80 protein-coding genes and 1 pseudogene (1 of these 81 only partly in view) are annotated in these 94914 nt (G+C 39.6%); 43 read left to right on the forward strand and 38 right to left on the reverse strand.

The genetic code is table 11. From position 1 onward, the window contains the following. Both H5117_RS05680 and H5117_RS05685 read left to right on the forward strand, forming a co-directional pair. Nucleotides 1-15 carry the 3' portion of a 5-oxoprolinase subunit PxpA gene (locus tag H5117_RS05680; RefSeq protein WP_182694840.1) on the forward strand. 720 nt of this gene lie to the left of the window's left edge, so the window shows 15 of its 735 coding nt (coding positions 721-735); the start codon falls outside the window, past its left edge; it ends in the stop codon at nt 13-15. Between the two features lie 154 nt (nt 16-169). Beyond that, nucleotides 170-2188, forward strand: a complete 2019-nt coding sequence (locus H5117_RS05685) for a S9 family peptidase (RefSeq protein ID WP_182736561.1) — start codon at nt 170-172, stop codon at nt 2186-2188. Nucleotides 2189-3005: 817 nt separating this feature from the next. Here H5117_RS05685 and H5117_RS05690 read toward each other — a convergent pair. Further along, entirely contained in the window at nt 3006-4607 is a 1602-nt protein-coding gene (locus H5117_RS05690; protein WP_182736563.1) for an isocitrate lyase, read from the reverse strand. A 239-nt stretch (nt 4608-4846) separates the two neighbouring features. On the opposite strand from H5117_RS05690, the gene H5117_RS05695 reads away from it, so the two are divergent. Next, nucleotides 4847-7036, forward strand: a complete 2190-nt coding sequence (locus H5117_RS05695; protein WP_182736565.1) for a malate synthase G — start codon at nt 4847-4849, stop codon at nt 7034-7036. Nucleotides 7037-7246: 210 nt separating this feature from the next. On the opposite strand, the gene H5117_RS05700 is transcribed toward H5117_RS05695, so the two are convergent. The 4 genes from H5117_RS05700 to H5117_RS05715 form a co-directional block, all read right to left on the reverse strand. Continuing rightward, nucleotides 7247-7972: a YebC/PmpR family DNA-binding transcriptional regulator gene (locus H5117_RS05700; RefSeq protein WP_165723787.1), complete on the reverse strand. Its 726-nt coding sequence runs from the start codon at nt 7970-7972 to the stop codon at nt 7247-7249. A 145-nt stretch (nt 7973-8117) separates the two neighbouring features. Next, nucleotides 8118-8735 (reverse strand): HAD family hydrolase, encoded by a 618-nt coding sequence (locus tag H5117_RS05705; protein WP_182694230.1) that lies wholly within the window; start codon nt 8733-8735, stop codon nt 8118-8120. Nucleotides 8736-9056: 321 nt separating this feature from the next. Further along, complete coding sequence (locus H5117_RS05710; protein ID WP_165723789.1) at nt 9057-9551, reverse strand: DUF6702 family protein; 495 nt, start codon at nt 9549-9551, stop codon at nt 9057-9059. Beyond that, entirely contained in the window at nt 9551-11998 is a 2448-nt protein-coding gene (locus tag H5117_RS05715; protein ID WP_182736567.1) for a M1 family metallopeptidase, read from the reverse strand. Before H5117_RS05715 ends, H5117_RS05710 begins: the two co-directional genes overlap by 1 nt. Before the next feature lie 579 nt (nt 11999-12577). Here H5117_RS05715 and H5117_RS05720 point away from each other — a divergent pair. The 5 genes from H5117_RS05720 (at nt 12578) to H5117_RS05740 (ending at nt 19107) form a co-directional block, all read left to right on the forward strand. Continuing rightward, a complete protein-coding gene (locus H5117_RS05720; RefSeq protein WP_002959190.1) occupies nt 12578-12814 on the forward strand; it encodes a hypothetical protein in 237 nt (78 codons plus the stop codon). Nucleotides 12815-12892: 78 nt separating this feature from the next. Further along, entirely contained in the window at nt 12893-14140 is a 1248-nt protein-coding gene (locus tag H5117_RS05725; protein WP_182195704.1) for an exonuclease SbcCD subunit D C-terminal domain-containing protein, read from the forward strand. Next, on the forward strand, nt 14137-17787 hold the full coding sequence (locus tag H5117_RS05730; protein WP_182736569.1) for an AAA family ATPase: 3651 nt from the start codon (nt 14137-14139) through the stop codon (nt 17785-17787). Before H5117_RS05725 ends, H5117_RS05730 begins: the two co-directional genes overlap by 4 nt. Nucleotides 17788-17815: 28 nt before the next feature. Next, on the forward strand, nt 17816-18475 hold the full coding sequence (locus H5117_RS05735) for a class I SAM-dependent methyltransferase (protein WP_033028640.1): 660 nt from the start codon (nt 17816-17818) through the stop codon (nt 18473-18475). Between the two features lie 167 nt (nt 18476-18642). Next, a complete protein-coding gene (locus tag H5117_RS05740; protein WP_182692390.1) occupies nt 18643-19107 on the forward strand; it encodes a hypothetical protein in 465 nt (154 codons plus the stop codon). A 96-nt stretch (nt 19108-19203) separates the two neighbouring features. On the opposite strand, the gene H5117_RS05745 is transcribed toward H5117_RS05740, so the two are convergent. From H5117_RS05745 to H5117_RS05755, 3 genes are read right to left on the reverse strand one after another with little or no spacing between them, the layout of a single operon-like run. Beyond that, nucleotides 19204-19596 (reverse strand): ACT domain-containing protein, encoded by a 393-nt coding sequence (locus H5117_RS05745; RefSeq protein WP_182733077.1) that lies wholly within the window; start codon nt 19594-19596, stop codon nt 19204-19206. A gap of 19 nt (nt 19597-19615) precedes the next feature. Further along, nucleotides 19616-20179: a DUF6942 family protein gene (locus H5117_RS05750; protein ID WP_182715944.1), complete on the reverse strand. Its 564-nt coding sequence runs from the start codon at nt 20177-20179 to the stop codon at nt 19616-19618. A gap of 1 nt (nt 20180) precedes the next feature. Further along, nucleotides 20181-20636 (reverse strand): YaiI/YqxD family protein, encoded by a 456-nt coding sequence (locus H5117_RS05755; protein WP_002959175.1) that lies wholly within the window; start codon nt 20634-20636, stop codon nt 20181-20183. 130 nt (nt 20637-20766) lie between these two features. Here H5117_RS05755 and H5117_RS05760 point away from each other — a divergent pair, with 130 nt between their 5' ends. Next, the gene (locus tag H5117_RS05760) at nt 20767-21297 is read left to right on the forward strand and encodes a lipocalin family protein (RefSeq protein WP_182696560.1); all 531 of its coding nucleotides are present in this window, start codon (nt 20767-20769) and stop codon (nt 21295-21297) included. 222 nt (nt 21298-21519) lie between these two features. On the opposite strand, the gene H5117_RS05765 is transcribed toward H5117_RS05760, so the two are convergent. The 3 genes from H5117_RS05765 to H5117_RS05775 are packed head-to-tail and all read right to left on the reverse strand — an operon-like array spanning nt 21520 to nt 23791. Next, nucleotides 21520-21855, reverse strand: coding sequence for a DUF3325 domain-containing protein (locus tag H5117_RS05765; protein ID WP_182733080.1), 336 nt, complete (start codon nt 21853-21855; stop codon nt 21520-21522). Beyond that, nucleotides 21852-23453, reverse strand: a complete 1602-nt coding sequence (locus H5117_RS05770; protein WP_182733081.1) for a PepSY domain-containing protein — start codon at nt 23451-23453, stop codon at nt 21852-21854. The genes H5117_RS05765 and H5117_RS05770 overlap by 4 nt, the downstream gene beginning before the upstream one ends. Next, a complete protein-coding gene (locus tag H5117_RS05775) occupies nt 23450-23791 on the reverse strand; it encodes a hypothetical protein (protein ID WP_002959167.1) in 342 nt (113 codons plus the stop codon). Before H5117_RS05775 ends, H5117_RS05770 begins: the two co-directional genes overlap by 4 nt. A gap of 227 nt (nt 23792-24018) precedes the next feature. Between H5117_RS05775 and H5117_RS05780 the strand changes: the two genes are divergently transcribed. The 3 genes from H5117_RS05780 (at nt 24019) to H5117_RS05790 (ending at nt 26048) form a co-directional block, all read left to right on the forward strand. Continuing rightward, nucleotides 24019-24375 carry a VOC family protein gene (locus H5117_RS05780; protein ID WP_039488837.1) on the forward strand — a complete coding sequence of 119 codons (357 nt, stop codon included), beginning with the start codon at nt 24019-24021 and terminating at the stop codon, nt 24373-24375. A 150-nt stretch (nt 24376-24525) separates the two neighbouring features. Continuing rightward, the gene (locus H5117_RS05785; protein WP_182711958.1) at nt 24526-25107 is read left to right on the forward strand and encodes a uracil-DNA glycosylase family protein; all 582 of its coding nucleotides are present in this window, start codon (nt 24526-24528) and stop codon (nt 25105-25107) included. A gap of 86 nt (nt 25108-25193) precedes the next feature. Beyond that, nucleotides 25194-26048, forward strand: a complete 855-nt coding sequence (locus H5117_RS05790) for a bile acid:sodium symporter family protein (protein WP_182736571.1) — start codon at nt 25194-25196, stop codon at nt 26046-26048. Nucleotides 26049-26363: 315 nt separating this feature from the next. Here H5117_RS05790 and H5117_RS05795 read toward each other — a convergent pair whose 3' ends face one another. Together H5117_RS05795 and dgt are read right to left on the reverse strand one after the other, a co-directional pair. After that, on the reverse strand, nt 26364-28007 hold the full coding sequence (locus H5117_RS05795) for a cell surface protein (protein WP_182736573.1): 1644 nt from the start codon (nt 28005-28007) through the stop codon (nt 26364-26366). Nucleotides 28008-28079: 72 nt separating this feature from the next. Further along, nucleotides 28080-29546, reverse strand: a complete 1467-nt coding sequence (gene dgt, locus H5117_RS05800; protein WP_182736575.1) for a dGTPase — start codon at nt 29544-29546, stop codon at nt 28080-28082. Between the two features lie 162 nt (nt 29547-29708). Between dgt and H5117_RS05805 the strand changes: the two genes are divergently transcribed. Next, nucleotides 29709-30929, forward strand: coding sequence for an alkaline phosphatase family protein (locus H5117_RS05805; RefSeq protein ID WP_039488828.1), 1221 nt, complete (start codon nt 29709-29711; stop codon nt 30927-30929). 90 nt (nt 30930-31019) lie between these two features. Here the strand turns inward: H5117_RS05805 and H5117_RS05810 are convergent, their stop codons facing one another. Both H5117_RS05810 and H5117_RS05815 read right to left on the reverse strand, forming a co-directional pair. Continuing rightward, on the reverse strand, nt 31020-31763 hold the full coding sequence (locus H5117_RS05810) for a zinc-dependent metalloprotease family protein (RefSeq protein WP_002959157.1): 744 nt from the start codon (nt 31761-31763) through the stop codon (nt 31020-31022). A 120-nt stretch (nt 31764-31883) separates the two neighbouring features. Next, on the reverse strand, nt 31884-32588 hold the full coding sequence (locus H5117_RS05815; RefSeq protein ID WP_182695288.1) for a hypothetical protein: 705 nt from the start codon (nt 32586-32588) through the stop codon (nt 31884-31886). 378 nt (nt 32589-32966) lie between these two features. Here H5117_RS05815 and H5117_RS05820 point away from each other — a divergent pair, with 378 nt between their 5' ends. Beyond that, complete coding sequence (locus H5117_RS05820) at nt 32967-34124, forward strand: benzoate/H(+) symporter BenE family transporter (RefSeq protein ID WP_024605207.1); 1158 nt, start codon at nt 32967-32969, stop codon at nt 34122-34124. A gap of 113 nt (nt 34125-34237) precedes the next feature. On the opposite strand, the gene H5117_RS05825 is transcribed toward H5117_RS05820, so the two are convergent. The 5 genes from H5117_RS05825 to H5117_RS05845 all read right to left on the reverse strand — a co-directional run bounded on the left by H5117_RS05825 (nt 34238) and on the right by H5117_RS05845 (nt 38472). Further along, complete coding sequence (locus H5117_RS05825) at nt 34238-35287, reverse strand: DUF2955 domain-containing protein (RefSeq protein ID WP_024595851.1); 1050 nt, start codon at nt 35285-35287, stop codon at nt 34238-34240. A gap of 10 nt (nt 35288-35297) precedes the next feature. Beyond that, nucleotides 35298-36362, reverse strand: coding sequence for an HlyD family secretion protein (locus H5117_RS05830; protein ID WP_165723799.1), 1065 nt, complete (start codon nt 36360-36362; stop codon nt 35298-35300). 8 nt (nt 36363-36370) lie between these two features. Beyond that, nucleotides 36371-36838 (reverse strand): MarR family transcriptional regulator, encoded by a 468-nt coding sequence (locus H5117_RS05835; RefSeq protein WP_024595849.1) that lies wholly within the window; start codon nt 36836-36838, stop codon nt 36371-36373. A 133-nt stretch (nt 36839-36971) separates the two neighbouring features. Next, nucleotides 36972-37856, reverse strand: coding sequence for a spermidine synthase (locus H5117_RS05840; protein WP_182195732.1), 885 nt, complete (start codon nt 37854-37856; stop codon nt 36972-36974). Beyond that, nucleotides 37849-38472: a fused MFS/spermidine synthase gene (locus H5117_RS05845; protein WP_182736577.1), complete on the reverse strand. Its 624-nt coding sequence runs from the start codon at nt 38470-38472 to the stop codon at nt 37849-37851. The genes H5117_RS05840 and H5117_RS05845 overlap by 8 nt, the downstream gene beginning before the upstream one ends. 168 nt (nt 38473-38640) lie before the next feature. On the opposite strand from H5117_RS05845, the gene H5117_RS05850 reads away from it, so the two are divergent. From H5117_RS05850 to H5117_RS05910, 13 genes are all read left to right on the forward strand, one after another. Continuing rightward, the gene (locus tag H5117_RS05850; RefSeq protein WP_182736579.1) at nt 38641-40722 is read left to right on the forward strand and encodes a TonB-dependent siderophore receptor; all 2082 of its coding nucleotides are present in this window, start codon (nt 38641-38643) and stop codon (nt 40720-40722) included. A gap of 152 nt (nt 40723-40874) precedes the next feature. Next, nucleotides 40875-41528, forward strand: a complete 654-nt coding sequence (locus H5117_RS05855) for a thermostable hemolysin (protein WP_002959142.1) — start codon at nt 40875-40877, stop codon at nt 41526-41528. Continuing rightward, entirely contained in the window at nt 41525-42994 is a 1470-nt protein-coding gene (locus H5117_RS05860; protein ID WP_182736582.1) for an AMP-binding protein, read from the forward strand. Before H5117_RS05855 ends, H5117_RS05860 begins: the two co-directional genes overlap by 4 nt. Next, entirely contained in the window at nt 42987-43676 is a 690-nt protein-coding gene (locus tag H5117_RS05865) for a TenA family transcriptional regulator (RefSeq protein WP_182736585.1), read from the forward strand. Before H5117_RS05860 ends, H5117_RS05865 begins: the two co-directional genes overlap by 8 nt. Beyond that, nucleotides 43673-44443 (forward strand): SDR family oxidoreductase, encoded by a 771-nt coding sequence (locus H5117_RS05870; RefSeq protein ID WP_182736588.1) that lies wholly within the window; start codon nt 43673-43675, stop codon nt 44441-44443. Before H5117_RS05865 ends, H5117_RS05870 begins: the two co-directional genes overlap by 4 nt. A gap of 21 nt (nt 44444-44464) precedes the next feature. After that, nucleotides 44465-45112: a hypothetical protein gene (locus H5117_RS05875; protein ID WP_002959134.1), complete on the forward strand. Its 648-nt coding sequence runs from the start codon at nt 44465-44467 to the stop codon at nt 45110-45112. A 7-nt stretch (nt 45113-45119) separates the two neighbouring features. Further along, nucleotides 45120-45779, forward strand: a complete 660-nt coding sequence (locus tag H5117_RS05880) for a response regulator transcription factor (protein ID WP_002959133.1) — start codon at nt 45120-45122, stop codon at nt 45777-45779. Between the two features lie 26 nt (nt 45780-45805). Further along, entirely contained in the window at nt 45806-47119 is a 1314-nt protein-coding gene (locus H5117_RS05885; protein WP_182736591.1) for an ATP-binding protein, read from the forward strand. After that, nucleotides 47112-47465 carry a cupredoxin domain-containing protein gene (locus H5117_RS05890; RefSeq protein ID WP_138490154.1) on the forward strand — a complete coding sequence of 118 codons (354 nt, stop codon included), beginning with the start codon at nt 47112-47114 and terminating at the stop codon, nt 47463-47465. The genes H5117_RS05885 and H5117_RS05890 overlap by 8 nt, the downstream gene beginning before the upstream one ends. Continuing rightward, a complete protein-coding gene (locus tag H5117_RS05895) occupies nt 47452-48192 on the forward strand; it encodes an iron transporter (RefSeq protein ID WP_182736593.1) in 741 nt (246 codons plus the stop codon). The genes H5117_RS05890 and H5117_RS05895 overlap by 14 nt, the downstream gene beginning before the upstream one ends. Next, on the forward strand, nt 48189-48905 hold the full coding sequence (locus tag H5117_RS05900) for a hypothetical protein (RefSeq protein WP_182692991.1): 717 nt from the start codon (nt 48189-48191) through the stop codon (nt 48903-48905). The genes H5117_RS05895 and H5117_RS05900 overlap by 4 nt, the downstream gene beginning before the upstream one ends. A 240-nt stretch (nt 48906-49145) precedes the next feature. Beyond that, a complete protein-coding gene (locus H5117_RS05905; protein WP_002959120.1) occupies nt 49146-49355 on the forward strand; it encodes a cold-shock protein in 210 nt (69 codons plus the stop codon). A 151-nt stretch (nt 49356-49506) separates the two neighbouring features. Beyond that, nucleotides 49507-50220: an ABC transporter substrate-binding protein gene (locus H5117_RS05910; protein WP_241764502.1), complete on the forward strand. Its 714-nt coding sequence runs from the start codon at nt 49507-49509 to the stop codon at nt 50218-50220. 2 nt (nt 50221-50222) lie between these two features. Here the strand turns inward: H5117_RS05910 and H5117_RS05915 are convergent, their stop codons facing one another. The 3 genes from H5117_RS05915 to udk form a co-directional block, all read right to left on the reverse strand. After that, nucleotides 50223-50933, reverse strand: coding sequence for an ABC transporter substrate-binding protein (locus tag H5117_RS05915; RefSeq protein ID WP_024605581.1), 711 nt, complete (start codon nt 50931-50933; stop codon nt 50223-50225). A 294-nt stretch (nt 50934-51227) separates the two neighbouring features. After that, nucleotides 51228-52454 carry a NupC/NupG family nucleoside CNT transporter gene (locus tag H5117_RS05920; RefSeq protein ID WP_039488805.1) on the reverse strand — a complete coding sequence of 409 codons (1227 nt, stop codon included), beginning with the start codon at nt 52452-52454 and terminating at the stop codon, nt 51228-51230. A gap of 17 nt (nt 52455-52471) precedes the next feature. After that, nucleotides 52472-53104 (reverse strand): uridine kinase, encoded by a 633-nt coding sequence (gene udk, locus H5117_RS05925; RefSeq protein ID WP_024596281.1) that lies wholly within the window; start codon nt 53102-53104, stop codon nt 52472-52474. A 192-nt stretch (nt 53105-53296) separates the two neighbouring features. On the opposite strand from udk, the gene H5117_RS05930 reads away from it, so the two are divergent. Together H5117_RS05930 and deoD are read left to right on the forward strand one after the other, a co-directional pair. Further along, entirely contained in the window at nt 53297-54529 is a 1233-nt protein-coding gene (locus H5117_RS05930; protein WP_182736595.1) for a phosphopentomutase, read from the forward strand. Further along, on the forward strand, nt 54529-55233 hold the full coding sequence (gene deoD / locus H5117_RS05935; protein ID WP_002959109.1) for a purine-nucleoside phosphorylase: 705 nt from the start codon (nt 54529-54531) through the stop codon (nt 55231-55233). Before H5117_RS05930 ends, deoD begins: the two co-directional genes overlap by 1 nt. 884 nt (nt 55234-56117) lie before the next feature. On the opposite strand, the gene H5117_RS05940 is transcribed toward deoD, so the two are convergent. Then, a complete protein-coding gene (locus H5117_RS05940; RefSeq protein ID WP_002959108.1) occupies nt 56118-57008 on the reverse strand; it encodes a TPR end-of-group domain-containing protein in 891 nt (296 codons plus the stop codon). A gap of 1169 nt (nt 57009-58177) precedes the next feature. On the opposite strand from H5117_RS05940, the gene katG reads away from it, so the two are divergent. Further along, nucleotides 58178-60358: a catalase/peroxidase HPI gene (gene katG, locus H5117_RS05945; protein WP_182736598.1), complete on the forward strand. Its 2181-nt coding sequence runs from the start codon at nt 58178-58180 to the stop codon at nt 60356-60358. Nucleotides 60359-60460: 102 nt separating this feature from the next. On the opposite strand, the gene H5117_RS05950 is transcribed toward katG, so the two are convergent. Continuing rightward, on the reverse strand, nt 60461-61033 hold the full coding sequence (locus tag H5117_RS05950) for a short-chain dehydrogenase (protein WP_182733095.1): 573 nt from the start codon (nt 61031-61033) through the stop codon (nt 60461-60463). 191 nt (nt 61034-61224) lie between these two features. Here H5117_RS05950 and arfB point away from each other — a divergent pair, with 191 nt between their 5' ends. Continuing rightward, entirely contained in the window at nt 61225-61638 is a 414-nt protein-coding gene (arfB, locus tag H5117_RS05955; protein ID WP_002959105.1) for an alternative ribosome rescue aminoacyl-tRNA hydrolase ArfB, read from the forward strand. A gap of 125 nt (nt 61639-61763) precedes the next feature. On the opposite strand, the gene eat is transcribed toward arfB, so the two are convergent. From eat to H5117_RS05970, 3 genes are read right to left on the reverse strand one after another with little or no spacing between them, the layout of a single operon-like run. After that, on the reverse strand, nt 61764-63167 hold the full coding sequence (gene eat, locus H5117_RS05960) for an ethanolamine permease (protein WP_182736600.1): 1404 nt from the start codon (nt 63165-63167) through the stop codon (nt 61764-61766). A gap of 59 nt (nt 63168-63226) precedes the next feature. Further along, the gene (gene eutC / locus H5117_RS05965; RefSeq protein WP_024594887.1) at nt 63227-64114 is read right to left on the reverse strand and encodes an ethanolamine ammonia-lyase subunit EutC; all 888 of its coding nucleotides are present in this window, start codon (nt 64112-64114) and stop codon (nt 63227-63229) included. Continuing rightward, on the reverse strand, nt 64111-65517 hold the full coding sequence (locus H5117_RS05970; protein WP_182695276.1) for an ethanolamine ammonia-lyase subunit EutB: 1407 nt from the start codon (nt 65515-65517) through the stop codon (nt 64111-64113). The genes eutC and H5117_RS05970 overlap by 4 nt, the downstream gene beginning before the upstream one ends. Before the next feature lie 220 nt (nt 65518-65737). Between H5117_RS05970 and H5117_RS05975 the strand changes: the two genes are divergently transcribed. Beyond that, complete coding sequence (locus tag H5117_RS05975) at nt 65738-66694, forward strand: helix-turn-helix domain-containing protein (protein ID WP_182693224.1); 957 nt, start codon at nt 65738-65740, stop codon at nt 66692-66694. Nucleotides 66695-67147: 453 nt separating this feature from the next. Here the strand turns inward: H5117_RS05975 and arfA are convergent, their stop codons facing one another. The 3 genes from arfA to H5117_RS05990 form a co-directional block, all read right to left on the reverse strand. Beyond that, entirely contained in the window at nt 67148-67348 is a 201-nt protein-coding gene (arfA, locus tag H5117_RS05980; RefSeq protein ID WP_182695274.1) for a ribosome alternative rescue factor ArfA, read from the reverse strand. 204 nt (nt 67349-67552) lie between these two features. Continuing rightward, complete coding sequence (locus H5117_RS05985; protein ID WP_024597458.1) at nt 67553-70093, reverse strand: TonB-dependent siderophore receptor; 2541 nt, start codon at nt 70091-70093, stop codon at nt 67553-67555. 254 nt (nt 70094-70347) lie between these two features. Continuing rightward, nucleotides 70348-71301 carry a sensor histidine kinase gene (locus tag H5117_RS05990; RefSeq protein ID WP_182693303.1) on the reverse strand — a complete coding sequence of 318 codons (954 nt, stop codon included), beginning with the start codon at nt 71299-71301 and terminating at the stop codon, nt 70348-70350. Between the two features lie 224 nt (nt 71302-71525). On the opposite strand from H5117_RS05990, the gene H5117_RS05995 reads away from it, so the two are divergent. Both H5117_RS05995 and hemH read left to right on the forward strand, forming a co-directional pair. Next, nucleotides 71526-72854: an HD domain-containing phosphohydrolase gene (locus H5117_RS05995; RefSeq protein ID WP_182695272.1), complete on the forward strand. Its 1329-nt coding sequence runs from the start codon at nt 71526-71528 to the stop codon at nt 72852-72854. A gap of 74 nt (nt 72855-72928) precedes the next feature. Then, nucleotides 72929-73948 carry a ferrochelatase gene (hemH, locus tag H5117_RS06000; protein ID WP_182736602.1) on the forward strand — a complete coding sequence of 340 codons (1020 nt, stop codon included), beginning with the start codon at nt 72929-72931 and terminating at the stop codon, nt 73946-73948. A gap of 1073 nt (nt 73949-75021) precedes the next feature. Here hemH and H5117_RS06005 read toward each other — a convergent pair. The 6 genes from H5117_RS06005 to H5117_RS06030 form a co-directional block, all read right to left on the reverse strand. After that, nucleotides 75022-75342, reverse strand: coding sequence for a hypothetical protein (locus H5117_RS06005; protein ID WP_154904180.1), 321 nt, complete (start codon nt 75340-75342; stop codon nt 75022-75024). 9 nt (nt 75343-75351) lie between these two features. Then, on the reverse strand, nt 75352-76095 hold the full coding sequence (locus H5117_RS06010; protein ID WP_002962106.1) for a nuclear transport factor 2 family protein: 744 nt from the start codon (nt 76093-76095) through the stop codon (nt 75352-75354). Between the two features lie 250 nt (nt 76096-76345). Further along, on the reverse strand, nt 76346-77089 hold the full coding sequence (locus H5117_RS06015) for a ferredoxin--NADP reductase (protein WP_039488796.1): 744 nt from the start codon (nt 77087-77089) through the stop codon (nt 76346-76348). Between the two features lie 637 nt (nt 77090-77726). Next, nucleotides 77727-79325 (reverse strand): ABC-F family ATPase, encoded by a 1599-nt coding sequence (locus H5117_RS06020; RefSeq protein WP_182736604.1) that lies wholly within the window; start codon nt 79323-79325, stop codon nt 77727-77729. Nucleotides 79326-79616: 291 nt separating this feature from the next. Continuing rightward, nucleotides 79617-80357 (reverse strand): ABC transporter substrate-binding protein, encoded by a 741-nt coding sequence (locus H5117_RS06025; protein ID WP_182736606.1) that lies wholly within the window; start codon nt 80355-80357, stop codon nt 79617-79619. Between the two features lie 7 nt (nt 80358-80364). Beyond that, nucleotides 80365-81105 carry an ABC transporter substrate-binding protein gene (locus H5117_RS06030; RefSeq protein WP_182736608.1) on the reverse strand — a complete coding sequence of 247 codons (741 nt, stop codon included), beginning with the start codon at nt 81103-81105 and terminating at the stop codon, nt 80365-80367. Nucleotides 81106-81300: 195 nt separating this feature from the next. Between H5117_RS06030 and H5117_RS06035 the strand changes: the two genes are divergently transcribed. The 5 genes and pseudogenes from H5117_RS06035 to H5117_RS06055 all read left to right on the forward strand — a co-directional run bounded on the left by H5117_RS06035 (nt 81301) and on the right by H5117_RS06055 (nt 87769). Continuing rightward, complete coding sequence (locus H5117_RS06035) at nt 81301-82545, forward strand: UPF0149 family protein (RefSeq protein ID WP_182736611.1); 1245 nt, start codon at nt 81301-81303, stop codon at nt 82543-82545. 196 nt (nt 82546-82741) lie between these two features. Continuing rightward, a complete protein-coding gene (locus tag H5117_RS06040) occupies nt 82742-83344 on the forward strand; it encodes a bifunctional 2-polyprenyl-6-hydroxyphenol methylase/3-demethylubiquinol 3-O-methyltransferase UbiG (RefSeq protein ID WP_182736613.1) in 603 nt (200 codons plus the stop codon). Beyond that, nucleotides 83345-86298, forward strand: a pseudogene (locus H5117_RS06045) (DEAD/DEAH box helicase family protein). Nucleotides 86299-86721: 423 nt separating this feature from the next. Beyond that, a complete protein-coding gene (locus tag H5117_RS06050; RefSeq protein ID WP_182736615.1) occupies nt 86722-87201 on the forward strand; it encodes a hypothetical protein in 480 nt (159 codons plus the stop codon). 265 nt (nt 87202-87466) lie between these two features. Then, complete coding sequence (locus tag H5117_RS06055) at nt 87467-87769, forward strand: hypothetical protein (protein WP_182736617.1); 303 nt, start codon at nt 87467-87469, stop codon at nt 87767-87769. A gap of 117 nt (nt 87770-87886) precedes the next feature. Here H5117_RS06055 and H5117_RS06060 read toward each other — a convergent pair whose 3' ends face one another. Then, a complete protein-coding gene (locus tag H5117_RS06060) occupies nt 87887-91039 on the reverse strand; it encodes a DUF3427 domain-containing protein (protein ID WP_182736619.1) in 3153 nt (1050 codons plus the stop codon). 505 nt (nt 91040-91544) lie between these two features. On the opposite strand from H5117_RS06060, the gene H5117_RS06065 reads away from it, so the two are divergent. The 4 genes from H5117_RS06065 (at nt 91545) to H5117_RS06080 (ending at nt 94641) form a co-directional block, all read left to right on the forward strand. Continuing rightward, nucleotides 91545-92420 (forward strand): nuclease-related domain-containing protein, encoded by an 876-nt coding sequence (locus H5117_RS06065; RefSeq protein ID WP_182736621.1) that lies wholly within the window; start codon nt 91545-91547, stop codon nt 92418-92420. 256 nt (nt 92421-92676) lie between these two features. Next, nucleotides 92677-93003, forward strand: coding sequence for a helix-turn-helix domain-containing protein (locus H5117_RS06070; RefSeq protein ID WP_010554999.1), 327 nt, complete (start codon nt 92677-92679; stop codon nt 93001-93003). Next, the gene (locus tag H5117_RS06075) at nt 92987-93370 is read left to right on the forward strand and encodes a HipA N-terminal domain-containing protein (protein WP_259396065.1); all 384 of its coding nucleotides are present in this window, start codon (nt 92987-92989) and stop codon (nt 93368-93370) included. Before H5117_RS06070 ends, H5117_RS06075 begins: the two co-directional genes overlap by 17 nt. 197 nt (nt 93371-93567) lie before the next feature. Then, nucleotides 93568-94641: a HipA domain-containing protein gene (locus tag H5117_RS06080; protein WP_259404260.1), complete on the forward strand. Its 1074-nt coding sequence runs from the start codon at nt 93568-93570 to the stop codon at nt 94639-94641. The last annotated feature ends 273 nt before the right edge of the window (nt 94642-94914 follow it).

Consider the following 94914-nt stretch of genomic DNA (forward strand, 5'->3'; position numbering starts at 1 on the left):
AACTCAGCCAATTAGGCTTTCCACACAACCTTAAATTATAAGCTGTAAAGCCCCTTTACAGCTTTAACTCATAGAGTTAAATAAGAGCTTCATCGCATCCTACTGTTAATTTAATAATCCCTAACATATAACTACTTAGAAAATTAAAAAAGTAACAACAGGGATAAAAATGAAAAAGTTTTTAACACTTAGCCTCGTTTTAGGCTGTAGCAATTTAGCCTACGCTGAAAAAAATACACTACAACTGCAAGATGTATTTAATTTAGAATATGCCAATCAAATAGATATAACCGAAGACGGTAAAACGGTTTATTTTGTGCGTAATCGCATGGATATAAAAACAGATCGTAAAGTGGGGAATATTTGGTCTGTTGATTACAAAACCAAACAAATGCAGCCATTAACCTCTTGCGTGCACATGGATTACTCGCCAGTACTCTCTCCTGATGGCCAACGCCTTGCGTTTATATCAACCCGCGATGGCAGCAGCCAAATATATATTAAATGGCTTAAAACAGGTGCTATGGCAAAAATAAGTAACTTAACAAGTAGTCCTCGTGCGATTACATGGAGCCCTGATTCCAACCAATTAATATTTAGCATGTTTGTTCCAAGCGCTAATTCAGCACCAGTGAGCTTACCAGGTAAACCAAAAGGTGCAACGTGGGCAGAGCCTGCTAAATTTATTGATGATGTTTACTACCGTTCAGATGGTGGCGGTTACACACAAAAGGGCTTTAGCCAATTATTTTCCATAGATGCTAACGGTGGTAATGCCAAACAACTCACTCATGATGAGTTTGATAACGCGGCCGATGTAAGTTTTAGCAACGATGGTAAGTCGCTTTATTTTTCTGCAAACAGGCACACAAACAACCAACTAAAACCCACAAACAGTGAAATTTATAAACTCGATTTAGCTTCGCAAAATATAACAGAAATTACCGATAGAAATGGTCCTGACGAGCAGCCTAAAATCTCTCCCGATGGTCGTTACTTAGCGTACACAGGTTACGATGATAAACGCACTAACTACGAAAACGCTCAGCTTTATATTCGTGATTTAAAATCTGGAGAGACAGTTAGCTTAACGCCGAATTTTGACCGCAGCGTAGGTCAAATAAAGTGGAGTGCAAACTCCAAAGGCATATACTTTAGCTATGCAGATAAAGGCCAAACTGCCCTTGCGTATCAACCACGCAGTGGCAAGCGTAAAATAATAACAACCCAAATTGGCAGCGTTGCATTTGGTCGCCCTTATTCTGGTGGCGACTTTGATGTAAGCGAAGATGGCGAAATAGCCTTTACCCTTGCAGATACTCAGCGCCCTGCTGATATAGCAACAATTAAACGCGGTAAAGCGCAGCGTTTAACTACCCTTAATGCAGATGCATTGGGCGACAAAGCTTTGGCTAAAGTGGAAGAAATTTGGGTTAAATCAAGCCACGATGAGCTTCCTATTCAGGGGTGGATTGCCTACCCGCCAGAATTTGATAGCAGCAAAAAATACCCGCTAATACTAGAAATTCACGGCGGCCCTGTCGCTAATTATGGCCCGCACTTTAGCGCTGAAATTCAACTTTTTGCAGCCAAAGGTAATGTCGTTTTATACATGAACCCACGTGGTAGTGATTCCTATGGTAAAGAGTTTGCACGAACTATTCATCATAATTACCCTAGTAACGATTTTGACGACTTAATGACGGGCGTTGATGCGCTAATAGCGAAAGGCTTTATTGACGAGTCTAAATTGTTTGTGACCGGTGGTTCTGGCGGCGGCGTGCTAACAGCTTGGATTGTGGGTCATACCGATCGTTTTGCTGCGGCTGTAGTTGCCAAACCGGTTATTAATTGGATCAGCTTTGTACTAACTGCCGATTTTTACCCGTTTTTTGCTGATTACTGGTTTCCAGGGAAACCATGGGATCACATTGAGCATTACATGAAACGCTCGCCTATTAGCTATGTTGGAAACGTTAAAACTCCTACTATGTTGCTCACTGGGGAATCTGACTACCGTACACCAATTTCAGAAACTGAACAGTTTTATCAGGCATTAAAGTTACAAGGTGTTGATACTGCAATGGTGCGAATTCCTGATGCATCGCATGGTATTACAGCTCGCCCATCAAACTTAATGACCAAAGTTGCTTATATTCAATGGTGGTTTGATAAACACACTAAATAAACTCTGGGTAATAAATTTATAGCTCAAATAAAAGCCACTTTAAATAAGTGGCTTTTGTATTTATCGCCGTAGTATTCAAACTGTAAACCCCCTTTACACTTCTGTGACAGTTAAATATCGGACTTAGCTAAAACTTCAGTTAGTAAAATTTCGGTTTATAGCATTTTTTGTAACTTGAGTTGGTAAAAAATCGGTTTGAGTCACTGTTTATAGCCTCTCAGTTAGTAAAATTTTGTTTTATCGCACGGAGAAGTTAGTAAAAAATCGGTTTATAAATTCGCTAAGTTTGTCTATTAAATCAAAAATCAGTCACTTACCAGCCTTTTAAAGTTGTTATAAACGCTTTTTACAGCAAAATCACCCCAAATATGCCGTTTTATGAAAGGTTAGTTAAACTCTGATCTGTAAATTCACTCAGGTAGTTAAATAGTGATCCAACATGATTTGGCAAGGGCGTGTTGAACTTTGGTGGGTTAATTTGCAGCAGTATGTTTGGTTTTTAGGCAAGGCGGAGCTTATGTAATGTGGTTATTCCCCATGAATAGGCGATAACGTAGCATAAATACCAAACATGCACTGCCCTTTGGGTTCTTTCTAGGGACGATAAACTCTTTGTTGCTCGGTTTTTTACTTAGCCCACTAGGTTACAAACCTCTCGCCGCGATTTAATCGCCCCTAGTTTGAACAAATTTCAATCCACAAAGATCAACACGCCCTAGTTAAAGTCTGATCTGTAATTGTGCTTAAATGTTCTAACTTTATTTAAAACAATAAAAAAGGGCCTATTGGCCCTTGAGTAACACTATCTAGTTAGGAATTAAAACTGGTTCATGGTGTTATCTTCACCACCGGCTTTTAGCGCGTTATCACCAGAGAAGTATTCTTTGTGTGTATCGCCCATGTTAGACCCTGCTAGGTCTTGGTGCTTAACAGAAGCTTGCTCGCGGCGAATTTCTTGGCGTTGTACATCACGCACGTAAGCCAGCATACCCATATCGCCAAAGTAACCTTCTGATAAAATATCAGTGCTTAGCGCAGCTGTATGGTACGTAGGCAGAGTAATTAAGTGATGGAAAATACCTGCTTCACGTGCGCCATCGCGCTGGAAGTTTTGCACTAGTAAATCGGCTGCTTGTGCAAGCTCTGTTGCATCCATTTCTGGTGCCATAAGGCCTTTATTATCGCCAAGGCTTGGGTAAGCACTAAGGTCACGGCCAGCTTCTTCCCACTCTTGATACACTTGCTCACGAAACTTAAGCGTCCAGTTAAACGAAGGCGAGTTGTTGTATACCAGTTTTGCATTTGGCACGTGTTCTTTTACACGATTCACCAGTTCTGCAATTTGTTTAACATGTGGTTTTTCTGTTTCAATCCACAGTAAATCAGCGCCCGACTGCAAGCTAGTAATACAATCTAATACTACGCGGTCTTTTTCAGTGCCTTCGCGGAACTGGTATAAACCGTTATCTAGGCGAGTTGGTTTACATAACTGGCCATTAATTTTCATTGCCGTATCGCCTTCATTTAAATCATCAACACCGTTAATTGGCGTAGTTTCTAAAAATGCATTGTATTGGCTTGCTAAGTCACCAGGTGCTTGCGACACAGGTACTTTTTGAGTAAGGCTGGCGCCTAATGAATCTGTACGTGCCACAATAATGCCGTTATCAATACCTAGCTCTAAAAAGGCGTAACGTACTGCGTTAATTTTTGCTAAAAAGTCTTCGTGTGGAACGGTCACTTTACCCGCTTGGTGACCACATTGTTTGGCGTCAGATACTTGGTTTTCTATTTGAATGGCACATGCACCGGCTTCAATCATTTTTTTAGCCAGTAAGTAAGTTGCTTCTTCGTTACCAAAACCGGCATCAATATCAGCAATAATTGGCACAACATGGGTTTCAAAGTTGTCTATTTTATCAATAACAGCTTGAACATCGCCGCCGTTCGCTTTTGCTTCATCTAGGTCGTTAAACAAGTGATCTAGTTCACGTGCATCAGCTTGCTTTAAAAACGTGTAAATTTCTTCAATTAGCGCAGGTACCGATGTTTTTTCATGCATGCTTTGATCTGGCAGCGGACCAAATGCAGAGCGAAGCGCTGCAACCATCCAGCCACTTAAGTATACATAGCTGCGTTTAGTTGTTTTTTGATGGCGCTTAATAGCCATCATCATTTGCTGGGCTGTAAAGCCATGCCAACAGCCTAAAGATTGGGTGTACTGGCTTGTGTCGGCGTCATATGCAGCCATATCTTCACGCATTACGTCTGCTGTGTATTGCGCAATTTCAATCCCTGTACGAAAACGGTTTTGTAAACGCATACGGCTTGCGTATTCAGGGTTAATAGCTTTCCATGCGCTGCCTTGTGTTTGGCAAAGAGTAGAGAGTGTGTCTGTTTCGCGTTGATATGTTGTCATAATAAAATCCTTCGAACGAGTGTGTAAATTATTTTAATGTTGTGAGAGTGGCTAGGAGTGTGTTCCGTAGCGCTTAATTCAACATTAGGCTCCTTTTCTAGATTTAGTAAATTTATAGTTGTTATTGTGGCTATACATTTTGTGAATAGCTAAAAAGCACTCAACATTGCCTTTTTGAGTTATTGTTGCCTTACGCACAAGCACACAACAACATCGCGACCGTTTAAAGGAAGGCAACTATGTCCCACACTCTCACACATTCAGGCCTCAGCGTAGATACACAACTCGCTGATTTCGTTAAAAATCAATTGCTACCAGGCACTCACTTAAGTGAGTCACAATTTTGGCAAAGTTTTGCACATATCGTTCAAACACTTACCCCTATTAATAAGGCACTGCTTGAAAAGCGAGAGCTGCTTCAACAGCAAATAGACGACTACCATCTTGCTAATAAAACCTGGGATAGCGCTAAATACCAAGCCTTTTTGCAAGAGATTGGTTACTTAGTAAAAGAGCCTGCCAACTTCGAAATTGAAACCCAAAATGTAGAGCCCGAAGTGGCCCTTACAGCAGGCCCTCAGTTAGTTGTGCCTGTAAGTAATGCACGCTTTGCACTTAATGCCGCTAACGCTCGCTGGGGCTCGTTATACGACGCTTTATATGGTACTGATGTGTTAAGCGAAGATGACGGGGCTGAAAAAGGCAATACCTACAACCCTGTTCGTGGTTTTAAGGTAATGGCCTACGCTCGCCAGTTTTTAGATAAAGCATTGCCGCTGACCAATGGCTCGCATATAGAAAGCACGAATTACTCAGTAGTAGATGGCGCACTTTTAATTACCTTGCGTGACAGCTCTCAAACCACATTAGCTAACCCATCTCAGCTTATTGGCTATCAAGGAGAAGCACAAAACCCAACTGTAGTGTTATTAAAAAACAATGACTTACATATAGAGCTACATATCGATCACCACCACATTATTGGCCAAGCAGATAAAGCAGGCTTAAAAGATGTAGTGTTAGAGGCCGCGCTTACCACCATTATGGATTGTGAAGATTCAGTAGCTGCGGTAGATGCAGAAGACAAAGTACAAGTTTATAAAAATTGGCTTGGGTTGATGCAAGGTAACTTAGTTGAATCGTTTAAAAAAGGCGATAAAACTGTTGAGCGTACCCTGCAAAGTGATAAAACATACACCGCACTTGACGGCGGCACCGTTACTTTAAAAGGCCGCAGCATGATGTTTGTAAGAAACGTTGGCCATTTAATGGCGAACCCTGCTATTACCGATGTGTTTAATCAACCGGTATTTGAAGGCATTATGGATGCGATGTTTACAGCCACTGCTGCCCTGCACGACCTAAATAAAAAAACAGGTATCAAAAACTCAAGCGCGCAAAGTATTAATATAGTAAAACCAAAAATGCATGGCCCTGAAGAGGTAGCGTTTACTAACACTTTATTTAGTTTAGTAGAAGAAGCGCTAAGCTTACCTAAAAACACGCTTAAAATGGGTATTATGGATGAAGAACGCCGCACTTCTGTAAACCTAAAAGCGTGTATTTATGCAGCTAAAGAGCGTGTTGTATTTATTAATACTGGATTTTTAGATAGAACAGGCGATGAAATTCATACCTCTATGCAAGCGGGCGTTGTACTTCCAAAAGCACAGATTAAGCAGCAACCATGGATACAAGCTTATGAGGATCGCAACGTCGATATTGGCCTTGCTTGTGGCTTAAGTCATAAAGCACAAATAGGTAAAGGCATGTGGCCAATGCCAGATAAAATGGCATTAATGATGGAGCAAAAACAAGCGCACCCTAAATCAGGCGCTAATACAGCATGGGTGCCCTCCCCTACAGCCGCTACCCTGCATGCAATGCATTATCACGATATAAACGTATTTACCGAGCAGCAAAGTATAGCTAAACGCACTATTGCGAGTCTTAATGACCTGCTTACACCGCCGCTAATGGCAGACCCTAAAACGCTTTCAAAAGAAGATATTCAAAGTGAGCTAGAAAATAACGCACAAGGTATTTTAGGTTACGTTGTACGTTGGATTGATCAAGGCGTAGGCTGCTCAAAAGTACCTGACATTAACCATATAGGTTTAATGGAAGACAGAGCCACACTGCGTATTTCAAGCCAGCATATGGCTAATTGGTTGCTAAATGGCGTGTGCTCACAAGCGCAAATAAAATCAACAATGGCTAAAATGGCCAAAGTGGTTGATGGACAAAACGAGCATGACACTGCGTATACACCTATGGCAACAAGCGAAGAAACCCTTAATAACAGCATTGCCTATCAAGCCGCTACGGCATTAGTTTTAGAGGGCGTAACGCAACCTAGTGGGTACACTGAACCACTACTACATAGCTACCGTATAAAATATAAAGCACAAAAATCGAATACGCTTTAACTGCTTAATCAAAGTTAAAATTAAGTACTAAACCAGCTTTAAAGCTGGTTTTTTATCGCCTAAAATTAGAATAACAGCACTTTTAAGGCATTTTAAAAATATATATTCAAATAAGCATAATACACATGAATATCTAACATTTATTTAAACGTAAAAAAGCGTGTTTTGCATACACAAAACACGCTTTTTAAAGCTTTTAACCGTTTGCGTTTAATTTTTTACAATGGCATTGTGATAAATATTTTGTACATCGTCACAATCTTCAAGCATATTTATAAACTTATCAAAGTTAGCAATAACTTCTTCGTCTTCAATTTCAATATTAACTTGAGGAATAAACGTAATTTCGTCTACTTCAAAGTTAATGCCTTCAAATGCGTCTTCAAGGGCAGTTTTAGCTTTAAAGTATTCTGTTGGCGGTGCAAATACTGATATTTTACCATCCTCGGCTTCAACATCGCTTACATCAACATCAGCCATCATTAATGCTTCTAATACGACTTCATCGTCATCGCCTGCAAAGCCAAGTACCGCATAATGATCAAACATATGCGCTACACAGCCAGGAGTACCAATTTTTGAGTCTGTTTTAGTAAATGGTAAACGTACATCTTTGATAGTACGGTTCGGATTGTCAGTTAAACAGTCAACAATAACCATGCAGTTACCAGGGCCATAGCCTTCATAACGGGCAACAGAGTAATCTTCTCCTGCGCCACCGGCTGCTTTTTCAATTGCTTTTTCGATAACGTGTGCGGGTACTTGGTCTTTTTTAGCTTTTTCGATTAGACGGCGAAGTGTTTGGTTTACTTCGGGATCGGGAACACCACTTTTTGCTGCAACGTAAATCTCTTTGCCGTACTTTGAGTTTACTTTTGTTTTTGCATTGGCTGTTTTGATCATAGAACTTTGACGAACTACAAATGCTCTGCCCATTTTGTGCCCCTAATGAATACGTTACGTTTTGCGGTATTTTACCAATTCAAAACGTATTGGGCTAGCTCCGCAATGGGCAAAACTTGATTAATAAAAACTTTTATAACTACATACTCATTTCAGAATAAATCAAATGGCATGCTATTTAACATAACTCTATTTTTTCAGAATAACTCTCAACTAATGTCACTAATTCAACAAAGTCATGTAAAACGTAATCTGCCTGATCGGCATAAGCAGGCGTTGACTCTGGAGCGTATAAACACGCGCGCATATTTGCATTGTGCGCAGCTTGAATGTCGTAAAGGTAATCGCCTACATAAAGTAAATTTCTGGCGTTAATGTTCCAAAGTGTAGCAATGGCATTTAAAGCGCTGGGATCTGGCTTTGCTGGGGCATCGCTTCGCGTTAAAACTGTGCTGATAGGGAGTGGATTATTTTGTAATTTCATTGCCGCTGCTTTATCAAAATTGCGAGTAACAATCGCCATCGGAATATTTTTAGACTTTAAAGCATGAATAGCTTCACTCACACCAGGTAATATACTGGCATGTTGTGCATCTATTAATTCGTGTTGGTGAACTATATTCATTGCCTCTTCACGCATATACGGTGAGGGCAACTGAGCAATGTAATCAAGTAAGTCTTGCTCGCAAGGGCAACCTATTTGGGCCTTTATTAATGCAAAATCTAATTCTGATGAAACCAATGTTCCATCTAAATCAAAAATCACTCCAAAAATAGCCTCAACCTGAGTAGTCATATCATTCCCTGAATTTAGTTATTACTAAATAAAATTTAAACATAAAATTCTCTACTGCTTATGCCCAAGCCAGTTATAGCTAAAGGGATAAATGAAACTAACTATATTTAAATTATTTATTTGCACTGCTATCAATCTATTGATAATACAGTAAATATAATTGGTAGTTGTAGCATGCGCAAAAAATGGTAAATATACAAATTGAACTACCAATTTTTACGTAAATTTACATATACCAGATCAAAAATGAACGCAGTTTAAACGTATGAAGAAAACGCGCACATTAACTGCAGTGCGCGTTGGTTGGGGAAGTTTTAACTGTTAATTTTGCTCAAAGCGGGCTTCGAGCCAAGTATCATCTTGTGCAAAGTTTAAAGTTTTAATCTTACCTTTGCCCTCAACGTTTACCATATTTACCTGAGATGGCCATAAATCACGAAGCGCGCCATTGCTCATTTTAATTCCTTCAATGTTTTCAGGAATTGGTGCTTCTTGGTAAACCCAAAAAAACTTACCATCAACTTGTGCTCCCACAAAGTTAAGTGGTAAAGGTTCACCACTTAATGTTTGTAGAGCAACATGCGATTCAACATATTTAGCAAAACGTTGCTGATCGGCTTTATTACTAATAATATCGATTTTGCCTTCAAATAATGTTCCTACGGCGTGTTCGGTATCATGTAAATAAAAGCGATGCATTAACTCAACATTATGCGTTCGTTTATTAAAAAGCACGGTTGTAACTGACGATTTTAGTTGATGCGCCATACTCGGCGCAGCAACTAAAAGGCAAACAATAATAAGCAAAAAGCGCATTATTGCGGCTCCTCACCGTTATCTTTTTCGTCTTTCTTCTCATCAGTTTTAAGCTCAGTTTTAATATCTTGCATGATATCGCGACTTACTTTAGCTTTACTCTTTTCCTTTTTAAACACTTCAATACGTGAAGGAATAATACGACGAGGGTAGTTATTATTTTCAATATCTACATCCGCAGTTTCCCAATTAGGATCTACAGTAACTGATACAAGCGGTTTGTTTTTATCGGTAACAATTAGCTTTTGAACATTTTTATAATTACGACGCCAAATTTCAGCAGGAATATAGCGCTCTTCGGTTGTGCCATCTTCATATGTTAGCTCAAGTAATATAGGCATTACCAAACCACCTAGGTTTGAAAATTCCATAACGTAGTAGTTTTTATCTTCTTCTAAAGCACGTTCAAGCGTTTTACGCTCCCACGGCTCTAAGCCTTTTAAAAACTTGTTGTACGAGTTACGTTCTTTATTGGTTACAGTAAAGCGGTCATTTTCGTCATAAAAATCGGTAACATCAGGGTTTTGCTCAACCCATGTTTTTTTACCTTGTGCGCGGTTACGCTCAACAAATAATGACGTAGGCTTGTCTGCTTCAATATCACGTAAACGGCTGTAATCAATATCAGGGTTTTTAGTGTCTAAACGTAGTTGATACACTTTATCTAAAGAGATATCAACATGGTCTGTGGTGTAAAACCAGCCACGCCAAAACCAATCTAAATCAACACCAGAGGCTTCTTCCATTGTGCGGAAAAAATCAGCTGGGGTAGGGCGCTTGTATTTCCAGCGCTGAGCATACTCTTTAAATGCAAAGTCGAATAAGTCACGGCCTAAAATTACTTCACGTAAAATATTAAGGGCTGCGGCAGGTTTAGTATAAGCATTAGGGCCTAAACGTAATACACTGTCTGACTGAGTCATAACAGGTACTTGGTTTTCAGACTTCATGTAGCTCACTATATCGCGAGGCTCAACACCCCAAGGAATAGTAGGATCCCATTCACGACCAGCAACACCATCTAAAAAGCTGTTTAAGCCTTCATCCATCCACGTCCATTGGCGCTCATCTGAGTTCACAATCATCGGAAAGTAAATATGTCCAACTTCATGAATAACTACGCCAAGTAAAAAGCGCTTTTCAGCTTGAGAATAAGTACGTGTACCATCATCTTGTAACTTAGTACGTGGGCCGTTAAAGGTGATCATTGGGTATTCCATACCACCAACGGGGCCATTAACCGACTGTGCAGTTGGGTACGGGTAATCAAAAGAATACTTAGAGTACACTTCCATTGTGTGCACTACCGCTTCAGTTGAGTACTTTTTCCATAAGTCACCACCTTCTTTAGGGAAGAACGACATTGCCATAACTAAAGGCTGAACGTCACCACCTTGTTGATAACCTTTTGCATCCCACATAAACTTACGAGACGACGCCCAAGCAAAGTCACGAACATTCTGCGCTTTAAAGTGCCACGTTTTAGTTTTGTCGGTGCCTTCTTTTTCGTTTTCTAGCGCTTCTTCTGCGTTAACAATAAACACAGGACGCTTAGATGTTTCAGCTTGCTTTAAACGTTTGCGCTGAGTACTTGTAAGTACTTTACTCGCGTTATCAAGCTTACCTGTTGCCGATACAATGTGATCCGCAGGAACAGTAATCTCAACATCGTAATCACCAAACTCAAGCGTAAACTCACCAGAGCCTAAAAATGGTTTGTTTGTCCATGCTTCGTAATCGGTATAAGCCGCTAAGCGAGGGAACCACTGAGCAATTAAGAATATGTCGTTGCCATCTTCTTCAAAGTGCTCGTAACCAGAACGTGCACCTACAGCATCTTCTTCAACAATGTTGAAGGCAAAGTTCATGCTAAATTCTACTTCTTTACCTGGTTTTAATGGCTCGTTTAAATCAATACGCATTAAAGTATCAACTACAGTTACGCGTAGCTCTTTACCATCGTCATCCTTTACGCCACTGATTGTATAACCCAGTTCGTTGTCGCTCATAAATTGCTGACGGCGTAAGTCACCTAAACTTAATTTAGCAGGCTTTTGAGCTGGTAGGCTTTCTAAAGTGCTTTTAAACGTTTTAGTTGTTTCGGCAATTGAATCGCTTTTAAAAATATTTTGATCTAACTGTAACCATAAATATTTAAGTGTATGCGGAGAGTTATTTTTATATTCAATGCTTTGGCTACCGGTAATACGGTGCTTTTTTTCATCTAGCTTTACATCAATATCGTAGTTTACACGTTGCTGCCAGTATTTTTCACCTGGTTCGCCAGCGGCACTACGATAAACGTTGGGTGTAGGAAGCGCTTCGTCTAATTGACGAAATTTATCAACAAAAGAACCTTTTGTTTGCTCAACCGAAGACGCCATAACCGCACTAGATATTGCCAAAGGCAATACAAAAGCACTTAGCGTAAGACCTATTTTTTTCATTGTTAGTCCTAATATAATTTTGTGAGCATACTTTGACAAATATACCAGTTAGCTTCAATAAATTAGCGACCAAGTACCGTATTTTTAGGGTGATGTTCACTTAGTTTATTAGATTGAAAAGTACAATTATTTTGTAACAAAATACGAATAAATAAAAACTGTAAAGGGGCTTTACAAAAGTGGGTTTTAATAATGGTTTTGAGCTGTTAAATACAAGTTTTAGAGCTTGAAAAAAGCACATTAATTTTACCTACTTTGCTAAAAAAGTATTGCTTTAACATTATCAGGTAAACCAATAATCCTATGTATAAGTGTCTCAAATTTCCAACAAGTAAAATGAGCTAAAAGCCCACTCTACTGAACAAAAATACAGTGAAAACAGCTGAATTATTGGCTCAAATATTGCCGAACTTCCTTAATGTTCGCTATTTTTACGATAAATGATAAATAGTGCAATTTTAGGTTGATCTTTAGTGCAGTTTATATTTAAAATCGCCAACCTTTTTATTTGAGGCAAATAAATTCGTCACATTTATCCTCAAATTAATATCGATTACTAGCAAGAAATGCGGTGGGCTTATGGATTTTTACATCCTAAAAAAACAACAAGAACTAATTGCGATTCCAGCAAGTGAGAATAACTGTAAGCAGTATCTCGATTCGGGTTATTTTTATATCGATAAAGTAGCAGCGTGCAACGAAACTAATGCATTAAAGGCGCTACACGCAAAACAAACTAAAACGTTAAAAATTCCATTATTAATGGCACTTTTAGCATTACCGGTTGTTTTTTCAGCTTGGTACAGTTTAACCTAAGGTAATACACGGCTTAGGCTTGCATCTTTAACTGCCTTGGGTATATTGGCGCTCTTACGGTTTAATTAAGAGCGCGACATGAAAGTCCTCCACACCTCAGATTGGCACCTTGGCCAACAATTCTACGAACACGACCGCCGTGTTGAGCATCAAGCCTTTTTTACATGGTTATTAGCCACTCTTGTTGAACAACAAATAGACTTACTTTTAGTTGCTGGCGATATTTATCATACCGCGACTCCAAGCGCTAGCGCCGAAAATCAGCTTTACCAATTTATTAAAGACGCCAAAAAGGCATCCCCACAATTACACGTAGTAATTATTGCGGGTAACCACGACTCTGCAAATCGTATTTTGGCAGCTCAGCCATTACTAGCGCAATTTGATACGCACGTAGTAGGGCGCTTTGATGTCGCAACACCCGATGAAACTGTTATTACCATAAATACCAATGGTAAACGCGCTGTAATCGTCGCTATGCCATTTTTACGTGCAAGCGATGTAAGTTTACTTAGCCAAACCGAAAGCGGCCCTAGTTATGCTCAAGGCGTTGCAAAAGCTTATGAACTTGCATTAGAGCAAGCTACTAATATAAACGAGCAAAACTCACCATTAATAGTTATGGGGCATTTACACGCAAAAGGCGGGGATATCTCAAGTGATTCTGAGCGTAACTTAGTAATAGGTGGTGAGGAGTCTATTTCAGCCAATGTATTTGGTAAACAAGCCAACTATGTTGCCCTTGGGCACTTACACAAAGCGCAACAAGTCGCTAAAAGCGATATTATTCGCTACAGCGGCACACCTATACCTATGTCGTTTTCAGAACGTAATTACACGCACCAAGTAAATGTTGTTGAGTTTATTATTGATGAAAAACAACATATTAGTACAACTGTAAACCCCCTTTACATTCCGCGCTCTGCCGATGTAATTGTTTTACCAAAAGGGGAGTGTGTGCCATTAAGCGAACTATGCGAGCAAATTAAAGCGCTCGACACTGCACAAAATACAATAGCGCCTTATTTACGTGTAAAGCTTAAATCAAGCGATACCGACACCACCTTCAGAGAACAAATAGAACAAGCACTTGAAGGCAAGCATATTAAATTTTGTGGTATTGAACGTGTACGTGAGCAATCAGCGCAAAATGACGACAACACCGTATTTGAAGATTTAAGCGAAGTTGAAATGCTCAACCCGCTTAACTTATTAGAACAAGCATTTGCAAACGATAAAGATATGGCAGGGCAAAGCGTACCCGATGAGCTAAAAGCACTTTTAAGTGATGTGATAAACGAGCTTACGGAGCAAGAACAACTATGAAAATAACCGCAGTTCGTATTCATAATTTAGCCTCAATAGTTGACGCTGAAATAGATTTTACTAAAGCCCCATTAAAAGACGCAGGTCTATTTGCCATCACAGGCGATACTGGCGCTGGTAAAAGTACCTTTTTAGATGCCATTTGTTTAGCCCTTTATACAAAAACAGCGAGGCTGCGCGGCGATAAAGGTAACTTAATTGAGTTTAACGGCGACAGCATTAAGCTTAATGATGCGCGAAACTTGCTACGCAGAGGTACATGGGAAGGCCACGCCGAGGTTGACTTTTTAGGGCAAGATAAACAGCTTTACCGTGCGCGTTATACAATTGCACGGACCCATAAAAAAGTAACTGGCAAACTTAAAGTAGCAGAGCACACATTAGTAACCCTGCCAGACGAAACCCTTATAGCTGACAAAAGCCACACAATAAAAGAAGTTGAGAGCAAAATAGGGCTTAACTTTGAGCAGTTCTCCCGTGCCGTACTTTTAGCGCAACATGAGTTTGCTGCATTTTTAAAAGCCACTGGCGATGAGCGAGCGCAACTTTTGGAGTGCTTAACAGGCACCGATAAATTTAGCCGTATTGGCGTGCGTATTTTTGAGTGCCATAAAGAGCAAGTGGCAAAGCTTGAAGCGCTTAAAGCAGGCCTTGAAAGCTATACCTTATTAACACCAGAAGAACTCGAGTTACAACAAACCAAGTTAACCGATTTAAAAGCGCAAACCGAACACACTAAAAAAGAGCTGACCAAAACCGAAAAAGCACTTAACTGGTATCAGCAAGCTACAGTGCTTGAGCAAAATTTACTGCAGGCACAGCAAACCCAGCAACAAGCAAGCTCAGCGCTTGAAAGTATCGTTGTTCAAAGCGAGCAAGCAAAACAAGCTAAACAAACGCTTGAAATAAAAGATAGCCGCAGCCGTTTTACTCAATTAACCGATCAAAATACGGCGTTAGATCAGCAAATAGCATCACTTAAAAGTGTTGATCACTTAGCGGTAATTAACGAGCGTAACACCGCGCTTGCTAAGTATTCCGAGCTACTTAATAACGCCAATGAGCAAAAACAAAATGCAGCGCCCGTTATAGCAAGAGCGAGAGAGCTCGACAGCAGCATTGCTTTGCAAACTCAAGCTGTAAAAGGCACAGAGTCGCAAATAACCAAAGAGCAAACTCAACTTGATGAGCTCAATCAGCAGCTTAGACAAAGCAATAACGAGCTAGAACTCGCTAATACCGACTCAACTAAAAGCCAGCAATGGCTTAATGAGCATGCACAGCTGAACGTTTTAGCAAAAGACTGGAGCTACTATCAGCAAAGCTTTAATACTTACTTAAATGCACAGCAGCAATTAACTGCAAACCTTGCACAAAGCCAAACTCTTAATACCGAGCTTGCAGGTCAGAGCGAGCGTTTAAATACACAAAATAACAAAGTGCAGCAGTGCGAGGCGTTACTTACGAGCGAGCAGTCTGCTTTGCAGGTTTTAAATACTCAGCTTAATGAATTTAATGCAGAGCACTGCGACGCGCAGCTAAAAAGTATTGATTACTTAAAAGAGCAGCGAGAGCGCTATAAGCAATTTAACGCAGAGCTAAAACAAAGCACTCAACGCCAGCAAGTGCTCAATCAGCAGCTAAATGAAAGCCAGCAAGCCCATGCTTTACTTAATCAGCATTTAATAACCAGCGAGCAAGCACTTAAAGGCAGCGAGTACGCACTTAACCAAGCGCGCTTAAGAGCCAGCGAAAACGTAGAGCATTTACGCACTGAGCTTCGCCCTAATGAGCCTTGTTTAGTGTGCGGCGCAACGGAGCATCCGTATGCGGTAAATCAAAATCAGCAATTAAATAACTTAATTACTGATTTTGAAAATGCTTTTAATACCGCTAAAAAGCAATTTGACCATGCACAAAGCGAGCTGCATAAACATCAAACTCAACATGCTGTATTAACTGCTGAACACGGACAACTTGAGCAAATAATACAAACAGCAAAAGCCAAACAGCTCGACATTAAAAATACCATGCAAGGTGCACGTAGTGAGCTTAACGACTTAACGCCTGATCAGCTTGAAGTAACTTATAAGCAATTAACGCAGCAAAAAGCGCAATACTTTGAGCAACAAAAACGTCAACGTACATTGCAAACCAAAGTAAACGAGCTACAAGCAGCACTTAAAGCAGAGCAGCAAGTACAGCAGCAACTGAGTAATGAACACCTTGAGCTTACACACCAGCAAAACCAGTTAACGAGTAAGCATAGCGAGCTAAGTACGCAAATTAACGAGCTCGGTACAACGCTCAATAGCCAATTTGAAAACAGTGATTTTTGGCTGCAACTACAAGCCAATACGCTTGAGCTTACCCAGTTTCACGAGCAAGTTACGCAGTATCAGCAAACTCAAATGCAACTTGAGCAAAGCCAAAAGCGCCAAGACACAGCTAGTGAGCAAATAAAGCAGCTTACCCCGCTTGTTAGTAAAAGCGAGCAATCGTTAAAAGCACTTAATGAAGAGTTTGTAAAAGCTAAAGAGCTATTAGACGCTGTACAAAGTGAGCGCTCAGCTTTATTTAATAATGAGCAAATAAGCGCAGACGACTACCAAGCAAAACTCACAAGTGAGCAAGAGCAAAAACAATCGCAGGTTCAAGCGAGCCAAAAAGCCTATGACGACGCTATAAAACAACGAGATGAGCACGCTATAACGCTTAAAAATGTGGAGCAACGCTTACTTGAAAACAGCCAAGAACTAGCAACACTTGAGGCACGTTATAACCAGTGGTTTACTGACTTTAAAGCGCAATACAGCGATGTAACGCACGAACAGGTCAAAATTTTACTAACGCTCAGTAGCGATACTATTAAAGCACATTTAAATCAACACGAGCAGTTAACTCAAGCGTTAACAGATGCAAATGCCGCATTAAAACAGCAGCAACTTACGCTTGGAAAACACAACAGTAGCGATAAGCCAACACAAAGTGCAGAGGCTTTAAGTACGCAATTAAGCAGCTTAAATGAGCAACAAACGCAGCTGCAAAATTCATTACTAGCAATTAATACCGCTATTGAGCAACACAACCAAAACGCAAAGGCGCTTGAAGGCAAACAAGCTGAGTTAACTACGCTTAAAACACAGGTAGAGCAGTGGCACTTGCTTAATAAAGTATTGGGCGATGCAACGGGTAAAACCATGCGTAACTTAGCACAAACACAAACGTTAAAAATATTACTGCACTATGCCAACAGCCATTTAAAAACACTCAACAAACGCTACGAATTAACCGCAATAGCGCAAACGCTCGACATTGCAATTATCGACCGCGACATGGCCGACGAGCAACGCTCTGTTAATACGCTCTCGGGCGGTGAGTCATTTTTAGTATCGCTAGCGCTTGCACTTGGTTTAGCATCGCTTTCGTCTAACAAAGTACAAATCAATTCTTTGTTTATTGACGAAGGGTTTGGTACGTTAGACAGCGAAACCCTAAGCATTGCAATGGACGCTTTGGATTCTTTGCAAGCACAAGGCAGAAAAGTAGGCGTTATATCGCACGTAACACAAATGAGCGAGCGTGTAGCCACTCAAGTGCATGTAGCCAAAAAGCCAGGTGGATATTCCACAGTTGAAGTTTTATAAGCAACATTACTGAAAACAAGGAGATACAATGCCAACGTTTACAGGCGAGCAAGCAACACAATACGATAGCCGCATAACCCGTTTAGTGCCTGGTTATGAATTATTACATCAGCTCACTAATGCGCAACTACAAGCAACGCTGGGCGACAATGCACATATTTTGGTAGTAGGGGCAGGCACAGGCAAAGAAGTACTTGCACTGGCTGGACTAAACCCTACGTGGCAATTTACTGCGCAAGATACATCAGCCGATATGCTTGCTATCGCACAGCAGCAATTTGATGAGCAAGGCATAACAAGCCGCGTAGATGTACATAATGGCCCCGTTGATAAGTTATCGGTTAAAGCCGATGCCGTTTTATGTTTACTAGTAATGCATTTTTTAGAAGATAACGGCGATAAAAAAGAGTTATTAAAAGCGATTAAAGGAAGCCTTAAAAAAGACGCCAACCTTTATATTGCAGATTTAATGCGCCCCGAAACTTCTTTTGAGCGCGAAGCCCAGCTTACAACTTGCGCGCAATTGGGTTTAACCGAAACAGGTAAAACACAAACAGGGCACGACTTAGAAAATGAGTTTTACCCGCTTGATAGAATGCGCTTTAGCGAACTACTAAACGAGTGCAAATTTGGCATTCCGAAGCTGTATTTTAAAGCACTAGGCTTTAGCGGATATGTAATAAAATAGTTTTAAATTTAAGTAATATAGCCACATAAACACCGAGTAAGCTTACTCGGTGTTTTATTTTATACATACATTTACAACTTCTCACAGCTGCATACAAAGCACATACATATTTTTTATGTTTTAAGATTTACTATTTCTATATCAACATAAGCAAATAGAGAATCAACATGAAAAAATCGTTAATTGCTGTTTTACTCCTCTCGGGTTGCGCATCACAAGGTGTTGACCGTAACGATCAAAATCAAATAATTAAACGCTATTACGCCTCGGTAGAATCTATGCAACGTGTCACACTCTCATCAGAAGTGGGTACAGGCATAGCCGCAGGAGCTGGTTTTGGGTTTGTAGATAGCTTAGATGGCAATACAGAAGAAATGATAGGTGGGGCAATAATCGGCGGGTTAGTTGGAGGGTTATTTACCGCATTGTTTGAAGGCGGCAACGATGCATATCAGTATAATCTATACGCTGCCAGCGAAGGTGAATTTACCGTAATTCAAAAACAAAAACTCGATCAAAACACTCAATGCGTAGTAGTAAATGCCGGTAAAAAAATTAAGCTTGAGCCAGTAGATAAACAATACTGCGAAAATAGTCCAAATGTGTACAAAAAAGCTGATGTTGCTCTATAGCAACATCAGCTTTTGTATTGTTGTAGGTCGGTTAAGCGAAGCGCCACCCGACGCTCTAATATCCACATCACTCAGATCATTACTGTGCCAGCAATCCTAACCAATCTCTCCAAGTGCTTTCATTGCAGCTTGTGCTTTGTCTGTTTGTACAAAAATATGGTCGTGATAAAACGCAGCTACCACATTAGCGCTAATGCCATGCTCAGTTAGCTTTGCAGATACCGCAGCTGTTAGCCCAACGGCCTCTAAGCTTGAATGTACATTAAGAGTAATTAAATTATATTTACCCTCGTAAGTAATACCTGCTTTATCGGCGATTTCAGCTTTTAAAATAAGGGTTAGGCCTTCCTCTTCAACGTAAGTGGCAAGTGGCTCTAAGTGAACATAATCAGCCAATTTCCCTGCCAAACAGCAAAATATGTATTCACCTTGTTTAAGCACAGGCTGCATTGATTTTAATAATTCGTTTAACTCTAAAATTCCGGCCATGGTCGTTCCTTACAATGTGTTATTTAGTGCCTTTTAGCTGCGCGACTAGCTCGCTTAATCTCGCAATTTTTATATTACTTAATTGCCTGTAATCAAAATACGGGCACACAATAATGTTGTTACTGGTGTCTATTGCAAACTCGTCGTCGAGCCAATCAAATTGTGCATGCAACTTACCTTGTTGTAATAAGTTTTTAGCGTGCGTACGCCCAGCAATTATGTGTAGCTGATTTTGATTGCTAGTAGCTTTATCTGCGCAAGTAATAGTAGTGTCAGGCGCGCTAAATAGCAGGGCGGTTTTACTATTTTTTTGCAGTAAATACTCATCGCGATATTGTTGCCAAGTAGGGGCTTGTTTAGCAAATGAATAATGCTCACTTGGCAGGGAAAATAGCACTTTGGCGTAAACGTTAAACACTTTGCGCCAACCATTACCACAGTACTGGTTTATGGTATTTATTTGCTCATTTATAACCGGTTCTAGGCATTCAAGTGTTTCAAAAAACGGCATTGGCGGCGCTTTTGCTACGTATACCGCCACGCTAAATTGCGTATCACCTAAGCCAACTAATTGGGTATTCAAGTTAGTTAGCCTTGTTTTGCGCTAAAATACGGTCGAGGTTATTTGCAAAGTTTTGGCGATCGGTTTGGCTAAGTGGCGGCGGCCCACCACTCATTTCTACGCCGCTTGAGCGCATGGTATCCATAAAGTCGCGCACGTTAAGTATTGAGCGGATATTCTCGGTGGTATAAAGCTCGCCACGTGGGTTGAGTGCTTGCCCGCCGTTATCAATTACTTCACTTGCTAGCGGAATATCGCCTGTAATAACTAAATCGCCTTTTTCAACACGTTTTACTATTTCGTCGTCGGCTACATCAAATCCCGACGATACTTGAACGCGGCTTATGTATTTTGACGGCGGAATACGCATTGCATGATTCGCTACTAAAATAGTCTCGATTTTCATACGCTCTGCAGCTCTAAAAAGTATTTCTTTTATAACAACAGGACACGCGTCTGCATCTACCCAAATTTTCATGCTATGGTCATTTTTATTGCTTTAGAATTAATACGATCCTATAGCAAATTTTTTTAATCGGCTAGCAAACTTTATATCCATCTATATTTAGATAATACGTACGATTTATGTAATTAAAAAAGGAGCTTACATGAAGGCTATTAAATACGGTTTACTTATTACAGGGTTATTTTTTCTTAGTGCCTGCACCAGCCCTCCTGAGGGAATAACACCCGTTAAAAACTTTGATATACAAAAATATAAAGGCAAATGGTTTGAAATAGCGCGTCTTAATCACTCATTCGAAGAAGGGATGGAGCAAGTTACCGCGACTTATTCAATTAACGACGACGGCACAGTAAAGGTCCTTAACAAAGGGTATTTAACGGATGATAAAAAATGGGATGACGCCGAAGGCTTAGCCAAGTTTGTTAAGGGCACCGACACAGGGCATTTTAAAGTCTCGTTTTTTGGTCCATTTTATGGCGCTTACGTGATTTTTGAACTTGACCAACCCGATTATCAATATGCATTTATAACCAGTTACAACAAAGATTACTTGTGGTTTTTGTCGCGTACACCAACGGTTAGCAAAGAGCTTAAAGAACACTTTTTAACTAAAGCTAAAGAGTTGGGCTTTGCTACCGATGAAATAATTTGGGTAAACCAAGAGACTATGTAAAGGGGGTTTACAGTTAGTTATATACGTTTTTAAAGTAGTAATAAAAGAGTAATTTAATTGTAAAGTAACTTAAATATATTATGGTTATATTGTGTGTACTTGCCGTGAGACAGCAAGTATTGGAAACACTGAATATCCCCTATTGTTGGCAAGCTATATAGCTTGCCATTTTTTTTGCCTAATCTATGGGAAAGTAACGGATCACGTTTTTACTAACTAAGGCTAGTTTAATGCTAAAAACAACCCACTTAGTACAACTAACACGCTATTTAAAACACTAAACCACTTCACGTAGCCTACTAAAAAATTATAAAAAACCATTATAATTAAGACACTTAGGCTCATAAATCCGCAAAATAGTAATGCACCATATCCATCTTGAGTAACTATACAAAGCACAAAGCTTAGTAAAATACTGATCCAAGCAACTAATAGCAGCTTTTTACGTTGGGATTCTGTAGGGCGTTTTTTAAATACATCTTTAAAATGATTATACTTAGCTAGCGCAAAACAGTTAAAACTGAGCAGGCATAGGCTAAACCCAAGTAAATCAATCATGGTTTTTGCCCTTTAAAGTTATTAGATTGACTAGGGCTGGTTATTTTTGAGTTGTTTTTAGCAGTACGTAATTTTTCGGTTTGTATAAAAAACAATATACTAAATAACAAAAACAGTGCATCAAAAGTAAATAAAGCCCACTGTTCGTGCATCAAATAGCTAACTAGATTACCGTTAGTTGTAAGTGCATTAATAACCGGTACGCTTAAACATGCAACAGCATTTATAGCTGCCATAACTCGCCATTGCAGTGTGTCGCGCTTTATAAGTGCTAAAAGAGCAACCGCTAGCCATGTTAAAAAGAACGCGAGTATTTCTTTATCGGCGCGCTCTGCGGTAGTTGGGCTAAGTAGTCTGTTAGCAATAAAAAATGCACACGTTGCCAGTGGAAGTCCCATAATAGTGGCTAGGTTTAACCCCTCAACTAGTTTTAAACCAAACGAAGGTTTAACGTTATTTTTAGTTCGCTCGCGAATTCGCTTAGCCCACATAATACAGCCAGAGCCAATCATTACACAGCCTGCAATACCGCCTAATACGTATAACCAACGCAGTAACCACGTAGCTAAACGCCCTGTATGCATTGAATTAAGTGATTCGTAAAGCGCTTTGCTGCTAGTTAGCTCGTCATCAGTTTTAGCGACCATTTGCCCTGTAGCACCACTAAATATTAAGCGTGGTGCTTGGTCACGTAGTGTTTTACCTGCGCTTACCAATACGGTAATTGTTGAAGCTGCCATATTTGGTTGGTTAACTTGTACGCGAGTAATATCTGCATGAGGCCACTTAGTATAAACCTGATCTAAAATGCGTTGTATTGGCACCATTGGCAATTCGCCTTGGGCTTTATCGGTCATGGTATTGCGAGGTGTTACATCGTTAAAAAAGCCACGCATGCCGTCATCATAAGACGTTTGCGCAGGGTAGGGAAACAACATAAATATAAGTGTAATTATACCCGTGTAAGTAATCATTAAATGAAAAGGAAGGGCAAGCACAGAGCTTAAGTTATGGGCATCTAACCATGTACGGCTACCTTTGTTACGCCTAAAGCTAAACATATCTTTAAAAATACGCTTATGAATAACCACCCCCGATATAATGGCAATCAGCATAAAAAAGCTAGCAAAGCACACAATCCAGCGTGCGGTTATTGCATCCATGTAATGTAAATCATAGTGCAGCCGATAAAAAAAGTTACCGCCTTTAGTATCTACAAAGGGCTCAAGCTCTTGCATGGTATTAGGGTTTAGCTGTGTGTTTTCAAACCGGCTGCGGCGCTGGCCTGGCTCTTTTGGTTTTGCATAACCATAAATTAAATAAGGAATACGCGGCTCGGGTAATGTAATACGCCAGCTTGATGAGTGAGCTCCATGGCTAGCTAAGTAATCAAATCCGGTAATTATTTGTTGTTTTTGCGCTTCTATACGCTGTGTTTGGGCTTGCACATTATGAATGGCTGGTTGATTCCACAACGTTATTTCGTCTCTAAAAAAGCTAAGAGTCCCTGCAAAAAATATTAAATATAATAACCAACAAACGAGTAACCCTACCCAAGTGTGCAACCAAGTCATCGATCTGAAAAAGCTGTCTTTCATACCCAACCCTTCAGTAATGCAAGCAATCCTATGAACGCTCCTGTACTTAGTAAAATACTGATCCATACTGTTTTTAATGATTTAACGCTAAAAGCATAAATAAATACAACGGCATAAATTAAAATGCTGATTGAAACACTAAACAGCACAGCGTCTTGTTTAGCTATTGGCAATACAAAACTTAATAACGCAGTGCTTGCAGAGGTAAAAGCATAGCCACCAATTATGGCAATAAAAAAACGTAAAAATACCAAAACTCGATAACTGCTTACGCTTTTTACTATAAGCGCAATCACGTTAACCTTATCGAATGGCGCACTGTGCAAAGGTGCCTGCATAGTTAATTAATCCCTTTATTTAAAGCTGAGGATAAAACAAAGGCGCTATTATATATGTTACAAATACAAAAGATAGTTATTCTCATTTGTGGTATTTAATTTTTAAGTAAGTTATGCTTACTTAATTACTTAGTAAAATACTGATCTGATATTGTTTAATGATATTGCACAGGCTCTATGTAAAGCTTAAGGTTAATAAACTGAGTAAAAATAAAGAGTGAATAACGATGAGCGATCACGAAAAACTAAATTACGTTGAGTTTCCTGCATGCGACTTACCCGCAACTAAGGCCTTTTTTAGTCGTGTATTTAATTGGCAGTTTACTGACTACGGCCCAGAATACACGGCGTTTAGTGGCCAAGGGCTTGATGGTGGCTTTTTTAATGCGCCGCTTAAATCGCTAACTCAAAATGGTGCTGCGTTATTGGTTTTTTATAGTAACGACATTCACGCTACGTATAAAAAAGTACAACTCCATGGTGGCACAATATTAAAACCTATTTTTGAATTTCCGGGTGGTTGCCGGTTTCATTTTGCAGAGCCGAGCGGCAATGAATTTGCTGTATGGGCAGAGCAACACTAGGTTTTACAAGGCTTGTAGCGCGAATGAGCTTAAAGATCACGATTTTACTAACTAACGCTCGTTTTAATTAAAATAAACCGATTTTTTACCAACTCATTTATCCTAAATGGCCATTTAGGATAAATATTAAGCATTTAAGGCCAAATAAGCATGAATAGTCACCAATTAATAGAGCAAGTTAGTAAATGCGTGATCTGTGAACCTCATTTACCTTTAGGGGCTCGCCCTGTTATACAATTTAACCAAAACGCACGTATTTTAATTGCAGGGCAAGCACCTGGAATCAAAGTTCACGAAACAGGTGTGCCGTTTAACGATGCAAGCGGAAACCGCCTGCGAGAATGGCTTGGGCTAACACGTGATGAATTTTACGATGCCAATAATATAGCAATTTTACCTATGGGCTTTTGCTACCCGGGTAGGGGTAAGTCGGGTGATTTACCACCGAGAAAAGAATGCGCGCCTGCATGGCGCGAGCAATTATTGGCTGCACTACCAAATATTGAGCTGACAATAGTGCTTGGTAAATACGCGCAGGCGTATCATTTACCAGAGACTAAAAAAATGCCACTTACGGAGTTAGTAAAATCGTGGCGTGAGTATTGGCCAAATTATTTAGTGCTTCCACATCCGAGTCCGCGTAATAATATATGGCTTAAAAAGAACCCATGGTTTGAACAAGATGTACTTCCAGAACTAGATAAGCACGTGGCTGCTATTTTAAATAAGTAATAGTTCTAGTTATTGTAAAGGGGCGTTACAGTTAACTTAAAAATTAACACTCTAATTAAAAACAATAACAAACGAGGCTGTCTAATTTGAATGCATCTATATTAACTGAAGTAATACTTCCACTCGCCCTTGCACTTATTATGTTTGGTATGGGTCTTGGGCTCACAACAACCGATTTTACTCGTTTATTTAAAAGCCCGCTTGGCATTGTCATGGGTTTAATAGGCCAACTTGTAGCAATGCCTTTATTAGCATTAGGGCTGTGTTATTTACTAAACCTACCAACGCCTATCGCTATTGGTTTAATGATATTAGCTGCTTGCCCCGGCGGTACTATGTCAAATGTAGTAAGCCAGCTTGCTAAAGCTAATTTAGCGCTTTCGGTAAGTTTAACAGCTGCCTCTACCGCAATTAGTATAATAACCACACCGTTTATTATTGGCTTTGCTATGAGTCAGTTTGCCCCAGCAGACGATGCTACTTTTTCTATTTTAACTACTTCATTAGGGCTATTTTTTATTACCTTAGTGCCAGTTGCTATAGGCATTTGGTTGCGTCACTTTAAAAGTGATTTTGCCATTAAATCAGAGCCGTTTTTTAGACGCTTCTCGTTGTTTTTTATGCTTATGATGATTGCCGCACTAGTAATAAAAGAGCGCGATTTATTAGTTAGCTCATTTAACAACGTATTTTGGGCGTGCATAGCGCTTAATATTGGTTCAATGGTTGTTGGTTGGTTAATTGCTAAGTGTTCAAAATTAAATTTAACTGATTCGCTGACGCTTTCAATTGAGGTTGGAATTCAAAATGCATCGTTAGCTATTTTAATCGCTATTAGCTTTTTAAATAAACCAGAATACGCAGTTACCGGTGGCGTGTATGGCCTTGCCATGTTTATAGGACCACTGCTATTAATTGGCGGGTTAAAGCTTAAAAAATAAACTTATCTAGGGCATGTTGACCAAGTTGCTTTAATTTATGGCTGCGGATAACGTAGCCGTAAACTCAAGTCTAAAAATACCACCAGTTAAATGTATGCTCTGCACTCATCGCGCCAACAAGTTGTAAGCTTATAAAACACTCTCAAGCTTGAATATTGCACCAGGCGCTGAACTTGCTCGCGCAAGGAGCGAAGCTCCTAATTACTAAAGCGCATTTTAGGATGGGATAAGAGTGTAAGTAATACGGTAAAAAAGCAGTTAATTATTTAGTTACTAAAATAGCGCCTCAAATATGAGGCGCTACTTTAAAACTTACTATTTGGTTTGCATGTTTCTAGCGCGTTCTTCTGCATCTATTAATGCTTGCGATTTAGGCGCGCGTTTTTTCTCTTCTATTTTGGGTTTTTCAGTTGAGTCAGGATCCCAGCTTGAGTCTAACGACAAGTTAGCAAATGGATTGTTATTGTCTGCTTTTTTAGGCTCACTTTGTGGCTCATCAACTGGCGGTGTTGTTTGTGCTTGCTCAGGTGTTGAGCTTTGTTTTTTAGGCATCGGCTTTTCACCAGGTAATGGTGCATCTGGGTTAAATGTACGTACCTCTGGTTCTTTAAAGTCTTGCTCTGTTGTATATGTAGTCGATTGAGCGTCAGCAATTTGCTCTGGTGCGTGTAAATCTACAACCGGCTCACTCGCTGTTACTGGCTCAGGAGTACTAATAACAGGCTCTACAGTGTTATGTTCGGCTTCTATTGGCGCAGGCTCCGTTATATGAGCAGTATGGTGCTTACGTTGTTTTTTTACAGGCTTTGCATCTGGATCAAAGTCGCGTACTTCTGGCTCATTAAAGCTGCTGGCATTTTTAATACGCTCTAAGGTTGTTTTGGCGGCGGCTTCAAACTCGGCTGTATTAGGCTCTGGTTTTTGTTTTACTTCGTTAAATGTAGCGGTACTTGTTTGCTCTAAAGTATCAATTGAGTTAAGCGGTGTAGGCTCAATTTCGCTTGTTTGCACTTGTGTAGCTACGTTGTTTTGCTCATCTGAAATTTGCGGTGGTGTATGTTCAATATCAGCATTTTGTGTAGTGTTCGTAGGCTCTAAAGGCTCTTCATTTGCCTCTACGCTGCTCTCAACTGGTTTATTATTTTGAGTTACTTCGTTGATGACGACAGGCTCAATCTCTGGCTCTTTTGTAGTTTCAGGTTTAGCTGGCGTAGCAATTTTTTCTGATTTAACTTCAGGTGGAGCCGCTATAGTCGGTTCTGCCATCACTTTACTTTGTTTTGCACGGCGCAGGCGCACGACTATCATAGCGCCAATAAGTACCACTATAACAAGTATTAAAGTGGGTAAAAGTAAAGAGCTTGGGCTTTGTGCTATAGGTTGCGGCGCAATAACTGGCGCTGGTTTAGTTAACACCGGTGCTGGTTTTACAAGTACAGGATTTTCAGGCGTAGGTTGAACGTTTTGCTCTGGCGTCGCAGGTTTTACTTGCTCTATTGCGGCTTCGTTTTTTTGCTCTGTAACTACTTGCTCGGGTACTGCTGTTGTTGGCTCTGCATCAATTACTATTTCGTTACTGTTGGTATTTAGCTGATCGTTTATTTGTTGTTTTTGATCATTAGTTAAATTAAGGGTTTGCTCGTTGATGCTTTCTTTAACAGCTTCTTCAGTAGGTTTAATTACAGGGGCAGGTTCAACAATTTTAGGTTGTGGCTGAGTAATAATAGTCGGCTCAGGCTCTATTATTTGGGGCTTAGGTTGTGCTTGAATTTCTTTTGGCTTATTACAGTTATTTTTGTAATCACGCGCAGCTTTACGGTATTTTTGACTCGCTTTATTATTACTATTTTGCTGCATTTCTTGTTTAATTAAAATGCACATAGCTTCGTTGTATGCAGCACTTTGCGCACTATAAAATAAGGCAAAGCAAAGGGTAAATCTAATTAGTTTTGATATCATGAAGTTATGCGCGCTTAAATATTAATAGTTTGATTTTAAGCGCAAAATTAAAAATTATCCAGAGTAATACGTCTAATCAATAACCATAAGGCTGCGATATTCATCGTAAGCAAATTGGTCGGTCATACCGCTTATATAATCTTGAATTAATCTACAGCGATAATAAAATTCATACGCCGCAAAGTGATCGGGCTCTTCTTGCATCGCATCTATTGCGTGTTGGTAACTGTTTAAGTGCTTTTTAGAGAGCTTTTTAACAAGTCGCGACTCTATTAATAAACGTGAATCGCCATTTAGTGCACGCTTAAAGTCATCCTTGTTTAGTAGCAGTAATGGTTTATAGCAATCGAGCAAACCATTAATTATGCGATACCCTTGTAGCTCTAATTTTTCGACTTCTTTGTTTGAAAATACATGCTCAAGTGCCACTTGCTTTAGCATTTTGGTTACAGCGTGTAGATGGCTCCTATCTTCTAAAAGTGCTTGGTTAAAATCGCCATGATAAATAGGTTCTATGTTCTCAATAAAGCGTTTTGCAGCATGTCCAACTAGCGGATGTAAAAGTGCTACGCGCAGGTATATAAAAAATTCGCTGTTAAAGTTATACGGTTGTGCTTTGGCGCGCTCATGTGCGTAGTCAACTGCTTTATCTACAAAAGTTTGGTGCTCTGTATCGTCTATTGTTAGGTTTATAAGTGCTTTTTTATAATGACTTTTAAGCTGTGTACATAAGAATTCGGTGCTTATGATCCCTTTTTCAACAGCATCCTCTATATCGGCTAGGCAATACGAAATGTCGTCGGCGGCTTCCATTATATAACTTGCTGGATGGCGGCAATATGGCTCAATAGTGAGCTCTTTTTGTAGTGCTTCAACAAAGTTTTTTTCGCTGTAGTAGTAACCTACTTTTTTCATTAAGTAGTTTTTATTTTGCGGTATATCTTTTGTATCAAGCCCTGCAGGGCGAGTGTATTTTAAAATACCAGCACTTTGGCTGTAAGTTAAATTAAGCGTTTGCAACGAATGAATTATACGTATGCCTTGAGCGTTGCCTTCAAAGTTACAAATATCAAGCGCAAGGTGTTTAAAAACAACACCTATACCGGTATTGGGCTCTTTGCAGCGCTCGGGTGTTACGCTTGCTAGGTTGTTATTAAACCAGTGGTTTATTGCAGCTTCGCCAAAATGTCCAAACGGTGGGTTGCCTATATCGTGCATTAGGCAGGCCATTTCTACTAAGCTTTCTAGGGGGCGTTCTAGGTCGGTTAAACCGTAATCTTTTTGTTGTTGGTAGCTTAAATTTGCAAAAATACGTTGCACTATAAAACGACCAACCTGTTGTACCTCAAGCGAGTGAGTTAAGCGCGAACGAACAGCTGCGTTACGTTCAAGGGGAAACACTTGGGTTTTTTGCTGAAGCCTGCGAATAGCGGCACTGTTAATAATCCGGCCACGGTCGCTTTCTAGCGCCATTTGTAAGTTAGAGGTTGTGCGATACATTCGTGCTGGCGTTATTTTTTTACTAAAATCTATGGTCATCTTTATACTTATCCTTTTTACAATTGATGACTGGCATAGTTTTTAGCACATAGTCATTTGTCTTTAATATACAGGGTTTAATCTATCAGTTTGTATCATAAAGTAACAACTTGCTTTAAAATAATTTTTTGAGTAATTGTTGTGCATTTATAGGTGTTTATAATGAAACAGTGGATTTTAAAGGCAGTATCAATTTGCCTAATGTTAGGAATGAACAGCGCATTTGCTGCAAAAGAGCAAACTGTGGTGCTTGTATCAATTGATGGCCTGCGTTGGGATTATATTGAAAAACACGGCGCACCAAATTTAAAAGCAATGGCCGAGCGCGGTGTTCGCGCACAAAAACTAATACCTGTTTATCCGACTAAAACGTTTCCTAACCATATTTCTATTATTACGGGCTTACTGCCAGTAAATCATGGCATTGTTGATAATAGCTTTTGTGATAAAGCGCGTAAAAACGACTGTTACAGCATGGGCAAAGCATTGGGCGATAGCACTTGGGTGAAGGGGATTCCGCTTTGGAATTTAGCAAAAATGCAGGGGCTTAAATCGGCTACTTATTTTTGGCCTGAGTCAGATGCATTATTTAACGGCATGACACCAGATTACTTTTATCACTATTCTAAATACAGCGATTACCAAAGCCGTGTTGATCAAATTATTCAATGGTTAAGTTTGCCAAAAGCACAGCGCCCACGTTTTATTGCGAGTTACTTTTCGCTAGTTGATAGCATGGGCCATGAGTTTGGACCAGACGCACCACAAACGCGAGATGCAGTTAAACAGCTTGATGAATTAATGGGGCAATTACAAACTCGCTTAAGTAAATTAGAGCAAGAGGTAAACTTAGTTATTGTCTCGGATCATGGTATGGCGAGTATAGATCCAGATAAAAGTATTGATGTAACCACACTGCCTCAAGATGAAAACTTTTTAGTTAAAAACACCGGTCCACGTTTACTCATATACACTCAACCCGATGCAATAAATGCGGATATAGCCGGCTATAAAGCTCGTTTACAAAAAGCAGCAAACGGTCGTTATACAGTATTAACTGACGAGCAGTTAGCAGCGTACCATTACAATAAAGGCACTCGCGTAGGCGATATTGTGGTGCAAACTACAGCGCCAGCGGTATTTACCAATGGTAAAAAACCAACCTATTTAGGGACTCACGGTTATGCATATACCGAGGATATGGCAGCATCATTTATTGCTGTAGGCCCTGCATTTAAACAAGGTATAAGCCTTAAAGAAGTGAGTAACCTTGATATCTACCCAGTACTTGCAAAAGTGATGGGGCTTAAATTGTTAAACAAAGTAGATGGCAATGGTAAAACATTAATGCCAGCAATTAAGCAAAAAGTGGTTGTGCATTAGCTTAATCTATAAGAGCGCGTAAGCGCTCTGCAGGGAAGAACATGTTAAAACTTTAAAGTGGGCTATTTAGCCCACTTTTTAATGCGCTACTTATTTAAAGTTAGCAATACTTGTTTTTGTAGCAGTAACCGTGCGAATTGCATACGCTTGGTTTGTAATACCAAAAGCAATACCATTTACGCTCCAGTTAGGGTTAGAGAAGTAATCGTACTGAGTTGCGCTACCGTAAACGTGCGGGTAAGCCATAATACTTGCAAACTCATTTTGTACGCCATGACCCATGCCATCTACATATACACCGCCAGATGTGTCACCTTGTTTGCGTGAATGCGCTAAACCTTGGTTATGACCAAGTTCGTGTACAAATGTAGTTGCACCACAATCAATTGCAGTGATTGAGTACATACGGCTGCTCATTGAGCTATATAGATTGCCATTAGTGCCTTGGCCAACCCACGCTAAACCACATGAAATAAGCCCATTGCCAGCACTTTGGCCAGTACCTAATACGGCAATCATGTCGGCTTTCCAATCGCTGCGTAAACCATCTACGTAGCTGCTATTTGTAACCGAATCTAACCAATCCTCAGACGGCGTTACTGCGTAGTCACCTAAGTTTTGTTTGCCAGCTAAGCGTAGTGTTATATCAACGCCATTTTGGCTATATACCTGATTACTAAAAGCAATTAGTTGATTTATTTTAGTGTCAATATTACTAGTTGCGGCAGCTGATTGGTCGGTATATAAAATACCGATATCGATTGTTTCTGCTTGTGCAACACTTGCTGCACATAATGCCGCAGCCAGTGCTGTTGTTGTGATTACTTTTTTCATTATTGTATTTCCTTACTCTTGTTGTGGTTGGAACTGTTTTTAACTTGGTTGAGATCATAAAAAGCAGACACACTAAAGCTGCCTTATAGTGCGGCTTTAATTGCTTTTTATATTTTTTGGTTAGCCATCAATTTTTGGTGCAAATATATCGATGCTTTTATCTGATTTGGGTTTTGGTGCGGTTACTTCATGCTCTATGTGGCTTTTATATAAATCGCGTTTTGCTGCAATCCATCCGTACTTACCTTTACTTTCGAATACATAGTTGCCAGAAGGTGCAGTAAATTGGCCATATACGGCATCTTTACCTACCGTTAAAACGGTATTATGCATGCGACCGTCAACACCCACTATTTTACCAAATATGCTCTTATCGCCATTTTCAGACTCAACCACATTAGTCACTTCTGCGGTGAATGTTTCGGCTGTTTGCGGAATAGCTAAATCAAAGTTTTCGCCAGTTTCTAACGCCTGTAAAGAATTTAAATCAAACTCAATATAGGCCTCGTTATGTAAGTCAGTCGGTAAAACTTTTGCATTTATAAGCACTTGCTTTGCTTTGTCTGATAGGCGATTTACGGCATCAAATTCTTCAAACGGTAAGTTGTTGTCAGGGGCAGCAATGGGTTTAACAGTAATTGGATCTTTACTCATATCAATAGGTGCAGGGGGATGCGTATTGCGCGTTTTTTGTAAATCAATAGGAACAAAATCAATAGCAACAGGCGCGATAGGTTCGCCCGTTTCATCTGCATTAAAAAATAGCCCATAAACTGCAAATGCCGATAATGGTATAGCAATTAGTAAGACGACAGATCTCTTCATTTGTTTCTCTTTTAGTGTTTTTGGTTAACTATTTGTTACGTTTTATATTATTAAATGGATTAGATCAAGATAATAAATGTAACCGAAAAGAATTATTTCTTAATTTTATAATTCCTTATAAAATATAAGGATATTTATTTTTGGTGTGTTTTTTGCTCTTTTTAGTATTGGTTTTTAGTAGTGTTTACGCGGGCTTTGGCGCAGTTGTAGGTACTTGTTTGTTTAGTTAAATACAATGGTTAAAAGTGACTTTTTGACGTTAATTACAATGAAAAATAAAAAGTGAATTTATTTCACCTTTTGTAAACCAATCGCTAATTGCAATGTAATTATTGGGCACGTATGTTGTGAGCTGCATAAATGCATTACGAGGAATTTATGAAGGTGTCTGATCAGTTGCTTAACCGAATTACAGCAGGACTTGTGGCTGTAATTATTGGTTTTTCGAGTTCTATTGCATTAATTTATCAGGTAGTGATAACCCTTGGTGGTACGCCCGATTTAGTAGCTAGTTGGATTTTAATGCTCGGTTTAGTGATGGGCACAACGTCAATTGGTTTATCGTACTATTACAAAGTACCTGTTTTAATTGCGTGGTCTACCACGGGAGCTGCATTACTTATTTCAAGTGCCCAAGGGTATAACTTAAATGAGGCTATTGGCGCGTTTATGCTCAGTGCATTGCTCGTGTTTTTGTCGGGGGTTACGGGCTGGTTTGAAAAAATAATGAACCGTATTCCAAGTGAGCTTGCATGCGCCATGTTGGCCGGCGTGCTTGTTACCTTTGGTATCGATGTGTTTAATTTTATGAACGACATGCCTTTAGTAATTGGTTTAATGGTCGTTATGTACTTTATTGGTAAACGCTTTTTTGCCCGCTTTGCTATGTTAAGCGTGCTTATTATAGGTGTATTACTCGCTTGGCAAATGGGCCATATTGATACCAGCGCGCTGCACTGGAAAATGAGCGAATTTGCTTATATTGAACCCGCTTTCCACTTGCAAGCATGTATTAGTATAGGTTTACCACTTTATATAGTTACCATGACTTCGCAAAATTTACCGGGTATTGCGGTTTTAAAAGCACATAAATATAAAGCGCCTATATCTGCATCTCTTAATGTTACTGGCTTTGTAAATATGCTTAGCGCTCCTTTTGGAGCCTACTCTATTAATTTAGCCGCGATTACCGCAGCTATATGTATGAGTGATGAGGCGGATAAAAATCATGATAAACGTTATTGGGCGAGTATAGCGGCTGGCGTATTTTATATTTTAATGGCGTTGTGCGCAGCTACATTAGTTGGCTTGGTAGCAAGTTTACCCCAGGCACTTATTTTAGCTTTGGCGGGCATTGCGCTATTTGGCACCATTGCTAATAGTTTGCAGCAAGCCCTTAGTCGTACTGAATATACTGAGGCCGCAATAGTCACTTTTTTAGTAACTGCATCTAACTTAACATTACTTTCAGTGGGGTCTGCTTTTTGGGGGATTATAGCGGGTGTGCTAACGCTTATTATCACCAGGAAAGACTAAAAACTGTGAATATGTAAAGCGAAAATACTGCTCATATAGATGATTAAAATAGTTTAACCAAGCTTATTAAAAAGGCTGCAATTGCAGCCTTTAGTTTTACAAACAGGGTTTACCTAATCATAAGTATGATGGCGAGTTACGCTAAACCGATTAAGTATATGGTGCATAACATACACAACACATAAGCTTAAGATTATAGCCACAGATACCGAACTAAACCGGTACATTGCACTATAAACAAGATCTTGGCCTGGCCCGAGTGAATTTCCAAACAAAATACCAAATGTAGTCAATACACCAAAACCAATGCCAGGTATGCCTCCGCCTAAAATATGAAAGCGCGCAAAAACAAACGAAAGTATCCATAAAATAGCCATCGGAAAAAGTAAAAAATCAGAGTGACTATACAAAAATAGTTGCGATAGTAACGCTGCATTACAGCCTATAAGCGTTCCAATTGCTCGCTGCCAACCGGCCATACCTGCGGCTTTCCAGCACAACGAAAATAAAATAAGCACAGAAGCTGCCTGCGCAGATATTGAGTCTTGTAAATCAAGAACCTGAAAAACAACAAAAGAGAGCGTAGCCACGGTTGAGCATAACAATACCTCATGGCGAATACTTTCTTTTGCTTTAGCTGGCATTACTCGCCCGGGCCTTGCGGTTACATCAGGAAATAGGCCATGCATTAATGCTCCAATAATAACGGTTAAAAATATAGCCAAACCATTAGTTAAAATTAATGGATAAATACTGCTTCCTTGATCAACATAGCTGGAAAAATGCAGCTGAATAGAAAGACTGATCACGCCTAAAGCGCCAAATAAAAAGGCACTACCGCTACTCATTTTATGAAATAAAAAGCAGAAAACACCAAACACTAACAATGTCATAACGACTGGTAAGTGAGAAAATAATCCCTGCATTATCAGCACTATAAGTGCGCTAAATGCAGCAGATGCTATAAATTGATTTATAAGCCCACGACTTAACGTAGGTACCATGCCCAATATCAACATAGGATAAACGGTAAAAAATATACCATTGGGCCAGTTCATTAATTCACTAATAGTAAAGCCAAGGGTACACCCACCTGCAATGCGCAGTGCTTGGCGAAGGCCATTGGAGTCTAATTGTGGGCCTTGGCTAACAATTTGAGTCATAAAGCCTCCATTAATAAATGTAGTGTAACCAGCTAATAAACCTGATTTGTGCAGAGCCAAACCATTGCCCAATTGTTGATTCTGGTAATAATTGTACTGTTGCACGTGAGCCACTAGGCATGTTTGCTATTAAGTCTTGATGATTAATGAGCTTTAAGTGAATGCGTTGACGCTGTGCATCACGCACCCAACGATTACTGGTTTCTGTTGTACTTAGTAAACCATTAGCACTAAGTTGACCACTGCTAACGCCTGCTTCAAATGTTTCAAGTATTGCGTCGTAAACTTCACCTGGACGGCTATCAAATACTACGCGCGCTTGGGTGCCTTGCTTCATATTTGTGAGTGACTTTTCTCTAAAGTCGGCAACTAAATCTGCCTTTTTAGCAACAATAGCTAATAACGGGCTGCCTGCAACTGCGTATGCGCCGTTTAATAATTGTAAGTTAGCAACTACGCCGTCACTTAATGCGCGCACTTTTGTGTAGGATAAATTTAGCTCAGCTTGCGCTAACTGGTTAGCAGCGTGGCGCATGGCTAAGTTTTTGTTCCCTGAGTCACCTCTAGCTAAAACCGCTTCAGCTAACTGCGCTTCAAGGGCTGCAACATTTGCTTTACTCGCTTCAAAATTAGCACGAATGCTTTCAAGTTCTTGCTCCGATATAGACTTTTGCTTATAGAGCTTTTCGCCTCTGCTTTTTAATAGTTTTTGCTCATGCTGTTTAGCGTTTGCAGCACTTATTTGTGCCTCAAGCGCTTTAACATTGGTATCAAGGCGTTTATTTTGTAATTTGGCATCATCAAGGGCGAGTTGAGCTTGTTCTTTAGCTAAATTATATGGGCCTTCATCGATACTAAATAATATATCGCCTGCTTTAACTGATTGGTTATTACTAACTTGCACACTAGTGACTCGGCCACTAATTTGCGGTGATATTTGCACAACAGGGTGATAAACACGTGCTTGTGGTGTCACAGGCAAAACCATATCGGCCACTAAATAGTAAATAAATACTAAGATAAACCCTATGAGAGAAAACCTTACATAGCGTGCAAACTTTTGATCCGGTGTCATTTTTAGCCTTACTTATTAACTTGAATACATTTAAGGGCGTTTTGCTCTATTTTGATCAAACCAAATGCAATCGCATCTAGTTGCTCAACAGATAAACCGCTGTATAACTGATTTTTTATATCGGAAATAGTCTCTTGCAATGAATGTAAAATGGCATCACTTTGCTCAGTAAAATAGAGTCTTTTACTGCGCTTATCATGTTTGTCTACACGGCGAACAATTAACGATTGCTCCTCTAATTGCTTAAGCGTACGAGTCAATGAAGGCATTTCTATCCCTAAGCTATTAGCAAGCTCAAGTTGTGTTAGTCCCTCACCACGCATACTAATATGCATTAGTGCAGTCCAGCGCGATTGAGTAAGCCCTAAAGGCTCAACTGCAATGGTTACCGCTTCGCGGCATAAGCGATGAACTCGGCCCATATTACCGATAACAGTTAAATCGAGTGTTTCGTGAAAAGGTTTGTGTGTAGGCATAGCCATCCCAACATAGTTAGCAAGCTAACTATTTTATCATTACTTAGCTTGCTAAGTAAATATATGAAAGAGTGGGAAATGGTAAAATATTTGCTAAACCTCACTTGTAGAAATGGTGAGGTTTAGCAGGAGTTTAAAAGTTAAGTAAATTAGCAGGGGAGTATTGATCGGTAAGTACTTTTGTATCTGCGGGCCAATCTTGGTCGTTTTTAGTAAATTGCATAAATTGGCTAATCGCTTTTATGTCTATACCGTATTTTACTAATTTAGGGGCGAGAGCATTTACACGCGTGTTAATTTGCGCTTCGCTCGGCATTGATTTAAGTCCCGCTAAAATAATACGATTACTACGATTTTCGCGACTTACATTTATAAAGTCGCCAAATACAGCGTGGTAAGTTGCCGACTCATGCTGATAAAGTTTACTACTTGAAAACGTATTTGCAGCTATAACACCGCCTTCGGCTAATACGCTTTGTACTTCTTCAAAAAACTCTTTAGTAAGCAAATGCTCCGGAATATAGTCGCCGTTAAATGCATCCAAAATAATCCAATCGTACTTTTGTTTTTTAATTGCGGCACGTTTTATAAAAATACGGCCATCTTGCACGCTTGATGTCACTAAATCGTTTTCTATAAAGTTAAAGTAATCGCGTGCAACTTTAGTTACTGCCGGATCTATTTCAACATTATGAATTTTTGCAGTGGGGTATAGCTCATGAATAACGTTAGAAAGCGTACCGCCTCCTAATCCTATAATAAGTACATTTTTAGGGTTATCGGCTACTAAAAGGCTCGCAAAAGTAAGTTTAGTGTAATTAAAAACAAGTTTGTCGGGATTGTTCTTATACATACAGCTTTGGCTTGTTTGGCTACTTTTAGTATTAAATTTAAGGCAACGTAAGTCGCTCGTTTCTTCAACAATAATATTGCGATAAAGCGAGCGCTCTTCGTGGATAACTTTACTGCACGCAAAACCCGAAAATGCAATTAACGGCAGTAGTAAATATTTAAGCATGAGCAAGCTCCTTATTATTAGCCAAGGTATTAATTACAATCGCGACTAAACCCAGTGACCCAAGCGTTAGAGCAAAGGCGCTAATAATAGTATTTACGTCAAACGCGAGTACAAAGTAAAACGAGGTAATTATAGTACCCAGTGCACTGCCAAGCGTACTTACAAAGTATAAACGCCCAGCCACTTGGCCGCTTTTATCGCTATCGGTTACCAGTAAGCGCACAGAGTAGGGCGAGATCATGCCTAAAATAACGGTAGGTATAAAAAATAGTGCGGATGACGCTAAGAGCGAGCCGTAGCGGCTATCTTCAATATGGGTAAATATAAATTCCATTATTGGCTGCGAAAATAATGTAATAGGCACCACCATAATGCTGGCTATTAAAAATATTAAACCATATTTGGTAAGTGATGCATTTTTAGTGCTGAGTTTACCGCCAAGTAAATACCCAAAAGATAAACTAAGCATAAATACTGTAATTATACTGCCCCAAATATGTACGCTACTACCAAAAAAAGGGGCGAGAATTCTCCCTCCTAAAAGTTCAATCCCCATAATGCAAAAACCGCTGCAAAAAGCTAAAAAGTAAATTAACGCGTTTGTTTTTATGCTCATGTAATTATCGTTATGTAACTTAAGTAGAACACTATACTAACGTGATGACACGGCAGTCGCTAGTGCATTAATTAATCGCTCAGTGATTTTTTAAAAAGAAGTTTTGTTATAAAGTAACACATGCTACAATTTTGTTATACTATAACACTTGCTTAGTTAATCAATCACATGAAGTACTCTTTAATTTATTTAGCCTGCCTAGGAATTAGTGCGCCCAGTATTGCGCAAGATCAAAAAGAAGAAATCGAAAAAATATCTGTCACTTATAAACAAGCTTATCGCGGTGATATTCCTCAAAAGCAAATGCCACAATCTATAGTTAGTATTAATAGTGCTGAGCTTAATAAAAAAGGAATTACTCAACTACAAGATGCGCTTGATTTTTCAGCTAGTATTTCACGTAAAAACAATAGCGGTGCATTGTGGGATAGCTTTTCTATTCGTGGCCTTTCGGGTAACGAAAATATGCCATCGGGCTATTTAGTTAATGGCTTTAGCGGTGGGCGTGGTTTTAGCGGCCCGCGTGATGTATCTAACATTGATTACATTGAAGTACTAAAGGGCCCAGGCTCAGCACTTTATGGGCGATCAGAGCCAGGCGGGACTGTAAATATTGTAACTAAAAAGCCACAGTTTGATTCACAGGGTGAGATAAAACTAAGTTTAGGCAGCGACAGTTTTAATCGCGTTGAAGGCGATTATACCAGCGGCATTAACGATACCACCGCGTTTAGAATAAATGGCGCATGGCAAGATAGTGACAGCTACCGCGATGAGGTATATACCAATAAAAAGGTGATTACGCCGTCTATTTATCATCAAATAAACGCATCGACCAGTGTAACTTATGAGTTTGAATACGTAGATTTAGCTCAGCTATTCGACCGTGGTGTTGTTGTACTCGATAACGATTTTGACACCCTACCAAGCTCGCGCTATTTAGGTAACCCAAACGATGGAGATACGCAGGTTTACTCTCGAGGCCACCAAATTACGTTAAATCACGATATTAACGAGGAATGGTCACTCGTTGTAGGTGCAAATTATCGAGACTCTAGCTTAACGGGTTTTTCGTCAGATGCAGAACTTGCACCGTCACGCCAATCGTTATTTGACGATGGCCGCACACTTACCCGCCAGCAGCGCTATCGCGACTACGAAGTAGAAGATTTAAGTGTAAAGTTTGAAGTTAGCGGACGTTTAGATACAGCCGGCATTTCGCATCATTTATTAATAGGTATTGATGCATATAAATACGATTTGCGCACGGCGCTTTCTCGTTATCGTGGCGGTAATGGCACTTATACTATTGATATTTTTGAGCCTGATTATTCTGGTGAACGTCCTGCTGTTTCGCTACTTTATGAAAATGATGAAGAGCAAAACGCTTACGGTATTTACATTCAAGATCAAATGGATATCACTGATAAGTTTAAACTTTTACTTGGCCTTAGATTTGATAGCGTAGACCAAGATATTTTAGAAACAAACAGCGGCGTGTTTTCGACCAGCTCTGAAAGCCAAATAAGCCCACGCGTTGGCGTAGTGTATGAACTAAATAATACTATAACCTTTTACAGCAGTTACTCTGAAGGCTTTTTACCACTGAGCGGTACTGATGCAAACGGCGACCCGTTTGGCTTTGAGTACAGCGACTCGTTTGAAGTTGGTGCTAAGTTTGAATACCTAGGTGTAAACGGTACTGTGGCACTTTTTGATGCTTCTAAAAGTAATATGTTAGTGGCAGATCCAGTAAACGTTGGTTTTTCGGCTCCCATTGGTAAAGCTGATAGCAAAGGGTTTGAGCTTGATTTAAATACCTATATTACCGATGCAACAGCATTTAACTTATCGTACGCCTATATAGATGCCACCACAGCAAACGACATTATTAATGCCGATTGGGGCGTGCCAATAGAAAAAGGCAGCCCACTGGTAAATGTACCAAAAAACAATCTAAACCTTACACTTAGCCATCAAACAGCATTAATGGGTAAAGAGCTTGAATTTGGTGCAAGTTACCAATATACCAGCAGCCGCCTAGGTGATGCCGCAGATTTGAGCTTTAGACTACCAAGTTACCAATTGGTCGGCCTGTTTGGTCAATTAAATTTAACAGATAAAACAGAGCTAAATGTGAGTATTAATAACATTTTTAATGAAGACTACGCTCAAAGTAGTTACAACGCTTTGTGGGTTTATCCGGGGGCGCCTACGCAATTTAAAATGTCGATAGCTTATAATTTTTAATAGCTTAGCTTATTAAGCTTTTAAACAGTTTTCATCCTGAAGCGTCTTAATTTAATAATTAAGGCGCTTTTTTATTTAAATTAAGGTTTCTTAAGTTTTCTTTAAGTTTCGCTCGCTAAGTTACAAACATACACTTTATATGAGCGATGTTTATGCAATTAGCACACCTACCTTCATCACCCGTTTATATTCAAAATAACTCACGCTTTGTTAGTGCTCGCGTTAATGATGAGCATAGAAGTGCGTTAGAAAACACAGTTAAAGAAGGGTTTTTAGTCGCTTACAACGCCACGCTTACCTCTTTTATGCCATTACTTTGCCAATACACGACAAACGAAGGGCAATGCACATTGGGTTTAAGGCAAGCAACAGCTCCTCTATTTATAGAGCAATACTTAGCACAGCCCATTGAGCATTTTTTACCTGAGAACACTCAGCGTAATAAAGTATTTGAGCTTGGCAATCTATGCTCTACACATCGCAAAGCAACGCTTGGGCATTTTATTGTTGTTAATGAAGCCCTGCAAAGTGTAGGTGCTAAACATTTAGTATTTTGCGCCACTAAAAAAGTGCGTGCACTGCTGCGCTTATTAGGCGTTAACTGCACTGAAATTGCTGTGGCAAACAGTTTTGTTGTTGAGCATCCGCTAAGTTGGGGAAGTTACTACGCTAATCAGCCTACCGTATGCGTTGTGAGTTTAGAGCAAGCTCACCAACAAGTATTAAATACCCCAATGCTTTATAGTTTGATGCAGCAAAATCACTCAAATATCAATTCTTTGGTAAATGCATTGGTGAATGTATGAATTACTATAATACCCATGCAATATCGCCATTAATTATTGCCCACAATAAAGAGCAAACACTTGAAATTAACGGTGATGAGTTTAACCAGCAAATACAAAAAGTAGTAAAAATACTACATAGCTTTAACGGCAAATGTATCGCTTATAAGCTCGATAATACGCCAGCTTGGCTTGTTATTGATGCCGCTACTGCGGTTTCTAATAAAGTGGCTGTGCCAATAGCTCACTTTTTTAGTGAACAACAAACTCAATATGTACTAGCTCAATGTGGCGCTAATATATTTATGAGCGACACACTAAACCCTTTATTTGGGGAGCCGGCTGCATCAATTACTTTATTTGAGTGTTACACATTATATATTTACGAAATCGTTGTAGCTAAACTCGTCAGTTATTTTCCAGAAACTCAAAAAGTAACATTTACATCAGGATCAACCGGGCAACCAAAGGGCGTGTGTTTATCTGCAAAGAGTCAAATGCAGGTAGCGCAATCTCTGTGCGATAAAATTAACATTAAAAAGCCTGTTCATTTGTGTTTATTACCACTTGCTGTATTGCTTGAAAATATAGCCGGTGTGTATGCCCCTTTAAAAAGTGGCGGTACAGTGCATTTAATGCCGTTAAATGAATTAGGCTTTGTTGGTACTGCATTAAAACAGCCCGCACAGCTTATTGCTGCGATTGATAAAGTTAAGCCAAATACGCTTATTTTAGTGCCTGAACTATTAGCATGCTTAGTTACTTTTGCAGAAGATGGGTGGCAACCGCCTAGTTCGTTACAGTTTATTGCCGTAGGTGGTGCGCTTGTCAGCGAAATGCTATTAACCAAAGCGCGTAGCTTAAATTTACCAGTATACCAAGGTTATGGACTTTCTGAGGCGGCATCTGTCGTTAGTTTAAATACACCCACAAACGATAACATCCACAGTGCCGGCTCTGTGTTACCTCATATTCAAACCAAAATTGAAAATGGTCAGCTTTTTATAAAAGGCGATTTGTTTTTAGGTTACTTAAATCATCAACCTCACGACAAAAACCAGTGGTATGCAACCGGCGATCTAGTCGAGCAGCGTCAAAATACTTTATTTATTAAAGGCCGATTAAAAAACCTAATTATTACCAGCATGGGTCGTAACATCAGTGCCGAGTGGCCCGAATCACTATTACTCAGCCAAAGCGGTATTTTACAAGCCGTTGTGTTTGGTGAGGGGCGACCTTTTCTCAGTGCCATTATTTACGCCGATACAAAGCTAAGTAACCCAGTGTTAGCGCAGTACATTAACGAAATTAATAAACAACTACCCGACTATGCACGAATTCAAAAATGGCATCGTCTAGATGCCCCATTAAGTGTGCAACAAGGATTATTAACAACAAATAATCGCCCAAAACGAGATGCTATAAGTAAGCAGTACCATGCTGTGTTTGATCAATTTTACCGACTTGGAGAAGTAATTAATGAGTGATTTTTTTTACACCCTTAAAGAGCAAACTAAACAAGAGCAAAACTACCTGCTTGCAGCGCCGATTATTCAGCGTGTTTTTAAAGGCGAAGCATCACTTGAAGAATACGCCTCGTTTTTAGCGCAAGCGTATCATCATGTTAAGCATACTGTGCCATTAATGATGTCGGTTGGTGCACGATTAACCGACGATCAAGAATGGCTGCGCGAAGCCGTCGCAGAATACATTGAAGAAGAGATAGGTCATCAAGAGTGGGTACTTAATGACATTGCAGCCTGTGGTTTTGACAAAGAAACAGTACGGTGTAGTCAGCCGCAATTTGCTACCGAAATGATGGTGTCGTATGCGTACGACTCCATTGCACGTAAAAATCCGTTGAGCTTTTTTGGCATGGTGCATGTGCTTGAAGGCACTTCTATAGCGCTTGCTGATGGCGCGGCTTCAAACATTGCAAATGCTGTGGGCTTACCTAAAAAAGCATTTAGTTATTTAACCTCTCACGGCGCGCTTGATATAGAGCATGTAAAGTTTTTTGAAAACCTAATGAACCAAATAACAGACGAGGCGGATCAACAAGCCATAATTCATGGTGCAAAGCGCTTTTATCGTTTATACGGCGATATATTTCGTGGACTCGATGATGAACCGTTTTTTAAAGCACGTGCACAAGGCAAATTGGCATGAGTAGCTCTTTATGTGTGCTCACTGGTGCAACAGGCGGAATAGGGCAAGCGATTGCTAAAGCTCTATATGCAAAAGGGTGGAAGTTACTGCTTGTAGGGCGAAATACCCAAGCCCTTGAAAAACTGAGCCGTGCATGCCCAGACAGTGAAATATTTACGGGCGATTTAACCGACGATACAGCACGTATTAACCTAGCAATAAAAGCCAAGCAACTCGGCGGCGTTAAATTACTTATTAATAACGCAGGTATAAATACGATGCAAAGCCTTGAGCACACAAGTAATGAGCAAATAGATAATATACTCGTTACTAATTTGTCGGTGCCTATTAAATTATGCCAGCTATTTTTAGGGCAGTTAGCGTATACCAAAGGCACCATTGTTAACGTGGGATCATCGTTTGGCAGTATTGGCTACCCGTTTCAAACGCTTTATTGCGCCAGTAAATTTGGTTTACGTGGCTTTACAGAAGCGCTCTCTCGTGAGCTTAACGGCTCAGGCATTAAAGTGACCTATTTAGCACCAAGAGCAACAGATACATCTATTAATAGCAGTAAAGCGCGGGCAATGAATAAAGAGCTCGGCAATAAAATGGACTCGCCAGAATTAGTTGCTCAAGAGTTATTAGCTCTTATAAGTTCAAACCAAACAAGGCGCTTTATTGGTTTCCCTGAAAAATTATTTGCACGCATAAATGGCGTATTCCCAAGCGTTGTTGATAACGCTATTGCAAAGCAACTTCCTAAAATTAAACGTTTTTTAAGTTAACAAACACACAAGGGCAAAATTATGTATAAATTTACACTCACATTTTATTTAATACTAACCTCTGTATTTGCAACCGCAGTACACGCAGATGAAGCGCAAGACTTAACCGATATTCAACAAAAGTGGGCAATTGCTAATTACGAACTTGAAGACGATGCGCAAATAGACGCGTTTACGCAACTAAGTGAGCAAAGCGCATTATTTGTTAAAAACTATCCAAGCTCAGCGCAAACACATATTTGGAATGGCATTGTGTTAGCTAGTTTTGCTGGCGCAAAAGGGGGCTTGGGCGCACTTGGTTTAGCAAAAGAAGCAAAAGCGTCACTCGAAAATGCACTCTCGATTGATGGCACTGCATTAAATGGCTCAGCTTACGCAAGCCTTGCAACGCTTTATAGCAAAGTACCTGGCTGGCCAATTGGTTTTGGTGATGACGACAAAGCTGAAAAATTATTTAAACAAGCGCTCGCTTTTAATCTCGAAGGCATTGATACTAATTACTTATACGGTGAATACTTGTATGACGAAGGCGATTATAAACAAGCTAAAGCACGACTACTTGTAGCACAAGCTGCTGGGATTCGTGATACTCGGGCAAAAGCAGATAAATATCGTCAACAAGCAATAAGTCAGCTATTGGCAAAAGTAGATAAAAAATTAAAAAGATAAACACATAATGCATTTATTACTCGTTGAGGACGATCATTTAGTGGCGCAAGGGCTTATTCGCTCTTTGCGCCAAGAGGGCTACAGCGTAGAGCACAGTGGCACAGTAAAGCACGCCTTAGAGTGCCTTTCTAGTGGTGAGATTGAGCTTGTTATTCTCGATTTAGGATTGCCTGATGGCGACGGTTCGCAAGTTTTAAAGTATATTAAAGCACAAAAAAAAGTAATACCGGTGGTTATTTTAACTGCTCGCGGCAGTATTGACGACAAAGTCCAAGGGCTCGATATGGGGGCAGATGATTACCTTGCAAAGCCGTTTGACCCCGCTGAGCTATTTGCCCGTTTACGTGTAGCAAGTCGGCGTATTAACCAAACACAATCAAGCTTATTACGCTGTGGTGATGTAGTAATGGATACTTCTGCTCATACAGTTAAACTAAGTGGGCAGTCACTTACACTACCGCGAAAAGAATACATGCTTTTAAAAGCGCTAATGGAAAATCAGGGAAGGGTACAGTCAAAACAACAACTCGAAAACAAACTTTACCAATGGGGTGAAGAAGTCGGCTCTAATGCCATAGAGGTGCATATTCATCATCTTCGTAAAAAATTCCCTAGTGATTTTATTAAAACCTTACGTGGCATTGGCTACGTGGTTGGTAAGCGTTAGAGTGTATTTGTTTTTCGAGGTTGAAAATGTCAATTCGTAAACGTCTGACCTTAATTTTACTTTCAATGATGGTGCTAACTTGCTTTTTAGCATTAGTAAAAGGCTATAAAAAAAGTATGCACCACGGTGAAAGTTTGCTTGATGATGAACTTAAAATAGTGGCTGGCGTTTTAATTGAGCAACCATTGGCACTAAGCACAGATGCAGTACAAGTAAGTAACAATAGCGCTCAGTTGTTGTATCAAATTTGGCAAAATAATAATTTACTTAGTGGCTCATCGAGTTTAACGAATAACCAAATTAGTTTTAGCGAGGGCTTTCAAACGGCCAATGTAGCAGGGCAGCGTATGCGGGTATTTGTGATGAGTAAAAACACCCGTAAAGTCATCGTTGCTGAACCTATGGCAAAGCGTTTTGAATTAGCTGAAGCCGTTATTTTATCTGCAATGTTACCTATGCTTTGGGCAGTCCCTCTGCTTGCTATTTTTATTAGCTTTTTTGTTAAATACGCATTAGTCCCTCTTACCCGATTATCTAAGCAGTTGGCGTCTCGCCAAGCGAACGACTTTACGCCAATTAACTGGCAAGTAACCGACGAGGAAATTAAACCGGTTATTAATCGTTTAAACGACTTATTTAAACGCGTAGAAACTGCCTACTTACGGGAGCGCTTTTTTGCCTCAGATGCAGCTCACGAATTACGTACCCCGCTTAGTAGTTTAAAAATTAATGTACATAATTTGGCTAATAAACAAAGTAATCTGCAAGACCATCAAGAATTACAAGCTATGTCGCAAGGCATTAATCGCTTAAGTAATATTGTTGAGCAAATGCTAATTTTAGGACGCACTCAGCCTGAACAATGGCAGAGGCAATTTAGCGAACAATCATTGCTAACGATTACTCAGCAAGTCGTATCGGAGCAATACGACAAAATAGATGAAAAAAACCAAACCATTAGTCTTGAAGGCGATGATTTTGTAATTAATGGTGATGAGTTTACATTAACCACGCTTATCGCTAATTTACTTAGCAATGCCATAAAATACACACCCAATAATGGTCAAATTATAATTAAATTAGTATCAAGTAATAACGGCTTTAGTTGGCAAATTGATGATTCTGGTGCGGGTATGACTGAAGAGCAAAAAGAGCGAATATTCAATCGTTTTTATCGCGTAGGTGGCGATCAGCATCCATCAGGCGAGCAAGGTGCCGGTTTAGGTATGGCGATTGTTCAACACATAATTGCTATTTATGGCGCAACTATTCATTTAGCGAATAGCCCTTTAGGCGGACTAACCGTTAAGGTTACTTTTACAGGAGTGAAAAGTGACTAAACGTTTATTTAATCGGTGCCTTTGTTGTTTGCTATTTTTGTCGTTCAATGCGGCGAGTAAAGAGTACCTTATTATTTTAAAAGATCATTTGTTTTATCCCTCGCAAATTACCATTCCCGCGAATAAAAAAGTAAAACTATTGATAGAAAACCAAGATAGCACACCAGAAGAGTTTGATAGCTTTGATCTAAACAGAGAGAAAGTACTCTACCCAAACCGTAAAAGCATTATTTATATAGGGCCGCTTAGTAAAGGGTATTACGAATTTTTTGGTGAGTTTTCGCCCAATACAGCAAGGGGCGTTGTAATAGTTGGTGATGAGGAGGCGCAGCATGCTAATAACTAGTTTAGTCATGAGTCTTAATCAATTGCTACCTGTGGCTATTTTATTAGTGCTACTACAAGTGGTTAAAAAACAAAGCGCTTTAAAAATAGGAGCTGCTTTAATAATTGGCGCGCTCATGTCGTTTATGTACATGCAAAGTGCATCATGGGTGAGCCAGTGGTTTGAACATCAAGGGCTAGAGTACTCACAAATAGGGCTATGTATTACTATATTTATAGCCGTATTAGTATTTGCAATAAAACAAAAATCAGCGGCTTTTTATATTGCTGTTATAAGCACAATAACATTGTATTTAAGCCACTATATTATTTACCTCACCAGTTTTTGGCAAAGTAATGATGCAGGGCAAAGCTTATTTATTGGCACTTTATTAGGTGTTGGAATTTGTTTAAGTTTTAGCGTATTGCTGTACTTTTTAATGAATGCAATTAAGCACCGCTTTGGTATGTATCCGCTTTTTACTTTGCTTGCTTTTAACAGCGCGGCTAAGTTATTAGTTGCACTGGATTTGGCAAGCCAAATAGACTTAATTACCAACACCGCAACCGTGTGGGATTTACGCGATGTATTAAGCGAAAACTCTGAGCTCGGGCGCGTACTGCGTGCTCTTGTTGGTTACGAGGCTACCCCTGATCTAATGAGTGTACTTATATATAGTACTAGTAGCGTGATATTTTTATCACTTTGTTATGTTATTTCGGCTTCAATATCTAAGGAACGTGTATGAAAGCACTCAACCTATATTTAGCGCTTAGCTTTACCGTTTTTTGTTTGTTGGTACTTTCAATCCCAGCAAAGGCCGATGGAATTGTTGTTGATAAGGTATATCACCCCTATGTTTTACCTTTTGAGCGAGAGTTTGAATGGCGGTTAGTGTCGCACCAAACAGATAGTGGCAACATACTAGCGCAGCGTTTGGGTGGTGGCGGTGCTATTAACGATACAATGGCACTAGAAGGCTATTTAGTTGGTGAGCGAGATGACAACGGCGACTTTGGTTTAGAAGCTTATGAGCTTGAACTACGCTGGCAATTAATTGAGCAAGGTAAATTATGGGCTGATTGGGGGGCATTATTTGAGCTTGAAAAAAAACATAATGAAGATGTGTATGAAGCAACTTCGGGTTTTGTGATCGAAAAAGAGTTTGGCAAAACAAGCTTAACTATGAATGCTTTTTTGGTTTACGAGTGGGGGCAGGATATACAAAATGAATGGGAAAGCGAGTTTAGAGCGCAATATCGCTATCGCTATCGTTCTGCTTTTCAGCCATCTATTGAGGTGTACGTAGGTGAAGACTTTGTTGGCATAGGGCCTGGATTTATAGGTTTGCAGCGTTTTGATGGACAAAAGCAGTTAAAATGGGAAGCGGGTTTTATCACTGAGATAAGCCAATCAGAAAAAAATCATAGTTTTAGGCTCGCATTAGAATTTGAATTTTAATAACCAAGGAAAGCGGTTTTGGTTGTTTATCACTCTGATTATAGATAGGTACTTGACATATTTTAAAAAATCTATATAGTGGGCTGCAGCTAGAAAGAAAGCATGTAAGCTATAAATCTCCATTTCGATGTTGTATAAGTAATACTTGTAGTACCGTCCTGAAGTTTTTAAAGTACCATCTCATTTTTTGCTACACCCGCTCTTATGAGCATATTTTTTATTTTATATCAGGATATTACAATGTCTAACATCGTATCAGGTACAGTTAAGTGGTTCAACGAGTCTAAAGGTTTTGGTTTCATCGAGCAAGAAAATGGCCCAGACGTTTTCGCACATTTCTCAGCAATCAAAAGCGAAGGTTTCAAAACTTTAGCTGAAGGCCAACGTGTAGAGTTTACTCTTTCACAAGGTCAAAAAGGTCCACAAGCTGATAACATCACAGCTGTATAATTTTACTTTTTAAGTAAAATGAAAAAAAGCGCTTAAGGCGCTTTTTTTGTGTCTGAAATTTGACTCAACCTAAGTTGCACCTATTATTAATGTAAGTTCATCAGTAGGTATCGTTATCATTAAATCCTTCCTTATACTTGTTTTTATATTTATCAGTCATTACGCACAGGCTGAAGATTTCAAGCTCACGGTCTACACTGAGCACTTTTCGCCATACAATTTTGAAAACAAAGCGCGTCAACTTGTTGGCATAAATCTCGATATTGTAAAAGATGTATGCATTGCGTCAGACATTACCTGTGAATTTAAAATACTTCCTTGGAAACGTGCTTACAGCCTAGTCCAAAAAGAAAAGCATTCAGGTATTATCTCTATCGCTAAAACATCTCAAAGAACGCCTATTTTTAATTGGGTAGGGCCTTTGGCATCCAGTGAAACATTTTTTTATAAACTTAAAAAAAATACTCAGTTAAAAATGAATAGCTTAAATGAAGCAAAGCAGTTTTCACTTGCTATCGTAAGAGGGGATATTTACGAATCCATAATTAAAAAAGTAGGGTTTGAAGCAGGTAAAAACCTTTTGTCCATAGGTGATGAAAAGCAATATATGCACTTGTTTTTAAATAGTAAAATAGATTTGATTTTAGGCTCTGAATACACCATTGGTTATCAACTTTCGCCTTTTGGGTATAGTGAAGACGATGTCGTTAGGCTGCAGGAATTACCATTACCTGAGATAGCAGGTAACTACATCGCGTTTAATAAATCAGTACCCAATTACATTGTAGAGCGTTTTAATAGGGAGTTTGAAAAGCTTAAAAAGAAGGATAACTTTTCGGCTTATAAAAAACGTTATAAGCGCTAATGTTAGTACCTGTAAGGCAGCCCTTTCTTTTGCTTTATTTTTAAAAATGCAGCTTGCAGTGATTCTATTAAATGCATATCTGTTTTTTTATTCGCAGCTAAATAAGCATCAATTGTTAGCTCATCTATTTTATAAATAAACTTTAAGTGTGCTGGTTTGAGCTTTAGATAATCACTCATCTGCTGCATATATAAAGGATCGTCTACAATTAAATCTACTTTTTTAGCGAGTAGTAAAGAGTATGACTTTTGAATATCAGAGGTTAAAACAACTTCAAACCCCAGTTTTGCGAGGGTTTGTGTTGAAAAATCATTGCGCTGCATAGCAATTTTGTACACTTTAGCTTGTTCAGTAGTGTTTATAATAAGATCATCTCGCTCTGATAGGCCAATAAAGCCTAGTTCAAAACGTTCGACAGGTCCTATCCAATAAAATTTGTCTTCTCGCTCTACAGTGCGTGCAAGGCTGTATATAAAGGTATTTTTAAGCTCATCTGCAATTTTATAAGCACGTGCCCAAGGGTACATTTGAATGTTAGGTGTTAGATCAGCCTCAGCAAATATATCTCTAATAAATTGAGTACCTTCACCTGCTACCTCACCATCAATCAACACCTGGTTTGGCGGTGCTAACTCTGTAACAACAAGGATGGGTTCTTTTGCTTGAACATACACAGAGCAAATTAAAAAAAGAGAATAAAGAATATATTTCACAATAGCGGATCGTTAGTCGGTTAGCTTAAGTAATATAAGTGTGGCTGAAAATACGAAAAACACAAAAAATATTTATGTGAATTTGTTACTAAGATATTGGTTTATTTGAGTTATATATAACCATAAATAAGGTTAAATAGCTTGAAGGTGGGGGAGTGTATAAATGTGGAAGGCCTAAAACGATAAAAGGGCCTTGCGGCCCTTGGTGAAGTATCGTTCAAGTCAGATAGAGCTTTAACCCCTTAAAGCGCTATCCTCTTGTTTTGCAACACCGGTGTTCATCTCAATAAGTTTCTAAGCTAGCGAGAGGAAAAACCCAGCAATTGCTGCGCTCATAAGGTTAGCCATAGATCCTGCTAACACTGCTCTGAGCCCTAAGCGTGCGATATCCTTCCGCCGACTAGGCGCCATACCGCCTAACCCACCTAGTAAAATGGCTATCGATGATAAGTTAGCAAAGCCACATAGAGCAAAAGTAACAATTGCTTGTGTGTGCGCGCTTAACGTATCGCGATAATTTATAAAGTCTAAGTAAGCAACAAACTCGTTCACTACTATCTTTTGACCAATAAAGCTGCCGGCTATAATTGCTTCATCCCATGGCACACCTAGTAACCATGCAACAGGAGCAAATACATAACCTAATATTTCTTGAAGCGTTAATGTTGGGTAATCAAACCACCCACCAATACCACCTAATAAACCGTTTAGTAGTGCAATTAGCGCTACAAAAGCAAGTAACATTGCACCTACATTAAGTGCTAAATGCATACCGTTTGCTGCACCTGATGCAGCTGCATCAATTACATTTACAGGCTTATCTTCGTCATCTAAATCTAAATCAGCTAAGTTATCTTTAGGCGTTTCAGTTTCTGGCACAATCATCTTGGCCATTAAAAAACCACCTGGAGCAGCCATAAAGCTCGCTGCTATTAAATACTTAAGATCTACGCCAATAATAACGTAACCGGCCATTACAGAGCCTGCCACAGTGGCTAAGCCACCTACCATCACTGCAAACAATTCCGATTTAGTCATTGTTGCTATAAATGGCTTAACTATTAGCGGTGCTTCAGTTTGGCCAACAAAAATATTTGCTGTCGCTGAAAGCGATTCTGTGCGAGAGGTTTTCAATAATTTTTGTAAACCGCCGCCTAAAATCCTAATTATCCAATCCATAATGCCAAGGTGATACAACACAGCAACAAGTGCTGAGAAAAACACGATAACGGGCAAAACTTGAATCGCAAAAATAAAACCTAATGTGTCTTGTGAGGCAAGTGGGCCAAACAAAAACCCAATACCGTCGTTTGCATAACCAATAACCGACGATACGGCTGCTGACATGCTCGTTAACACATTTTTTCCTGCTTCAAAAAACAGGACAAAACCGCCAATAACAACTTGCATCGCAAATGCTATACCAACGGTTCTTAAATTAATTGCCTTGCGATTAGTTGATGCCGCAAAGGCAATGCTTAGTAGCACACACATGCCCACTAAGCTCATAAATGTTGTCATACAAATGTTTCCCGTTGTTATTCTTGTAGTAAATATTTTATCTTACTTTTTATTATATCAATCGCAACGCGGTTCATACCGCCTCGAGTCACAACTAAATCTGCGTTATGCTTAGAAGGCTCAATAAATTGATAAAACATCGGTCTAACAGTTGCTTGATACTGCTCAACAACAGATTGTAATGTTCTGCCTCGTTGCTCCATATCACGTTGCATACGACGCATTAAGCAAATATCTAAAGGCGTATCTATAAACACCTTAATATCAAATTCTTTATTAAGCGCTTTGTCACTCAATAATAAAATACCTTCAACAATGAGTATTTTAGCAGCAGGCACTCGGCGAGTTTTCTCGCTACGTGTATGCTGTGCATAATCATACGTTGGTACTTCAACTGAATTTCCACTACGAAGCTGTGTTAAATGCTCAAGCATTAACGCATGTTCAAATGCATCAGGATGGTCGTAATTCGTTTGCGTACGATGCGCCATCGGTAAATGCGACTGATCCTTGTAGTAAGCATCTTCTTCAATAATGGCGATAGCGCCTGGTTCAAGCTCATTAACCAATTCATTGTATATAGTTTGGCTAAAAAGAGATTTGCCCGACGCAGACGCGCCTGCAATAGCTATAATAGTAGTTCGTGTCACTAAAGTTCTCACCCACACAGAAGGATATATTGTTGGTAGATCACAATAGCAAAAAAGACACGATTAATCTCTTTTGCTTCGCTTAAGAATGCAAATTTATAATGTTTAGGTTTTATGAAACAGGACTTTTGTCCTGTACGGAAAAATCGATCAGCGGATAAAGTAACCACCTAGAATCAAAGTGAGGTCAAAATGGCAAGAGCAATTATCTTAATGGCAGATAGCCTAGGAATCGGTGCAGCACCAGATGCAGATAAATTCGGCGATCTTGGGGCTAATACATTCGCTCACTTACTAAAAGCATATTACGACGAAACAGGCGCTGCATTATCGCTTCCTAACCTATCAAAACTTGGGTTAGTGGATGCATGTGAAGCTGCCGGTGGAGAACCGTGTTTAATTTCAGACCGCCAAGCTTCTCAAGGGGCATGGGGTTACGCTAAAGAATTATCTAGCGGAAAAGACACGCCATCAGGTCATTGGGAAATGGCAGGAGTACCTGTGTTATTTGATTGGGGATATTTCCCAAAAACACAGCCAAGTTTCCCACAAGAATTTATAGACGAGTTTATAGCTCGTACTGGTATTCCTGGCATTTTAGGCAACTGCCATGCATCGGGAACAACCATTTTAGAACAGCTAGGTGAAGAGCACGTAAAAACAGGTAAACCAATCTGTTACACCTCAGCTGATAGCGTGTTTCAAATAGCCGCGCATGAAGAGTCATTCGGCCTAGAGAAGCTTTATCAAGTTTGCGAAATCGCACGGGCGCTACTTGATGAAATGAATATAGGACGAGTGATTGCGCGGCCATTTTTGGGTCCAAATAGCCAAGACTTTGCCCGCACAGGTAATCGTCGCGACTATTCAGTGCTTCCGCCAGCACCAACATTGCTAGATGTGTTAGCAAAAGACGGCGGCGAAGTAATTAGTATTGGTAAAATTTCAGATATTTACGCGCATCAGGGCATAACCCAAAAGCATAAAGCACCTGGGCTTATGAACTTGCTAGAAAAAACCAGCGAAGTAATGAAAAGCGCACCAGATCATAGCTTAATCTTTACTAACCTAGTTGATTTTGATGAAAAATTTGGTCATCGCCGTAACCCAGTAGGTTATGCAAAAGCATTAAAAGAATTTGATGACTATTTACCAACTATACTAAAGCAGTTAAACGCAGATGACATATTAATGATCACTGCAGATCACGGTTGTGACCCAACCTTTCCAGGTTCTGAGCACACTCGCGAATACGTACCGGTTATTGCATATAAACCAGGTATGAGTAACACACCTCTAGGTGAACGCAACAGCTTTGCAGATATCGGTCAAACACTGGCACAGTGGTTTAACTTATCTGCGCTTGATTACGGCGACAGCTTTTTAAATGAGCTAACAACGCCAAATAAAAAGGAAAACAATTAATGAGTACTCCGCATATCAGTGCAAACGTTGGTGATTTCGCCGAAACAGTATTAATGCCAGGCGATCCGCTACGTGCGCAATATATTGCTGAAAACTTCTTAGATGATGCAGTACAAGTTACAGGTGTTCGTAACATGTACGGTTTCACTGGTACTTACAAAGGTAAGCCAGTAAGCATCATGGGTTCAGGCATGGGCATTCCATCAATGTCTATTTATGCACGTGAGCTAATTGTAAGCTTTGGCGTTAAAAATATTATACGTATTGGTACGTGTGGTGGTATTGGCACAGATATCAAAATCCGTGACGTAATTTTTGCACAAGGTGCAAGCACAGATTCAAACGTAAACCGTGCACGTGTTCGTGGCTACGATTTTGCTGCTATTGCTAACTTTGACTTACTTTTAAACGGTGTAAACGCCGCTAAAGAGCTAGGAATTAAAGCAAAAGTAGGTAACGTATTTACAACCGACACTTTCTACCAAGCAGACGACTCGTTCTATAAAGACTTAGACAAGTTAGGCATGCTAGCAGTAGATATGGAAACAGCCGGTTTATATGGCGTTGCAGCTGAATACGGCGCAAACGCAATGGCATTATTTACAGTAAGTGACCACGTAATCACCGGTGAAGCAACACCTGCTGATGAGCGTCAAAGCACGTTTAACGAAATGGTTAAAATTGCATTAGAGTCAATAGCTTAAATAATAAATAACAGTTCCTTGGTAACGTATTCACTAAGTTTTGGAGACACGCCCAAAGTGAAGTGAGACTAACCTCCAAAGCCGCATTTTATGCGGCTTTTTTTATGCCTGAAGAAAACTGATAGCAGCTTCTAATTACTTATACCAATTCGCTTAATTAAGTGATCTATTTTGAGGATGGAAAAACGTGTTGATAGCTAGGCAAAAAATTCGCTATTTAGTTGTTCTAAATGAGAATTTTTTTACGCAGGTAGCGACACGTTTAGCCCCTAAAAATGATTAAGTATTATTTCGGGTTGGTATTAATTCAACCATCTAAAAACTGCGTTTTTAAACGCCTGCAAGCAGCGCGTCTACAGGTAAATTAAACTGCTGAGTGTAAGTTTTCCACGTAGGCGCAGAGCTTGCTCGCGCGAGAAGCACTTAAGCTAACTACTCTAAAAGCGCAGCATCTCTAAACCTATTTGTGTATAACAGCCCTAAAAAACAATATGCACGCAGAGAAGAAAAGGAGGAGCAAATGAGAAGAGCAAAACCAATGCTGACTCGGCATTATAAAAGTACAAGCGTTGCTTTAAAAGCTTGTAACCTGCGCGAATAGCTGTGTTTATACCAAGTTTAGAGTATGACTTGTTGCTCATGTTAGAAGCACAGTTTCTGATTGTTTTTATTATTTTAACTTCTAAGCTCTTCTCTAAAAGCGCAGCGTCTCTAAACCTCTTTGTGAATTAATCACTTTTGATCTTAGCTCTACGCTAGAGCTGAGTTTGTAGAGCGCAGTTAAGCTTCTAATTACACAACAAACTTTACCTTTAAAAACAAAAAAGGGCCAAGGCCCTTTTTTATGGTGTTGCGCCTAATCATACAGGCCAAATTCTGAGTGCTTAAACAACTTCACCAGCCACTATCGTATTAAAGCTGTCGTTGTCATGCAGGCTTGCAAATGCGCTCTCATGTAATAATTCATTACGTAAGTTTGGAGAGTATTCAAGTGCCATTTTAATATCGGCTAAGGCATCAGCATGCTTATGTGTTAGTGCATAAGCACAGGCTCGTTGCCAATAGGCATAACCATAGTCACTATCTATATCAATAGCTTGATTACACAGCTCAATGGCTTGTGCTGTTTCATTAATTTCTAGTAGTGCATCGGCTTTATAAGCAATGGCTTCAACATCTTCAGGTTTGCGATTGAGTATTTCATCAAAAATTTCAATTTTGTTCGCAAAATCACTTTCTAGGTTTGCGCGCATCCACAACGAATGAACTTCGTTAGTCACCGATATACGCTCTTGGTTGCTGAGTATTTCTTCTGAGCGAACGCGTAGTTTTTCTTCAAGAATTTTTAATCGGTCTTCATACTCGTCTGTAATTACACTCACACGCGTATTTACAATATCTTCTACTTTGTTTTTAACATCGCGCAACGAGTTCCAACCCACTAAAACTAAAATCGACGCCGTAGCGGTAATTATAAAAAACACATTATTAATGGTATCTGTAGTGTACGTTAATGCGCGATCGGCAGTATCAAGCTGCGCATGAGTAACCTGCTTAGTTACATCTTCACGAAGCTTTTGCTGATCTTGCCTAACTGCTTTTAGCTCATCTAATATGTAACGTTCCATTAGCGGCTTATACATAGGCTCTTTGAGTTGTTGAAGAGCTTGTTGCTCTTGTTGTGCTGTAGGTGAAGCTGGTTGCTTTTCAGCAGAGTTCACTATGCCCGAAAACAAAGTTAAACAAACAAAAAGTACAGATAGGTAATAACGCATTGGTACGCCTAATTAAATTAATTACTGTAATAACTTTAACATGCAGGGCTTAATGGCACTAGGGCGTGTTGTTCTTTGTGGATTAAAATTGACCTAATTTAGATAGGAGCAATAGTTGTAAAATTTATTTAGCCTAGAGCCTAGGGCGTGTTGACCTTTCGTGATTAATTTTGCAGCTGTATATTTGGTTTTTAGGCAAGGCAGAGCCTATGTAGTGTGGTTATTCCCCATAAATAGGCGATAACGAAGCATAAATGCCAAACATGCGCTGCCCTTAGGGTTCTTTCTAGGGACGATTTACTCTTTGTTGCTCGGTTTTTACTTAGCCCACTAGGTTACAAACCTCGCGCCGCGATTAAATCGTCCCTAGATTGAACAAATTTCAATCCACAAAGGTCAACACGCCCTAGCAATAATAGGGTAAAGCGTGAGCATATTACCCATGCTCAGGTAATTTGAGTAAAAATAGGCAAAAAAAAACCAGCTCAAGGTGAGCTGGCAAAAACTGCTTAAAACAACAATATGTCGTAGGGATTCACAGGAGAACAAGTTCATACTAACTGAATATTTATGAACAAATACTTAATTAAATTCAACTAGTTAAAAATATAAGAATACTCAAAGTATTCGGTTTATAAAGTAAAGGTGCATTGGGCTTAAGTAATGCACCTTTATCATTATAACTATCTAACTACAATTTCATGGTGAAGGGGGGTATTCCAATGTGCGCTTTAGTAAACTAAAGCCACTTTCAAACCCTTCACATACCATTACGCCGAAATTTTTCAATTCGATCACAGGTCTAGTAAAAAGATTAAGGTTAATTCACCGATTTTTAAATTTTTATTTTGCGTAATGCTTTATATGCGCGCCATCTGACTTTTTTACTATTATTTTAAACGCCACTTTAAGCCTATTGTTAAATACATCATTAACGTAAGGGCAATCAAAAATATAAATTGGAGCAATCGTTTTAAATAGTATGTTGAGGCTGGCGTAGCATAATTTATACGCCTATATTAAGGATACGTAAGCACTTAGGTAGGCACGCTGAGTAAAAAGTAAGCCTATTAAATAAAAATAACCGTTACTTTTTAAAAAGTTATAAACACATAAGCAATAATACTGATTGATTAAGTATTTTACTTTTCTATTTTAAGGATTTCACAATGAGCAAGCCAACAGCGGGTAAATGCCCTGTTATGCACGGTAGTAATTCAGTTGTTTCTAAAGTAAACACCGATTGGTGGCCAAACACACTCAACTTAGACATTCTTCATCAACACGATACTAAATCAAATCCATACGGCACTAATTTTAACTACGCAGAAGAATTTAAATCTCTAGATTTAGACGAAGTAAAAGCCGACTTAAAAACCTTTATGACCGACAGCCAAGATTGGTGGCCTGCCGATTGGGGCCATTACGGTGGTTTAATGATTCGTATGGCATGGCACTCAGCGGGTACGTACCGTTTATCTGATGGTCGTGGTGGCGCAAGTACCGGTAATCAACGTTTCTCGCCTTTAAATTCATGGCCAGATAACGCAAGCTTAGATAAAGCACGCAGACTTTTATGGCCACTTAAGAAAAAATATGGTAACAAACTCTCATGGGCCGATTTATTTATTCTTGCTGGTAATATGGCATACGAATCAATGGGTCTTAAAATTTATGGTTTTGCGGGCGGCCGTGAAGACATTTGGCATCCAGAAAAAGATATTTACTGGGGTGCAGAAAAAGAATGGTTAGCACCAAGTGATGAACGCTACGACAATGTAGAAAAACCAGACACCATGGAAAACCCATTAGCCGCAGTACAAATGGGCCTAATTTACGTTAACCCTGAAGGTGTTAATGGTATACCCGATCCACAAAAAACGGCAGATCACGTACGTGAAACATTTGCTCGCATGGCGATGGACGATGAAGAAACCGCAGCGCTAACAGTGGGCGGCCATACAGTAGGTAAAACTCACGGTAATGGTAAAGCAGAGCACTTAGGTCCAGAGCCAGAAGCAGCAGACGTACACGAGCAAGGTTTAGGTTGGAACAGCACCAAAGAAGGCGGCTTTGGTCGTCATACTGTAACTTCTGGCCTTGAAGGTGCATGGACCACACACCCAACTACATGGGATAACGGATACTGCCACTTACTTTTAAATTACGAATGGGAACTTACTAAAAGCCCAGCTGGCGCTCATCAGTGGGAACCTGTAAATATTAAAGAAGAAGACAAACCAGTAGACGTAGAAGAACCATCAATTCGTTTAAACCCAATGATGACCGATGCCGATATGGCCATGAAAGTGGACCCTGCGTACCGTAAAATTATTGAGCGTTTTTATAACGACTTTGAATACTTCTCTGATGTATTTGCACGCGCATGGTTTAAGCTAACTCACCGCGATTTAGGTCCTAAAGCATGTTACTTAGGTAAAGATGTACCAAGTGAAGACCTAATTTGGCAAGATCCTATTCCTGCAGTTGATTACACATTATCAGACGATGAAATCACAAGCTTAAAAGCACAACTACTTGATTGCGGTGTAAGCGCGAGTGATTTAATAAATACAGCGTGGGATAGTGCGCGTACGTATCGTGGTTCTGATAAACGCGGTGGCGCAAATGGCGCACGTATTCGCCTAGCACCACAAAAAGATTGGCAAGGTAATGAGCCAGAGCGCTTAGCAAGTGTGCTTAGTGCCCTTGAAAAAGTACAAGCGGGTTTATCTAAACCAGTAAGCATGGCCGATTTAATCGTTTTAGGTGGTACAGCGGCTGTTGAACAAGCGGCAAAACAAGCCGGTGTTAATGTAACAGTACCATTTGCACCAGGACGAGGGGACGCAACAGACGAAATGACTGATGCAGAATCGTTCGATCCGCTTGAGCCTGTTCATGATGGATTTAGAAACTACCTTAAAAATGACTTTAGCGTATCCTCAGAAGAGCTATTGTTAGAGCGCAGCCAATTAATGGGCTTAACAGCACCAGAAATGACTGCACTTATGGGCGGCATGCGTGTACTAGGCACAAACTACGCAGGCACTAAACATGGTGTATTTACTGATAATGTAGGCACGCTATCTACCGACTTTTTTGTAAACCTAACCGACATGGCTAACAACTGGAAGCCACTAGAGCCAGGTATATATAATATTGTTGAGCGCAAAACAGGCACCATTAAATGGACTGCCACACGCGTAGATTTAGTATTTGGTTCAAACTCTATTTTACGTGCCCTAAGTGAGTTTTATGCACAAGACGATAATAAAGAACGTTTTGTACATGACTTTGTAAATGCATGGGTAAAAGTAATGAACGCAGACAGGTTCGATCTTAAATAATCTGTACGCTAAATAAAAACGGGGGAGTATTGAATACTCCCCCGTTTTTTATGCGTTTTAATTTCACGGCTAGATAAGCCCGCTTTTTTAAAGCAATAAAACTTATAAAAGTGCAAAAAGCTTTTGTAGTTGTGGCATATATTCGCTCACAAGTTCAAGGTTGTTTTCGCTTACTAAAGATTCTGTAGACTCCTCAGCTGCGCTTGACGATTTACCAAACGAACCCATTAATGAGCTAGCGCCTTTATCTTTAGCACTTTTCATACTTTGAAAACCGCCCATTACTTTATTAGCAGTTTCTTGATTATCAGCAGAAAGGCCCGACTTAAGATTTTCGATATAAGCCATTGATACTTCAGAACCTACAGTTACTAGCTGCTCTGGCGTAAAACCGTAACGGTTTGTAACACTCGCAAAGCTTTTGTATAGGTCTTGTTCTTTAATCATGCTTAATGCACTGTTAGCTAAAGAGCTTTGTTCGCCAACACTTTGATCTGCAGAACCACCTAGCATACTTGCTAAATCTAAGTTTTTTAACGACTCTTGGCTGCTTGCCCAGCTAGTCACAGCTGGAAGTGCTTTCATATAGCTTTGAAGTTGACCTTCGTTAATATCCTCTGCAAGGCTTGAGAAACTCATCGCTAATAAGCTAAGTGATACAAGTATTTTTTTCATTGAGCATTTCCTAGTATTAAAGTAGTGCCAATTAGAAACTAATAAGCAACACTTGCCAACACAAAATAAAATATTGGCTGATTTATAGTACAATTTATGAGAATTTATTTAAGTTCTAAGAATTTAGTTGATTCACCACAAGCTAATGTACTGATGATATAATGTATTTTTGACAAATAGAGCTGAACACAATGTTAACAATTTCAAATACTGTCACTATCGATGAATGGGAACTAGAGCTCACAGCTATTCGTTCGCAAGGTGCCGGTGGTCAAAATGTTAATAAAGTAGCAAGTGCAATTCATTTACGTTTTGACATTAACCGCTCTAAATTACCTGACTTCTACAAAGAACGCTTACTTGCATTAAATGATACAAGAATTACCAAAGACGGCGTCTTAATCATTAAAGCGCAAAGCCACCGTACCCAAGAGCTAAACAGAGAAGATGCCCTTAAGCGTTTAAAGGATTTAATCCTTAGTGCTACGGTAGTTAATAAAGCGCGTCGAGCCACCAAGCCCAGCCGTAATTCACAGCGAAAGCGCATGGACAAAAAAACCAAGCATGGGCAAAACAAAGCGCTACGCGGCAGCATAAAGTTTTAGCTTTAAATGGTATTAATAAAGTAGATTAGGGGCTTGATGTTTACATGCAGGCACTATTTTTACACCGTATTGCTTGTATAAAAATATAAGTGAGGGCTAGCCTCACTTATAATAACTATTAATATTTACTTAGCCATTTCTAAATCAGATTCTGCATCTGCCAACATTGCAAACTCTTCATCAGCGCTTTTAGCAACTAAGTGTTTTGAGCTGTAGCCAAAGTAATATACGGCGCCCACAATAAACAGCATCATAGTGTATAAAAATGCACGAGGGTCGAACGCATACACACCGGTTAATGCTATAAGCGAAAGTACTAAAGCAATACTTGAAGTTACTACACCACCAGGGGTTTTATACGGGCGAGGTAAATCAGGTTGTTTAACGCGTAGCAAAATATGGCTCAGCGCCATTAATGCATACGATACAGTTGCACCTACTACAGCCATTGCAAGTATTAAATCACCCTCACCACTAAGTGATACTAAAAAACCAAATACGGCAGGTACAATCAACGCACGTGCTGGCACTTTGCGATTAGTTGTAATCGACAACGAACGCGATAAATATCCGGCTCTAGATAAAGCAAACACTAAGCGACTATAACCATAAATAATAGAGAAAAACGAAGCAACTAAACCCGCAAGCCCTAATATATTTACTACAGTTGCTAAGCCCTCACTACCCGATGCATTTAATGCATCAACCAAAGGTACAGCACTTGCGCCCATTGCAGCAGCACCGCCAGCGCCAGGCACTAAAACAACAACTAAAAAAGCAGTAAATAACAAAAAGATCATTGCACCAATAATGCCTTTTGGCACATCTTTAGCGGGATCTTTTGCCTCTTCTGCAGCAAGCGGTACACCTTCCACCGCTAAAAATAACCACATGGCAAACGGTAATGCAGCCCAAACCCCGTACCAACCTAAAGGTAAAAACTCACTGGCTCCCACTGCATCGGTTACGGGGACGTCAAATAAGCGTGATGCATCAAAATTTGTAATTAAAACAAAAGCCGTTGCAATAATAGCTAATACTGCTAAACCACTTATTACCATCATTACTTTAAGTGCTTCTCCTACGCCTGCTAAATGAATTCCCACAAATAGTAAGTAAAATAATGCATATACCCATGGTCCATTAAATCCGGTAAGGGCTTCAACTGCAGAGCCTATAAAAATAACAATAGCAGCGGGTGCTAAGGCGTATTCAATTAATACCGCAAGCCCGGTTAAATAGCCTCCCGCAGGCCCCATAGCTTGGCGCGCAAAACTATAACCACCGCCTGCTGCAGGTATTGCAGCTGACATTTCAGCAAGCGACAATACCAGCGCTAAATACATAACTGCCATTAACACTGCAGCAATGGCAAAGCCACCCCAACCCGCTTCGGCAATACCAAAGTTCCAACCTGCAAAGTCACCCGATATTACATACGATACACCCAAACCTGCGAGTAATAACCACCCCGCAGTACCTCGTTTTAACTGTCTTTTAGCAAGGTACTCTGTATTATTAGTAGACATAACCCTTCTCCGTTGATGTTTAGTTTTTATTGTTTTATTTCACGTATTTTTAATTAGAATTACTCAGCAATTAAAAAGTTAGTGGTTGAAACCTGATGCTCAATTACATCGTCTTGTGTACGGTCTTTTAAATTAACCCCAGTTAGTTTTAGTTTTTTAGCTTCACGTAATAAGTACAGCGCACGCCTAGCCGCTTCTGTATAAGGTAGGCCTGCTGGGCGAATATTCGATATGCAATTACGACATGCATCGTTAAGTCCTGTTTTAGGCTCCCATGTTAAATACAAGCCAAGGCTATCTGGCGAACTAAGTCCTGGGCGCTCTCCTATTAACACCATAACCACCTGCGCATTTAGCAACTCACCTATATCGTCGCCAATTGCTACTCGACCTTGTTCAACCAAAGTAATGGGGGCAATTTTAAATTGCTTGTCTGTTGTAAGGTGCGCTAATAGCTCTGTTATAAATGGGCATGCATTTTTTTGTACCGCTAACGAGGAGAGTCCATCAACCACTACAATCGCTAAATCGTATTTAGCCTGTGTAGTGTGCTTTTGTTTATTCATATAGCTGAGAAGTATTTGCCTACCATTTTCATCAAGCTTGCGGCCTAAATCGGGTCGCTGAAGGTAAGTAACCCTGTCAACAGCTTGGCTGTGTAAATGCAGGGGAGGGGCAACATCTTTTAATACGCTAATACTGCCTAGTTGCTCAGTCATTTCGTTAATATCAAGCGGAAAACTCACTGCATCGCGCGCTTGTGCATGAGATAGCTGAAAAGCCAGCATTTCTGAGGTTGGCAAACTTATACCCGCACGCCCAAGCCCAATACGGGCGTCGGTAAAACGGCGTAAATCACTCCAAGGATTGTGCACTACATTACCGTTATTTTTATGCTTGTTTACTGAGTCATCTAAAGGAGTGCTCTGTTTTAAACGTGATTTCATGAGCCACCTCCAGTAATTGCACCCAGAGGTTTAGCAAAAGCGGGAGGCAAGGTATCTGAAAGTGTAATATCGGAAGTGCTTTGCATTATTTTCATTTTGCTTAGCCATGCTTCAAACTCAGGGGCAGGTCTAGAGCCAAGTACACGGCGAACATATAATGCATCATGAAACGACGTAGTTTGGTAATTAAGCATTATATCGTCAGAGCCAGGTATTCCCATTACAAACGAGCAACCAGCAACACCTAATAGCGTAAGCAAGTTATCCATATCGTTTTGATCAGCCTCTGCATGATTGGTGTAACACACGTCGCACCCCATCGGTATGCCTAGTAACTTAGCGCAAAAGTGATCCTCAAGTCCTGCTCGGGTAATTTCTTTACCATCAAACAAATATTCAGGGCCAATAAACCCCACCACGGTATTTACCAGTAACGGGTTAAACTTACGAGCAACGGCATAAGCGCGAGCTTCACACGTTTGCTGATCAAGCTCATGATGCGCATTTGCAGAAAGCGAACTGCCTTGCCCAGTTTCAAAATACATCACATTATTGCCAACAGTGCCGCGCTTTAAACTCAAAGCTGCATCTTGCGCTTCAGCTAAGGTATTTAAATTAAAACCAAAACTTGAATTAGTCGCCTCTGTGCCACCAATCGACTGAAATACTAAATCAACTGGTGCGCCAGCTTCTATACATTCAATGGTGTTAGTAACATGGGTGAGCACGCAACTTTGGGTCGGTATGGCGTACTTTTGAATAACATCATCCATTAACGTCATTAATTTAATGGCTTGGGCAACGTTATCGGTTGCTGGGTTTATACCTATTACTGCATCGCCATTACCGTATAGCAAACCATCAAGCATGCATGCAGCAATACCATTAATATCGTCAGTTGGGTGATTTGGTTGTAAACGTGTAGATAAATGCCCGGGGAGGCCAATAGTATTTCTAAAAGCACTCGTAACATGGCACTTTTTAGCAATTAATATGAGATCTTGATTGCGCATTATTTTGCTAACAGCAGCAGCCATTTCCGGCGTAATACCTTGCCTTATACTTGCAAGTACAGCAGGTGTTGCAAAGTCACTTAAAAGCCAATTACGAAAATCGCCTACGGTTAAATGTGCAATAGCCATAAAGGCATTTGCATCGTGCTCGTCAATAATTAAGCGTGTAATTTCGTCATCTTCGTAGGGAATAAGTACCTCATTTAAAAATGTTTTAAGAGGTATATCCGCCAATGTCATTTGTGCCACAGCACGTTCTTGTGCTGATTGTGCAATTACGCCCGCTAAGCGATCACCCGAACGCTGCGGTGTAGCTTTAGCCATTAACTGGGCTAAGTTCTTGAATTTATAAGTATGTGTACCTAAAGTGTAACTGTACGCTTGCCCCATGATTTACTCCACATAACTAATATGATCAACCTTGGTATAGGTTTTGCTGCATCTTTAGCTATAAATCAATATTGAATAGTTACAAGACAGCTTATTTTGTACCAAGTAACTATCGAATTTTGGCAAAAGATTATTTATTAAACCAATTCAATTGGTTACACACGAAAAGCGGTGTTAACTTAAGCATAATGAAAGTGTAACGAAAAAGAGCATCCCCGATATGGCGCAGCAAAGTAGCTTTAACGCACCACTAAAGAGCAAGGTGCAAACACACGATATAGACGAGCAAGCGCATAGCCTTACTCAATGGCAGCAAAAATACGATCAAATGAGCGACGGCAGCTTTTATGGTTGTATTGAAGAAACGGATTACGCCAATATTCATGTGTTTAAAGAATACACTGAGCGAGCGCTTCGTCAGCAATGTAACATAGCCCCTAATTCGGTTTGGCTCGGCATTCCTTGTCAGTCACAGCAAAGTAAAATTAATGGTTTAAGTGTGGCAAGTAATCAATTTATGTGCCGTACCAGTGATAACGACTTTGAGTTGATAACCCCTGAGCAATTTAATATTTATGGTTTGGTAATCGATTGGAACTCAATTGAATATATGGCGCAGCTTCAAGGCGTAACATTGAAAAACCTGGCATCTGCACAATCAGCTCGTTTATCGGTGAGCAACTCATCTTTGCAAACGGCAAGACAAATAATTAATAGCATGGTTGTAGGCAAGGGCTTTGGACTTAGAACCGAATCACAACAAGATATGCTAAACATGTTGGCACTACACTTATTACAAGCAGACAATACGCAGCAAAATATTGCGCCAAGTTATAAACACCGCAAAGCCGTAGTAGATAAAGTAAAAGATTACGTGGCCACAAATCCACAAAACCCAATAACCATAACCGAGCTGTGCGAGCTTTCCTTTGTAAGTAGGCGCACACTTCAGTATAGCTTTGAGAGTATTTTAGGAATTAACCCTTTGCGGTTTTTACGTTTAACACGCTTAAATAACGTAAGGCGAGAGCTAAAAAAACCAAACCAAGATAAGCCCATTTCAGTAATAGCAGCCAATTGGGGATTTTGGCACGCGGGACAATTTGCTAAAGATTACACGCAACTATTTGGTGAAAACCCATCACAAACAGTTAAAAATAATAGTTTTAAAGGTTAAAAACTACACTTCTAACGTGAGCACGTTTCTTCTACAGACCATACTTTAACTTGAGTTAAACACCTGTGGACGCGCAGCTTGCTGGCGTTTAAAAGCACCGCTTTTACATTTAGTCGGATGCATTAGTAAACAAGTAATTAAATCACCACCGAGAAGTGAAGGAGAAAACAAGGAGTAGTGACTAACCATTACTCGTGTTTTCTTTGTGTAGCGCACAGCGCCTCGGTGGTGAAATATCATATAACTTAAAAAAATGGACTTTGTCTGCTCATTTACTCCTCTTTTTCTTCTCTTTGTGCATTCATATTTTAAGGGCTGTTATTCACAAAGAGGTTTAGAGGCGCTGCGCTTTTAGAGGGTAGCTTGGAAGTTAAAATAATAAAGAACTAAAAGTAAAAGCGAGGTATAAAACCTCGCTTATTATATTCAAAAGCCCTATTTGATCGGTGCTAATTAAGCCGCGATTAAATAGGACTCTTGTCCTGAATGTTTGTTGCTACGTTTAAACGAGCCTTTGCCTTTTTTAGCTTTAACCACTTGTGGTTTAAATAATTTAGAGGTGACCATTGCCGCTAGTGCATTGTGGTTTATAACGCCTCGCCCTGTGTCTACCGCGCTGGTGTTTGCGGTTTTTGTTTTAGATTTTTTAGTCATATATTTCCTATCAACTAATGGTTATTTTAAGTTAAATAATAAAGAGGCTTTTATATTGGCCTATTTAAGAGATGGCGATTGTAGGCTTAATTTTCAACCGCGCAAGTATTTTTAACATCCATTTGGTAGTTTTTTAATAATAAAAAAGCATAAAAAAGCGCAGTTAATAACTGCGCTTAATATTACTTTAGTTTGCTTGATAAATTAAAAACTAAAGCTTACTTTTGCGTAGTACGTTCTGCCGTCAAAGCCGTATGGCAATGCGCGTACTGGGTATTTAAATGCGCCGTTGGTGATAAAATTAAGTACTTCGTCATCACCTAATTCATCTGGTGTTTCGTCAAATACGTTATCGGCACCTACCGAAAGCGCAAACATGTCATTAATTTGGTAACTAACATTTAAATCAACTAACACAGCAGACTCAACCGTACTTGTTGGTTTAAATGACCCCGTAGGCGAAAGCTCACCTGGTAATGAAATATGGTCGTTACCAAAGTATTTTACGTCTGTTTCACCAAAGTAGTTAAAGCGAATGGTTGATGTGTAGGCATCGCGTTCGTAGTCAAACGTAAGTGTTGCACGCTCACTTGGTTGTCCGTCGGTAAAAAAGCTGCGTTGTAAATCATCAAAAGCAACCGCTTCAGGAATACCGTCTTCTGCATTTACGCTGTCAATTTTAGTATCGTTTAGGTTACCTGCAAAGGTTACTCCTAAATTACCGCCTTCAACTTCAGTGCGGTACGATGCAATAATATCAACACCTTGTGTAGTAGAATCAACCGAGTTTGAGAAGTAGTTAGCTTGCACTGCACCAGTTGCTTGTAGCGCTGCAACCGCTTCTGAGCTAAACGATACATCGTCAGCCGAAAGCAAGCTGCCAAGTGTAATACGGTCTTCAATTTCTACGCGGTAAAAATCAACCGTTAACGAAAGCTCGCTTGTTACATCGTAAACAAAACCTGCACTGTAGTTTGTTGATGTTTCAAGCTCTAAGCTATCTACGCCTAGCGCACTTGGGAAAGCGGTCCCTGTGTTTGCCGTGAACGACTGCGTTAATGTGCCGTCTGAGCCTAAGTTAGTTGTAAAAGCTGTATAACCACTTTGTTGAAGTGATGGCGCTCTAAAACCAGTAGACAGTGCACCACGTACTGCAAAGTCATCTGAAAATTCATAGCGTGTTGCTAATTTACCAATTAAATCATCCCCAGCATCTGAGAAATCTTCATAACGTAGCGCACCACTGACGTTCCATGCGTCGGTGATCATAGTTTCTACGTCTACATAAACTGCGTAGCTGTTACGGTCGCTGTCGTTAGCCGCTTCAGGGCGTAGGCCGTTATAAGCTTGAAAACCACACTGTGCAAATTGATCTGGATCGTTTACTGATGGGTACGAAGTATCCATATTTGCTAACCCACACGCGTATGATGCTTCATCGCCAGGCACTATTTCGTAGTTTTCTTTACGGTATTCGGCGCCTACTGTTACATATAAAGGCTCACTACGGCCAATATCTACAATACCGTTTACATCAAGGTTAACCGTTGTTTGATCGAATCTAAAACCACCTGAGTAACCGCCAGTAGGCCCTGAGTTTGCTGCAATGTCGGCATCGCTTGCATCTGGGTTATTAAATAAATACTCAGCCGCGTAAGAAGCATTTAATGTATTGCGTGATGTAAAATCGTATTGGTTTTCACCATAAACAGCCGATACATCGTAAGTCCAATCTGTGTTTATATCGCCTTTAAACCCAAGTGCTACTGAAATATCTTGTGCTTCGTTATATATGCGCGGTAAAAAACCATCACTATATACTTGGGTTACGTTTTTAGACGCTTCGTTAAAGTTACGGTAAAAACCATTACCCAGCGCCGTGCGCTCAGAGTAGCCACCAAACGAGTAAAGCTCGCCGTCGCCCATTGGTAATGCCATGTTGTAAAATAGCGACGTAAATTCACTTTCTGAGTTACCTTGGCCCCAGCGTACATCTTCACTTAGCGTACCTGGCTCAACATTAAGCGAACCCCCCGTATCGCGCTCGGCACGGTTAGTGCCGTCGGCATCACGGTACTCAAGCGATAGGTTAATAAAGCCGCCTTCGTTACCTAATTCAAAACCACGGTTTAAACCTGCTGAAATAGTGTCGCCGTCACCTTCACTTGTGCCGCCGTATTGTACAAAACCCGTTGTAATACCGGTTGAGTTATTAAGAGATAAGTTAATAACACCTGCAATAGCATCAGAGCCATACTGCGCTGCAGCGCCGTCGCGTAATACTTCAACGCCTTTAAGTGCTGTTAGCGGAATGGCATTCATATCAGTACCCGCAGCGCCTGCGCCTACTGTACCGTTAAGGCCAAAAATTGATTGGTTATGACGACGTTTACCATTTACTAATACAAGGGTTTGATCTGGTTGTAAGCCACGAAGTGTTGCAGGTCTAAATAAATCAGAACCGTCTGAAACTTGTGTACGCGAAAAGTTAAATGAAGGCGCTGTCGCTTGAAGGCTTTGGCCTAATTCGGTAAAACCACCTTTAGTTAAATCATCCGCGTCAATTAAATCAATAGGAGAAGAAGACTCTGTAGAGGTACGGTTAGATACACGCGATCCTAATACAGATATTTGCTCTATGTTTTTAGCAGCTTGCACTGGTGCTTCTTCAGCGTTAACAATGCTTGGTGCGCTAAACGCGAAAGCAACGGCTACAGCAAGTGTGTTTAAACGGTATGTTGACATAGTGACGACCCTGTTTTTTGTATTCTTAATAATATGTGTGTGGTTATGATGCTCACAACCTGTTGCAAACATCCTAGCAACATATGCAAACAAAAAGAAATGAAAAAAACTAAATATTTGGTCTAAGTATGCAAATAAACTTCAAGATAAGAAAAAACCACATCAAATCGGTTAAAATACGTGCTAAGAAGGGATTAAACATCAAAAAACAGAATGTTTAACACTTTATTTACAATGTGGTTTTGTTCGTTATTTTACACTTTTAAAGGTAATAGGCAGCGAATGGTCGTACCTGTGCCTAATGTACTGTTAACTTCTACTTTTCCACCGTGATCGCTCACCATAGCGTATACAAGTGTCATACCCATACCGGTGCCTTTTCCGACTTCTTTTGTTGTGTAAAAAGGGTCAAACATATGTGCTATTGTGTCTTCATTCATGCCACAACCGTTATCTTTTATTTCAATACAAATATTTGTGTGTAGTTCAAAAATATTGACTTCAATAATGCAGCCTTTTTCTAAATCTAACTCGCAAGCTTGCCAAGCATTCATTAAAAGATTTACAAAAATCTGATTAATTGACGATAAATTGCACCAAATAAGTGGTAGGGGTTCAAACCGCGTTTTTATTTCGCATAATTTAAGTTTGCTACTTAATAATCTTAAAGCATTATTAGCACCCGTTGTTACATCGGCTAATTGTTTATCTTGAGAAGAGGTGGGGTGGGCAAAGTTTAATAAGTCATGCACTATTTGTTTTATACGTTTAAGTCCTTCAACGCTGTCGTTAATTTGTCCCTGCAAATTGTTATAAATCCACGCGTACGGATACTGTAAATTGAGTATGTCGATTTCGTGTTTAAAACGGCTCTCTTTAATTTCGTTATTTAAATATTGTTCGTTAAGTTTTAGCAGCGCTACAAGTAAAGGGCTTGCGTTTTGTAGGCTCTCTACGTTACTCATTGCATAGGCAAGTGGGGTATTTATTTCGTGGGCAACGCCTGCGCTCAGTGTACCTAAGGTTGCCATTTTTTCTGTTTGCACAAACAGCATTTGTTGGTGTTCTAAGTCGGCTACTTTTTTTTGTAGTTCATTATTTATGGCAACTAAAACGCTACTTTTATCTTTGAGTAATTGCTCTGCAGCTAAGCGCAGCTTTTGTTCGTTTAAAAAAGCACGTTCAAAATTACCATCTGATCCATCCATTCCCTTCATCCATATAGATAACTTTATACTTAACGTTTAGTCGTCTGTATGCAAATTTGCAACTTTAGTGCAGCCAAGGCCTAATATTATGCATAAGTAATTATCTACTTATTGCTAATAACTCCATTATGTAAATACCACTTAATATAAAAGGTAGGCACAAACACACCATAGAGTATTTTTTTAAGCTATTATTTAACCAGAAGTAATTTAAAGGCGACTCAATGACTCAAGTAACACCAAGCATACCAATAAATCAGGTTGATGTACTTTGCATTGATGATGATGAAATAGTACTACGCACGTTAACACGGCTACTTGAAGTAAATGGCCTGTCGGTTATTGTTTGCGATAACCCGCAAAGTGCACTAACGCTTTTTAAAAATCATGAGTTTGGTTTAATTATTAGCGATATGCGTATGCCGGTAATGAACGGTGCCGAGTTTTTAGAAAAAGCGCGTGCGCTGGCACCCGACACCCAACGCATTTTATTAACCGGCTACGCCGACATACAAACCACCTTAGCGGCTGTTAATCAGGGCCAAATAAATGGTTATATTCAAAAGCCTTGGCAAAACGATTTATTACTTCGTAGCATTAGAGATAGCCTAGAAAAATTTGCACTAAAAAAACAAAATCAAAAATTAGAGGCACAAGTTAAAGCGCAAAACCAAGAGTTGCTAGAGCTTAATAACTCGCTTGAACAACGAGTAGAAAAACGCACCTTACAAATCAAACAGGTTTTAAAAAAGCTTGAAGACGCCAACGAGCGCGAAAAACAAGAGCATAAATCGACCGTAGAGCTGCTATATAATTTTGTTAACGCAAACCCTTACCTAGATGGTAACAAAGCACAAAATATTGCTAATACCTGTACACAAATAGCACTTTATTTAAACTTGTCGCAAAAAAGCATTGATCTTGCCCCTATGGCTGGTTACTTGGCGCAAATAGGCTTGCTTGCTATGGATCCTGATCTTTATAAAAAACCAGTTAACCGCTTAAACGAGCAGCAACGCAAAACCTTTTATACTCATCCAAGTACTGCACAATTAATGTTAATGCCAGCAATACATTTACATGACTTGTCGGATGCTATTTATTATCAGTTTGAGCGCTTTAACGGAAACGGAATGCCCAAAGGCCTTGCCGGAAACGACATACCGATAGGCGCTATGGTGCTAGGTTTAGCGCGCGACTATTGGGACGCGTTTGAGCAAAGCAATGCAAGTGATGAAAAGCAGCGCCACGATGACGCACTCGAAAGTGTAAAACTTTATAGTGGATCGTTTTATCATCCTAAAATTGTACGTGCACTTGAAGCAAGCCATGCAAAACTACATGAACAAAAAAGTTCAGCAGGATCAGTGCTAATTTGTAACGCCCATGAACTCAAAGAGCAAATGGTACTGGGCCATGCTCTACACAGCCATACGGGCATAATGTTGCTGCCTAAGGGTCATGTATTTGGCAGTAAATCGATAGAAAAACTCCAACAGCTAGAATCGAAAAAACCAACCCCGTTTAGAATAATGGTGAAAACTGCTAAATGATTGATCTAAACCGCAGTTTTTTTCGTTACAATGTGCATAAAATAGATTATTGAATTTGCTTGAAGGAGCACTCTGTGTCGCGATTTTCTGCGGTTACTGACAACCCCCATGATGGGCGTTTTAACCAAAAAACGGGAATACTGCTAACTAACTTAGGCAGCCCTGATGCACCAACAGCGGCTGCGCTTCGTACATATTTACGCGAATTTTTATCAGATCCACGCATTGTAGAAATACCACGCTTGGTATGGATGATAATTTTACATGGCATTATTTTACGCGTACGCCCAAAACGTTCGGCTAAATTATACGAGAGTATATGGACCGAAAACGGCTCACCACTTACCCACATTACTCGCCAGCAAAGTGTAAAGTTAAATACTTTATTAAAAGAGCAAGGTTATACCAATACTGAAGTAGTAATGGCAATGCGTTATGGCAACCCTTCAATAGAGGCAGGCCTTGAAGAGCTTCGTGATAAAGGCTTAACGCGTATAATTATTTTACCAATGTACCCGCAATATTCTAGCCCAACTACGGGTTCTACGTTTGATGCTGTATCGAGCGTACTGCGAAAATGGCGCTGGGTGCCAGAGCTGCATTTTGTTAATGGTTATCATAAAAACACCCGTTACATTGAATCACTTGCTAATAGTATTAGTGAGGATTTAGAAGCGAATGGTATGCCACAAAAAATTGTTTTTTCGTATCACGGTATGCCTAAATTGTTTTTAGATCGCGGCGATCCGTACCATTGCCTATGTTTACAAACCACGCGTTTAGTTGTCGAAAAACTAGGCCTTGATAAAGACAAAGTAATTAGTACTTTTCAAAGTCGATTTGGTAAAGCAGAGTGGTTAAAGCCTTATACCGACGCAACCCTTGCAGCCTTACCTGATGAAGGTATTACCGATGTAGCTATTATAAGTCCTGCTTTTAGCGCCGACTGCCTAGAAACACTTGAAGAGCTAGAAGGTGAAAACCGTGAAATATTCGAAAACGCAGGCGGCGAAAAATACCGTTACATAGCGGCACTAAACGACAGAGACGACCACATAGAAGCTGTGTTTGATGTTATAAAACCTATGTTGTAACCCAAGCTTACTAAAGCTAAATATATTACGCATTAAGCGGTGTTAAAATTAACACCGCTTTTTTGTTTTTAAGGCTTTTAAAATATTTAGTTAATTAATTCACAAAGAGGTTAAGAGGCGCTGCGCTTTTAGAGTGAGTGATAAAACATAACAATACTGTTTTTGTTTCGGGGTTTTTGGCTTCCCCTTTTACTTCTCATTGTGCAAATAAAAGCTTTTAAAGAGCGAATTATTCACAAAGAGGTTAAGAGGCGCTGCGCTTTTAGAGTAGTGATAAAACATAAAAATACTGGTTTTGGCTTTTCTCATTTACCCCTCTTTTACTTCTCATTGTGCAAATAAAAGCTTTTAAAGAGCTAATTATTCACAAAGAGGTTAAGAGGCGCTGCACTTTTAGAGTAGTGATAAAACATAAAAATAGTGGTTTTGGCTTTTCTCATTTACTCCCCTTTTACTTCTCATTGTGCAAATAAAAGCCTTTAAAGGGCGAATTATCCACAAAGAGGTTAAGTGGCGCTGTGCTTTTAGAGTAGTGATAAAACATAAAAATACTGGTTTTGGCTTTTCTCATTTACTCCCCTTTTACTTCTCATTGTGCAAATAAAAGCCTTTAAAGGGCGAATTATTCACAAAGAGGTTAAGAGGCGCTGCGCTTTTAGAGTAGTGATAAAACATAAAAATACTGGTTTTGGCTTTTCTCATTTACTCCTCTTTTATTTTTCATTGTGCAATTAAAGCTTTTAAAGGGCGAATTATTCACAAAGAGGTTAAGAGGCGCTGCACTTTTAGAGTAGTGATAAAACATAAAAATAGTGGTTTTGGCTTTTCTCATTTCCCCCTCTTTTACTTCTCATTGTGCAAATAAAAGCTTTTAAAGAGCTAATTATTCACAAAGAGGTTAAGAGGCGCTGCGCTTTTAGAGTAGTGATACATATTGGCTGATCTGGTTTTTCTCAGTTATTACTGATTACCTTATCTTTGTGAAAGAAATTACTTATATTTTTAATAATAATTAAAATAAATAAAAATGTACGTTTGAGGGGAGGCAATACCTAAGCAACAGCAATTAAACGCTATCGCTTAAAGTATAAATCAATCGCTTTTGTGAGGAGCTCGTCGAGTTGTTCTTCAAATTCTTCAATATTAATTTCAAAGTGCTTTAAGTAAGCCCGAGCCTGAGCAAGTGATAAATTACGGCTGTTAACGCTGTATTGTCGCTCGTCTATGGTTTTATCGTAACGAGGTAAAAATACAAATTGGCCATAAAAGGGGGATTTAATATGCTTGTTGGCAAAACGACAAAAATCTTCAATATGCTCAGCACCCTTAGGTCCAAGGCAACCTGGCTCAATGCGATACATTAAGCGAATTTTTTTGTCGTCATTTATTTGCATTAATAGCCTTTATCTAAAAAACAGTACGCGTACTATTTTCCCATCTTTAATTTGATAACTCGAAATAAGTTCTGAGCGTTTATCAACTACGTTTTCGTCAGTTGAACAAGTTTCTGAAAGTTCGTGATCAATCACTATATCACCGTGCACTATGCGCTTAATTGGTGATGAGTGAATACACTTTAACTTTTTAAACATTAGCCCGTAACGTTCTATTAGTTTTTCTTTACCTTTAAATAATAGCTCATTAGGGAAAATATAAAACTCAACATCTTCGGCATATACACGAAGAAACTCTTCAATGTTACGTGCGTTATATGCTTTAACTAGCTGCTCTACCACAGCAAGTGATTCGCGCGATTGTTTAGCTTTAGTTTGCTGCTTAACTGTAAGTGCTTCTTTTGCTTGCGTTACTGCTTTTTCAGCTTCGGCTACAGCCACTGCTTTTTCTATTTTATTTTTAGGCTTTTCAGCAGGTTTAATTTGCTCGTTACCTAATACTTTTGAATCGTCTGGTTTAGTCGCATCAATTGTTGGCTTTTTAAGCTCTGGCGCTTTGTATTCAAGCGTATTTACTTTGTCGTCAGTGTTGGTTTGAGTTACTGATTGCTCATTTTCAACTTTTGGCTTTTCAACGCTTGTTTGAGCTTCAACTTGCGGCTCTTTTTGCTCAGGCTCGCTTTGCTCTGCGGCATAAGTAATTAGCGCAACGGTAGTGACTAATGAGGCTAAAATAATAGATAACGGTTTCATAACTTTCCTAAAATGAACACTAAATACGTGTAATACCAATTACATTAAATAGGCGATCTATTATAGCGTTAAAAAATAGCGCAATAACAACGCGAAAATTGTGACATATAGTTGTTCTATATGAATAACCTTTAACGCAGTTAGTGAGTTATTTAATGCGATAGAATGATCATATTTTTGATAAAATTAGTATAAGGGTGCAACATAGCAAATTTTAACGTTATCGGGTAGTTAATACCACTACTGAAGCCTACCAGTACTGCTCTACCGTGATATTGCCGGGGTTTTTACGGCGGTTACGCGTAAAGTTTTTATCGAGAAGTAGCGCGGTTGTGTCTTTTACCATTTGTGGATTTCCGCAAATCATAAATTGTGCGTTACTGGGCTTTGGGTCTAACTTTACATATTCAAACAAGCGGTTGCTCTCAATTGCGTTAGTAATTCGCCCACTTAAGCCTTGTAATGGCTCCTCTCTACTTACAACCGGAATATAGTTAAGTTGTGCTGGGTACACTCTTAATAGCTCGTTAATAAGTGCCTGATAGCTTAAGTCGTTATTAAAACGTACGCCATGCACTAAATTTATAGTTTTGTATTTTTTCCATACATCGGGCTGTTGTAAAATTGATAAAAAAGGGCCTATGGCAGTACCAGTCCCTAACATCCAAAGCTGATCACTTTGTGGTATTTCATCAAGGGTAAAAAAGCCGGTTGCGTGTTGTTCTATTAATACGGTGTCGCCAGGTTGTAAGGTAGCTAAACGAGGAGAAAGCAAACCGTCAATTACGTTAATAAGATAAAACTCGAGATCGGGGTTTTCAGGGGCATTCACATATGAATAAGCCCGAGCAATACGTTTGTCGCCATCCATTATTGAAAGCTTTGTAAATTGCCCAGCTTTAAACGGCTCTACGTTTGCATTAACGGTTAAGCTAAAGAGTGTTTCGCTCCACCACGTGACATTTTTTACTGTTGCTTCAACCCAATTAGACATAGTTACCTCTTGGTTTAGCTATTAAAGTTTTAAATAATTCACTCCATCAACATTAGCATTAAGTGACAAAGACTTACAGGATAATATGACTAGATTTAAAGCAGTGATGTGCAGAATTTACCAATAAAATAATGTGAATAATTAGCTCTGTGATAAGAGTCATTAATTGCATAAGAGAAAGCGATGCTGCAGTAACTAAGAAAAATTAAGTCAAAAAACAGTGTTTTTTATTTTATCACTTACTTTAAAAGCGCTGCGTCTTATATCACCATTAGTGAACTATTTACTTGAAAAACTATTGCACTAGGAGAAGGCAAAGAGGAGTAAATGAGAAGAGCTAAGCCAGAAAACGAGTATTTTATCACTTACTTTAAAAGCGCTGCGTCTTATATCACCATTAGTGAACTATTTACTTGAAAAACTATTGCACTAGGAGAAGCCAAAGAGAAGTAAATGAGAAGAACCAAGCAAGAAAACGAGTATTTTATCACTGACTCTAAAAGCGTAGCGCCTCTTAACCTCTTAGTGAATTATTTATTTAAGCCTTTATTAATTAATTTTATAGTTAAACTCAAATTCCACACATAAAAAAACGGCGCTAAATTTAGCACCGTTTTTATAAGCAATAAGAAAAAGTTTACGCTTTTTTCTCTTCACAACTTGCTAGGTATTCGTCAAACGTACCTTGGAAGTCGATTACTTTTTTATCTTTAATATCAATGATACGTGTAGCTAATGACGATACAAACTCACGGTCATGGCTTACAAAAATAAGCGTACCTTGGAAATCTTTTAACGCGTTATTAAGCGCTTCAATGGCTTCCATATCCATGTGGTTAGTTGGTTCGTCCATAACAAGCACGTTAACGTCTTGCATCATTAACTTACCAAATAACAGGCGGTTTTTTTCACCACCAGAACAGTTACGCGCTTTTTTGTTTGCATCGTCTGCTGTAAACAACAAGCGGCCTAACATGCCACGAACCATTAAATCGTTGTGCTTAGCTGTACGCCATTGCGACATCCAATCAAACAACGTTAAATCGTTATCAAAATCTTTAGTGCTGTCTTGCGGGCAATAACCAAAGCTCGCATTTTCAGACCATTTAATTTCGCCTTCATTACTTTTAAGCTCGTCTACTAAACAGCGTAAAAATGTAGTTTTACCCACACCATTTTCGCCAATTACAGCAAGCTTAGCGCCAGCTTCAAGTAAAAAGTCGCCGCCGCTAAATAACGTTTCGCCATCAAAACCATGGCCAAGCTTATTAACTTCAAGCGCCTGACGATACATTTTTTTACCTTCGTCAAACGAAAGCGATGGGCTCATACGGCTTGAAGATTTAACTTCATCAAGCTTAATTTTATCCATTTTTTTAGCGCGCGAACTTGCTTGTTTAGCTTTAGAAGCGTTAGCACCAAAACGGTTAACAAAGTCTTGTAGCTCGTCAATTTCAGCGCTCTTTTTAGCATTTTCAGCTAAAAGTTGCTCGCGTTGTAAGCCCGCAGCTTCTAAAAATTTCTCATAGTTACCAGGGTAAATACGCAGCTCACCGTAATCAATATCGGCCATGTGTGTACATACCGAGTTTAAAAAGTGACGGTCATGCGAAATAATAATCATCGTACATTTACGTTTGTTAAGCTCGTTAGCAAGCCACGTAATTGTATGAATATCCAAGTTATTGGTAGGCTCATCAAGTAGTAAAATGTCAGGATTTGCAAATAATGCTTGTGCTAAAAGCACACGTAGTTTCCAACCTGGGGCAACGTTTGCCATTAAACCGTAATGAAATTCTTTATCGATACCCGCTTCAAGTAAAATTTCTTCAGCGCGGCTTTCTGCGGTGTAACCGTCCATTTCAGCAAATACACTTTCAAGATCGGCAACTTTCATACCGTCTTCTTCGCTCATTTCTGGTAACGAGTAAATACGTTCGCGTTCTTGCTTTACTTTCCAAAGCTCCACGTCGCCCATAATTACCGCGTCTACAACGCTGTATTGCTCAAAAGCAAACTGGTCTTGGCTTAGGTTACCTACTTTTAACCCTGGAGTAATAGATACATTACCCGCACTTGGAACAAGCGCACCGCTTAAAATTTTCATGAAAGTCGACTTGCCGCAGCCGTTAGCGCCAATTAAACCGTAACGGTTACCGTTACCAAATTTAGCTGAAATGTTTTCAAACAACGGCTCTGCGCCAAACTGCATCGTAATATTTGCGGTGGAGATCAAAAAAGGTAATCCTAGATTAGTACTGACAGGAGTACGCTGCAGCAAAACGCCACAAACAAGAACCAGACAATAGGGTAAATTAGCTGGCGAATTATACAGATCAGCCACAACGAATGAAAGATAAAAGGCAGCTAATTTATAACCAAGTAAAAATAACGGCAATTCTCGGTTTTAGGTCACTATTTTTAACGTATGTAGTGTTGAATGTACTTACAGCCACAATGTAAATAATTACTAATGCCAAGCAATATTAAAGAGGGGGCGCCAAATAGCTAAGTTATTAGCTATGTTTTAATGCATAGGTTGGTAAATTGACTTTATCGCCGCCTCGTTTTTGGTAATTAACTGATTAACAGTCGTCACGTCATCAAGTGTTAGCGACTCCTTGCTGAGCATAAAATGCACATTGTTAACGTTAATCGGTGTAATAGTTTTTACCTGCGAAATTGAGGAGTGTTTTTTTACAAAGTACTGCGCAACCACGGAGTCTTCAATAACATAGTCGATTCGTTTTTTATCCAACATGCTAAATCGATTATTTGCTTGAGCTGTAAGCACGACCTGTTTTGAATATTTGGTTTTGAGTTGTTCAAGCTCATCACCAAAAAAGCTTCCTCGGTTAATACCTGCTGTAAAATCTTGACTAAAAAGATCAGCTAAGCTGGTTACATCAGGCGAGTCTTTATGTTTATAAAGACGCATAACTTCTTCGCGATAAGGCAAACTAAAGTGCGCATATTGAGCGCGTTGCTCTGTATAACTTGCCGCGTAGGTTATATCTACCCGACCATTTTTAAGCTCAGCTTGAACACGCGAAAAACTAGGGAAATAAGTCCATTTAATACAAAATTTTGAATCTTTAAAAATAGCCCTAACAGCATCCACTTCTGTGCCTAAAAATGTATCACCTTGTTTTACAAGATAAGGCGGCCAATTAGTTTCGTTAGTACCCATTACCAATGTTTTTGAACACGCAAGGGCATTAAAGTGAGTAAATAGCAGTGTAGTAAATGTTAAAAATAAAGTTTTCATTACACTCCTAGTATTTAAACAGCGCATTAAGTGCTGTTTTGTTTTTGTTTATATGCTCATTAATTACTGCAAGCTCAGTAACCGATACCGTTTTTTTGCTAAACATTAAATAAATATCGTCTTTATTTACATACTCAATGTTGGTTACTAATTTTATATTTGAGCCTTTTTGGCCAAAATAAGCCCCCACTAACTCGTCTTCAATAGCAAAATCAATACGTTGTTTATTAAGCATTTCAAAGCGTTTACTGGTTGCACTGGTGTATTCAATCTGCTTTTTATATTTAGTTTTATATTGCTCAAACTCCTCGCCGTAATAGCTTCCAAAGTTAGCGCCAACAATAAAGCCTTGTTTAAAAATGTCTTCGAGGTTTTTAACGCTATGCTGATTATTTTTGTTTTCGTATAAGCGCATAACCTCAGTTCGGTAGTTATCACTAAAGTGCACATATTTAGCGCGCTCGTCTGTATAACTTGCAGCCCATCCTAAATCAATACGGCCGTATTTAAGCTCAATAAAAGCCCGCTTAGAATTTGGCAGTAACTTAACTTCAAAACAAAAAGGGGAGTCAGCAAATATAATGTTAAGCGCATCAACCTCCAAGCCTTGCAGCTTACCGTTAATGCCCATTACATAAGGCGGCCAAAAAGCATCGTGCGATGCCACGCTAAAGGTTCTTTCACAAGCAAATACATTAAATGGAGCCGTAAACAGCAAACATAAAAATACGGTAATTAATTTATTCATTACGCCTCATAGTTATTATTTTGCTCATTATTACAACAGTATAAACCAGCTTTTGTATTTTAGCGGCGCGGGTTTGTTTAAATTTGTAAATATTTCGTTAAAAATTCATTTTAGGATAAAACAACCAAACTAGCGTTGTTGGTAACCCTATCTGTGGGTACACTAATAATAAATTTATACATAGCAGGGCACGTTATGTCACCAGCCAAAATACGCAGTGATGTTATAAAACTCAGTGAATTAAGCACTAAAAAACCAGATTATTACTTTATCCAAGGCTACTTAATGGGATTAGGTGTATTACCTCAACTACTTGTTCCCAGTGAGTGGCACCCAGATCTATTTGGAGAGTTTAATATTCAAAACGAGACTGAGCTAAAATACCTCGAAAGCTTAAAGGCGTTGTATAACCAAAGCATGGATAAAGTAATTCAAAACGAATTAAAAATGCCAGCAAAATGCAGCCTATCTAAACAAGACTACCGTGAGTCACTAAAGCCGAATATGCCCCTACCAAATTACTGTAAAGGGGTTTTACAGGCGCTTAAAAATATAAATAAACGCATGCTCAATACAGATCAAAAACGTTCTATAAACAGCTTTACTACAGTGTTAAAAGCATTTACAAGCCCCAAAATCGCCGCAAAAGAGTTTGGTGAATTTGCCCAATACAACGCCCAAGAATATAAACGTAATTATGTTTATTTTATGGCCGACGCTATTTTTGAACTTCGATTTAGTAACGAGCGAGCAGTATTTGATGAAAACGAAGCCGAATTTAACAACCACTTTTTAGACGAAGAGCCAAATGAATTAGATGAATTTGATGAACTACTTGAACTGGTACTTGCCGATACCGAGCTAAAAGCACTTGAGCCAATGCAAATGCTTTTAGAAATAATGGAAAGTGGGCTCATAACAAAGCAGTTTATTAAAGACAGCACCGGGTACTTTTGGGGTTTGCACGAAACCCGACCTTATATGATGCTTCGCGCGCATCGAGCAAAAATACACGCACTGCATGGTTATACCCAAAAAGCGCAATCAGAACTCGAAGAGTTATTAAAGCTAAACCCAAACGACAATCAAGCAAACCGCTTTTTATTAATGAACTGCCTAATTATTAATAAACAATGGGAAAAGTTAGAAGCGCTATTGGCCGACTTTGATTTTCAAGAACTACACACAACAGCAAGCCGTGCGCTAAGTGCTTTTGTAAAGCATGGTGATTCAAAACCAGCTAACGATTACAAAAAAATGCTCCAGCAGCAAAATAAACACTTTAGCAAAATACTCACCGGACAAGAAAAACTAAAAGAACAACAGCCGTCATATTTCAGCCCAGGCAGTAAAGAAGAAGTAGCTGTTTACCTTGATTCGTTAGGTAAGCAGGCGTGGATTTCGGTGCCTGCGAGTCTTTTTTGGTTGAGAAAAAAGTAACGAAAAACGTTTAGCGTGATTTATATCGCGCTCAGTGCTCAACATAAGCACTTAATAATAACAGCGTATTAATTTAAAAATTTCTACTTATTAAGCCTATATTTAATGCGCTTGTTCCTGTAGATTAAACAAATAATGAATGCAGTATTAACAGTATCTTAGCTGTTAAACGATTAGCCAAGGAGCGGTGAGTCTCGTGTCAAACACCACACTTACTTATTACAACCAAAATGCCAAAGCTTTTAGCGACTCAACACTTAACGTTGATATGTCGGCGCTTTATGCTGAGTTTTTACCGCACGTTGCACAGCACGGGAGTATTTTAGATGCCGGTTGTGGCAGTGCGCGCGATGCCGCATTTTTTAAAGCGCAGGGTTTCACTGTAAGTGCGTTTGATGCAAGCCCAGATCTGGCAGAGTTGGCAAGCAGTTACTTACAACAACCTGTAGCGGTTAAAACATTCCAAGAGCTAAATTGTGTAAATCAATACGACGGGATTTGGTGCTGCGCTAGTTTATTACACGTTCCAAAAGCTGAGTTACCGCAGGTGTTTTTAAACCTACAAAATGCGCTTAAACCGAATGGCGTTTTGTATGTGTCGTTCAAATATGGCGATACAGAGCGTGTGCATAATGGTCGTGAATTTACCGATTTAACCGAGCAATTATTAAGTGATTTAATCAATCAGCACACGCAATTGAGCATAATGAAACACTGGCAAAGTGTTGATCAGCGCCCAGGGCGCGAAAGCGAAGTATGGTTAAATGCCTTGTTAACACATAGCAAAGCGAAATTATAAGTGAATAGTTTTAGCGAACATCAACACCTGCAAAGTAATAACCGACAGCTTATTACGGGTGATAATGATCCGTTATTACCCAACCTTGTACATGCCATAAACAATGCCACTGAGATTGAAATTACAGTTTCATTTATTCAGCCAAGTGGCTTAGAACTGTTGTTCGATCCCCTAAGCGAAGCTTTACAAAGCGGCGCAACACTCAAACTACTTACCTCAGACTACCTTGATATTACTCACCCTAATGCGTTGAGAGAACTTATGGCATTAGTAGATCGTGGAGCCGATGTGCGTATTTACCAAACGCACAGTAATCAAAGTTTTCATATGAAGTCGTATATTTTTATAAAAACAAACGACCAAAAAGAGATTACTGATGGCTGTGCCTTTATTGGCTCAAGTAATATTAGTGCCAGCGCATTAACCAAAGGGCATGAGTGGAATTTTAGACACGATTATACACAACCAAAAACAAGCCAAGCAGCAAAGCAGTTTTTAAGTATTCGCACAGCTTTTGAAAATATTTTTAATCACGAATTTGTTACCCATTTAAGCCATGAATGGATAAATAGCTACATTACTCGGCGTAAAACACAGCAGTTTGTATCGGTAAACCACGCTGATACAGCTGAGCAAGTTATTGAAAAGAATGAAGCTAAAACACCAAGGCCAGCTCAAATTGAAGCGCTTAATGCCTTAGCGAAAACGCGTACTGAGGGCTTTAAGCGTGGCTTAGTGGTTTTAGCAACGGGTATGGGTAAAACATGGTTAAGTGCATTTGATGTAAAACAATTCAAAGCAAAACGTGTTTTATTTGTAGCGCATCGTGAAGAAATACTTTTGCAAGCACAGCGTACTTTTTCTGAATTACTTACTTTATCTACTGGGTTTTATAACGGTAAGCAGCGAGACAAAAACGCTGAGTGTTTATTTGCCTCTATTCAAACCATTGGCCGAAGTAATCACTTAAAGCAGTTTGCACCAACAGCATTTGATTACATTATTGTTGACGAATTTCATCATGCAAGTGCGCGCGTATATCGCCAGCTTTTAAACTACTTTGAACCCAAGTTTTTACTGGGTTTAACAGCTACACCAGAGCGTACCGACCAAGCTGATATTTTAGGGTTATGCGACAACAACCTAGTATTTGAGCGTAACTTAACGCAGGGGATAGACCAAAAAACGTTAGTGCCATTTCATTACTACGGTATTTGGGATGAAAACGTAAACTACCAAGCTATTCCGTGGCGTAATGGCCGATTTGATCCAACAGCACTTGAAAACAAATTTGCAACCCAAAAACGGGCAGACCACGCACTTTTACAGTGGCAGCAATACAAACAGCAGCGCACATTAGGTTTTTGTATATCTACTAAACATGCTGATTATATGGCGGCTGCATTTAATAACGCGGGTGTAAAAGCGCTATCTGTACATAGCCAGTCAAAAGTACGCCGTAATGATGCACTAAAACAATTAGAACAGCGTCAAGTTGAAGTATTATTTACCGTTGATTTGTTTAACGAGGGGACTGATTTACCAAGCATTGATACCATATTAATGCTGCGCCCAAGCGACTCTAAAATACTCTTTTTACAGCAATTAGGGCGGGGTTTACGAACTCTTGAAGGTAAAACACATTTAGTGGTGCTCGATTTTATTGGTAACCACCACAGCTTTTTAAATAAACCTTATGCGCTACTTCATGAAACCACGCCAACTGGTGTAGTTAAAAAGCTTAAAAAACCAAACCTTGCTGATGGCTGCTTTATAAATATTGACTTAAAAGTTACCAACTTTTGGCAGCAGCTAGCCAATATACAGCGCACCACAGCGTTAGAAGATATAACACAACTTGCCGAGCAACTAGGGCATTTACCTACATTAAGCGAGTTTTACTACCACTACGGCGATATAAAAAAGGTAAACAGCAACTACACTAGTTGGTTTGATCTAATTGCTAAAACACAAAATATTGATGACGAAGCACAGCAAAGTGCCAAGCAATTAGCACCGTTTTACGACTTTTTACATAAAGGCATACAAACAACCAGTATGACCAAATGCTTTAAAGCTATTTTGCTTGAAGCGTATGTTGCTTTGAATGGCTTTGCTAACCCCCCAACAGTTGCAGAACTTGCTGTAATGAGTGCAAAGGTACTCGCGCGCCATCCGAATTTAAAGCAACACGATTTACCTATTAAAGAACAGCAAGCAGCTGCAGATTCGCAAACATGGCAAAGCTACTGGCGTAAAAATCCAATTAAAGCCTACACCAATAAAAATAAAGACGGCACACAATGGTTTACCTTACAAAACAACACCGTAAAAGCCACGTTTGACGTACCTGCAGAAAAATGCGAATTACTAAACAGCGCCGTGTTAGAGCTGGTTGAATACACCATAGCCAAATACAACCAGCGGCTAAAAGTAAAAACGCCAACCACGAAACAAAATACAGAGCAAGAAGCTGACAATGTAACTCAGTTAGTGTTTAAAGATCTGCCGATACAGCAAACGCGCAAGATAACGCATTAAAACTGCCGTACTTCCCTAATATTAAAATTGCCTGCGGGCATTTTAAAACAGGGGATGAAAGCGATATGGAATTAATGGACGCACCTTTTGGTGCAGGCAAGCTTGATCCAAACGTACATTTTTTAGCCCGTGCATCGGGTAACTCTATGAACGGCGGTAAAGCCCCAATTTATGATGGCGACTTACTACTACTTGAGCTTATAACCTCTGATAAAGCCGGATCGCTACGCGGCCAAATTGTCGCGATAGAGCGAGATGATATAGGCGGAGATGGCCAGTATTTACTGCGAAAAATTAATAAATTACCCAATGGGCAATATGAGCTAATTGCTCAAAACCCCGATTACGAGGTAATGATTGCAGATGAAAGCATGCGAACATTCGCCCGCTTTAAACAAGTGGTTACGCTTTAACTTGTAGGAGCTGAGCTTGCTCGCGCGAAAAGCGAAGCTTTTAATATTGGTGAATTTGCGGAGTTCACGAATGCTGTTTTGGTATTTGGGTTTCGAGATTGATACCTCTATTCGAGGTTTTATCGCGTTGGCGATGGCAACCAAAGGGCGGCTGCCGCCGACCGCCCTTTGGAATCCCACGGCGCACCCGAAGATCACACTTTATCTTCAACTTACGTTAATGATGTGAACGTAACCAGCGTAGATAGGCCATCCATGGCCAAGCTACGCTTTGTACAGCATCCATGCTGTAAATTACTCATCATTAACTCAGTTTCAGGTGTGATCACGGGGAATTGGAGTATGTTGGTAGATTGGTGTTTATGAATACTGGCAGGCATTTTATTTATGCTTTTAGTTATATGAGACATATACAGGAAAATTATGTACGAAAATCTTTTTACTAATTGGATGCGCTGGGTTGATCGTGAACAAAGTGAGGGTATCCAATATCCGGGTATTTATATCTGTGCAATTACAGGTGAAGATTTATCTAGTAAAGATTTTTCATGGGTTACAAACATAGTATATGTAGGAATGACGAACTCTGTAAAAGGCTTAAAAGGAAGGCTAAAACAGTTTGATGACACAATAAAAGGCAAAAGTGGCCATGGTGGCGCGGATCGCATGCGATACAAATATCAAAATTATAATGAGTTAGTAAACAAGTTATATGTAGCTGTAGCACCATTTACATGTAATGTTAAATCAAACAGCCCTGAAGACTTACGAACTATGGGTCAAGTAGCAAAGTTCGAATATGATTGCTTTGCACGCTTTACAGAATCATTTGGTTATCTTCCTGAGTTTAATGATTACGCCAAATCGCCTAAATATAGTTTAACAATAGGGCGTAAAGGGTAGGTTGTGGAAGAATACACGAATTCTAATAGCTTTAAATATTAGGGAGATATTTAACCTTATGGCGGCAAATAACGACAAGGAGCGGATAGGGTCAAATCTTGACTTCACACATTAAGAGTCTTCAATATCTGCTCATGGCACGGTTCAGAATTTCGGCAAAGACTGAAAAGCGAACTATGGTAGTTCGAAACCTTTCAAGATATGCTACCTTTTAGAGTATCACTAATAAAGTGTTATATGTTTTGACATGGAAAAGGAGAATTTAATGGCTAGACATCGTGTTGGAAATTCATATTTATCAGATGAAGAGCTCTCTGAGCATCAATCAGAAAATTGGAAAGTATGGATATTTGTCATAGCTGCATTGTGTACTGGGTTTGTTGTAGCAAATATTACAGATGGAAAAATTGACCTAAAATTAATGAGATTTTCCATAATTATTGGCTCGGCTGTTTTAGTAGGTGTTATAGCTGCAAAATTAAGTGAAATTATTCGCTGGGCAGTGTATTTATCTATCGTGCTTGGAATAACATTTTTTGCAGGCTCACTTATTTGGTCGTCGCTGTGATACATATAGCAACCACTGAAGTCGGACTCCCGGAAAAGTGTGTCTGTCGCTTATTGAAGGGTTACTAAAGTCTGCTATCGGCACATAGCAGTTAAGGATGATCAAGCTTAAAATCCATCACCCAACTGCCAATTTCCCAGCCTCATGCCACATTTCACTTGGCATGGGGCTTGTTAATTCCCACGTTATATTCATAGGCTGGCTACCGTTGTGGCTTTGGTATTTTACCTCGCCGTAGTTTACAAACCCCATAGTTCGGCCGTTTTCGTCTTTGCCTTGTTCGCGTACAAATAACAGGATGTTTTTGCCTGTTTGTTGGTGTTGTAAGTAACTAAGGCCGCGGCCGTGTTCTGGGCGGGCGCTGTTTTGCGTTTGCCAGTGGAACAGGGTAGGGCTGATTGCGTAGTCGTGATACAGCGTGGTGGGCGAATAGGTTTTTTCGCATTTATTCAGTGTTACAAATAACAGCTCTATGTTTTGGTTTTTAAATTCTAAAACGCCTTCGCGGGCGGTCGATTTTTTATCAAACGAGTGCGCGCCAAACGCGGCGAGTATTTGCTGGCGAGTGTAGCGGCTGTGTAATTTTATTGCGTGGTTTGTTAGGCACGCTAAATCGCTTTCTTGCTGGTGAATACGGTTTATTAATAGCGTAATTACTTGAGCAAGTTCGTGCTGTAGCGCTTTGTGTTTAAGAGCTTGTAAGCTCTGTTCAAGGGTTTTAAAGCCTAAACCTGTGCCAGTGTTATCCCAAAAGTTGTAATGCGCCATAAGCGCGTACTGTTGGTTTTTTGGTGTTGGTGAAAAGCTAAAGTTGTTGTTACATAAATCACGTAAAAAGCATAGGTAACTGAGCGAGTCGCAGCCGAGTAATTGGGTGTTTATAGCACGGTAATATGCGGCGTAAATATCGGCTTGTTTTTCGGGTATTTCATCGCCTTTTAACCAGTGCCAGCCGCCGAGCTTTTTATCTTTTGGTTTGTATATATCTTCAAGGGTGACTTGTGGGTTTATACGTAAAAAGTTACTTAGCGTAAGCGCGTCATTAGTATGTTGCGAATAGCTATTTATTAGCTGCTGTAAACGGCGTTTAGAGTTTATAGCTTGCTGAATATTTTTTAATATTGTTTGTTGAGTATGCTTTTGTAGCTCAATACGGCAACCCAGTGGTAAATGCGGGAAGTTGTTTTCAATCTCGGTTTTTATTGGCTGGTTGCTTTTACCAATGAGTGCGCGAAACTTGCTAGCAAAGTCGTATTCTGGGCGTGCGTTGCCTACAAAGTCGAGCACGGTACAGCATTGCTTTTGGCTGTTATCAGGTAAACGCAGGCCACGGCCGAGTTGCTGTAAAAACAGCGTTAGGCTTTCGGTCGGGCGTAAAAATAGTAAGGTATCGACCTCTGGAATATCGACACCTTCGTTAAAAATATCAACCACGCAAAGTATTTGTATTTCGCCTTGGCGTAGTGCTTGTTGTTTAGCCGCGCGCTCATTAGTGTTTTTACTGGTGAGTACATCGGCGTTTATGCCTGCTAAGTTAAATTTAGAGGCCATGAATTCAGCGTGTTTTTGGCTTACACAAAACGCGAGTGCTTTAATAGCGTGAACATTGGTTACGATATCAGCAAGGCTCGATATAATTTTGTTAGCGCGGCTGTTCTCCCCTGTATAAAGGTTACTTAGCTCGCTTATATCGTAACGGCCGCCTCGCCATGTTATTTGGCTTAGGTCGGTGTCGTCATCTAGTCCAAAGTATTGAAATGGGCATAAATGGCGTTGGTTTATTGCCTCTGGTAAGCGAATTTCAGCGGCTATTACCCCACAAAAGTCATCGAGGATATTTTCGCCATCTTGTCGCTCTGGCGTGGCGGTTAAACCAAGTAATATTGTGGGTGTAAAATGGTCCAAAATAGCGCGATAACTGGCCGCGCTTACGTGGTGTACTTCGTCTATTACTATGTAGTCGTAGTAATCGTGAGTTAAATTGAGCGATTCAATTTGGCTGTTCAGCGTTTGGATTGATGCAAATAATTGGTTGTAGCGCTGTGGTTTGTAGTTACCTACCCACAGCTCACCAAAGTCGTTATTTTTAAGCACTCCACGGTAAGCGCTTTGCGCTTGTTTTAGTATTTCTTCTCGGTGGGCTACAAACAAAAAGTGAGCATTTGGGTTTTTATCGTAAACAGTTTTAAAGTCGAACGCCGATATTATGGTTTTACCCGTGCCGGTTGCAGCAACTACTAAGTTTTTAAAACGATTTTGTACGCTGCGCTCAGCACTTAGTTTTTCTAAAATAGCGAGCTGATGCGTTTTTGGTGTTATATCAAAATAAAACTGGCTGTTTGATTGCCCAACACCGCGTTGCTCGTTAAGTGAATTAATGAGCTTTTCTTTACACTCAACAGCGCCTGTAAATAGCTCGAAGTCTTTTGATTCCCAGTAGGTTTCAAACGTACTTTTGGTTTTAGCTATTATGTGCGGGATTTCTTGTGCGGTAATTTTTAAGTTCCACTCAAGGCCGCTGGTAAGCGCCGAATGCGATAAGTTAGACGAGCCAATATAGCCTGTATGAAAACCCGTATTGCGCATAAATAAATATGACTTTGCGTGTAGGCGTTCTTGCTGATTATTATAACTTAGCTTTACTTCGGTATTTGGTAGGTTTGCTAAAAACTCAACGGCTTTAGCATCCGTTGCGCCCATGTACGAAGTAGTAATAACTTTGAGTTTATTACCGCTTTTAGTAAACGCTTCAAGCTCATTTTTAAAAATGCGCAGCCCCGTCCATTTTATAAATGAGACAAGCCAGTAAATAGTGTCGGACGATTTGATCTCGCGCTTTAGCTCGGTTTCGAGCGATATACCTGCATTAGCACCGCTAAATAACTCGCTTTGTGTGAGCCCTGTGAGTGGAAATATATCGCTTGAGTAATCTTTAAGGTTTGCTGCAATCGGATTTTGAGTATTAAACAGTGCGGTAAGAATTCGGCCTTGGCTGTCGATAAGATTTTCGTTAATTAGCTCGTCATCGCGAATATGATCTTTAAGCCAAAGTACAAGGCTGTTAGCTAGGCTAATTTGTTCTTGTAGGCGCTCGTTCGAGTTGGGAATGGCATCGATTGCATGTGTTACAAGTTTACTTAAAAAGCGTGAAAGCCATGTTGCCGCTTCGGCCGTTTCAAGCTGGCGCTCGCCAACATAAAATTGATCACGATTTAAATTTTGCTCAATTACTTGCGTAATTAACTGCTCATAAATACCAATTTGCTGCATTAAAACCACTCCCTGTTTGCGAGTGGTTAGTTTACTTAAATGCGGTACAGCTACAAGTATTAATCGACTAAGTTACTAGTAATTAAGTACAAACGTGTGAGTTAAGTATTAGTCGATAGAACAATTAAAGGATGGTGCTAAGAAACCATCCCCTTCAACTTCACCTTAGAACACATAATTAATGAGTAATTACCTCACATGGATGTGAGAAAAGCGATGCTTGCACATGGATGTGCTTTCATCGCGTTTACGTTCATATTAATTTTATGTTTAAAGATAAGTGAAATTGAGGGGCGCCGAGAGATTCCAAAGAGAAGTCGGCGGTTACTCTCTTTGGTTGCCATCGCCAATGCGATATTTGTAAATTATTTTAAAAGCTACGCTTTTCGCGAGCAAGCTGAGCGCCTACAGGTGTTTAGGTGGGCTTTGTAGTGTGGGTTTGAATGATGCGACATGTACCTGTTTTTAAGGTATAAAGTAAACATTGTGATTATAGGAACTCATCATGGATGATTTATTAAACCAAGGTTTAAGCCTTTTATTTGTTATTGGTAGTGTTTATTCACTATTAGGTGTTTTGTTTATCAAAATATGGCTTCATCAGAAAAATGCAAAACTACCTGTAGATCGTAAAAAGCTTAAACGTGTTGCAGCGCAGACACTTAATGAACAAGTTAATGATAAAGTTTTAGATGTAATAGGCTTAGTCTTTTTGTCTGCTTTGATAGTCACCATGCCTTTTGCTTTGAAAGGAATTGCTGAAATGTTTGCCAGCGGCAAGCTCAATTACTTTTTAATTATCGTGATTGCATTGGGACTAACGTATGTGGCACGAAAGCTTTGGGTTAAATCTAACGACTTAATAAAGCTAAAACTAGGACGTGATGCAGAATTAGCAGTTGCTTCAGAGCTTATAGAATTACAGTCACACGGTTATCAGGTATTTCATGATATACAAGCAGATGGTTTTAATATTGACCATTTAGTTGTTGGGCCAAATGGGATATTTGCTATTGAAACCAAAGGCAGACATAAACGAATAAAAGACGATACAAATTACAAAGTTAAATTTGAGAATAACCATTTAGCATTTCCTTCTTGGTTTGAAAGCAAGCCATTAGAGCAAGCTCAAAACCAAGCTAATTGGGTGAATAAATGGCTTTATGAATCTACCGGTTTTAATACTCCGGTTTTACCTGTTTTATGTTTTCCTGGTTGGTTTGTGGAACTAAAGCAGAGACCAATCTTTCCAATCGTTTCTCATAAACAAATAGTTAAAACTATCCTTTCAATGCGACAAGTTAGCTTAAATCAAGAGCAGCAGCGTGCTATTTGCTATCAAGTGGTGCAGCGAGCCTTAAACGATAGTAAGGCAATTTAAAAGCTTCGCTTTTCGCGCGAGCAAGCTTCGCGCCTACAGGTGTTGAGCTTGGCTATTAAGCTCAAAATGTCATTAACTTCCCATAAGTAACTTATGTTTTACTTATGGGCTTGTGTTTTTATTTTACTCTCTATAAATAAAGTGAAGTTTACTTATAGGAGGTAAATATACGTTCAAACTTAAAAGTAAGTTATATTTGACTTTTGGGTGGGCTACCCTAAAATAAATTGTATAAGTAAACTATAGTTGACCTTTAATGAGTGAATTACCAGCAAAAAAAACACTTGGAAGAGTTGTTAAGCGCACTGAAATGCCTGATCTATCAAAGCCGTTTTCGTCGGTGCGACTCGCTAAAGCGATTACTTCAAAGCGAACAGGCATGAAGCTTACATTGGTTGATGTATCGCAAGCACTTAATATTTCAAAGCCTACGCTGATAAAAATAGAAAAAGGTGATGTGAATGTGCAGTTTTTTAATGTACTCAAAGTGATGGAATACTTGGGGTTGTCGTTTAGCCTTGTCAGTGATGACGAGTCGCACCACAATAACAACGATGAGGTGAGCGATGAGCAGTGGTATTAAAAAAAATAGCTTAGATGTATTTATTGGGCATACGCAGAAGATAGGTGCGATAGCCCTTGATATAGGCTCTGAAAATGAAATTGCATTTACCTATGAGCCTGAGTGGATTAATAAGGGTTTTGCTATTTCACCACACTTACCGCTCAATGGTGATTTTGACTCACGTGATGTGCGTAATTATTTACAAAACTTATTACCCGAGGGCAAAGGTCTTGATGAGATTATAAGTAGTACTACTATCTCTAAAAATAATACGTTTGGTTTGATTAAAGTAATTGGCGAGGAAACGTCAGGCGCTTTGTCGTTTAGAGCAAGTAACAGTACTTTAAAGCAAACATCTTTTCGTGAAGTAACTAGGGTCTGTTGATCTTTGCGGATTAAAATTTGTCCAAACTAGGAGCTATTTAATCGCGACGCGAGCTTTGCAACCTAGTGGGCTAAGTAAAAACCGAGCAACAAAGAGTAAATAGCTCCTAGGAAGAACCCTTTGGGCAGCGCCTGTTTGGCATTAATGCTACGTTATCGCCCATTTATGGGGAATAACCACACTGCATAGGCTCTGCCTTGCCTAAATACCAAACAGGCTGCTGCAAATTTAACCTTGAAAGAACAGCAGACCCTAGTGACGAGCTAAGCCAAAAACTTAAACGCTTTGTACAAGTTGGAGAACCAATTACTCATTGGGATGGCCGAACTCGGCTCTCTGTTGCTGGCGTTCAAGACAAACTAAACCTACTCGAAATCGATAGTAAATTAGGATTTGGTGAAGGGGAGCTATGTTCTAATAAAATTTTTAAATTTGAAACAGGTACCGCGCCTTTCATTGCAGTAAATGAACTTTTTACCATGCTTTTGGCAAAAGAGTCGGGGCTCAATGTTCCCCATGTTGAGTTGCGCACTTACGCAGATGTAAGAGTGTTTGTAATAGATCGCTTTGATAGGCGCGTTACACAAGATCAAAGCCGTGTATTACGTCGTCATATTATTGATGGTTGCCAAGCCACTAATTTACCTCCTTCTTATAAATATGAGCGTCAGCATGGTGATGATGGGGATGGTATTTATATTCGAGATGGCGTTTCTTTTGCAAAACTCTTTAATGTTAAAACAACGAATGTACAAGCGTATGAGGCTCAGCTTATTCGTTGGATGACATTTAATATTTTAGTACGTAATTACGATGCTCATGGCAAAAACATTAGTTTTTTTGTTGGTAAAAATGGTTTAGAGCTTACGCCGTTTTACGACTTGGTAAATATAGAGGCTATTATTGAGCAGGGAAGCATTGACCGTGATATGGGCTATCTACAGCCCAAAATATCAAGGTGTTATGCTATGTCAGTGGGTGAGCATAATTCGCAAAGTGCAGGCAATTTTACTAATGAAATTACAGCTTACATGTTAGCTGATTTTGCTGATGAATTTGCTATTTCACTACCACGGATGCAACTACTTATGAGTCAAACCGTTGACTCTGTATTAGCCGCAATTGATACGGCTAAAGTTTCTGCTGTTAAAAATAACTTGTCTACTGCTGAATTAGCACACATTGATTTGTGCATAAGAATAATTAATAAAGCTGCAAATAAGCTGAGTGAGCAAATAATACAACTACCAAATATGGATGCATTTATTTAAATTTCAGAAAATAAATACACGTATTTTGAGTAAGTAATTCATATTTTGGTTGCCAGCATCAACGCGATATTTACAAATTAAAATTAAAAGCGCGAGATAAATTCCGGCTTACAATTTAAAAGCTACGCTTTTCGCGCAAGCAAGCTGGGCGCCTTGTATCTCTCGTTGATAAATGATTAGCTATCATTTATCACATCGAAGTCAGTGAGCTTGCCTCGGCGCCTAGTATTTAATACTGCTCGGTAGATAAAGCCCTGACTTTCTATTCTCAGA

It is taken from the genome of Pseudoalteromonas sp. SG45-1 (genome assembly GCF_014164135.1).
Lineage (GTDB): Bacteria > Pseudomonadota > Gammaproteobacteria > Enterobacterales > Alteromonadaceae > Pseudoalteromonas > Pseudoalteromonas distincta.

What these genes read in the sequence shown, in the direction of transcription:
- H5117_RS05685 (WP_182736561.1), top strand. Translation starts at nt 170, where the DNA reads ATGAAAAAGTTTTTAACACTTAGCCTCGTTTTAGGCTGTAGCAATTTA.
- H5117_RS05690 (WP_182736563.1), bottom strand. Translation starts at nt 4,607, where the DNA reads ATGACAACATATCAACGCGAAACAGACACACTCTCTACTCTTTGCCAA.
- H5117_RS05695 (WP_182736565.1), top strand. Translation starts at nt 4,847, where the DNA reads ATGTCCCACACTCTCACACATTCAGGCCTCAGCGTAGATACACAACTC.
- H5117_RS05700 (WP_165723787.1), bottom strand. Translation starts at nt 7,972, where the DNA reads ATGGGCAGAGCATTTGTAGTTCGTCAAAGTTCTATGATCAAAACAGCC.
- H5117_RS05705 (WP_182694230.1), bottom strand. Translation starts at nt 8,735, where the DNA reads ATGACTACTCAGGTTGAGGCTATTTTTGGAGTGATTTTTGATTTAGAT.
- H5117_RS05710 (WP_165723789.1), bottom strand. Translation starts at nt 9,551, where the DNA reads ATGCGCTTTTTGCTTATTATTGTTTGCCTTTTAGTTGCTGCGCCGAGT.
- H5117_RS05715 (WP_182736567.1), bottom strand. Translation starts at nt 11,998, where the DNA reads ATGAAAAAAATAGGTCTTACGCTAAGTGCTTTTGTATTGCCTTTGGCA.
- H5117_RS05720 (WP_002959190.1), top strand. Translation starts at nt 12,578, where the DNA reads ATGGATTTTTACATCCTAAAAAAACAACAAGAACTAATTGCGATTCCA.
- H5117_RS05725 (WP_182195704.1), top strand. Translation starts at nt 12,893, where the DNA reads ATGAAAGTCCTCCACACCTCAGATTGGCACCTTGGCCAACAATTCTAC.
- H5117_RS05730 (WP_182736569.1), top strand. Translation starts at nt 14,137, where the DNA reads ATGAAAATAACCGCAGTTCGTATTCATAATTTAGCCTCAATAGTTGAC.
- H5117_RS05735 (WP_033028640.1), top strand. Translation starts at nt 17,816, where the DNA reads ATGCCAACGTTTACAGGCGAGCAAGCAACACAATACGATAGCCGCATA.
- H5117_RS05740 (WP_182692390.1), top strand. Translation starts at nt 18,643, where the DNA reads ATGAAAAAATCGTTAATTGCTGTTTTACTCCTCTCGGGTTGCGCATCA.
- H5117_RS05745 (WP_182733077.1), bottom strand. Translation starts at nt 19,596, where the DNA reads ATGGCCGGAATTTTAGAGTTAAACGAATTATTAAAATCAATGCAGCCT.
- H5117_RS05755 (WP_002959175.1), bottom strand. Translation starts at nt 20,636, where the DNA reads ATGAAAATTTGGGTAGATGCAGACGCGTGTCCTGTTGTTATAAAAGAA.
- H5117_RS05760 (WP_182696560.1), top strand. Translation starts at nt 20,767, where the DNA reads ATGAAGGCTATTAAATACGGTTTACTTATTACAGGGTTATTTTTTCTT.
- H5117_RS05765 (WP_182733080.1), bottom strand. Translation starts at nt 21,855, where the DNA reads ATGATTGATTTACTTGGGTTTAGCCTATGCCTGCTCAGTTTTAACTGT.
- H5117_RS05770 (WP_182733081.1), bottom strand. Translation starts at nt 23,453, where the DNA reads ATGAAAGACAGCTTTTTCAGATCGATGACTTGGTTGCACACTTGGGTA.
- H5117_RS05775 (WP_002959167.1), bottom strand. Translation starts at nt 23,791, where the DNA reads ATGCAGGCACCTTTGCACAGTGCGCCATTCGATAAGGTTAACGTGATT.
- H5117_RS05780 (WP_039488837.1), top strand. Translation starts at nt 24,019, where the DNA reads ATGAGCGATCACGAAAAACTAAATTACGTTGAGTTTCCTGCATGCGAC.
- H5117_RS05785 (WP_182711958.1), top strand. Translation starts at nt 24,526, where the DNA reads ATGAATAGTCACCAATTAATAGAGCAAGTTAGTAAATGCGTGATCTGT.
- H5117_RS05795 (WP_182736573.1), bottom strand. Translation starts at nt 28,007, where the DNA reads ATGATATCAAAACTAATTAGATTTACCCTTTGCTTTGCCTTATTTTAT.
- dgt (WP_182736575.1), bottom strand. Translation starts at nt 29,546, where the DNA reads ATGACCATAGATTTTAGTAAAAAAATAACGCCAGCACGAATGTATCGC.
- H5117_RS05805 (WP_039488828.1), top strand. Translation starts at nt 29,709, where the DNA reads ATGAAACAGTGGATTTTAAAGGCAGTATCAATTTGCCTAATGTTAGGA.
- H5117_RS05810 (WP_002959157.1), bottom strand. Translation starts at nt 31,763, where the DNA reads ATGAAAAAAGTAATCACAACAACAGCACTGGCTGCGGCATTATGTGCA.
- H5117_RS05815 (WP_182695288.1), bottom strand. Translation starts at nt 32,588, where the DNA reads ATGAAGAGATCTGTCGTCTTACTAATTGCTATACCATTATCGGCATTT.
- H5117_RS05820 (WP_024605207.1), top strand. Translation starts at nt 32,967, where the DNA reads ATGAAGGTGTCTGATCAGTTGCTTAACCGAATTACAGCAGGACTTGTG.
- H5117_RS05825 (WP_024595851.1), bottom strand. Translation starts at nt 35,287, where the DNA reads ATGACTCAAATTGTTAGCCAAGGCCCACAATTAGACTCCAATGGCCTT.
- H5117_RS05830 (WP_165723799.1), bottom strand. Translation starts at nt 36,362, where the DNA reads ATGACACCGGATCAAAAGTTTGCACGCTATGTAAGGTTTTCTCTCATA.
- H5117_RS05835 (WP_024595849.1), bottom strand. Translation starts at nt 36,838, where the DNA reads ATGCCTACACACAAACCTTTTCACGAAACACTCGATTTAACTGTTATC.
- H5117_RS05840 (WP_182195732.1), bottom strand. Translation starts at nt 37,856, where the DNA reads ATGCTTAAATATTTACTACTGCCGTTAATTGCATTTTCGGGTTTTGCG.
- H5117_RS05845 (WP_182736577.1), bottom strand. Translation starts at nt 38,472, where the DNA reads ATGAGCATAAAAACAAACGCGTTAATTTACTTTTTAGCTTTTTGCAGC.
- H5117_RS05850 (WP_182736579.1), top strand. Translation starts at nt 38,641, where the DNA reads ATGAAGTACTCTTTAATTTATTTAGCCTGCCTAGGAATTAGTGCGCCC.
- H5117_RS05855 (WP_002959142.1), top strand. Translation starts at nt 40,875, where the DNA reads ATGCAATTAGCACACCTACCTTCATCACCCGTTTATATTCAAAATAAC.
- H5117_RS05860 (WP_182736582.1), top strand. Translation starts at nt 41,525, where the DNA reads ATGAATTACTATAATACCCATGCAATATCGCCATTAATTATTGCCCAC.
- H5117_RS05865 (WP_182736585.1), top strand. Translation starts at nt 42,987, where the DNA reads ATGAGTGATTTTTTTTACACCCTTAAAGAGCAAACTAAACAAGAGCAA.
- H5117_RS05870 (WP_182736588.1), top strand. Translation starts at nt 43,673, where the DNA reads ATGAGTAGCTCTTTATGTGTGCTCACTGGTGCAACAGGCGGAATAGGG.
- H5117_RS05875 (WP_002959134.1), top strand. Translation starts at nt 44,465, where the DNA reads ATGTATAAATTTACACTCACATTTTATTTAATACTAACCTCTGTATTT.
- H5117_RS05880 (WP_002959133.1), top strand. Translation starts at nt 45,120, where the DNA reads ATGCATTTATTACTCGTTGAGGACGATCATTTAGTGGCGCAAGGGCTT.
- H5117_RS05885 (WP_182736591.1), top strand. Translation starts at nt 45,806, where the DNA reads ATGTCAATTCGTAAACGTCTGACCTTAATTTTACTTTCAATGATGGTG.
- H5117_RS05895 (WP_182736593.1), top strand. Translation starts at nt 47,452, where the DNA reads ATGCTAATAACTAGTTTAGTCATGAGTCTTAATCAATTGCTACCTGTG.
- H5117_RS05900 (WP_182692991.1), top strand. Translation starts at nt 48,189, where the DNA reads ATGAAAGCACTCAACCTATATTTAGCGCTTAGCTTTACCGTTTTTTGT.
- H5117_RS05905 (WP_002959120.1), top strand. Translation starts at nt 49,146, where the DNA reads ATGTCTAACATCGTATCAGGTACAGTTAAGTGGTTCAACGAGTCTAAA.
- H5117_RS05920 (WP_039488805.1), bottom strand. Translation starts at nt 52,454, where the DNA reads ATGACAACATTTATGAGCTTAGTGGGCATGTGTGTGCTACTAAGCATT.
- H5117_RS05930 (WP_182736595.1), top strand. Translation starts at nt 53,297, where the DNA reads ATGGCAAGAGCAATTATCTTAATGGCAGATAGCCTAGGAATCGGTGCA.
- deoD (WP_002959109.1), top strand. Translation starts at nt 54,529, where the DNA reads ATGAGTACTCCGCATATCAGTGCAAACGTTGGTGATTTCGCCGAAACA.
- H5117_RS05940 (WP_002959108.1), bottom strand. Translation starts at nt 57,008, where the DNA reads ATGCGTTATTACCTATCTGTACTTTTTGTTTGTTTAACTTTGTTTTCG.
- katG (WP_182736598.1), top strand. Translation starts at nt 58,178, where the DNA reads ATGAGCAAGCCAACAGCGGGTAAATGCCCTGTTATGCACGGTAGTAAT.
- H5117_RS05950 (WP_182733095.1), bottom strand. Translation starts at nt 61,033, where the DNA reads ATGAAAAAAATACTTGTATCACTTAGCTTATTAGCGATGAGTTTCTCA.
- arfB (WP_002959105.1), top strand. Translation starts at nt 61,225, where the DNA reads ATGTTAACAATTTCAAATACTGTCACTATCGATGAATGGGAACTAGAG.
- eat (WP_182736600.1), bottom strand. Translation starts at nt 63,167, where the DNA reads ATGTCTACTAATAATACAGAGTACCTTGCTAAAAGACAGTTAAAACGA.
- eutC (WP_024594887.1), bottom strand. Translation starts at nt 64,114, where the DNA reads ATGAAATCACGTTTAAAACAGAGCACTCCTTTAGATGACTCAGTAAAC.
- H5117_RS05970 (WP_182695276.1), bottom strand. Translation starts at nt 65,517, where the DNA reads ATGGGGCAAGCGTACAGTTACACTTTAGGTACACATACTTATAAATTC.
- H5117_RS05975 (WP_182693224.1), top strand. Translation starts at nt 65,738, where the DNA reads ATGGCGCAGCAAAGTAGCTTTAACGCACCACTAAAGAGCAAGGTGCAA.
- arfA (WP_182695274.1), bottom strand. Translation starts at nt 67,348, where the DNA reads ATGACTAAAAAATCTAAAACAAAAACCGCAAACACCAGCGCGGTAGAC.
- H5117_RS05985 (WP_024597458.1), bottom strand. Translation starts at nt 70,093, where the DNA reads ATGTCAACATACCGTTTAAACACACTTGCTGTAGCCGTTGCTTTCGCG.
- H5117_RS05990 (WP_182693303.1), bottom strand. Translation starts at nt 71,301, where the DNA reads ATGGATGGATCAGATGGTAATTTTGAACGTGCTTTTTTAAACGAACAA.
- H5117_RS05995 (WP_182695272.1), top strand. Translation starts at nt 71,526, where the DNA reads ATGACTCAAGTAACACCAAGCATACCAATAAATCAGGTTGATGTACTT.
- H5117_RS06005 (WP_154904180.1), bottom strand. Translation starts at nt 75,342, where the DNA reads ATGCAAATAAATGACGACAAAAAAATTCGCTTAATGTATCGCATTGAG.
- H5117_RS06010 (WP_002962106.1), bottom strand. Translation starts at nt 76,095, where the DNA reads ATGAAACCGTTATCTATTATTTTAGCCTCATTAGTCACTACCGTTGCG.
- H5117_RS06015 (WP_039488796.1), bottom strand. Translation starts at nt 77,089, where the DNA reads ATGTCTAATTGGGTTGAAGCAACAGTAAAAAATGTCACGTGGTGGAGC.
- H5117_RS06025 (WP_182736606.1), bottom strand. Translation starts at nt 80,357, where the DNA reads ATGAAAACTTTATTTTTAACATTTACTACACTGCTATTTACTCACTTT.
- H5117_RS06030 (WP_182736608.1), bottom strand. Translation starts at nt 81,105, where the DNA reads ATGAATAAATTAATTACCGTATTTTTATGTTTGCTGTTTACGGCTCCA.
- H5117_RS06035 (WP_182736611.1), top strand. Translation starts at nt 81,301, where the DNA reads ATGTCACCAGCCAAAATACGCAGTGATGTTATAAAACTCAGTGAATTA.
- H5117_RS06050 (WP_182736615.1), top strand. Translation starts at nt 86,722, where the DNA reads ATGTACGAAAATCTTTTTACTAATTGGATGCGCTGGGTTGATCGTGAA.
- H5117_RS06055 (WP_182736617.1), top strand. Translation starts at nt 87,467, where the DNA reads ATGGCTAGACATCGTGTTGGAAATTCATATTTATCAGATGAAGAGCTC.
- H5117_RS06060 (WP_182736619.1), bottom strand. Translation starts at nt 91,039, where the DNA reads ATGCAGCAAATTGGTATTTATGAGCAGTTAATTACGCAAGTAATTGAG.
- H5117_RS06065 (WP_182736621.1), top strand. Translation starts at nt 91,545, where the DNA reads ATGGATGATTTATTAAACCAAGGTTTAAGCCTTTTATTTGTTATTGGT.
- H5117_RS06070 (WP_010554999.1), top strand. Translation starts at nt 92,677, where the DNA reads ATGAGTGAATTACCAGCAAAAAAAACACTTGGAAGAGTTGTTAAGCGC.
- H5117_RS06075 (WP_259396065.1), top strand. Translation starts at nt 92,987, where the DNA reads ATGAGCAGTGGTATTAAAAAAAATAGCTTAGATGTATTTATTGGGCAT.